General features: G+C 57.3%; 100 protein-coding genes (1 of these 100 running past the window's edge). 52 read left to right on the forward strand and 48 right to left on the reverse strand.

The features are described 5' to 3' along the window. Positions 1 to 111 precede the first annotated feature (111 nt). The 9 genes from KUV51_RS17945 to KUV51_RS17985 all read left to right on the forward strand — a co-directional run bounded on the left by KUV51_RS17945 (position 112) and on the right by KUV51_RS17985 (position 10,332). Complete coding sequence (locus KUV51_RS17945; RefSeq protein ID WP_222522829.1) at positions 112 to 1,221, forward strand: ABC transporter ATP-binding protein; 1,110 nt, start codon at positions 112 to 114, stop codon at positions 1,219 to 1,221. Further along, positions 1,221 to 2,087, forward strand: a complete 867-nt coding sequence (locus KUV51_RS17950; RefSeq protein ID WP_222522830.1) for an ABC transporter permease — start codon at positions 1,221 to 1,223, stop codon at positions 2,085 to 2,087. Before KUV51_RS17945 ends, KUV51_RS17950 begins: the two co-directional genes overlap by 1 nt. Beyond that, on the forward strand, positions 2,084 to 2,938 hold the full coding sequence (locus tag KUV51_RS17955; RefSeq protein ID WP_222522831.1) for an ABC transporter permease: 855 nt from the start codon (positions 2,084 to 2,086) through the stop codon (positions 2,936 to 2,938). The genes KUV51_RS17950 and KUV51_RS17955 overlap by 4 nt, the downstream gene beginning before the upstream one ends. Before the next feature lie 218 nt (positions 2,939 to 3,156). Continuing rightward, positions 3,157 to 4,458, forward strand: a complete 1,302-nt coding sequence (locus tag KUV51_RS17960) for an amidohydrolase family protein (RefSeq protein WP_222523067.1) — start codon at positions 3,157 to 3,159, stop codon at positions 4,456 to 4,458. Positions 4,459 to 4,488: 30 nt separating this feature from the next. Beyond that, positions 4,489 to 5,472 carry a BMP family protein gene (locus KUV51_RS17965; RefSeq protein ID WP_222522832.1) on the forward strand — a complete coding sequence of 328 codons (984 nt, stop codon included), beginning with the start codon at positions 4,489 to 4,491 and terminating at the stop codon, positions 5,470 to 5,472. Between the two features lie 13 nt (positions 5,473 to 5,485). Beyond that, on the forward strand, positions 5,486 to 6,844 hold the full coding sequence (locus KUV51_RS17970; RefSeq protein ID WP_222522833.1) for an amidase family protein: 1,359 nt from the start codon (positions 5,486 to 5,488) through the stop codon (positions 6,842 to 6,844). Next, positions 6,841 to 8,361: an ABC transporter ATP-binding protein gene (locus tag KUV51_RS17975; protein ID WP_222522834.1), complete on the forward strand. Its 1,521-nt coding sequence runs from the start codon at positions 6,841 to 6,843 to the stop codon at positions 8,359 to 8,361. The genes KUV51_RS17970 and KUV51_RS17975 overlap by 4 nt, the downstream gene beginning before the upstream one ends. Continuing rightward, positions 8,351 to 9,394: an ABC transporter permease gene (locus KUV51_RS17980; protein WP_222522835.1), complete on the forward strand. Its 1,044-nt coding sequence runs from the start codon at positions 8,351 to 8,353 to the stop codon at positions 9,392 to 9,394. Before KUV51_RS17975 ends, KUV51_RS17980 begins: the two co-directional genes overlap by 11 nt. Further along, positions 9,394 to 10,332 (forward strand): ABC transporter permease, encoded by a 939-nt coding sequence (locus KUV51_RS17985; RefSeq protein ID WP_261385912.1) that lies wholly within the window; start codon positions 9,394 to 9,396, stop codon positions 10,330 to 10,332. The genes KUV51_RS17980 and KUV51_RS17985 overlap by 1 nt, the downstream gene beginning before the upstream one ends. Positions 10,333 to 10,443: 111 nt before the next feature. Here the strand turns inward: KUV51_RS17985 and KUV51_RS17990 are convergent, their stop codons facing one another. The 3 genes from KUV51_RS17990 to KUV51_RS18000 are packed head-to-tail and all read right to left on the reverse strand — an operon-like array spanning position 10,444 to position 14,029. Further along, positions 10,444 to 11,484 (reverse strand): substrate-binding domain-containing protein, encoded by a 1,041-nt coding sequence (locus KUV51_RS17990; RefSeq protein ID WP_222522837.1) that lies wholly within the window; start codon positions 11,482 to 11,484, stop codon positions 10,444 to 10,446. A gap of 26 nt (positions 11,485 to 11,510) precedes the next feature. Then, positions 11,511 to 12,521, reverse strand: coding sequence for an ABC transporter permease (locus KUV51_RS17995; RefSeq protein WP_222522838.1), 1,011 nt, complete (start codon positions 12,519 to 12,521; stop codon positions 11,511 to 11,513). Beyond that, positions 12,518 to 14,029 (reverse strand): sugar ABC transporter ATP-binding protein, encoded by a 1,512-nt coding sequence (locus tag KUV51_RS18000; RefSeq protein ID WP_315898845.1) that lies wholly within the window; start codon positions 14,027 to 14,029, stop codon positions 12,518 to 12,520. The genes KUV51_RS17995 and KUV51_RS18000 overlap by 4 nt, the downstream gene beginning before the upstream one ends. Before the next feature lie 137 nt (positions 14,030 to 14,166). On the opposite strand from KUV51_RS18000, the gene mtnK reads away from it, so the two are divergent. Genes mtnK through KUV51_RS18025 form a run of 5 tightly spaced genes read left to right on the forward strand, consistent with a single transcriptional unit; the run spans position 14,167 to position 19,291 of the window. Then, positions 14,167 to 15,426: an S-methyl-5-thioribose kinase gene (gene mtnK, locus KUV51_RS18005; protein WP_222522839.1), complete on the forward strand. Its 1,260-nt coding sequence runs from the start codon at positions 14,167 to 14,169 to the stop codon at positions 15,424 to 15,426. Further along, the gene (mtnA, locus tag KUV51_RS18010) at positions 15,423 to 16,526 is read left to right on the forward strand and encodes an S-methyl-5-thioribose-1-phosphate isomerase (RefSeq protein ID WP_222522840.1); all 1,104 of its coding nucleotides are present in this window, start codon (positions 15,423 to 15,425) and stop codon (positions 16,524 to 16,526) included. The genes mtnK and mtnA overlap by 4 nt, the downstream gene beginning before the upstream one ends. A gap of 3 nt (positions 16,527 to 16,529) precedes the next feature. Further along, positions 16,530 to 17,525, forward strand: a complete 996-nt coding sequence (locus tag KUV51_RS18015; protein WP_222522841.1) for a sugar-binding transcriptional regulator — start codon at positions 16,530 to 16,532, stop codon at positions 17,523 to 17,525. After that, a complete protein-coding gene (locus KUV51_RS18020; protein WP_222522842.1) occupies positions 17,522 to 18,202 on the forward strand; it encodes a class II aldolase/adducin family protein in 681 nt (226 codons plus the stop codon). Before KUV51_RS18015 ends, KUV51_RS18020 begins: the two co-directional genes overlap by 4 nt. A 9-nt stretch (positions 18,203 to 18,211) precedes the next feature. Beyond that, a complete protein-coding gene (locus KUV51_RS18025) occupies positions 18,212 to 19,291 on the forward strand; it encodes an aldo/keto reductase (RefSeq protein WP_222522843.1) in 1,080 nt (359 codons plus the stop codon). Positions 19,292 to 19,355: 64 nt separating this feature from the next. Here the strand turns inward: KUV51_RS18025 and KUV51_RS18030 are convergent, their stop codons facing one another. The 6 genes from KUV51_RS18030 to KUV51_RS18055 all read right to left on the reverse strand — a co-directional run bounded on the left by KUV51_RS18030 (position 19,356) and on the right by KUV51_RS18055 (position 25,670). Next, a complete protein-coding gene (locus KUV51_RS18030; protein WP_222522844.1) occupies positions 19,356 to 19,958 on the reverse strand; it encodes a dihydroxyacetone kinase subunit L in 603 nt (200 codons plus the stop codon). Beyond that, entirely contained in the window at positions 19,955 to 20,956 is a 1,002-nt protein-coding gene (locus tag KUV51_RS18035) for a dihydroxyacetone kinase subunit DhaK (protein WP_222522845.1), read from the reverse strand. Before KUV51_RS18035 ends, KUV51_RS18030 begins: the two co-directional genes overlap by 4 nt. A gap of 16 nt (positions 20,957 to 20,972) precedes the next feature. After that, positions 20,973 to 21,983, reverse strand: a complete 1,011-nt coding sequence (locus KUV51_RS18040; protein ID WP_222522846.1) for an ABC transporter permease — start codon at positions 21,981 to 21,983, stop codon at positions 20,973 to 20,975. 7 nt (positions 21,984 to 21,990) lie between these two features. Further along, complete coding sequence (locus KUV51_RS18045; RefSeq protein WP_222522847.1) at positions 21,991 to 22,992, reverse strand: ABC transporter permease; 1,002 nt, start codon at positions 22,990 to 22,992, stop codon at positions 21,991 to 21,993. Further along, on the reverse strand, positions 22,989 to 24,485 hold the full coding sequence (locus tag KUV51_RS18050; RefSeq protein ID WP_222522848.1) for a sugar ABC transporter ATP-binding protein: 1,497 nt from the start codon (positions 24,483 to 24,485) through the stop codon (positions 22,989 to 22,991). The genes KUV51_RS18045 and KUV51_RS18050 overlap by 4 nt, the downstream gene beginning before the upstream one ends. Before the next feature lie 72 nt (positions 24,486 to 24,557). After that, the gene (locus tag KUV51_RS18055; RefSeq protein ID WP_261385913.1) at positions 24,558 to 25,670 is read right to left on the reverse strand and encodes an autoinducer 2 ABC transporter substrate-binding protein; all 1,113 of its coding nucleotides are present in this window, start codon (positions 25,668 to 25,670) and stop codon (positions 24,558 to 24,560) included. A gap of 108 nt (positions 25,671 to 25,778) precedes the next feature. On the opposite strand from KUV51_RS18055, the gene KUV51_RS18060 reads away from it, so the two are divergent. The 6 genes from KUV51_RS18060 to KUV51_RS18085 are packed head-to-tail and all read left to right on the forward strand — an operon-like array spanning position 25,779 to position 32,335. Further along, the gene (locus KUV51_RS18060; protein WP_261385914.1) at positions 25,779 to 26,747 is read left to right on the forward strand and encodes a sugar-binding transcriptional regulator; all 969 of its coding nucleotides are present in this window, start codon (positions 25,779 to 25,781) and stop codon (positions 26,745 to 26,747) included. A gap of 35 nt (positions 26,748 to 26,782) precedes the next feature. After that, complete coding sequence (locus KUV51_RS18065; protein WP_261385915.1) at positions 26,783 to 27,595, forward strand: sugar phosphate isomerase/epimerase family protein; 813 nt, start codon at positions 26,783 to 26,785, stop codon at positions 27,593 to 27,595. Between the two features lie 16 nt (positions 27,596 to 27,611). Further along, complete coding sequence (locus tag KUV51_RS18070) at positions 27,612 to 28,625, forward strand: thiamine pyrophosphate-dependent dehydrogenase E1 component subunit alpha (RefSeq protein WP_222522851.1); 1,014 nt, start codon at positions 27,612 to 27,614, stop codon at positions 28,623 to 28,625. 5 nt (positions 28,626 to 28,630) lie between these two features. Next, positions 28,631 to 29,614 (forward strand): alpha-ketoacid dehydrogenase subunit beta, encoded by a 984-nt coding sequence (locus KUV51_RS18075; RefSeq protein WP_222522852.1) that lies wholly within the window; start codon positions 28,631 to 28,633, stop codon positions 29,612 to 29,614. Beyond that, entirely contained in the window at positions 29,611 to 30,816 is a 1,206-nt protein-coding gene (locus KUV51_RS18080) for an acetoin dehydrogenase dihydrolipoyllysine-residue acetyltransferase subunit (RefSeq protein ID WP_222522853.1), read from the forward strand. The genes KUV51_RS18075 and KUV51_RS18080 overlap by 4 nt, the downstream gene beginning before the upstream one ends. A gap of 25 nt (positions 30,817 to 30,841) precedes the next feature. Further along, positions 30,842 to 32,335 carry an FGGY-family carbohydrate kinase gene (locus tag KUV51_RS18085; protein ID WP_222522854.1) on the forward strand — a complete coding sequence of 498 codons (1,494 nt, stop codon included), beginning with the start codon at positions 30,842 to 30,844 and terminating at the stop codon, positions 32,333 to 32,335. Between the two features lie 34 nt (positions 32,336 to 32,369). Here KUV51_RS18085 and KUV51_RS18090 read toward each other — a convergent pair whose 3' ends face one another. Both KUV51_RS18090 and KUV51_RS18095 read right to left on the reverse strand, forming a co-directional pair. Then, positions 32,370 to 34,379, reverse strand: coding sequence for a DEAD/DEAH box helicase (locus KUV51_RS18090; RefSeq protein ID WP_261385939.1), 2,010 nt, complete (start codon positions 34,377 to 34,379; stop codon positions 32,370 to 32,372). A 329-nt stretch (positions 34,380 to 34,708) separates the two neighbouring features. Continuing rightward, a complete protein-coding gene (locus tag KUV51_RS18095) occupies positions 34,709 to 35,695 on the reverse strand; it encodes a sterol desaturase family protein (RefSeq protein WP_222523070.1) in 987 nt (328 codons plus the stop codon). A 124-nt stretch (positions 35,696 to 35,819) separates the two neighbouring features. Here KUV51_RS18095 and KUV51_RS18100 point away from each other — a divergent pair, with 124 nt between their 5' ends. After that, complete coding sequence (locus tag KUV51_RS18100; RefSeq protein ID WP_261385916.1) at positions 35,820 to 36,722, forward strand: LysR family transcriptional regulator; 903 nt, start codon at positions 35,820 to 35,822, stop codon at positions 36,720 to 36,722. 276 nt (positions 36,723 to 36,998) lie between these two features. Here KUV51_RS18100 and KUV51_RS18105 read toward each other — a convergent pair whose 3' ends face one another. Continuing rightward, positions 36,999 to 37,463, reverse strand: a complete 465-nt coding sequence (locus KUV51_RS18105) for a prepilin peptidase (protein ID WP_222522856.1) — start codon at positions 37,461 to 37,463, stop codon at positions 36,999 to 37,001. A 164-nt stretch (positions 37,464 to 37,627) separates the two neighbouring features. Here KUV51_RS18105 and KUV51_RS18110 point away from each other — a divergent pair, with 164 nt between their 5' ends. Both KUV51_RS18110 and gspG read left to right on the forward strand, forming a co-directional pair. Beyond that, positions 37,628 to 38,272 (forward strand): hypothetical protein, encoded by a 645-nt coding sequence (locus tag KUV51_RS18110; protein ID WP_222522857.1) that lies wholly within the window; start codon positions 37,628 to 37,630, stop codon positions 38,270 to 38,272. Positions 38,273 to 38,387: 115 nt separating this feature from the next. Further along, complete coding sequence (gspG, locus tag KUV51_RS18115) at positions 38,388 to 38,822, forward strand: type II secretion system major pseudopilin GspG (RefSeq protein ID WP_222522858.1); 435 nt, start codon at positions 38,388 to 38,390, stop codon at positions 38,820 to 38,822. On the opposite strand, the gene KUV51_RS18120 is transcribed toward gspG, so the two are convergent. The 8 genes from KUV51_RS18120 to KUV51_RS18155 are packed head-to-tail and all read right to left on the reverse strand — an operon-like array spanning position 38,823 to position 45,367. Further along, complete coding sequence (locus KUV51_RS18120; RefSeq protein ID WP_222522859.1) at positions 38,823 to 39,362, reverse strand: prepilin-type N-terminal cleavage/methylation domain-containing protein; 540 nt, start codon at positions 39,360 to 39,362, stop codon at positions 38,823 to 38,825. It lies immediately after the preceding gene. Next, positions 39,359 to 39,712 (reverse strand): type II secretion system protein, encoded by a 354-nt coding sequence (locus tag KUV51_RS18125; protein WP_222522860.1) that lies wholly within the window; start codon positions 39,710 to 39,712, stop codon positions 39,359 to 39,361. The genes KUV51_RS18120 and KUV51_RS18125 overlap by 4 nt, the downstream gene beginning before the upstream one ends. Next, complete coding sequence (locus tag KUV51_RS18130; RefSeq protein WP_222522861.1) at positions 39,709 to 40,059, reverse strand: Tfp pilus assembly protein FimT/FimU; 351 nt, start codon at positions 40,057 to 40,059, stop codon at positions 39,709 to 39,711. Before KUV51_RS18130 ends, KUV51_RS18125 begins: the two co-directional genes overlap by 4 nt. Positions 40,060 to 40,072: 13 nt before the next feature. Next, positions 40,073 to 41,290 (reverse strand): type II secretion system F family protein, encoded by a 1,218-nt coding sequence (locus tag KUV51_RS18135; RefSeq protein ID WP_222522862.1) that lies wholly within the window; start codon positions 41,288 to 41,290, stop codon positions 40,073 to 40,075. After that, complete coding sequence (gene gspD / locus KUV51_RS18140) at positions 41,290 to 43,287, reverse strand: type II secretion system secretin GspD (RefSeq protein ID WP_222522863.1); 1,998 nt, start codon at positions 43,285 to 43,287, stop codon at positions 41,290 to 41,292. Before gspD ends, KUV51_RS18135 begins: the two co-directional genes overlap by 1 nt. Positions 43,288 to 43,306: 19 nt before the next feature. After that, on the reverse strand, positions 43,307 to 43,804 hold the full coding sequence (locus tag KUV51_RS18145) for a hypothetical protein (protein WP_222522864.1): 498 nt from the start codon (positions 43,802 to 43,804) through the stop codon (positions 43,307 to 43,309). Positions 43,805 to 43,808: 4 nt separating this feature from the next. Then, the gene (locus tag KUV51_RS18150; protein ID WP_222522865.1) at positions 43,809 to 44,330 is read right to left on the reverse strand and encodes a GspMb/PilO family protein; all 522 of its coding nucleotides are present in this window, start codon (positions 44,328 to 44,330) and stop codon (positions 43,809 to 43,811) included. 26 nt (positions 44,331 to 44,356) lie between these two features. Next, positions 44,357 to 45,367, reverse strand: a complete 1,011-nt coding sequence (locus KUV51_RS18155; RefSeq protein ID WP_222522866.1) for a hypothetical protein — start codon at positions 45,365 to 45,367, stop codon at positions 44,357 to 44,359. A gap of 105 nt (positions 45,368 to 45,472) precedes the next feature. On the opposite strand from KUV51_RS18155, the gene KUV51_RS18160 reads away from it, so the two are divergent. After that, a complete protein-coding gene (locus KUV51_RS18160) occupies positions 45,473 to 47,077 on the forward strand; it encodes a GspE/PulE family protein (protein WP_222522867.1) in 1,605 nt (534 codons plus the stop codon). Positions 47,078 to 47,594: 517 nt separating this feature from the next. Beyond that, on the forward strand, positions 47,595 to 51,227 hold the full coding sequence (locus KUV51_RS18165; RefSeq protein ID WP_222522868.1) for a discoidin domain-containing protein: 3,633 nt from the start codon (positions 47,595 to 47,597) through the stop codon (positions 51,225 to 51,227). A 97-nt stretch (positions 51,228 to 51,324) separates the two neighbouring features. Here KUV51_RS18165 and KUV51_RS18170 read toward each other — a convergent pair whose 3' ends face one another. Together KUV51_RS18170 and KUV51_RS18175 are read right to left on the reverse strand one after the other, a co-directional pair. Further along, entirely contained in the window at positions 51,325 to 52,341 is a 1,017-nt protein-coding gene (locus tag KUV51_RS18170) for an ROK family transcriptional regulator (protein ID WP_222522869.1), read from the reverse strand. A gap of 37 nt (positions 52,342 to 52,378) precedes the next feature. After that, the gene (locus KUV51_RS18175; protein WP_222522870.1) at positions 52,379 to 53,041 is read right to left on the reverse strand and encodes an SGNH/GDSL hydrolase family protein; all 663 of its coding nucleotides are present in this window, start codon (positions 53,039 to 53,041) and stop codon (positions 52,379 to 52,381) included. Positions 53,042 to 53,343: 302 nt separating this feature from the next. Between KUV51_RS18175 and KUV51_RS18180 the strand changes: the two genes are divergently transcribed. From KUV51_RS18180 to KUV51_RS18200, 5 genes are read left to right on the forward strand one after another with little or no spacing between them, the layout of a single operon-like run. Then, positions 53,344 to 54,255, forward strand: coding sequence for a sugar ABC transporter substrate-binding protein (locus KUV51_RS18180; RefSeq protein WP_222522871.1), 912 nt, complete (start codon positions 53,344 to 53,346; stop codon positions 54,253 to 54,255). Between the two features lie 47 nt (positions 54,256 to 54,302). Continuing rightward, positions 54,303 to 55,271, forward strand: coding sequence for an ABC transporter permease (locus tag KUV51_RS18185; RefSeq protein ID WP_222522872.1), 969 nt, complete (start codon positions 54,303 to 54,305; stop codon positions 55,269 to 55,271). 12 nt (positions 55,272 to 55,283) lie between these two features. Further along, on the forward strand, positions 55,284 to 56,066 hold the full coding sequence (locus KUV51_RS18190) for an ATP-binding cassette domain-containing protein (RefSeq protein ID WP_222522873.1): 783 nt from the start codon (positions 55,284 to 55,286) through the stop codon (positions 56,064 to 56,066). A 5-nt stretch (positions 56,067 to 56,071) separates the two neighbouring features. Next, positions 56,072 to 57,682 (forward strand): FGGY-family carbohydrate kinase, encoded by a 1,611-nt coding sequence (locus KUV51_RS18195; protein WP_222522874.1) that lies wholly within the window; start codon positions 56,072 to 56,074, stop codon positions 57,680 to 57,682. Between the two features lie 13 nt (positions 57,683 to 57,695). Further along, positions 57,696 to 59,315 (forward strand): fucose isomerase, encoded by a 1,620-nt coding sequence (locus tag KUV51_RS18200; RefSeq protein WP_222522875.1) that lies wholly within the window; start codon positions 57,696 to 57,698, stop codon positions 59,313 to 59,315. Positions 59,316 to 59,451: 136 nt separating this feature from the next. Here KUV51_RS18200 and KUV51_RS18205 read toward each other — a convergent pair whose 3' ends face one another. Then, positions 59,452 to 62,514, reverse strand: coding sequence for an efflux RND transporter permease subunit (locus KUV51_RS18205; protein ID WP_222522876.1), 3,063 nt, complete (start codon positions 62,512 to 62,514; stop codon positions 59,452 to 59,454). 11 nt (positions 62,515 to 62,525) lie between these two features. Continuing rightward, positions 62,526 to 63,674, reverse strand: coding sequence for an efflux RND transporter periplasmic adaptor subunit (locus KUV51_RS18210; RefSeq protein ID WP_222522877.1), 1,149 nt, complete (start codon positions 63,672 to 63,674; stop codon positions 62,526 to 62,528). A 362-nt stretch (positions 63,675 to 64,036) separates the two neighbouring features. Here KUV51_RS18210 and KUV51_RS18215 point away from each other — a divergent pair, with 362 nt between their 5' ends. After that, positions 64,037 to 64,699, forward strand: a complete 663-nt coding sequence (locus KUV51_RS18215) for a TetR/AcrR family transcriptional regulator (protein WP_222522878.1) — start codon at positions 64,037 to 64,039, stop codon at positions 64,697 to 64,699. A gap of 17 nt (positions 64,700 to 64,716) precedes the next feature. Here the strand turns inward: KUV51_RS18215 and KUV51_RS18220 are convergent, their stop codons facing one another. Genes KUV51_RS18220 through KUV51_RS18230 form a run of 3 tightly spaced genes read right to left on the reverse strand, consistent with a single transcriptional unit; the run spans position 64,717 to position 67,912 of the window. Continuing rightward, positions 64,717 to 65,736: an alpha/beta hydrolase gene (locus KUV51_RS18220; RefSeq protein ID WP_222522879.1), complete on the reverse strand. Its 1,020-nt coding sequence runs from the start codon at positions 65,734 to 65,736 to the stop codon at positions 64,717 to 64,719. Next, entirely contained in the window at positions 65,733 to 66,545 is an 813-nt protein-coding gene (locus KUV51_RS18225; RefSeq protein WP_222522880.1) for an SDR family NAD(P)-dependent oxidoreductase, read from the reverse strand. Before KUV51_RS18225 ends, KUV51_RS18220 begins: the two co-directional genes overlap by 4 nt. Then, positions 66,542 to 67,912: a flavin-containing monooxygenase gene (locus KUV51_RS18230; protein WP_222522881.1), complete on the reverse strand. Its 1,371-nt coding sequence runs from the start codon at positions 67,910 to 67,912 to the stop codon at positions 66,542 to 66,544. The genes KUV51_RS18225 and KUV51_RS18230 overlap by 4 nt, the downstream gene beginning before the upstream one ends. A gap of 130 nt (positions 67,913 to 68,042) precedes the next feature. On the opposite strand from KUV51_RS18230, the gene KUV51_RS18235 reads away from it, so the two are divergent. Together KUV51_RS18235 and KUV51_RS18240 are read left to right on the forward strand one after the other, a co-directional pair. Then, entirely contained in the window at positions 68,043 to 68,693 is a 651-nt protein-coding gene (locus tag KUV51_RS18235) for a TetR/AcrR family transcriptional regulator (RefSeq protein WP_222522882.1), read from the forward strand. An 18-nt stretch (positions 68,694 to 68,711) separates the two neighbouring features. Next, positions 68,712 to 69,941, forward strand: coding sequence for a patatin-like phospholipase family protein (locus KUV51_RS18240; RefSeq protein WP_222522883.1), 1,230 nt, complete (start codon positions 68,712 to 68,714; stop codon positions 69,939 to 69,941). Positions 69,942 to 70,107: 166 nt separating this feature from the next. Here the strand turns inward: KUV51_RS18240 and KUV51_RS18245 are convergent, their stop codons facing one another. The 9 genes from KUV51_RS18245 to KUV51_RS18285 all read right to left on the reverse strand — a co-directional run bounded on the left by KUV51_RS18245 (position 70,108) and on the right by KUV51_RS18285 (position 77,792). Further along, on the reverse strand, positions 70,108 to 70,746 hold the full coding sequence (locus tag KUV51_RS18245) for an ABC transporter permease (RefSeq protein WP_261385919.1): 639 nt from the start codon (positions 70,744 to 70,746) through the stop codon (positions 70,108 to 70,110). Between the two features lie 151 nt (positions 70,747 to 70,897). Next, positions 70,898 to 71,833: an ABC transporter permease gene (locus KUV51_RS18250; protein WP_315898846.1), complete on the reverse strand. Its 936-nt coding sequence runs from the start codon at positions 71,831 to 71,833 to the stop codon at positions 70,898 to 70,900. Further along, a complete protein-coding gene (locus KUV51_RS18255; RefSeq protein WP_261385920.1) occupies positions 71,833 to 72,519 on the reverse strand; it encodes an ABC transporter ATP-binding protein in 687 nt (228 codons plus the stop codon). Before KUV51_RS18255 ends, KUV51_RS18250 begins: the two co-directional genes overlap by 1 nt. A gap of 32 nt (positions 72,520 to 72,551) precedes the next feature. Next, positions 72,552 to 73,235 (reverse strand): ATP-binding cassette domain-containing protein, encoded by a 684-nt coding sequence (locus tag KUV51_RS18260; protein ID WP_222522886.1) that lies wholly within the window; start codon positions 73,233 to 73,235, stop codon positions 72,552 to 72,554. Continuing rightward, entirely contained in the window at positions 73,232 to 74,755 is a 1,524-nt protein-coding gene (locus KUV51_RS18265; RefSeq protein WP_222522887.1) for an ABC transporter substrate-binding protein, read from the reverse strand. Before KUV51_RS18265 ends, KUV51_RS18260 begins: the two co-directional genes overlap by 4 nt. Before the next feature lie 10 nt (positions 74,756 to 74,765). After that, the gene (locus KUV51_RS18270; protein WP_222522888.1) at positions 74,766 to 75,038 is read right to left on the reverse strand and encodes a DUF6525 family protein; all 273 of its coding nucleotides are present in this window, start codon (positions 75,036 to 75,038) and stop codon (positions 74,766 to 74,768) included. Beyond that, entirely contained in the window at positions 75,035 to 75,670 is a 636-nt protein-coding gene (locus tag KUV51_RS18275) for a DUF1826 domain-containing protein (RefSeq protein ID WP_222522889.1), read from the reverse strand. The genes KUV51_RS18270 and KUV51_RS18275 overlap by 4 nt, the downstream gene beginning before the upstream one ends. Beyond that, entirely contained in the window at positions 75,667 to 76,878 is a 1,212-nt protein-coding gene (locus KUV51_RS18280) for a GTP-binding protein (protein ID WP_222522890.1), read from the reverse strand. Before KUV51_RS18280 ends, KUV51_RS18275 begins: the two co-directional genes overlap by 4 nt. Further along, positions 76,875 to 77,792, reverse strand: coding sequence for an NAD(P)/FAD-dependent oxidoreductase (locus tag KUV51_RS18285; protein ID WP_222522891.1), 918 nt, complete (start codon positions 77,790 to 77,792; stop codon positions 76,875 to 76,877). The genes KUV51_RS18280 and KUV51_RS18285 overlap by 4 nt, the downstream gene beginning before the upstream one ends. 105 nt (positions 77,793 to 77,897) lie before the next feature. Here KUV51_RS18285 and KUV51_RS18290 point away from each other — a divergent pair, with 105 nt between their 5' ends. Together KUV51_RS18290 and KUV51_RS18295 are read left to right on the forward strand one after the other, a co-directional pair. Beyond that, positions 77,898 to 78,296, forward strand: coding sequence for an RrF2 family transcriptional regulator (locus KUV51_RS18290; RefSeq protein WP_222522892.1), 399 nt, complete (start codon positions 77,898 to 77,900; stop codon positions 78,294 to 78,296). Positions 78,297 to 78,556: 260 nt separating this feature from the next. Further along, positions 78,557 to 80,563 (forward strand): TonB-dependent receptor domain-containing protein, encoded by a 2,007-nt coding sequence (locus KUV51_RS18295; protein ID WP_222522893.1) that lies wholly within the window; start codon positions 78,557 to 78,559, stop codon positions 80,561 to 80,563. Positions 80,564 to 80,575: 12 nt separating this feature from the next. Here KUV51_RS18295 and KUV51_RS18300 read toward each other — a convergent pair whose 3' ends face one another. From KUV51_RS18300 to KUV51_RS18320, 5 genes are all read right to left on the reverse strand, one after another. Further along, positions 80,576 to 81,334, reverse strand: a complete 759-nt coding sequence (locus tag KUV51_RS18300) for an ABC transporter ATP-binding protein (RefSeq protein WP_222522894.1) — start codon at positions 81,332 to 81,334, stop codon at positions 80,576 to 80,578. After that, positions 81,331 to 82,215, reverse strand: a complete 885-nt coding sequence (locus KUV51_RS18305; RefSeq protein ID WP_261385921.1) for an iron chelate uptake ABC transporter family permease subunit — start codon at positions 82,213 to 82,215, stop codon at positions 81,331 to 81,333. Before KUV51_RS18305 ends, KUV51_RS18300 begins: the two co-directional genes overlap by 4 nt. 49 nt (positions 82,216 to 82,264) lie before the next feature. After that, positions 82,265 to 83,218: an ABC transporter permease gene (locus KUV51_RS18310; protein ID WP_222522896.1), complete on the reverse strand. Its 954-nt coding sequence runs from the start codon at positions 83,216 to 83,218 to the stop codon at positions 82,265 to 82,267. Positions 83,219 to 83,222: 4 nt separating this feature from the next. Continuing rightward, positions 83,223 to 84,119 (reverse strand): siderophore ABC transporter substrate-binding protein, encoded by an 897-nt coding sequence (locus KUV51_RS18315; protein WP_222522897.1) that lies wholly within the window; start codon positions 84,117 to 84,119, stop codon positions 83,223 to 83,225. Positions 84,120 to 84,214: 95 nt separating this feature from the next. Beyond that, a complete protein-coding gene (locus tag KUV51_RS18320; protein WP_261385922.1) occupies positions 84,215 to 84,634 on the reverse strand; it encodes a DUF2218 domain-containing protein in 420 nt (139 codons plus the stop codon). 119 nt (positions 84,635 to 84,753) lie between these two features. Here KUV51_RS18320 and speA point away from each other — a divergent pair, with 119 nt between their 5' ends. The 15 genes from speA (at position 84,754) to glnT (ending at position 104,135) form a co-directional block, all read left to right on the forward strand. Then, entirely contained in the window at positions 84,754 to 86,706 is a 1,953-nt protein-coding gene (speA, locus tag KUV51_RS18325; RefSeq protein ID WP_261385923.1) for a biosynthetic arginine decarboxylase, read from the forward strand. 21 nt (positions 86,707 to 86,727) lie between these two features. Beyond that, positions 86,728 to 87,933, forward strand: a complete 1,206-nt coding sequence (locus KUV51_RS18330; protein WP_222522898.1) for a saccharopine dehydrogenase family protein — start codon at positions 86,728 to 86,730, stop codon at positions 87,931 to 87,933. Between the two features lie 2 nt (positions 87,934 to 87,935). After that, positions 87,936 to 89,108 (forward strand): carboxynorspermidine decarboxylase, encoded by a 1,173-nt coding sequence (locus KUV51_RS18335; RefSeq protein ID WP_222523091.1) that lies wholly within the window; start codon positions 87,936 to 87,938, stop codon positions 89,106 to 89,108. Next, entirely contained in the window at positions 89,105 to 89,959 is an 855-nt protein-coding gene (speB, locus tag KUV51_RS18340) for an agmatinase (protein ID WP_222522899.1), read from the forward strand. Before KUV51_RS18335 ends, speB begins: the two co-directional genes overlap by 4 nt. A 299-nt stretch (positions 89,960 to 90,258) precedes the next feature. Continuing rightward, positions 90,259 to 91,878: an IucA/IucC family protein gene (locus KUV51_RS18345; RefSeq protein WP_261385924.1), complete on the forward strand. Its 1,620-nt coding sequence runs from the start codon at positions 90,259 to 90,261 to the stop codon at positions 91,876 to 91,878. After that, complete coding sequence (locus KUV51_RS18350) at positions 91,865 to 93,568, forward strand: IucA/IucC family protein (RefSeq protein WP_222522901.1); 1,704 nt, start codon at positions 91,865 to 91,867, stop codon at positions 93,566 to 93,568. Before KUV51_RS18345 ends, KUV51_RS18350 begins: the two co-directional genes overlap by 14 nt. A gap of 3 nt (positions 93,569 to 93,571) precedes the next feature. Continuing rightward, entirely contained in the window at positions 93,572 to 94,795 is a 1,224-nt protein-coding gene (locus tag KUV51_RS18355; protein WP_222522902.1) for an AMP-binding protein, read from the forward strand. Further along, positions 94,792 to 96,069, forward strand: coding sequence for a DUF6005 family protein (locus tag KUV51_RS18360; protein WP_222522903.1), 1,278 nt, complete (start codon positions 94,792 to 94,794; stop codon positions 96,067 to 96,069). The genes KUV51_RS18355 and KUV51_RS18360 overlap by 4 nt, the downstream gene beginning before the upstream one ends. Beyond that, a complete protein-coding gene (locus KUV51_RS18365) occupies positions 96,066 to 96,905 on the forward strand; it encodes a sugar phosphate isomerase/epimerase family protein (protein ID WP_222522904.1) in 840 nt (279 codons plus the stop codon). The genes KUV51_RS18360 and KUV51_RS18365 overlap by 4 nt, the downstream gene beginning before the upstream one ends. 14 nt (positions 96,906 to 96,919) lie before the next feature. Beyond that, positions 96,920 to 98,734, forward strand: a complete 1,815-nt coding sequence (locus tag KUV51_RS18370) for an ABC transporter ATP-binding protein (protein ID WP_222523075.1) — start codon at positions 96,920 to 96,922, stop codon at positions 98,732 to 98,734. 175 nt (positions 98,735 to 98,909) lie between these two features. Continuing rightward, complete coding sequence (locus KUV51_RS18375) at positions 98,910 to 99,566, forward strand: helix-turn-helix domain-containing protein (RefSeq protein ID WP_222522905.1); 657 nt, start codon at positions 98,910 to 98,912, stop codon at positions 99,564 to 99,566. 215 nt (positions 99,567 to 99,781) lie between these two features. Further along, positions 99,782 to 100,711: a class II glutamine amidotransferase gene (locus KUV51_RS18380; protein WP_222522906.1), complete on the forward strand. Its 930-nt coding sequence runs from the start codon at positions 99,782 to 99,784 to the stop codon at positions 100,709 to 100,711. Between the two features lies 1 nt (position 100,712). Beyond that, positions 100,713 to 101,396 (forward strand): protein GlxC, encoded by a 684-nt coding sequence (locus KUV51_RS18385; protein ID WP_222522907.1) that lies wholly within the window; start codon positions 100,713 to 100,715, stop codon positions 101,394 to 101,396. A 20-nt stretch (positions 101,397 to 101,416) separates the two neighbouring features. Continuing rightward, positions 101,417 to 102,754, forward strand: coding sequence for an FMN-binding glutamate synthase family protein (locus tag KUV51_RS18390; RefSeq protein ID WP_222522908.1), 1,338 nt, complete (start codon positions 101,417 to 101,419; stop codon positions 102,752 to 102,754). 52 nt (positions 102,755 to 102,806) lie between these two features. Then, positions 102,807 to 104,135: a type III glutamate--ammonia ligase gene (glnT, locus tag KUV51_RS18395; RefSeq protein ID WP_222522909.1), complete on the forward strand. Its 1,329-nt coding sequence runs from the start codon at positions 102,807 to 102,809 to the stop codon at positions 104,133 to 104,135. Between the two features lie 38 nt (positions 104,136 to 104,173). Here glnT and KUV51_RS18400 read toward each other — a convergent pair whose 3' ends face one another. The 4 genes from KUV51_RS18400 to KUV51_RS18415 form a co-directional block, all read right to left on the reverse strand. After that, complete coding sequence (locus KUV51_RS18400) at positions 104,174 to 104,611, reverse strand: sugar 3,4-ketoisomerase (protein WP_222522910.1); 438 nt, start codon at positions 104,609 to 104,611, stop codon at positions 104,174 to 104,176. A 186-nt stretch (positions 104,612 to 104,797) separates the two neighbouring features. After that, the gene (locus KUV51_RS18405; protein WP_222522911.1) at positions 104,798 to 105,796 is read right to left on the reverse strand and encodes a glycosyltransferase family 2 protein; all 999 of its coding nucleotides are present in this window, start codon (positions 105,794 to 105,796) and stop codon (positions 104,798 to 104,800) included. Continuing rightward, on the reverse strand, positions 105,789 to 106,745 hold the full coding sequence (locus KUV51_RS18410; protein ID WP_222522912.1) for a glycosyltransferase: 957 nt from the start codon (positions 106,743 to 106,745) through the stop codon (positions 105,789 to 105,791). The genes KUV51_RS18405 and KUV51_RS18410 overlap by 8 nt, the downstream gene beginning before the upstream one ends. A 21-nt stretch (positions 106,746 to 106,766) precedes the next feature. Then, a complete protein-coding gene (locus KUV51_RS18415) occupies positions 106,767 to 107,882 on the reverse strand; it encodes a DegT/DnrJ/EryC1/StrS family aminotransferase (protein ID WP_261385925.1) in 1,116 nt (371 codons plus the stop codon). Positions 107,883 to 108,034: 152 nt separating this feature from the next. Between KUV51_RS18415 and KUV51_RS18420 the strand changes: the two genes are divergently transcribed. After that, positions 108,035 to 108,595 carry a GNAT family N-acetyltransferase gene (locus KUV51_RS18420; RefSeq protein ID WP_222522913.1) on the forward strand — a complete coding sequence of 187 codons (561 nt, stop codon included), beginning with the start codon at positions 108,035 to 108,037 and terminating at the stop codon, positions 108,593 to 108,595. 83 nt (positions 108,596 to 108,678) lie between these two features. Next, entirely contained in the window at positions 108,679 to 110,451 is a 1,773-nt protein-coding gene (locus tag KUV51_RS18425; protein WP_222522914.1) for an ABC transporter ATP-binding protein, read from the forward strand. 42 nt (positions 110,452 to 110,493) lie between these two features. Here the strand turns inward: KUV51_RS18425 and KUV51_RS18430 are convergent, their stop codons facing one another. The 3 genes from KUV51_RS18430 to KUV51_RS18440 form a co-directional block, all read right to left on the reverse strand. Beyond that, positions 110,494 to 111,759, reverse strand: a complete 1,266-nt coding sequence (locus tag KUV51_RS18430) for a glycosyltransferase family 61 protein (protein ID WP_222522915.1) — start codon at positions 111,757 to 111,759, stop codon at positions 110,494 to 110,496. Positions 111,760 to 112,524: 765 nt separating this feature from the next. Further along, positions 112,525 to 113,382, reverse strand: coding sequence for a DMT family transporter (locus KUV51_RS18435; protein ID WP_261385926.1), 858 nt, complete (start codon positions 113,380 to 113,382; stop codon positions 112,525 to 112,527). Beyond that, positions 113,369 to 115,343 carry the 3' portion of a PIG-L family deacetylase gene (locus tag KUV51_RS18440; RefSeq protein WP_315898847.1) on the reverse strand. 323 nt of this gene lie beyond the right edge of the window, so 1,975 of the gene's 2,298 nt are visible here — the last part of the coding sequence; its start codon lies off the right edge, out of view; it ends in the stop codon at positions 113,369 to 113,371. Before KUV51_RS18440 ends, KUV51_RS18435 begins: the two co-directional genes overlap by 14 nt.

Genomic DNA, 115,343 nt, shown 5'->3' on the forward strand with positions numbered 1-115,343 from the left:
GAGACTCTGGAAGGTGCAACGCTGGATCGCATCAACGCAGCCAATTAAGGCGCGATCGACTATGCAAGGGGCGCCGTACGGTGTCCCTTTTCCACTTCGTGAGGGTGCATTTTGACCGAGACCAATCCCGATCTTGTTTGTCGCCATCTTTTGAAGGACTTCGACGGCTTCCGCGCTGTTGACCGCGTCAGTTTCGAGGTGCCGAAAGGGTCGTTCTTTTCGATTCTTGGCCCTTCAGGCTGCGGAAAGACCACGCTTCTGAGGATGATCGCGGGCTTCCAGTCACCGACGCAGGGCGATTTGCTGATCAAGGGTCAGTCCATGATCGGCGTGCCGCCGAACAAGCGCCCGGTTTCTATGGTGTTCCAGCACCTTGCCTTGTTTCCGACCATGAGCATTGGGGACAATGTGGGCTTTGGGTTGCGCCAGCGTGGCGTCGCACGTGCGGATATTGCCCACCGGGTGGATGAGGTTTTGGAGCGCGTGGGCTTGCCCGGTGTTTCAGCTCGCCGCATTGATCAGCTGTCTGGCGGCCAGAAACAGCGCGTGGCCATCGCGCGCTGTATGATCCTTGAACCCGACGTATTGCTTTTGGATGAGCCGTTGGGCGCGCTCGACCTGAAATTGCGCGAGCATATGAAGGTCGAGCTCAAATCCCTTCAGGCGGCGTTCGACACCACATTTGTCTATATCACCCACGACCAGTCCGAGGCCTTGGTCATGAGCGACAACATCGCCGTGATGAATCAGGGACGGTTCGAACAGATCGGTACGCCGCAAGACGTGTACCACGCACCAGCGACGGCGTTCGTGGCGGGTTTCGTCGGTGAGGCGAACAATATTGAGGCTAAAGTCTCTGCTGCGAACGGGTCGATACTGACCTTAGTGTCGACGGCAGGCACCGAGATGAAGGTTGAAGCCGCAGGCGGTGATCTTGCTGTCGGCGATATGGTGCAGGTGTTCCTGCGCCCCGAAGCCATTGAGATGTCGAAGACAATGGAGGGCTTGGGCGCGGAGCTGAATGTTTCGCAATGCCGCGTGGACACGGTGCTGTTCAACGGTGCCAACAGTTCTGTGATGGTCCGCGACGCGGCGGGCAATCTGATCAGCGTGGCGCTGCCGCAAACGGGCAGCTTTGCCGATCTGTGCGAAGGCGATGATGTGTTCACGGGTTGGCGTCCGGAGAAAGCCCGCTGCTATCCGGCGGTGAGGACCCCGTGATGCGGTCAGATGCGTCGAAACTGGGCTTCTATCTTTTGCTTGCGCCCATTTTGTTGTGGCTGGTTGTTCTGATCATTCTGCCGCATGTCGGCCTGTTTGTCGTTTCGATCAGTGAAAAGGTCGGCCCGCGCGAGTATCAGACGGGGTTGGGCAACTACGCCACGTTCTTTGGCGAACCGCTTTACTGGCGTACCTTTGCCCGGACTGCGATCATGTCCATTCTGGCAACGGCATTGACGTTGATCCTGGGTTTTCCGATCGCCTATTACATCGCGAAGCTGAGCAGGGGGCGGACAAAGACTACGCTGTTTTTGATGTGCATGATCCCGTTCTGGGTGTCCGAGCTGGTGCGTACCTTTGGCTGGATGATCCTGCTGCGCGAGACGGGTGTGATTTCGACCGGCTTGCAAAACCTTGGCCTGATCAGCGGGCCGATTGAACTTCTGTACAACGACGCAGCCATCATGGTGGGGCTCGTCTATACCTCGATCCTGTTCATGGTTGTCCCACTGGTCACAACACTTGACAGTCTTGACGACAGCCTGATCGAGGCGGGGTACGACTTGGGCGGCACGACGGTTTCGATCATGCGGGAGATTGTCATTCCACACGCGATGCCGGGGATCGTGTCCGGCTGTATTGTCGTGTTCATGCTGTCACTTGGAAACTACCTGACGCCAATCCTTCTCGGCGGCAAAGACAGCCTTTGGTTCACCGGGATGATCTACACGCAGTTCATCACGCGCTTTAACTGGGAGCTTGGCTCCGCCTTGGGCTTTCTGCTCTTGGGCCTGTCCTCTGCCATCGTGTTCCTTGGCCTGAAACTGTCGAAACAGTCGTTGTCAAACACCATGGGGCGCGCATGATCCCAACGATCCCTCAACCGGCATTCGTCACGTGGTGCTACCGCGCTTACGTGACGGTGTTCTTCATCTACCTGGCGCTGCCCCTCACGGTAGTATGCGTCTTTGCGTTCAACAACAGCGTCTTTCCATCACCACCTTGGGAGGGTTTCACGCTGGCCTGGTTCTTTGGCACAGAGGCGCCGTTCATCGGTGTGTTCAACGAACGGTCGATCATGCGTTCGATCGGGACATCGGCCTTTGTGGCGCTCTGGGTTTCAGGGCTGGCCGTGACCGTCGGCACCTGCAATGCCTTCCTTTTCGTGCGGCATGAGTTCCGGGGCAAGGCGCTGCTGTACATGCTGATGCTCCTCCCGTTGATCATACCTGGTGTTATCCTGGGCATCTCGATCCTTGTCTTTTCCAGCGCCATCGCGAACACGTTGGAGGATGCCACAGGCCTCTGGTTCGATGGCTTGCGACCCGGTTTGATCTTGGTCATCCTTGGGCAATTCTCTTTCATCACGACGTTTGCGACGCTGGTGATCTCTGCCCGATTGCAGAAGTTCGACCCCAGTTTGGAAGAGGCGGCGCTGAACCTTGGTGCCACGAAACTGGGCACCGTCCGGCAGATCACACTGCCCTTTCTCATGCCTGCGATCTTGGCATCCGCCATTGTGTCGGTCCTGATGAGCTTTGAAAATTTCAACACGACGCTCATGCTTGTTGGGTCGGACTCGCCGCTGACAATCACGATGTTCGACAAGCTCAAGCAAGGATCCACACCGGTTTTGAACGCGGTGTCTCTTCTGCTGATCGTGATTTCGGCGGTGCTTGGACTGTTTTCGCTATTCTTTCCGCAGCGCAGGGGATGATGCGTTTTGCCTGCATCCTACTACCCCAAATGGAAAGGTCTTCAGTTGGGCAGCATGATCAGAGTTTTGACGCCGAAGTAAGTGGCAGTCGCGCGTGTTCATGGCGTGAACTTGATTGAAAAATGGACGTTGTTGCATTTGTCTGGCGGTTTCCGTGAAATCTTTAGGACTTTGGCGCCGCTGTATTTACCATATGATCAAAAATAGGGAGTCGGGGGATTCTGGATCTAGTCATCAAACAAGCGCGTTTGCCTGATGAGCGCGGGCTGCATGATATCGGCATCAAGGGCAGCAAGATCGTTGAGATTGCACCCAAGTTGGATGCGGAAGCGCATGAAGTCATCGATGCTGCTGGTCGACTTGTGGCGCCACCGTTTGCTGACCCTCATTTCCATATGGATGCAACGCTGAGCCTCGGTTTGCCTCGGCTCAATGTGTCCGGCACGTTGCTCGAAGGCATTGCGTTGTGGGGCGAGTTGAAGCCCATGCTGACGGTCGAAGCGGTCATGGAACGTGCATTGCGCTATTGTGATCTGGCCGTTGCACAAGGGCTGTTGTCGATCCGCACCCATGTCGATGTTTGCGATGACAGATTGACGGCCGTAGAGGCGCTGATCGAAGTGCGCAAACGCGTCGCGCCTTACATTGATTTGCAGCTTGTCGCGTTTCCGCAGGACGGGCTCTACCGCTCTGCTACCGCCGAAAAGAACCTGCTGCTTGCATTGGATATGGGCGTGGACGTGGTTGGCGGCATTCCGCATTTCGAGCGTACGATGGCGGATGGGGCAAGGTCTGTCACCCGGCTTTGCGAGATCGCGGCGGAACGTGATCTCATGCTTGATCTGCACTGTGACGAAAGCGATGACCCGATGTCGCGCCATGTCGAGACCTTGGCTGCCGAGACGACGCGGCTTGGTCTGGGGTCGCGCGTATCGGCCAGTCATGTCACCGCGATGCATTCCTATGACAACTACTACGCCAGTAAACTGATCCCGCTGATTGCTGAAAGCGGCATGAATGTGATCCCGAACCCGCTGATCAACATTACGCTGCAAGGGCGATCCGACACTTATCCCCGCCGGCGGGGTCTGACCCGTGTACCCGAATTGCGCGCGGCCGGCGTCAACGTAGCCTTCGGGCAGGATTGCACGATGGATCCGTGGTACTCGTTGGGCTCTGCTGACATGCTCGAGGTTGCCCATATGGGCGTTCACGCTGTGCCCATGACATCGCGTGAGGCGATGGACTGGGCCTTTACCTCGGTTACGGAAAACGGCGCGCGCGCCATGGGTTTGCCGGATCCGACGCTTCGAGAGGGTGGACCCGCCAACATGGTTGTCCTGCAGGCACGAGACCGGATTGAAGCGGTGCGCCTCAAGGCGACGCGGCTTACCGTGATCAAACATGGAAAGGTTCTGGCGCGCACGGTACCACGCCTATCCACTCTCGACCTTCCCGGTCGACCAACAACGCTTGATCCCGCCGACTACGCCCCGGCGGTGGAAGAAAAAGACATTTAGAAAACTGCCAGCACGAGAGAGGATATTTCAATGAAACTCAAAACCAACCGTCGCCAACTTCTAATCGGTGCCGCCGCAACACTTGCGCTGCCCGCCTACATCCGGCGCGCGAATGCCCAAGGCGTCACGCGCGTTGCAGGTGTCCATATGTCGCCGGTGGAAAACGCATGGAACAGCCGCATTCACCTGGCATTGCAGGAAGCCGCCGCCGCAGGTCAGATCGAATATGAGTTTTCCGAAGGAGTGGCCCCCACAGACTATCCGCGTGCGATGCGCGAATATGCGGAGGGCGGCGCGCAGCTGGTCTGGGGCGAAGCCTACGCGGTTGAGCGTGAAGCCCGCGAAGTGGCTGGCGACTACCCCGACACGGCCTTCCTGATGGGCTCTTCCGGCGGACCGGAAGGGGACAATTTTGGCGTCTTCGGCACCCGCAATCACGAGGCGGCCTATCTGGCAGGCATGCTTGCGGGCAAGATGTCCGAAAGCAATGTCTTCGGCTCTGTAGGCGGCTATCCGATCCCCGAGGTCAACCTGCTGATCAACGCCTTCCGCATGGGCGTGACCGAGGTGAACCCCGACGCGACCTTCCTCAACGGCTTTATCGGTGCCTGGTTTGACCCCGCCCGCGCGAAGGAGGCCGCGATGGCACAAATAGATGCAGGCGCCGACATCCTGTTTGGTGAGCGCATCGGCACGGCAGATGCAGCGCAAGAGCGGGGGATCAAGGCGATTGGTTCGCTGATCGACTACACGCCGCGCTATCCGGGCACCGTGTTCGCAAACGCGATCTGGAACTACGGACCAACCATCGATGCTATCGTTGCCGATATTCAGGCCGGCAACCCCGTCGGACGTGATTACACCGAGTATTCATTCATGTCCTATGGTGGCAACGAGTTGATTTACGTTGCCGATGAGGTGCCCGCGGAAGCCATCCCGGCGATGGAGGCCAAGCAAGCGGCGATCACGGCGGGCGAGTGGGACGTGCCAATCAACAATGACGAACCCGCCTGACGGGCAGTGATCCATGCCTGATGCCACAGCACTTGCGGCCGCCATTTACGACGGGCGCACCAGCGTTCGCGCTGTGATGGAGGCGAGCATTGCCGCCTGCGAGACTCAGGTGGGTTTGGGCGCTGTGGTGATGCTGGACGCGGCCGCAGGACGGGCAGGGGCACGCGCCACTGATGCCCAACCTGCGGCACGCCGTGGCCCGTTTGGGGGCGTGCCGTTTCTAGGCAAGGACCTTGGTTCGGAGGCCAAGGGCTTGCCCATATCGGCGGGAGCATCGGCGTTGCGAGCGCGCGCTGTGCCGCCGGTGGCAGACAGCAATCTGTTTTCGGCCTTTCGCCATTCCGGGCTTGTCCCATTTGGCCTGACCGCGGTGCCGCCCTTTGGCCTGGCCCTCGACAGCTCACCCGAAGGGTCGACGCCCGCGCGCAATCCCTGGGACCCCTCGCTGACGGCAGGCGGCTCGTCGGGCGGTGCCGCGGCTGCCGTTGCCTCTGGCATTGTCGCTATTGCGCACGCGACGGACGCCGCGGGTTCGATCCGCGTGCCAGCCGCTTGTTGTGGACTGGTCGGGCTGAAGCCGTCGCGGGGTGCCGTTGCTGCTGGCCCCGAGTTCAGCAATCACCTGATGGGGATCGTGTCAGAACTGGTGCTGGCGCGCTCCGTTCGCGATGTGGTGGGAGTATTCGACGCCGTTCGCGTATCGGCACCTTCCGCCGCCCATCAAGTCAGCGATCGCATCGCGCTTGCACTCCCCGCGCGTTGCGATCCCATGCAGATTGCAGCTGCGCGTTTAGCCGCGTCCGCCCTCGTCGAGGCGGGCTTTGAAGTAGAGGAAATCCCTGCTCCGGACGACCTTGGCCTGGAGGCTCACGCCATCGCGAGAACCATCTTGTCCGTTGGCCTTGCCGAGTGGCTCACCGCTCTTGAGATATCGTGTGATAATGTCCCCCCGCTCATCGCCGCTGTTTCCGCAGAAGGTTGTAAGATGTCGGCAATCGACCTTTTTGCCGTGACAAAGCGGATGGCACGGATATCGGATGCCGCGGTCAGGATGTTTGCCAATTTCGACGCGGTTTTGTGCCCGGTCCTGTCTTCGCCGCCACCACCCGTGGGCGCCTTCCCCCTCGATCACACGGATACCGATAAGCATTTCGCGAAGATGGAGGCGTTTGCCCCGAACGCGGCCTTGGCAAATGTCACGGGTTTGCCGGCCCTGGCGCTGCCGTTCGGGATGCAGGGCAAGGTGCCCGTCGGCGTACAGCTTTGGGGCCCGCGTGGTGCGGATGGGCTGTTGTGTCGCCTGGCCAGTCTGATCGAACAGCACGCCCCGGCGCTGACATATCCATCCGACATCGCGGGTTTGCCGACGTGACCCCGGCGCTTGAGCTTCGTGGCATAACCAAGCGTTTTGGTGCTTTGACGGCCAACGACGATGTTTCCCTGTCACTGAGCCAAGGTGAGATCCTCGCCCTGCTGGGTGAAAACGGCGCTGGTAAAACCACGCTGATGAATATCCTGTTTGGTCATTATGCAGCCGATCAAGGCACCGTGCATGTGTTCGGAAAAGAGCTGCCACCCGGCCAACCGCGCGCGGCGATTGATGCGGGCGTTGGTATGGTCCATCAGCACTTTACCCTCGCGGGCAATTTGACCGTTTTGGAAAATGTCATGCTGGGATCGGAGCCGTTGTCGTCGTTTCGCTCGGCACGCTCTGCTGCTCGGAGAAAGCTTGTGCAGATCGCCGATCGGTTTGGCCTGCCAGTTGAGCCAGATGCGTTTGTGAACCAACTGTCCGTTGGTGAACGCCAGCGCGTCGAGATCCTAAAAGCGCTCTACCGAGATGCGCGTGTTCTTATCCTTGACGAACCAACTGCCGTTCTGGCGCGACCCGAGGCGCAACGTCTGTTCGAGACCCTGCGCGAGATGACCAAGCAAGGTCTTTCGTTGATCTTCATCAGTCACAAATTGCACGAGGTCATGGCCGCCTCCGACCGGGTCGCCGTTTTACGGGCCGGGCAAATGGTCGCCGAACGCCAGACTTCCCAGACCAGCCCGGATGAACTCGCCGAACTTATGGTCGGACGCAAGGTAGAGCGACCCGTGCGGCAAGGGCATCAGATCGGGAAGCCAGTTCTGGTAGGAGAGAACGTGCGCGTTGAAGAACAGGGCGAGGCACGTTTGGACGATGCGTCGTTCGCCGTCCATGAGCGGGAGATCCTGGGCATTGTCGGGGTGTCCGGCAACGGGCAGGCGGCTCTGGGTTCGTTGCTGTCCGGGTTGATCCGACCAGCGGGTGGCACGCTCACCCTGTCCGGTCAAGACGTGCGCACGCTGGGGCCGCGGGGGATGATCCGGGCCGGTGTTGGTCGCGTGCCCGAAGATCGTCATGCCGATGGCGCTGTGGGTGAGTTGGCTGTCTGGGAAAATGCGGTTCTTGAACGGCTGCGAAGTCCAGAGTTCTCGCGTCGCGGTTTTGTGCGCCGGGGTGCTTGCAAGTCCTACGCGGCTGGCCTGATAGAGCGTTTTGACATTCGCGGTGCGACCCCTGACACACGGACGCGGCTTCTGTCCGGGGGCAATATGCAGAAGTTGATCCTGGGGCGCTGTTTATCTATTGGTCCCCGCTTTGTATTGGCCAATCAACCGACCAGGGGCCTTGACGAAGGTGCTATTGCAGCGGTCCACGCCGAGCTACTAGCCGCGCGGGCTGCAGGGGCGGCGATCCTGTTGATCTCGGAAGAACTGGAAGAGGCCGTTGCCTTGTCAGACCGTATCCAAGCCATCGTGAAGGGGCGGTTGTCGCAACCTGTATCGTCCGACGATGCCGATGCGCGCAGGCTTGGACTGATGATGGCCGGTGTGTGGAAGGAAGACGGCCATGCGGCTTGAGCGGCGCGCCCAGGTGCCGCTGCACCTTGTCATTGTCGCTCCGCTTGTCGCAGTAGCGGTTGCGTTGTTCCTGGCCGGGGGCCTGATCGCCGTTGCAGGGGTCAACCCGTTTGGCGCCTATGCCGAGATGTTGCGCGGTGCGTTGGGTTCGCGATTGTCGGTCACCGAGATGCTGACGCGTGCAACACCGTTGATCCTGACCGGCTTGGCGGCCGCCGTCGCTTTCCGTGCACGATTGTGGAACATCGGTGGCGAAGGTCAGTTTTTTGTAGGGGCGCTCGTGACTGCTTGGATCGGCCATTCCCTTCCTGTGCCCGGGCCCATCGGTATCCCCATCCTGATGGTGGCGGGCATGGCGGCCGGAGCGCTCCTTCTGGCCGTACCTGCGTATTTACGGCTGCGCTTCAGCGTGGACGAAGTGGTCACCACCCTTTTGCTGAATTTCATTGTCATCCTTTTTGTCGGCATGATGATCGAAGGGCCGCTACGCGATCCACTTGCGTTTGGGTGGCCGTCTTCGGTGCCGGTTGATGGTGATTTCAGATTGCCGGACCTCGTGCCACGTACGCGGCTTCATATCGGCTTCCTCTTTGCGCTCGCGGCTGCCGGGGCAATCTGGCTGATCCTGGCGCGCACGGTCTTTGGTACAGAAACACGGGCTGCCGGGTTGAACGCGTCGGCTGCAGCGTTTGCAGGTATCTCGCTGCCGCGGACCTTGATGGGCGTAGCCTTGTTGTCCGGCGCTTTGGCCGGGTTGGCGGGGTCTGTTGAAGTGTTGGGCGTCACGGCTGGCGTCACCACCACGATGTCACCTGGCTTTGGCTATGCAGGTATCGTGGTTGCCATGCTGGCAGCGCTGCACCCGGCGGGGGTGGTTGCTGCGGCGATCTTTGTGGCGACCGTCTTTGTCGGCGCTGATGCAATGAGCAGGGTGACGGGTGTCCCCAGTTTCATTGCGGATGTTGTTGTGGCGCTTTGTCTGCTCACGATGCTGGTTGCCTTGATGTTCACGACATATCGGGTACGCCGGTGATGGAAGCGTTTGATCTGCTGCTGAATACCAGTCTTTGGGCTGCCGTGCTGCGCATCGCGACGCCGCTGATCTTTGGTGTTCTGGGTGCGCTTTTATGTGAGCGATCAGGCGTGCTGAACCTCGGGATCGAGGGGATCATGACAATGGGGGCCATGACCGGCTGGCTGACGGTTTACATGGGGGGCGACTTGTGGATAGGCTTGCTGGTCGCGGCGTTGAGCGGCGGGTTGATGGGACTTCTGCATGCAATGCTTACCGTGCCACTCGGTCTGTCGCAGCATGTGTCCGGGCTTGGCATCACGTTGTTCGCATCGGCTCTGTCTTACTATCTGTACCGGCTGATCGTTGTTGTTGGCGATCTGCCCCCGACGATTGAGCCGTTCCGACCGGTCAATATCCCGATCTTGTCTGAGCTTCCGTTCCTTGGTCCGATCCTGTTTTCGCAAGCGATGCCAACATATCTGGCACTCGGTGCGGTCGTGGTGATGGCTTACCTGCTTGCGCGCACGCCGCTCGGCCTAGCTATCCGTATGACAGGTGAAAACCCACATGCGGTTGAGGCGCAAGGTCTTGATCCTATGCGCATCCGTATAGGTGCCGTCGTGGCGGGATCGGCGCTGATGGCTCTGGGAGGTGCGTTCCTGACAACCGCCGCGTTCAATAGTTTCTTTCCAGAAATGGTTCAGGGCCGCGGCTGGATCTGCATTGCACTGGTCGTCTTTGCCTCGTGGCGACCGGGCAAAGCGTTGATTGGCGCACTGCTTTTTGCATTCTTTGATGCCTATCAGCTGCGTCTGCAAACAGTCGTCGAGGATGTGCCCTATCAGCTTTTCCTGATGGCGCCGTACTTCCTGTCCATCGGTGCGCTTGTCCTTGTCGCGCGCCGCGCAAAAGTGCCTGAGGCCCTAATGACGCCGTACCGTCGTGGTGAGCGCTAGGCCTCTGACAATTTTGCGGGCAAACCGGCAGGCCTGACGTACAAACGGGCTGTTTGTGGGTGCAATGTGAGTATGTGGCCCCACGTGGTGCGGGGCCACAATGCGTTTCAATTACCTGGCCGGCAAGGGCATCCAGTCGGCCATCGCCACATCGGCATGTTGGAATTGCGGCATCTTCGAACCGAGGTCTTCCATATTGCGGATGTCCTCATTGTTCAGGAAATCCTGGGTGATCAGCGTGGGAGGTACGATCACCGATGCACCGGGATCTTCGCCTGCGAGCATGAGAGCAAGCGCACGGACGGAAACTTCGCCCACGACGGCTGGATTGGTCGCGACAGTGGCCTTCCAGGCGCTGTTCGCTTCCCGCATCAATGCTATGTCCGCTGTCGAGATATCAGCAGAATAGATGCTCATGTCGCCGCTCAGGCCAAGTTCGTCGGTGGCAATCTTAACGCCCTTGGCAAACTCATTGTACGGCGCGAAAAAGACCGAGATATTCGGGTTCGCCTGAAGCGCTGCGCGCGCCTGGTTGGCGTTGGCGTTGGCAATTGGGTTGTCCAGAGTTCCGATGCGGGCGGCTTCGGTGATGCCTGCATTTGCCTCCTTGACTTCTTCCCAGGCGACATGCCGGCGGTCGAGCGGCGCTATGCCCGGCACATAGACATATCCGGCCGCAAAGCTGTCTCCATTGTCTTCGATTGCCTGTTCCAGAGCGAGCTTGCCCAGAAGATAGTCCGACTGTTCGATCTGCGGGATCGCGGCGTTTTCGACGTTTACGTCGAAGGCGACGACCTTGATCCCCGCTTCTGCTGCTCTTGCAGCGGCCTCGCGCATCGATTCCGTCAAGCCGTGTTGAATAACGATGCCGTCCACGCCTAGCGCGATGGCTTGGTCTACCATGTCGGCCTGTAGTGCGGCGTCCTGACGGCTGTCGAACACGCGCAGGTTTACACCAAGCGCCGCAGCCTGGGTTTCAACGCCCGAAAGGTAGGCCTGAAAAAAGTCGCCGGTCGACAGATAGCGCACAAGCGCGATGGTCACATCTCCGGGATTGTCAAAGGGGGCGGGGGCCTCTTGCGCCGCTGCTGTACCCGCGCCAAGTGCCAGGGTTGTCGCGCTGGCCATTGCCATGAAGTGACGTCTCAGCATGTTGATGTCCTCCCTATTGCTGATTGTCAGTGCCCCGCGCCTGATCGGCGCGAAGACAAGTAGAAGGTGAAGACAAGGGCTGCGACCAGGACGGCACCTTTGACGAAATCCTGCGTGTAGTAGGGGGCGTTCATCATCGTCATGCCTTGCAAGAGGATGCCCACGAACAGGGCGCCGATGGCTGTTCCAAATGCGTTTGGTCGTGCAGCACCCAAGACTGCAAAGCCGATCAGTGCCGCAGCCACACTGTCGAGAAGAAGGTTGTTGCCACTCGCGATGTCACCTCGTCCCAGTCGTGCGGCAAGCAATATGCCACCGATCGATGCGGTGACGCCCGAAATCATGTAGGCTGTGATTTTATACCGATTGACCGGTGTCCCGACGAGGCCTGCGGCGCGTTCGTTCGATCCAATCGCGTACATCAACCGTCCATGTCGTGTGAATCCAAGAAAAAGCCAGATCACCAATGCGATGCTGATGAAGATCACCACCGGCATCGGCAGCAGCCGTTCGATGAAAAGATCGATCCGGTGGCGACCCAACCATAAGAACGATGCAGAGAATGTGCCTTCGGCCACACTGCCATCCGTCAGGGTCATACCCGTTGCAATGGAATTGCCTTGGGTTGGAATGCGCTGCAAGCCAATAAGTAGGAACATCATACCAAGCGTTGCCAGTAGATCCGGTACGCGAAATTTGACGATGAGGAGGCCGTTGATCAGTCCAACCAGCGCCCCCATGCACAAGCACAGTATCACCGCCACAAGTGCGGGATGTTCGAGGATGACCATCGAATAGGCTGACAGCATCAGGGCCGATGTCGCAACAGCTCCGATAGACAGATCGAACCCGCCCACAACCAATGTGCAGGTTACCCCAAGTGCAAGAATGCCGGTAATGGCGACAGATTGCAGAACGAACGCCGCTGAAAGCGGGCCGAAGAAACCGGGCGCTGCGGCACTAAAGTAGACGATGAGCCCTACCAACAGGATCAGGAAGCCGTAGCGGATCGCGAAGTCGAGAAGACGGTCACTCATGTCTGGGCGCCCGTGGGTGCAGCGACAGAGCCTGAGATGTCAGCAACCAACGCGGCAAGATCGATGTCTTGATTGGCATGCTCACCCGCGACCGCGCTTTCGTGCAGGACGATGATGCGGTCTGCGATCTCCAGTGCTTCGTCTATTTCGGCCATGAATGCCACCGTCGCACGCCCTGCTGCAGTGGACCGAATGTGACGACCGATATCCCGGCGCGCGCCGATGTCGACGCCTTGGAAAGGTTCATCGAGAAGCAATACCTTTGCCGGTTCCATGAGCCAGCGGCCGATCATCACTTTCTGCTGGTTGCCTCCCGACAGCGTGCCAATCCCATCGCTGGGCGACTGGCAAACGATCCCGAGCCGCGAGATCATTTCACGTGTGCGGCTTCGTTGCTTTTGAGCAGTTACAAAGGAACCGACACTCAGGGTCTTGAGAAATGGTAGGGTCATATTGTCTGCAATATCAAACGCCGGGATGACGGCATTTGCGCCGCGGTCCTTGGGCGACATGAAGACGCCGTTTTTGATGGCATCCTCAACTGACTTGGGCTCATAGCGTTGGCCGTTGATCGTTATGGACCCATCCGTCGGTTGGCTTAGCCCAAAGAGCACTTCCGCAAGTTTGCTTTTGCCGCTGCCCAGCAATCCGACAATTGCCACAACTTCACCGCCACACACCGTCATGTTTATGGGCGCCGCCAATGTGTGCAACCGCAAGTCAGCGAGTTGAAGAACAGGCGAGATGCCACGCTGTACTGCAACGTCAACATCTGTCATTTGGTGGCCGAGCATGGCTGTGACGGCAGCCTCGTAATCCAATGGTTTGGAGTTGAAGGCGCCGGAGATCGCGCCGTCCCGCATGACGATGATACGGTCCGCAATGCGGCGGATATCCGACATTCGGTGCGAGATGTAGAGGATCGCAACGCCTTGCGCTCGCAATCGATCGATCAGGGCAAACAGACGATCAGCTTCTGTCGCAGACAAGGAGGATGTTGGTTCATCCAGAATCAGAACCTTTGGCGCGCGCGCCATGGCGCGGGCAATGGCGATCATCTGACGGTCGGCGACGTTCAAATCGGAAACGCGTTTGCGCAAATCAACTTCTATGCCCATCGCGGCGGCGACCTTGGCAGCCTCTGCCCTGAGGGCTCGTTCGCGAACAAAAAGGCCGTGGCGCGGGTCGACCAAGCGGTCGAGCATCAGGTTGTTTGCGACATCCAGATCGGGGATTACGCCGTCATCAATCGACTGATGGACAGTCACCACACCCTGACGGATTGCATCTGCCGCATCGGTCGGAGCAAAGGGTTGATCCATCAAAGACAGTGTCCCGCCATCGACGGCATGTTGCCCGCAGATCACCTTGACGAGCGTAGACTTTCCCGCGCCGTTGGCGCCCATCAAAACGGTAACCGTCCCCGGAGCAAGCGATAGATCAACTCCGCGCAGCACATGGTTATTGCCGAACGACTTTTGCAAGCCATTCACAGTGAGTGCGTCCACCGACACCCGCTTCCTCCCAATTCGTGAACGCTACGGTAGGCTCCTGCAAATACATTTGTCAAATGAATTGACATAAGTATAATCATCAGGCGATTTACGACGCTCTGCGTGTCAAAGTAGGAAAGGGAGAGCCGCTTATGGACGCACGACCTGCATATGAGGCGTTGACAGTCGAAACCTTACCGGACCGCTTGGTCACCATTTCCGTTTTGGCCGACAGGGTGGGGCCGGACCCATCCGCGTGGACGGTGGAAGAGGTTGGTGACGGCAATCTCAACCTTGTGTTCATCGTGGGCGGGGACCGTGGTACGGTCATCGTGAAACAGGCATTGCCCTATGTGCGCCTTGTTGGGGACAGTTGGCCATTGCCGCTGTATCGCGCTTTCTTCGAGTACCACGCCTTGACACGTCAAGCGGCCCGCGATCCTGGTGCCGTGCCGGAAGTCTATCATTTCGACGAAACTCAGGCGTTGATCGTGATGGAATACCTTTCGCCGCATGTCATTCTGCGCCGCAAACTGATCGCCGGAGAGCGCGTTGCGGGCTTGGCGGAGTTCTTGGGGCGCTACTGCGCGCGAACGTCGTTTCGCGGATCGGAATTGTCGATGGCGAGCCGGGACAAGAAACGCGACGTGGCGCTTTTCGCCGGAAATGTCGAGATACCGGCAATCACGGAAGCACTGGTGTTCACTGACCCTTATCGCGATGCCGATATGAATAGTCATACCGATGGATTGGAGCCGTTGGTGGCGCAACTGCGCGCAGACATTGAGCTGAAGGTAAAGGTGCAGCAAGCGTTGCAGCGTTTCGTGTCCAACACCGAGACGATGTTGCATGGTGATCTGCATTCGGGCTCCATCATGTCGACAGATCGCGAGAGCCGCGTGATCGACCCCGAGTTTGTCCAGTATGGTCCAATGGGTTTTGATGTCGGAATGCTCTGCGCGAATTTTCTGATGGCATATTTTAGTCAACCGGCACATCGGGGAGAGGATTTGGACGAGTATCAGTGCTGGGTGTTGGAGGTGATCTCCGAGCTGTGCTCGGTTTTTGACAAAGAGTTTCGATCCTTGTGGAGGTCGGAGCGAACCGGGATTTTGTACCCGACAGTGCTTTTTGAAGATCAAGGCCAAGACAGCACACCTGCCTGCGACGCCGTTCTGGCTGGGCTGTGGCGGGATGCGTGGATGGTATGCGGGATCGAAATGCATCGCCGCTGCTTGTCGCTGGCGCACAACGCCGATTTTGAAGACATCGCAGATACGACTGTCCGCGCACGTCTGGAAGCGCGCAATCTTATGATGGGTGCTGAACTGCTTCGCAGGGCAGGCACGCTTGAGGATGCAGGTGCTGTTTGCGCCATGGCACGTGAGTTCAATGGAAAGGATATCCTATGAAGATCGACGGCAGGCACTATCGATCGCTTTGGTGGAACGATGAGAAAGGTGTCCTTGAGATCATCGACCAATGTTGGTTGCCGCACGACTTCAGGGTTGTTCCAGTCGAGACCATGCAGGAATTTTCGGATGCAATCTATGAAATGCGCGTACGCGGTGCTCCGTTGATTGGCGCAACGGCAGCGTATGGAATGGCTTTGGCCATGGCGGAAGACCCATCTGACGCAAATATGGACGCAGCTTGGACATATCTCGAGAAAACGCGCCCGACAGCGATCAACCTGCGTTGGGCCTTGGATCGTGCCCGCGCCACACTGCTGCCCATGCCAGAGCGCGAACGGGCTGCGGCGGCCCTGGCCCTGGCGCACGAAATTGCTGATGAGGATGTCGAGATCAACCGCCGGATTGGCGAGAATGGTCTGGCGCTGATCCGCGAGATTGCCGCGGGAAAGCCCGAGGGCGAACCTGTCCGTCTATTGACCCATTGCAATGCGGGCTGGTTGGCAACCGTGGATTGGGGCACAGCGACGAGCCCCATGTATCAGGCGCATGATGCGGGTATACCCTTGCACATTTGGGTCGATGAAACACGCCCGCGCAACCAGGGCGCGCTGACATCATGGGAACTGGGCAAACATGGGGTGCCGCACACCTATATTACCGACAATGCCGGTGGGCATCTGATGCAACATGGTATGGTCGATATGGTCATCACTGGCACCGACCGCACGACACGCTGCGGCGATGTTTGCAACAAGATCGGCACGTATCTGAAAGCTCTGGCGGCGCAGGACAATGGCGTCCCGTTCTATGTCGCGCTCCCATCACCGACCATCGACTGGACCGTTCGCGACGGTGTTGCAGAAATCCCAATCGAAGAACGCAAAACTGAGGAAGTCACGCATATCCAAGGACGGACGGAAGCTGGCGCAATCGATGCAGTGCAAGTGACACCGGATGGAACACCCGGCGGAAATCCTGCCTTCGACGTCACACCCAATCGCTTGGTCACTGGCCTGATTACGGAGCGCGGTGTTTGCGAAGCTTCAGAACAGGGGCTGACAGGTTTGTTCCCCGAATTTGCGCAAGCGGCAGAATAGGCGATGCCCAATTCTGCGCCTCTCGGAAAACCGCGCGCTACACAAGAAGCCACGCGGCTCGCGCTACGCGACGATGCTCCATTTGTTGAGGCGGCTTGGCTCTATTATCACGAGGGGCTGAACCAAAACGACATCGCTGAAAGAATGCGGATCAGTCGTGCGTCAGTGGTGAATTATCTGAATGAAGCGCGTAGCAGAGGTTGGGTGCGTGTGCATCTTGACAGTGATGTTTTTCGGGGCCACCGCCTGGCAGAAACGCTTCGAGAGGCATTTGGGCTGGCGGAGGCTCTGGTCGTGCCAGACGATCCCATTGATCCGACAGGTGCAAGTCGAGTTACACGTGCCGCGGCGGATTGGTTGCCAAGATTGCTTGAGCCCGGTGATAGGCTCGGTGTGTCTTGGGGGGCAACGGTCTATCAGATGGCGCAGCAGGTGCCGCAGCTTCCGGTATCTGATCTGACGGTGATCCAGCTTCTGGGCTCGCGCCCTGCTGCGCTCGGATTTGCGGCGGAGGCTTGCACGGCGATGCTTGCGCAGAAGCTCGGGGGGCAATGCATCAACCTCCATGTGCCCTTGATCCTGTCGGACAAGACTTTGCGCGATGCGCTTTGCAATGAACCTGTCGTGCAGCGGCAGCTTGATGCTTTGGCCACCTGCAACAAAACCGTTCTCGCCTGCGGTACATGCGATGCTGAGGCGCACGTCGTACGAACCGGGATTTTAAGCGCGGAAGAGATGGCTCTTCACCGTGAGAATGGTGCTCAAGGGGTCATATGCGCCCGGTTAATCGACGCCGCGGGAGATCCGGTCGTAACTGAAGTTGAAGAGCGCATGATTGGCGTGTCCCTCGATCAGATGAAGGGCAAGGAGATGTCGCTTCTCATCGCCGCGGGGCCGGGACGTGCACGTTCTGCACGGGCCGCGCTGGTTGGCGGCTATGTCACACATCTGGCGACAAGCACCCGTGTCGCGGAACAGCTATTGGAGATGAGCACATGACATTCGCTGCACCATTTCCCGATACGCAAGCGACGCGGCAATCCATGATTGATGCCTGCTTGTGGATGAATGCACGGCATCTGAACCAAGGGACGTCCGGCAATATCTCTGTCCGGATTGACGGCGGCATTCTGATCACGCCATCCGGCGTAGCATACGACGCGTTGACGCCAGATGCGCTTGTCACCATTCCATTAGACGGTTTGCCGGATCGCGATGGTCCTAAACCATCTACGGAGTGGCCGTTCCATCAAGGGATGCACCAGGCGCGGCCTGATATGCCTGTGGTTCTTCATGCACATCCTCCCTATTGCAGCGTGCTTGCCGTGCAACGGCGCAAAATCCCTGCTTGTCACTACATGGTCGCCGCATTTGGCGGAAACGATGTGCCCTTGGCAGACTATGCGCTTTTCGGAAGTCCTGAGCTGTGCGCGAATATGGCCGAGATCATGGCAGATCGGCATGGGTGCTTGATGGCCAATCACGGCGCTACGGTTTTGGGCGAAACAGTCGACAAAGCCTGCTGGCGGTTGGAAGAGCTCGAAACGCTTGCCAGAACCTATCTGTTCAGCAGCATTGGCGGTGCCCCCCACATCTTAAGCGATGAAGAGATGTCCGAGGTGATTTCGGCGTTCAAAGACTATGGGCCGAGCCCGTCAGATGCATCGGCAAGCTAGGAGATGACTATGGAGTATCGGACACTGGGATCCACTGGGCTTAAGGTCTCTGTCATCACCATGGGTACATTCACGTTCGGCGGCCGCGGTGATTTCGGGCGCACTGCCACTCAAGACGTCCAAAAGGCGCGCCGCTTGGTGGATACCTGTATCGATCACGGTGTGAATATGTTTGATACGGCCAACATGTACTCAACCGGGCTGTCCGAAGAGATCCTGGGAGAAGTGCTGGAGGAGCGATACGACGATCTTCTGGTGACGTCCAAGGCCCGCATGCCGATCGGACAGGGACCCAACGATGAGGGCGTTTCAAGATGGCACCTGATCCGTGAATGCGAGCGCTCGCTCAAGCGACTGCGCACCGATCATATTGATCTTTACTACATGCACGAATGGGACGGGCTGACGCCGGTCGATGAGAAAATGGCCGCGCTCGACACCCTGATCCAGCAAGGCAAAGTGCGCTATGCTGGCTGTTCCAACTACTCGGGCTGGCAGGTGATGAAGTCGCTTGCGGCGGCCCCCAGCTTTGCCAGCCGTTTTGTGGCGCAACAAATCCACTACACGCTTGAAGCGCGTGAGGCCGAGTATGAGTTGCTGCCGCTTTCCGTGGATCAGGGCTTGGGGGTGCAGGTCTGGTCGCCGTTGGCTGCAGGTCTGCTGTCTGGCAAGCATCGGCGTGGATCTGGACCGGCAGAAGGGTCGCGGCAGGCGGCGGGATGGAACGAACCCCCGATCCGCGACATCGAGCGCCTTTGGGATATCGTCGACGTTTTGGTTGAGATCGGAGAGGCCCATGGCGTCGAAGCTGCACAGGTCGCATTGGCGTGGTTGTTGACCCGTCCCGCCGTCTCGTCATTGGTTGTTGGTGGGCGCAATGCCGAACAGTTCGAGCGCAATTTTCGGGCTGTTGATTTGGTCTTGTCGGATGATGAGCTGAACCGTTTGAACGATGTCAGCCGTTTGCCGTTGGTTTATCCGTACTGGCACCAACACAACTTTGCGCGTCCACGCTTCAGCACGGCAGACCAGGCACTTCATGCGGACTACCCCGATCGCCACTATGGTGGAGAAGACCCGCTAGTGTAGCGCGCCGCATCCAAGAGAACGTCTCGGCCAGGTTTTCTTGATGACCGTTGGCAGTTGTGATGCTTCAATGTCGTGCCACGGCCGCCTTCACGACCGATTGCATTGCTAACATGCCGGGATCATCCATACCGATACTCTTGTCGCCAAAAATGCGGGCCCGGCCCGCCGTTGCGGGTTTGTCGCGGAAGTCCTTGAGTGCGGTATCCACTGCCTGTGCAGCAGCCGTTGCCTTGTTTTCGGCACTCGCCAAGGCCTTTGCCAGGTAGTCCAGACTGTCGAGCACTGTCTTGCCGCCAAGGGCCGCCTTGCCGCGCTCTTGCATCTTGTCTCGTGCACCCGCGATCAGGCCAGACATGTCCTCGGGGTCGATATGGTCCTTGCCTCGCAATGTTTTCGCCGCAGACATCAAGCCCGTGGCGACCAAGGTGCCGTAAGACGATCCCGACGACTTGGTGAAAGCCTGTGCACATTGGAACAGTGCCATACCGATGTCCTCGGGCAAATCGTCCTTCGTTTCGCTGATCGCGCGCATTCCCCGGGTCATGGTGACACCCAGATCACCATCGCCCAAGGCACCGTCCGCTGCATTGAGCATGTCGAAATCCCGTTCCATCGCTGCTGCGATACGGTCGATGGCAGACAGCAGCCCGTTGTGGGTGATGGTCATCCAACCCTCCAGAACGCGCAGTCGCACGGGGCCCTTAGCAAACGCTCCAACTCGTCATCCAGTTTGCACAACGTGAACGATACACCGCTCATTTCCATAGACGTGGCGTATCGGCCCACCAGTGGCATGATGATCCGCGCGCCCGTTGCGTCGAGACGCTCTTTGACGATGCGGTAGAGGATGTACAACTCCTCGGGTGGCGTTGCCCCGAGTGAATTGACCAGGACCGACACCCGGTCACCATTGGCCAATGGCATGTCGGCCAGGAGACGATCCATCATTTCGTTGGCGATCTCATCGGCGGATTGCAGTTTGCCGCGCCACACGCCGGGCTCACCGTGGATGCCCATGCCCATCTCCATTTCGTCATCCGCGATCTCGAAAGTGGGCTTGCCCGCTTGCGGTACGGTGCAGGGTGACAAGGCGGCCCCGATCGAGCGGCATGCATCCGCGGCTTTCTGAGCCACGGCGGTGACAGCAGCAAGGTCACGCTCTTCTTCGGCGGCGGCTCCCGCAATCTTGAACGCATATACCATACCGGCAACGCCACGACGCTTTTCGGCTTCGTCCGGCGGGGCAGAGGCGACGTCATCCGCGAGCAGCACCGTAGAACAGGTGATGTCTTCGAACTCGACCAGTTCACCTGCCATATCGAAATTCATCACGTCTCCGCCGTAATTTCCGTAGAGGCGCAAGACACCAGCGCCATTGTCGGCCACTCGGATCGCGTCGGCCATCTGCTCAGCGGACGGAGAGGCAAAAACGTCGCCGACGGCGCAAGCATCCAGCAACCCTTGGCCGACGTAACCGGTGAACACCGGCAGGTGACCCGATCCACCACCCGTGACGATACCGACCTTCCCAGGCTTGCCCGGCTTTGCGCGCGCAACCACTTTGCCGCTGTCCCCGTACATTTGGTAGTGCTCGGAATGCGCGGCAATCAGGCCTGCCAGCATTTCGTCGACATAGGCGTCCGGGCTGTTCAGTATCTTCTTCATCTTGTCCTCCCAAAGGTCAGGATGCAGGCTTGGCGCTGCGTCGTAGCGCCGTGATGGCGTGTGTGTTGATGACCATGACCAGGATCAGCAAAACGCCCCAGATCAATTCGCGTGCGAAGTTCGACACCTGCAGCATGTTCAAACCGCTCGACAGAAATTGCATGGACAGCACGGCAAGAACCACGCCAATCACACGGCCATACCCGCCGTAAGGGTTTACGCCGCCCAAGACCGCTATCAGGACTGCCAGCAACAGGTAGGACGAGCCGTAGTCCGCCTTGGCCGAATTCGCGCGGCTCATGATGATCAGACCTGCCACGGACGAAAACATTCCCGCAATCACGTAGACTTTGAGCAGCATCCGGTTGATGTCGATGGCGGCATAAAGCGCTGCCAGCGGGTTCGCACCGTACATTGTCACACGCAAACCGAATGCTGTGCGTGTCAGAAGCAGGTGCAATATGCAGGCAAGAAGCGCAAATAGGATCAATGGCACAGGGACGCCAAGGACCTGCGCATTTCCGATCAGCGCGACAGTTGCCGGGAATCCCATGACCGCACTGCCACCCGTCATTGCGATCGCAAAGCCAGTGAAGACCAAGCCCGACCCAAGTGTTGCCAAGATGGGTGGTAAGCCGAAAAAGGCGACAAGTGCTCCATTCAACAGCCCGGCGACCGCGCCAATGGCCATGGCCACTGCAATGGCAACGCAAAGCCAAACAGCAGATTGTGATGCAGGCATCGACGGGTCCGAAAAATGCGTGAGGATCAGCGCAGCTACCACGGCCGAAAGGTTCGCCACGCCTACCACAGACAGGTCGATGCCGCCTGTCATCATGGTGATGGCCATCGCCAGAGCAAGGATGGCGAACTCGGGGAACTGAAATGCCATTGATGTCAGGTTCTGCGATGACAGGAACCTGTCTGGTGACAGCACCGACATCAGGCCAAAGACCAAGGCTGCAATCAGGAACAAACGGAATTCCGGTGCAGCGGTTATGTCGCGAGGTGTCGTGTGTTGCTTCATTTTGCCTTCATCCTGCGCGTGCCGCGGCCCGCTTGGCGCGGTAGGCCGGTACGCCCGTCCCCAAAAGGATCAGGATGCCGATGGTGACCGATTGCCAGGTGGTTGGAATGCCGATCACGATCAAGCTGTTCTGAACGATCACGATGAGAGCTACGCCGAGAAGCGTACCGGTCAGAGTGCCATAGCCTCCGATCAGTCGCGCACCGCCCAGAACAACCGCAGCGATCACGGACAGCTCGAGACCGACAAGGGAAAATGGGTCGGCCATACGTCCAACCGACCCGTGTATGATCCCTGCAAGCCCGGCGAGTGCGCCAACGTACACATAGACGAAAAATTGCGTCCACTTGACATTGATCCCGATGCGCCGTGCGCTTTCGACCGATCCGCCGATGGCATAAATTGACCGGCCGAGCATCGTTTTCTTCAAGATAAACCAAGTCGCTATAATCACGAAAAGCAACGCAAGGGCGGCCCAAGGGATGGAATAGAAATTTCCTGCTTCCGTGGTGCCACGCGCCAGCACCCCGCGTGAGAAGTCCCGCATCGAAGGGGGCAGAGCGGAGATACGCTGCGAGCCGATGAATGTCAGGAGGAAGCCCCGAAAAATCGAAAGTGTGCCAAGCGTTACGATCAACGTCGGGAGGCCAAGGAAGGCGATGAAATAGCCATTTATCGCTCCCAAAATGGCGCCGAAGACGATGGATATGGCAAAGATGAGCGGCCACGGCGCCTCGGGCCATACAGCAAGGAAGAGAACTGTCGAGGAATACATCGCAAAGACGGCGATGGCGGTGAAACTGACGTCGATACCGCCGGATACAAGCACCAGCATGGCGCCGACGGCCAAGATGCCGATGACGATCGACGCCCGCAGAAGATCGGATACCGTGGTGATTGTGAAAAACCGTGGATCGGAGAGCGTCGCGACGACACAGAACAAAACGATCACACCTGCAACCAACGTTTCGTTGCGCGTCCAGATATCCTTGGGCAGCCAGCCGTTCATGAGGCCAACCTGTGTGCAAGATCGTCTTCGGTCACGGACTTGCCGTCGAGATTGTCAATAATCTTTCCGTCCCGCATGACCAGGATGCGGTGGCAGGTGGCAAGCAATTCTGGCAGATCGTCGGAAATGACGATAATGCCGATGCCCTGAGTGGCTAGGTTACGAATGATATCGTGGATATCCGCCTTCGACCCAACATCAACGCCCACGCTGGGTCCATTCAGGATCAGGACCCGCGGTGCGCGTGACAGCCAGCGCGCCAATGCGACGCGCTGCTGGTTTCCGCCGGACAGTGACTGAACTGGCGCGTGCACATCGGGCGCTTTGACTTTGAGTTTCGTCAGCCATTCAGACGCTTCGCCAGCCAAGTTGCCCATGTCCAGGAGACCGCGATTGCTGTGCGTATCCAACCGTCCTACCGCAACGTTGTGCAGAATGGATTGGCTGAGGAACAGGCCCTCTGTCAGCCGGTCCTCGGGGACATAGCCAATACGCGCCTGCGACGCAGCTTGCGGGTCGCCTGTTGGCACCGGCTTACCATCAACTGCAATCGTACCTTCGTCCGGAGCCACGAGACCAAACAGAGCCTTGGCAACCGAGGTGCGTCCGCTGCCCAAAAGGCCGGTGATGCCAAGAACCTCTCCGACTTTCAGGTCGAATGTGATGTCTGAGAACGAGTCCGCTTTTGTCAGCCTCTTTACCTGCATGAGCGTTTCGGCTCCCGCCGTCACATCGCTCGGCGGCACCTCGGGCACATCACGACCTGTCATGTGATAGGTTAGAGATTGGGTGTCGAAATCCTTTGCCGGCCCTTCGGCGACCTTCTTGCCGTTGCGCAGCACTACAACTCTCTCCGAAACCTCGAGAACCTCGGCCAGTTTGTGACTTACGAAGATCACCGCAACGCCCTCGTCCTTGAGCATGCGGATGATGCTCTGCAGGCGTCGCACCTCCTTTTCCGTAAGTGCGGTCGTCGGTTCGTCCATGATAATCAGCCGCGCTTGCGACGCGAGTGCGCGGCAGATTGCGACGAGTTGTTTCTGAGCGACGGGCAGAGCCTCGACCCGAGCATCGAGATCAATTTCGACCCCGATCCGGTCAAGCGCTTTGCGTGCGATGTCACGTGTCGCACCTGATTTATAGAAACGTTCATGCTGCGAAAGTTGAGTCGCGAAGGAAATGTTCTCTGCAACACTCAAGTTTGGAAACAGCGAAAAATCCTGAAAAATCACCATAACCCCGGCCGCGGCAGATATGCGGGGGTTCAACACCGTGCGCTCTTCTCCAGCGATGTGAATGGTGCCTTCGGTGGCGGGCTCAACGCCCGAAATGATTTTGATAAGTGTCGATTTGCCCGATCCGTTTTCACCGGCCAGACAAACTGCTTCACCCGGCTGAACCGTGAAATCGACGCAATCAAGCGCTGTGACTCCTGCATATCTCTTGGTGATTGCGCGGAGATCTATAAAGGCGCTGCCGCAGTCTGAAGACATGAACGACCAACTCAAATTGTGTGTACAGAGAAACAAGGAGCAGCCCACTGGGCCGCTCCTTGGATCGTCGGATCAGAACGGATAGTCGCCCATATTCTCGGCGCTCACGTTTACCCAGGCCTGGCCGTAGATCACTTTGCCATCCAGTGAGATACTCTCGTATCCCGGCAAGCCAAGATCCATACCGTCGGTAACATCCTCGCCGTTCATCACCATGACCGCGAGTTTGTTCATCGCTTCACCTGCGACGGCAGGATCCCAGAAGCCGATGCCGTCGACAGCACCAGTTTCGAGATATTGCCCAGCAATGGATGGCAAAGATGTACCGAACACGCATGTGCCGTCTTCCATCCCGCGCTCTTCAATCGCGCGACCGATGCCAGCGACATCTGTTGAGGCTGATCCTTGCATTCCCTTGATGCTCGGGAAAGCGCGCAGCACTTCCTGCGCCTTTGTGTAGGCCTGTTCCGCGTCGTCGAAGGTTTCGTTCTTGTCCCCGACGAGGGTCATGTTTGGATAGTTGGCTTCCTGATGGGCGATTGCACCATCCACCCATTGATTGTGCGTTTGCGACGTAAGCGAGCCAACGAAAACCGCATATTCACCTTCGCCACCCATGCAGGTCGCAAGCTGTTCCATGAGGTTTGCGCCGAAGTCCTCGTTGACGAACGCCTCGAGATCGTACGCTGTGTTCTGCTGTGCTGCGGCCTCGTGCGTAATGACAGCGATACCTGCATCCATTGCGCGTCCCAAAACCGGCTCCAGTGCTTCGGGTGACATTGGCACAACAGCCAGAGCGTCCACGCCCTGGGCAATCATATCTTCAATCAGTGCAACCTGCTGCTGTGGGTCGGCTTGCGCGGGCCCGACCTGAAAAGCGTTCATGCCGCTTTCGTCGGCGAACTTTTTTACGCCCTCTTCCATGCGGTTGAACCACTGGATACCCGCGATCTTGACCACTGTGGCAATGTCCTTTGAGTGGCCGTCAGCAACCACCTGCGTACTGAAAAGTGCGGTAGACGCGAGGACCGCACCGGAGAGTAATCTGAACTTCATTTTCATCAATTTTTCCTCCCTATGCCCGCATTGCGGACCATTGTCCGGCACAAACGTTTTTCGCAAGACCGGCAGAAAAATGTGACATCGCAAAGGGTTAATCGACAGAAGTGAATCTGAAATACCCAAGCGTGTAACACTTGTGCATTGACTGCACGTTTGTGACTATATAATTGACTAACGCAAGGTCAAGCCATTTTGTCGCAGGTAACTCGGGAGCCCTTTCGCGCCATGCTCATGCAAAAACGCCAGGCTGATGACGACATCGCGCAGGTGGCTTGGCTGTACTACGTCGGGAATCTCAGCCAGCAGGAGGTCAGCAAACGGCTGGGCGTGTCCCGTTTCAAAGTCCTCCGCATGCTTGCCGATGCTCGCGAGCAGGGGCTGGTTCGCATCACGGTTGAGCATCGGACGGCCGGAACGCTGGCGCTTGCGGATCGCTTGACCAAGGTCTTCGACCTACAAGAAGCCCAAGTTGCGCCAGTAGGTGCCGTGATGAATGACGACGAACTGGCGCGCAATGCGGTGGCGATTTTAGCCAGTGGATACTTGACACGCATCGCGAGCTCGGAAGGTGCCATCACGGTTGGGGTCGGTTGGGGGCGCACTTTGTCGGCAATGGCGGACAATCTCACCGGTGTTCGCAATAGCGGGATGACGTTCGTATCTTTGATGGGGTCAGTTGCATACGCCTCGCACACGGCACCGGGCGACGTGTGCGTTCGGCTCGCGGCGCAGACGGGCGGACGCGCCATTTTACTCCCCGCACCGTTCGTAGCGGACAGCGCTTTAGCCTGCGAAGATATCATGGCTCAACGGCTTGTGCGCGATGCGCTTGATGCAGCGCGTGGGGCAAGCCATGCGTTGATGAGTGTCGGCGAATGTCGCGAGGGCGCGATCCTATTCGAAAGCGGCATCTTTAGCCCGGAGCAGATCCAGCAATTGCGCGATGCCGATGTTGTCGGAGATTGCTGTGGCGTCTTCTACAAGGCGGACGGGACGGTGGCGGATATTGAACTGAACCACTGCACACCATGCGTTCAGCCAACAGATATGACCGAAATGGACACCGTACTCTTGGCCGGTGGCTCCGGAAAACTGGCAGCCACGCTGGCGGTTCTGCGGGCTGGTTTCGTCAAGAAGCTGTTGGTCGACGAAGGTTTGGCCGTCGCACTGCTCGAAGCCAGTGAGTCGCAGGACGCATAATGCAGGGTTTTGGTGTCCATACCAGCATGTGGACAATGTCCTGGGATGCGGCAGGGTGTGAACGGGCGGTGGCGAAGGCCCAATCGTACGGTATGGATTTTCTTGAGATTGCTCTTCTCGACCCGCTAAGCGTCGATGTAAAACACAGTCGCCAAGTGCTGGAAGCGGCAGGGATGCGCGCAGTCTGTTCACTTGGATTGCCGCAGCCGATTTGGGCGTCACACAATCCCGACGGTGCGGTCGAATTCCTGACAACTGCGTTGGATAAATGCGCGGCCATTGGTGCCGAAGCGTTGTCAGGCGTGGTCTACGGCGGCATCGGGGAACGCACTGGCCAACCACCGACGCCGGCCGAGCTGGACAACGTGACCGATGCACTCGTTCGCACTGCGAAACACGCAAAATCGCTTGGGCTTCCGCTCGGGATCGAACCCGTCAACCGGTACGAAACGCACTTGCTCAATACCGGCTGGCAGGCGGTCGAGATGATTGAACGGATCGGTTTGGACAACATGTTTGTGCATCTCGACACCTATCACATGAACATCGAGGAAAAAGGTATTGCGCAGGGCATCGTCGATGCCCGTGAGCACCTGCGTTACATCCACCTGTCGGAGTCTGATCGGGGAACGCCAGGTGCCGGCACAATTGCCTGGGACGAGGTCTTCGGTGCCTTGCGTGCAGTGGGCTTCAAGGGCGGCCTCGCCATGGAGAGTTTTGTCAATATGCCGCCCGAAATCGCCTCTGGCTTGTCGGTCTGGCGACCCGTGGCGTCTGGCGAAGCGGAAGTAATGGGAAACGGCCTGCCATTCCTGCGCAACAAGGCGCGCCAGTACGGTCTGATCTGATGGGGAGCCAAAGCGTATGAAAAACTCAACGCTTCCGGAACTGTACGAAGAGATGCGCCGTGTGCGTACATTCGAGGAAAGGGTAGGGGAGTTGTTTGTGCGCGGACAATCCGCAGGCTCCATGCTGCATTTGTCCATCGGTGAAGAAAGTGCAGCTGTCGGGGTTTGTGCGAGTATGCGCGACGGAGATACGTTCACCACCCATCATCGTGGCCACGGTATCTTTCTCGCGCGCGGTGCCGATCCAAACCGCATGATGGCAGAGATCGCAGGCAAACAAAACGGTTACTGCCAAGGCAAAGGCGGCTCGATGCACATTGCTGACATGGGCCTCGGCCACCTCGGGGCCAACGCCATTGTCGGCGGTGGTATTCCAGCGGTGGTTGGTGCAGGGCTGTCTGCACGGCATACGCAGTCCGGCGCGGTATCCGTGGCCTTTTTTGGCGATGGCGCGACGGGGCAGGGCATTCTCTACGAAAGCATGAACATGGCCGCGCTCTGGAACCTGCCTGTCATGTTTGTTTGCATCAACAATCAATATGGCATGGGCACGAGGATTGATCAGGCCACAGCCAATCCGAACCTGCACGAACGCGCTGAGGCGTTTGGCCTTGCTGCAAGGACGGCGGACGGTCTGGATGTCGAGGAAGTCGTCGACGCGGCAGGCGTACTTCTTGATGGTGCGCGATCAGGCAAGCCGGCATTCCTTGCCATCGACTGCTACCGTTTTTACGGCCACGCAAGGAAAGACAAGTCTCCCTATCGCACCGACTCGGAAGAAGAAGAGGGACGCAAGAAAGATCCGTTAATCCATGCGCGCGGAAAGTTGATGGCAAGCGGTCTGATGTCCGAGGCCGACATCAATGCGCTGGATGCCAGAGTGGCGGTGGAAATGGATGCGTCAATCGATTTTGCAGTTGCTGGTCAAGAGCCACAGATGGCGTCGATGTTCCGCGATGTCTATGACGCGGCTCAGCCAGAGCCTGAACCGGTGCGCACCCGCATCGACCGTGTTCTGGCGCAGGGGTGATAAGCATGGCGATGCAGGAAGCAACCTATCGCGATGCACTGCGCATGGCCTTGAGTGACGCCATGTCTTTTGACGACAGCGTCATTGTCATGGGTGAGGAGGTGGGCCGATACGGTGGCGCTTACGGCGTAACGAAGGACTTGATAGCCGAGTTTGGACCCGAAAGAGTCATCGATACACCGATTTCAGAAGCGGCAATTGTCGGGACGGCAGTCGGCGCGGCAATGACGGGCCTGCGACCGGTTGCTGAACTGATGTATGTCGACTTCATCGGTATGACGATGGACCAGTTGGCCAATCAAGCGGCCAAGATCCGCTACATGTTTGGAGGCCAGATCGGTGTGCCCATGGTTCTGCGAACCCAGGGCGGGACGGGCAGGTCCGCAGGCGCTCAGCATAGTCAGAGCCTCGAAGCGTTTGTTATGCACACGCCCGGTTTGCGACTTGCGATGCCTGCAACGGTCGATGATGCCTATCACCTGTTGCGTCAGGCGATGACTCAACCGGATCCCGTTGTGTTTATCGAACACAAGAGCCTCTACACGATGAAGGCCCCATTGAACCCAAATGCCGAACCCGTGGGATGGGGGCAGGCCAATGTTCTGCGTGAAGGCGACGATCTTGTGATGGTGACGTATTCGCGGCAGGTGCACTATGCTCTGGCTGCGGCGCAAACGTTGCAGACCGATCACGACATCTCGGCAGCCGTGGTCGACTTGCGCACACTGAATCCGCTGGACTTCGAAACGATCCGCCCTTTGGTTGAAAACGCTGGAAAGGCGATGGTGATTTCGGAGGCTGTTTTGACCTGCGGTGTCGCGGCGGAATTGGCAGCGCGGATCACCGAAGAATGCTTTGACTTCCTTGAGGACCCGGTCGTGCGTGTGGCCGGTGAGGACATTCCGATTTCGGTTTCACCTCTGTTGGAAAACAACTCGGTGCCGACGCCGGAGCTGATCATCGAAACAGCAAAGAAAATGTTCGTATGAACGACGCGATCAAGCTCACCATATCGATGCCGCGTCTTGGGGAGACAATGGAGGAAGGCACCATTGCTGCTTGGCTCATCGAACCCGGCAACAGCTTCAAGCGCGGCGATCCGTTGGTGGAGGTCGAGACCGACAAGACGCTTGTCGAGTATCCGGCACTTGGCGACGGCACGCTGATCGAAACGCTGGTGACGCAAGGTGATGTTGTAGAGGTAGGCACACCGATTGCGGTCATTGAAACGGCGGATGCGTGGGACGGGGGCCAAGGCGCTGATATCCCAGATCAGACACCTATGGTTGAGGAACACGAGCCCGAGAAACAAATTATTGCAAGACGTAAATCAGACAGTCTCCGCCCGCGCGCGACGCCGTTGGCGCGACGCATCGCGTATCAGAGCGGCATTGATCTGATAAAGATCACCGGCAGCGGTCGACGGGGCCGGATCGAAGCTGACGATGTCCGCGCAGAAATCTCTGGAATAGGTGCGAGAACGCGATCTTTGCCTAGAAAGACTGGTGCGTATTACTTCGTTCACGGCTTTGCGGGTTTGGGATCGAATTGGGCCGCCCTGCGTGCGCATCTTCAACGTGCCGGCGTTACAACCAAAGCGCCTGACTTGCCCGGTCACGGAAACAATGAGGCAGAGGCTCCGAACGTGGATGCCTTGTTGGATTGGCTTGTTCAGGATCTGACCAACCTGTCTGAGCCTGTACATTTGATCGGCCATTCACTCGGGGGCTATCTGGCGGCTCAAGCGGCCTTGCGGGAGCGATCGCGCGTTTCGCGTTTGACCCTGATCACGCCCGCCGGATGCGGTTTGAATATCAACGGAGCTTTCACAAGCGGCATGGCACATGCGCAGAGTGCTGGCGAAGTAGCACATCTCATGCGGCTGTTGGGGCGCAAGGCCGAAGCGTTGGATGTACAAGACATGACTGCCGGCCTGCAAGGCGCGCGCCTGTCCGGGCTTGCTGACGATATAGCGCGCGGAGATGTTCAACGAATTGATACGATTGCGCCGCTGAGAACTCTCGCAGGTGATCTACCGACTACTGCAATCTTTGGTTTGAACGACCAGATTATCCCGCGCAGCCAAGTATTTAATATGCCACCTTGGGTGGCCTGCCACATGGTTGATGCCGGACATATGCCCCATTGGGATGCATCGGAAACTGTTGCAGCCATCATGACGGGCCCATGAAACGACGCAAAGGAGACGATCGGGTTTGGCGTATTTCCTGACAGCAGACGGCGGCACGGAAAGCCTGCGCGCACGGATCTATGACTTGAGCGGGACGTGTATCGCCTCGCACGCGGAAGCTTACGAGACAGTCTTTTCGCCCGGTGCGCGTGCAGAGCAAAACCCGGAGCATTGGTGGGCGTGTTTGTGCAAAGCAACGCGCGCTTGTTTGGCAGAGGCAGGGCTGTCCGGAAATCAGATCGAGGCGATGGCGTATGCCACCACGTGCTGTACAGTTGTCGCCTTGGATCCGGCGGGTCAGCCACTCCGACCAGCCATCATGTGGATGGACGTGCGCGCCGACCACGAAGCCGGGGCTGTCCTGGCCACGGGTGACGCACGTTTGAAGCTGAATTCCGACGGGGCGGGGCCAGTGTCTGCTGAATGGATGATCCCCAAGGCGCTCTGGATCAAACGCAATGAACCGGACATCTACGCCGCTGCCGCGACGATCTGCGAATATCAAGACTATCTGACCCTTCGACTGACCGGCGAACGCTGCGCGTCACTAAACAATGTCGGCCTGCGTTGGCACTATGCGAACCGCGACGGCGGTTGGGCGGAAAGCCTTGTTTCAGCTCTGGATATGGCCGATCTGGTCGACAAATGGCCCGCCCGCGTTGCAGCACCTGGTGAAGTGGTCGGCCACTTGACGGCCGAGGCCGCCGCAGCACTTGGGCTGACAACCAGAACCAAGCTGGTGCAAGGTGGGGCAGATGCGCTAATCGGAATGATCGGCCTGGGCGTTTCGAAACCAGGCCAGCTTTGCCTGATCACGGGATCATCGCATTTGCAGTTCGGCGTAACAGAAAAACCATTTTACGCTCCGGGTATGTGGGGGGCATATGCTGATATCCTGTATCCGGACCGGTTCATAATCGAAGGCGGGCAAACGTCGACGGGCTCCATCATCAATTGGCTACGTCGCTTCGTGGGTGGTGAACTGGATTTTGAAACGATGAACCGCAAAGCTGCAGAGCTGTCACCCGGTTCGGATGGGCTGATCGTACAGGATCACTTTCAGGGCAATCGCACACCCTATACGGATGCACAGTCGCGGGGCGCGATTGCTGGACTAACACTCGCGCACGAGCCGCATCATGTTTTTCGCGCCGTGATGGAGGGAATCGCCATGGGCACTCGGGCGATCCTCGATGCCTTCGCAAAGGGTGGGTATCAAGGCACGGAGATGATCGCGGGCGGTGGCGCGACCAATTCCGATCTGTTCATGCAGATCCACGCAGATACAGCGGGCATGCCTTTACGAATTCCGGCTTCTACCGATGGTCCATCATTGGGATCCGCGATCCTTGCCGCGCATGGCGCAGGGCACTTTGACACCATAGACGACGGCATAGAGGCAATGGTCAAACCTGGTCGAGTGATTGATCCAAACCCCCAAGCGGTTGTGGCATATGAAGAAATCTATGCGCGCTACACTGCTCTCTACCCGGCGCTTAAAAATGCCTTCGAGCGGTAAGGGCCGGTCGCGCACTTCTTTGGGCCATGCGCAACTACTTCATTCGCCGTTTGGGTGTGGCGTTGCCGCCTTTTGCGATCTTTGCGGCGGCCCGCGCGCGGTTTTTCTTGCTGGTGGGCTTCCCTTTCGGGGGCGGAGGACCCTTCGGCTTCCGCGTACCTTGGTTGGACTGCTTGCGTGTCCCCGACGTCGACTTGGCTTTCGATGTGCCTTTTGGGTCCGAAGGAGAGGGTTGGCGTTTTTTCAGGGCTGAATGCACTGTCTCGTCTTTGTCGTTCGCTTGAGGCGTTTCACCTGTTGGCTTTGAAAACCTCGGATCATAGGGCTTTGGCTTGCGGCGATGCGGACCAAGCGCGTCGTTCCGATGAATCGACCCAGCGTCCGCTTTGCCATGATGTGGTTTGCCGTTCGGCGCGCGGCGGGCTTTGTGTGAGCGCATGTGCGGAACATCCGGTGCCGAAGCCAGGCGCATGATGTCTTTTGATCCTTCGATCCGCATGTCAGCGCCAATGGCTGCTACGAACCCGGCTACGGCGGCATGCCGGACTTCAAAGTAAGAGAGATCGTCAGCGATGCGAATTGCGCCGATGTCTTCTTTCGTGATGTTTCCCGCTTTGCACAACATTGGCAGCAAATGACGTGGCGAAGCATTCTGGTTTCGTCCCTCCGATACTGAAAACCAAATGCTGTGACCGAAATCTGCCTTCGATTTCTCAACCCGGACTGATCCCAGTTCTTCAGGAGCAGAACGATCTTTTTTGTATTGGCGCAAATACGCAGCGGCCACTTGCTCGGGTGTGAAGGTCTTCAACAATTGATCGACCATCGCGCGTTCGCTGCCGGTAATTTCGGCCTGCCAGTGATCATCGGTCAGCATCCGTGCCTCGTCGCGTTCATTCACCTGCTCAGCAGACGGCGCCGGGCCCCATTCGGCACTCAGTTTTGCAGATTTCAGAATACGTTCCGCCTTTTTCCGCGAAGGGGGGACAACCACCAGCACACTCACGCCCTTGCGACCTGCACGCCCTGTGCGACCGGACCTGTGCAAGAGAGTTTCATGACTCTTCGGCAGTTCAGCATGAACCACCAGGTCGAGATTGGGCAGATCGATCCCGCGCGCTGCCACATCTGTTGCCACGCAGACCCTTGCGCGCCCGTCACGCATCGCTTGCAGCGCATTGGACCGCTCGCCTTGCGTCAATTCACCGGACAATGCCACGACCGAAAACCCACGGTTTGACAGCCGTGCAGTCAAGCGCGACACCATCGCGCGGGTGTTGCAGAAGACAATTGCATTCGGAGCCTCGTAGAACCGCAACACGTTTACAATTGCATTTTCGCCGTCGTGATCGGCGACCATCATGGCACGGTATTCGATGTCCGCATGCTGCTTGTGTTCACCTACGGTCGATACGCGTTCCGCATCGCGTTGATAGTTTTGCGCAAGTCGCGCAATGGCGGCCGGTACAGTGGCTGAAAACAGCAGGGTCTGTCGTTCGTGTGGCGTTTCCTCGAGAATGAATTCCAGATCTTCACGAAATCCGAGGTCCAGCATTTCGTCGGCCTCATCCAGCACGACCGCACGCACCTGGGTCAACTCGATAGACCCTCGTACGATGTGATCACGCAAACGGCCCGGAGTGGCAACAACGATATGCGCACCACGCGCAAGGGCGCGGCGTTCGTCACGCATATCCATGCCACCCACGCAAGATGCCAGACGGGCACCTGCATCAGCGTAGAGCCAGCCAAGTTCACGCTTGACCTGCATTGCCAGTTCCCGTGTTGGCGCGATCACCAGGGCAAGCGGCGCACCGGGTGCTTGAAATACCTCGTCGCTGCCGAGCATCGCTGGCGCGATGGCCAACCCAAAACCTACGGTTTTACCCGATCCGGTTTGCGCGGAAACCAGAAGGTCACGACCTTCCAGCACTGGTTGAGTGACAGCCTGCTGAACAGGGGTCAAAGCATCATAACCCTTTCGGGCAAGGGCATCTGCGATGGTTTTTTTCACGGCGGAGGTTCTTTGCTTGGGACAGGCCATCGCCTCGCAGACTTGCGGGCGGCGCTGCATCCGGGGTTAACGAGCGGCGTCTATCGGGTCCCACCAGAGTTGTATAGGCGCCCTTGCCAAGTTGTTTGGGAAATAGATCGTTTTTGCCGCTTTTTCCGTGCCCACGAGATAGTGCTAGCCGTTAGCACTCCTCCGGCGACGTGCAATTGGCAATCTTGTTTGATACCATCTTCGGTAAATCCAGCAGCCCGGATACCAGCCAAAACACTAGCATCCTTTGCGACCGATTGAGTTGCGTTCTGAGACGCAGCGTCCGCTGTGCCTACAATGAATTTACAATATTCCCCGGCACACCTGCATCAGCGTGTTCCATTGGTGAATTTCTTGCGCCGTTCGCGGATCTTGGCATCGGATTCAGCCGTCCCATCATGAAACGATCCGAACCACTTGTCCCAAGGCAACTCAAGCGAACCATAGTTACACTCGAAATACCTGTGGTGCATTTGGTGGTGGAACGTGCCCAGCTTCAGACGGTTTTTGTCCTTGATCACCATGCCCTCAAAGCCTGTGTGGGTCGTGGCCGCGGTCAACGCATAGTACTGCAAGTGGAACAAGATATGGACAGGATGGGCCGCCACGACAAAGTGGACCAGCACAGAGCCAAGGAAGATCAGGTGCTCGACCGGATGCATCGCCATACCAGACCATGGGCCGACATTGATGTTGCGATGATGCAGCGCGTGTACGTGCCGGTAGAAGAACGGAATGTGCAGAAAGCGGTGTATCCAGTAAAAATAGAAGCTCTCCCAAACCGGAATGAGTAGAAAGAGAGCCACAAACCAGACGGGATGAGCGGCCCAGGTCAACATGGGCGCGTACCCGTTGGCCATGGCCCAGAACATCAACACTTCGTAGGCAGTCCAGACGGTGACACCGCTGGTGAGTGTCCAGAAAATGTTATCTCGGATCTGCCCCCCTAGCGTGAACTGCCGCCCATTTTTCATAAGGGGGCGCGAGTCATATTTCAGTTCCCGACCCTGTTTGGTGAAGGAGTAGAAATAAAGGTGCAGTCCACCGGCGACCAATGTCATCAACACGACATTGCGCACAAACATCTCGGCGATCCAACCAAACGCAAGCGTTCGTGTCTCTTCCAAAGGGGGTTGGAACCAGTAGAATGTTACGAAAGCGATACCGACAATAATCAGCCGCTCCGTCAGAAAAAACCATGAATTCCACAGCCACAGCAGCATGGCTGCGGGACGGGGCGGCCAACTAAAAAATGGTGAAACCTGCAGCGGTACGTTTGGCGTGTGGTTCCAGCCTTTGAGTGGGGCATCGGACATCATAGGTCTCATCTAAAGCACAGCTCGACAAATCCTGACACACCTTCACTGATCAGAAAAATAGTATTTAATGACATACATCATCTGAAAATCAGAGGTTTTGATGCCGCTTACCCTTAAGGCAATGGAATACTTCACCACTGCGCTGCGCCACGGCAACATCGCCAAGGCCGCCACCGAATTGAACATAGCCGCCTCGGCGGTCTCGGCTGCGATTGATCAGGTTGAGACCGAGTTTGATCTGACCCTTGTGAGCAGACATCGTGCGCGGGGGATACGGGCAACTGCCAGCGGCCGCCAAGTCGTGCAAAAATGCGAACGGTTGCTGGAAGAATATCGCGCCCTATTGGTTGAAGGCACCGACCTCAAGCGGGCACTGAGTGGAGTACTGCGGGTTGGCTACTATGCCCCCATCGCGCCTGCCTTTTTACCGCAGGCCCTGTTAACCTGCCTACCGTCCGCTGCCGGCGTCACGCTCAAATTCGAGGAATGCAACAACGATGAAGCGCAAGACGGACTGCAGAACGGCAGATATGATGTCATTCTGTTTGTTGCCGAAGATGTCCAACCGGCCATTGAATATGACCCATTGATCGTCGCGCCACCCTATTGCCTCTTGTCGGCCGGCCACGCACTTGCGCAGGCCCCGGTAGTCTCCATCGATCAAATCGCGCGTGAACCCTTGATCGTTTTGGATCGTCCCGTCGCGGCATCCTACTATGAGGGCCTGTTTGCAGATAGCACCCGCAAGGCACCTATTGTGGCGTATGCAAACTCCACCGAGATGGTCCGCAGCCTTGTGGCGGCCGGGCGTGGCTGCGCAATCCTCAACATGCGGCCATTGACGTCCGATACCTATTGCGGAGCGAAAGTTGTGGAGCGCCCGATCTCGGACGTGCTTCCACCGCTTACGCTCGCGATCGGTTATGACAAGTCTCGCCCGCGTCGGATCGTCAGCGAGTTCGTAAGAGCCTGCCATGCTCACTTCACCCGCACCGGTTCGACTCAATGCGTGGTAATACGCTGAAAGAATGCAAAAATTGTTGTGAAGTGGGTCCCAAACCTTTGCTGTGCAGCCAAAAAATGCGGTGCCAATATTTTACCGGGAAGCGAGACGCGGCGACACAGTAACCTCTGGCTGGATAGGCAAAAGCAGATCTGTCCGCAGGCTGCTCGCAATCGGCGCAGGCGGCGCTCATCCAATTTCACTCGTGCTAGTGTGCAGTTCGGATGGATCAGATCCTCTTCATCGGGAAATCCACCGACCTGTATACCGGTTCAGAAAGCACGTCTTCGTCAAAACTCAAAGCGTTGAAATCCACACCACCCAAGCTGCGAAGCACAAGAATGGTCCGAACGGCAAAGCCACATGGATGGCGGCGCGCCCTCGCCACAATGAGCTGATCAGCACAAAGCCCAAGGCAGCCATGGCCGCGATCAAGACCACCTGCGCCGAGCCAATCAGGCCGCAACACAAAGCGATTGGCGCCATGAGTTTCACATCGCCGAAACCAAGCCCGTCGAAACCCGATCTCCAAAGAAAAACCCGACGGATCAATTCAAAGGCGATTGGCCAGAATACGGCGGCCAGTACATGATCCTGCCACGGTACACGTGCGTCCGTTGCAACCCAGTACAACGCGGCGCACGTCAATCCCAACGTTGCAAAATTCGGAATTTCAAACCGAATGAAGTCGACGACACTTGCCCAGATCAGGCATCCGCCGATGGTCCAAATCAGTATTGTGCCGGTCCAAGGGCCGAGCATCCTCAAACCGCTTGCGTAAGCAAGCAGATGCACGACAATCAACACACCAATCAGGATGGGGATCGACCGATGTCGCGAAGCAAGAAGCTGTGAGTGAATCACCTCGGCCCGTTCAGACCGGGAGAAGCAATGGCTATGCCCTGATTGTTGTCTTGGGGGCGTTGATGGTTCTGACATTTCTCGCTTCGCTTAGCAGCAAAACGCTGCTTGCTGAATACCAAAGCAGTCGTGCGACCTTTGAGCTTCAGGAACGTCAGGCTGTGTCTCGTGATGCGGTAGCCTTTGTCATGGACTTGGCGCTTGGTGCACAAACGCCCGCGCATTTGGAATTGCCGGGGTCCCCCAACGTCCGGATCGATCTCGTGGACGTTGGGGGATTGATCGACTTGAAGACTGCGCATTCTGCGTTGTCAGCAAAGGTGATGGAACACCTCGATTTGTCCCCTGATCAACAAAGAAAGTTCCGAAACTGGCGGCGCAATCCGGGAACCGAAGAGGATCTTTCTGCTTTCTTGCGCGTTATCGATGGAACACCTGATCAGCTTGAACCGTTGTCGCAATTGGCGACGCTGCGCTCTGGTCGGCCAGGCATTTCACCACTGCATGCACCGCGTGAAGTTTTGGAAATGATCACGGGTACCGGTGAAGAACATGACAAACTGACAAAGCCGGTTCCAGACGCGTTTACAAGCCAGCCACGTCGGACGCTCGTGCAGGTTTGGGTCAACCGTGACGATGCGCGATGGCTTGCCGGGGAGGTCCGATTGGCACGCAACCATAGCTCGGCTGCATGGCTGTGGGCACCATAGTCACTGTAGATGGCGATCCCGTAAAGCACTCGCCAGGGCCATTGTTTTGCTTGATCATCTGATTGTTCTGCAAGACATTGCAGGCATAGATCTTCCGCAACATTACAGGTGACTTATGACTCGGAGTGCCAACCGGCGCCAGTGGAGCAGCCGTACGGGTGCGACCATTCTCGAAGTGCTTATTGTACTGTCCATTATCGCGATGATTGCGGCTGTCGTCGGTCCGCGTTTGGTCGGGTATCTCGGCAGGGCAAAGACTGAAACGGCAGCATTGCAAATTGATCAACTGCGCAACGCCCTACAGCTATTCTACATCGACGCCGGTCGCTATCCATCGAGCGCGGAGGGTTTGTCCGCGCTCTATGATCGCCCTGCCGGTCTGGGTCGATGGAATGGGCCATATCTGGAGACCAAGAATGCACTCATTGATCCTTGGGGGCGGCCATACATTTACGACGCCCCGTCCCAGGATCATGATTTCGCTGTCTCAAGTCTTGGCCGTGACGGCGTATCCGGCGGCGATGGCGAAGACGCTGATGTGCCTGAATAGCTATTCTGCGGAGAGGCGAGTCATCTCAACGAAATCATTCCAAAACAGCGGGTTGGCACCGGCAATGCGGATGAGCGTTGGCAGGCTGTCTTGACCGGTCCAGCCGTCATGCCAGCCGGCCTCGCCCGCCAATTCGCCATAGTAGCTCAGACGCAATTCCGCTTCAGACAGCAGCAAAACTTGACCCAAACTCTCTTCACCATCCAGTAAATGCAGTTCTGTCCTTCCAGATACTGTTCGCAATTCGACAATGAAGCTTTCGGCGCGCCAGGCCAATGCGTTGTCGCTGCGGGCATGAAATATGATGGAGTCCGGACGGCCAACAAACTGCATTGCCTCGGTTGGATCTGCACGCTGGATCCACTGTCGCAGCAAAGTCCGATGGTGCATCTGTTCCGCTCGTTCACGCACGTCATCGCTGCGATCCAAAAGGCGGACCGAGTAGCCCATTATGGATGCGACAATGGCAGAGACCAGAGCAAGCAGGAACAACGAAATCAGCAGCTCAAACAACGTAAAGCCCGAGCGGCTGCGCATCATTGGGACGGTGTCCAGATCGTACGTTCAGCCAACAAGCGCTGGTACTGGCCATGCAGGGTGAATGTCACAGTCGTTCCAGAAACATCGTGGAAAACCTGCGGGCGGACCGTCCTGCTCATCTGCCATCCCAGCGGCAGATCGAGTGTTCTTTCGGATGCATCCATGCCAGTCGCACGTTCAAGTGCCACCAACGACTGCATGACATCCCCAGCCAGCAATTGTTCATTGGATCGTTGCGCACGTGCGAACATGTCACCCTGTCCCGGCAACAACATCGAAACGACCAGTGCCATGATCACAAACGCGACCAGCACTTCGAGAATAGTAAACCCGCTCGCGTTCGACCTCATGGCGTCATGTGGTTCGCAAGCTGAACGCGACCTGTCAAAGGAGATACAGTGACGAAGTAAGTCGTGTCTTTCTGGCGTATGCAAAACGGCTCGCTTAGCGCGGAACCGTCCGACAGGTATACGACGCGGTCGTTTGGAGAGCTTGAACAGAAAAGGACGTCGGGCTTCCACACCTGCGCAATGCCGCTCCGAATAGCGCGCAAACGCACTGCAAGTGCTTCTCTTTCCAAGCGCGAAAGTTCCTCCTGCAAGGCCAAATGGCGCGGCGGTGGTCTGAAGGACGGGATGGCCACGCCAATGACCAGAGCCGTGATCGATAACACAATCAGTGTTTCCAGAAGCGACATGCCCAAGCAGTTTTCAGAAGGCGAGTTCATTGAGGTCCATGATCGCCGAAATCGTGGAAAGGACGACGATGCCTATCCCGCCACCGATAAGAAGCGTGATTATGGGAGTGATAAGCTGAACCACTTGCTTCAGCGTTCTTGCGGATTGTTGGTTCAGGTCAGTGGCAATGCGACCAAGTACGACGGTCAGCTGGTCTGACTGTTCGCCAGCGCGGATCATCGCGGCTGCGACTGGATCAAAACCCTTTGCTGAGCATAAGTGATCCGACAGGAGAGCGCCGGCCTGCACTTCGCGTAGCGCATGGTCCATAAGTTCCGCATTGCCTCTTATGCGTGCCGCGTCCCGCGCGGTCGCAATGGCTGTTGTCAGCCTCGCGCCACTGCTCAACATCAGATGCAGGTTTCTGCAAATCTCGAGCGTTGCGTGTTGAACGATCATCCGACCAACAATCGGGAAACAACGCATTGCTGTTGCCGACGCCGCGTACAAAGCCTTTCGAGCAAAGAGGAATGCGCCCCCCAAACACGTGGCGAGTGCAAAGATAATGAACCAATAGTCTATCGCCAAAGATCGAAGGACCAGCATCACTTTCAGGGGGAGCGGGATGTCCGCACCCGCACTGACAAAAACCGGCGTGAGTGTCGGAACCAGATAGAAAACCAGAACTGCCATTACCAGAGCAGCCGTAGTAAGCAGGATGATTGGATAGACCATCGCCCCGCGGATTTCATGGTACAAAAAAGCTTCTGCATTGAGTAATTCAGCAATGCGCTGCGCAGTTTCCGACAGTGTATTCGAAGCCTCTGCTATGCCAACGAGCGTCACCAGACGTTCAGCAAACAAACCATTCTCATCGTTCATTGCATCGCGCAGTGTCGAGCCGTTTTCGACCGACAGCGCAATACGACCAAGACTGCGCTGCATGCGCAGATCATGGGATTGGTTTGCACAAAACCGCAAGCTGGCGCACAGCGGCAGATTTGCCGCCAACAAGGACGCAAATGTTGCAAAAAAGCGTTCAATTTCAATAGGCTTGTGGGCTGGAGTTGCGCCTGTAAGCGAAATCTCACGTGCCCACCAAGGGTCCTTGGTTGTCCCGGATTCGAGACTGATGGGCGTGACGCCCATAGCAGCGAGGGCATGCAGCGCGGCGGCTTCCGATGTAGCGTCCAGATCTCCACCGGAGATCTGACCTGATGCGTCAAATGCTTCGTATGAGAACCGTGGCATCACTCGATGATCCGATGCCCGACGTCTGGCGTGCGTATGCCGGACTGAACAAGACTTTCTGCACCTCGTATGCGACGGCGCAGTTCGTTTGTAACGCTCCGTGCATCATGCCCATTGTTCACAATCCTCGGCGTTATGAGGATCAAGAGCTCGGTCTTGCGCACGCGGTCCGATTTGCTGCGAAAGAGTGTGCCAAGAACAGGTACATCACCCGCACCCGGCACTTTGGTCTGGCCGACCTCTCTGTCTTCCTGGATCAATCCGCCCATCGCGATGGTTTCACCATCTCCTACAACAACGGATGTTTGTAGTTGACGCGTCGAAATCGTGGGCGAGTCGATGCCCGATGATGTGGTGCTGGATACGCTCGAAACTTCCTGCTCGATGTCCAGTGTCACGAGACCGCTGTTCGACGTCCTGGGACGAACCGACAAGATGACACCGGTGTCCCGCAATGCAATTGAGTTGACCACGGGCGCGTTTGGATCGTCGGTGTCGCGAACCTCGCGCGTTGCGATTGGCACCTGATCCCCAATCTGCAATCGCGCCTCCTGATTATCGAGAACAAGCAGGCTGGGTGAGGAGACGACTTCGACATCGGTGACCGCGCTCAGCGCCGACAATGCCACTTTCGACGATGCGCTGCCTTCAAACAGAATGGCGAGCCCTGGGAAACTTCCGTTTACCGCTCCGTTCTCAAGATCGGAGAAAGTTGATTTAAAATTGCCCTGTTCGAAGAACCAACGCAGTCCGAAATTGAGCTCATCGTTCAGGGTGACTTCCGCGATCGTTGCTTCCAGCAGAACCTGAACGGGCGTCGTGTCCAGCGTCTGGATCAACCGCGCAACGGCTTCTTGCTCGGAGCGGGTGCCCATCACCAACAATGCGTTGCGCCCTTTGTCTGCAACGATCTGCGCGGCACTTACAGCTTCAGTTTCTTCACGACTGGCACTTTGCCCCATCATCTCGATGAGGAGAGGCGCAAGTTCTTCCGCGTTTCTGTGTTGGAGTGGAAAGACAGATGGCTGACGCTGCGCGCTTTCGGCAGCATGGTCCAAGTCGCGTATCCACCTTTCAGCCTCACCGAGATATTTGGACCGTGTCGACACTACTATTACAGCGCCAAGCTGCTGTGACGGCAGGAACGACACCACGTCCTGCAAATTGCCACCTTCACCTGTTTCGAAGATGACGTTCAGCTCTTCAACGATAGCCTCCGGTGTTGCCGACTTTACCGTGAATAACCCAACCGACTTTCCCTTGAGCACATCCACATCAAACAGGTTTACAGCGTCGATGGCCGCGTTGATCTCACCGCGTGTTCCCGAAATCAGAACGACGTTCCGCTTTGGAATGGCCTGCAGTTGCACCTTGCTGCCCGCGATAGGCGTCAGCAGACGGATCATTTCCTCGGTTCCAATGTACCTTAGCGGCAGTGCGACAATGCGGGATCCGGCACCGGAGATATCTGACGGGCTGGAAATTCGGCGTGTGGCTCCTTCGGCCGGTACAATTGTAATCAAGTCTCCCGCAGTTTGAAGCGTAGCACCGTTCAATTCGAGTACTGTTTGGAACGTGTCCAGCATAGCTCTCTGCGTCAGCGGTCTCGTCGTTTGCAGGGTCACCGTGCCAGATACACCGGGATCAATCGTGTAATTCTTGCTCAAGGCGTCCGCCAAGACTGCTTTGGCGGCTTGATCGATAGGCACGTTCACGAGGTTCAAGATTATGTCCCCGGAGGCTTCGACGCTGACCAAAGGCTGCGATGTGTCCGCCGCGTCGCTCACGAAACTATCCGTCCCGATGACACGTCGGTCTGCATTCCGGCGTCCGAACAAGGGCAACCAGGGGCCACGATTTGTGCGGGCGCCTGTTCCCTCTACCGTATTGGCCAAAAGCGGCGCCTTTGCCGATTGTGTTACTGGTTCTGTCAACATACAGGCGCCAAGCAACAGCAGAGTAGTTACCGCAGCAATTGCGCGGTGTGCGATTTCCATGATTGGTCCGTCGCTTTCGTCAGTAAAGCTCGATACGCAGTTCCACTGTTCCGGACTGCAATAGAACGCCATTGTCTTCGATTTTTTTGAGCGTCCAACCCGATATAATATCATTCTCTCCGTACCAGTCCGGTGCGGAGGCATCTATTGACAAGAATGCTTTTGATAGCGCGCCGCTTATGGCGACGCCGTAGACTATAACTTCAGGTAGAATATCAGATTGCGTAGTTTCCGCAATAGACTGAGATGCGTCGCGCCGCTCAACCGTCTCGACAGCACTCACTGGCCTCCTATTCGGTGCAAAGAGCGGACGGGCCAGTACCTGCGAAAAATCAGTGTCGTCAATTGGCGAAGCTTGTTCGAATTGTCTTTCAGCCGCAGGCAAACTGACCTCTGGTATTGACGGCATGACGCGAGGTGCGCCATAGCGAAACGTCTGGAATGCTTGCCACGCAAATAGACATGCAGCGAACCAAATGACGATACTCCCGATGATGGGTAAACCGCGCGATATCATGAGGTTACCTCACCGGTTCCGCAAATGTGACGGCGGCGACGCGAAACGAGACCTGAAGAACGGGCTGGTCCGTGTCTGCGCCCAAACCGGACGTTCTCCGTATCGCTGCGGCCTCCACGATCAGCGGTGGCTCATGGTTTTCGATCGCTTTGACAAGAGACAGAATCCGATCCAGCGGCGCACGCAATTCAAGGGTAAGAGCCACGACTTCAGCGTCCATCCCCAGTTCGGATTGTGCAGGAGATACTGCGGAAAAGGTGACACCCGTGTCTTGTGCCAGTCTCCCGAGCGCGGCTTGCACTTCCAGAACAACAGCGCGGCCGTCAGACGCGCGCCAAATCACATCCTCAACCGGAGCGGACTGAACCGCTTGCAGATCATGTTCCAGCGCTCTGATGCCACTAACCAGCTGCAAATAAATGTTTTCGGCACGCGTCGCCTCGCGCAAGATGTCTCTTTTCCACGCGATTGCAGGCTCCACCAGCCCTATCCACGCCAGCGTCAGCAGTGCACAGGTTAAAAGCAAGGCGGGATATCGGGACCGGCCATACATCATTGTGGACTGACGTGATCGTGGAGCAGCCAGAATTCTTCCGTCCCTGATATGGTTGCCTGAATATCCCCCTGCATGATCGCATTTGGTAACAGCGGCTGCTCGGCCAAGGCGTACAAAAGATCAACAGCGGATCCGTTCACTTCGGCGAACATGCGTACTCCCGACGGGTCGAAGATGTATTGCGAAACCCAAACTGAATCTGGCAATGCAGTGGTCGCTGCGACGACAGCGTCAAACAGTAGCGGCGCATCCGAAACTGCGCTCAGAATGCGCTGTTGCCGTTCCTCGTCTGTTTTCTGACTTTCAACCTGTCTGCGCAGCTCAAGGGCCTGCGCCTGTAGGCGATCCGTCTCGGACGTCAGCCGCGCAACCCTGTCCGCAGCCTGAAGGCCGGGCAACGCCCAAAGATAGAGTGCGCAGGCAAATGCTATTGTCGCACCGGCGAGGTTGAAAACCGGCCATAAGCGCGCGTATGGACTGGTCGCTTTTTCAAAATCTGCAATCAAAACATCACGCCCACAAACACGTGCATAGACGCGCCGAAGTGGACGATTGGCTGCATCCATACGCTCTCGCCAAGCGACAAGGTCGGAATTCAGCGCAATGACTTGCGTCATTTGCACGTGGTCTTTCTCTCGAAGGACAGGACCGACTGCCCAGGTGATCTCATCGGCCTGCAGTGGTGTTTTCTGTGCAATGTCCAGCGTTCCTATCTGCAGCATCCTTGCAGCTGCTTTGCGGGGAAGGCTGACGCGGCGCGTCAGAAAAAGGCGTTCCGGGACTACGGCATCAATCGCATTGCGAGATGATGCAGCTGACGGTTTTTTGCCACCGACAAGCAAGCTTGCTGGCAGGGTGTGCCGATGATCGCTGCTCTTGCCATCAACAAAATGGCAAGTTCGGGCCATCGGGCGCCCCATACAGGCAGCCCTGATCCACTCAGGCACAAAGCTTGCCATAGAAGAAAGATACCATCGCAAGAAGCGAGACGGCTCACGTGTTGTCATGGAAAAGTGGCTCGAAGTATTGAAATATACTTTTGACACCACAACCCTAGGCTATGCTTGTCCAAGCGAAAAGCCGATTCTTCTGACATATTTCCGGACCTCAACGTGACCCAGTTTTTGGCAATAGACGACGTCGGCCTTTTGGCGGCGCTGAAATCAAAACATGATCTGACAGAAGCTGATGCCACGCGTTGCGTGGCAGCCAGCCATGAAACGCAGCTTCCGATCGAACGCAGCTTGCTTGAATTCGGGCTCATCGAAGAGGAGGAGCTGTACCGTGAGATCGCGCTTCAGTTGGACGTTCCATTTGCGACATCAGTGGTGCCTGAGGCCGACCTTGCCAAGCGATTGAATCTACAGCGAGAGTTCCTCAAATCTGCCGAACTGGTACCACTCAGGTTCGAGAAAAGCCTACTGACCGTTGCGTGCGCAAACCCGCGCGCCCGGGATGCGTTGGCGTCGCTTGCGTTCCGACACAAAGCGGAGCTGCGGGTCACACTTGTTGCGCCATCGATCCTGACGGCGGCAATCGAAACTCTGGATTGGCCCCCATCCGACGACGCTGCTGCCGGCGTGTCGGATCTGGATGTCGAGAAGCTGAGTGCATTGGCCAATGGCGGACCGGTGATCAGGTTGGTCAACGACATCATCGCGCATGCCGCCAACGAAGGTGCCTCGGACATTCACTTTGAAGAAAGTGAAACCGAATTCGCCCTTCGCTTTCGAATAGACGGAGTTCTGCGCAATGGCGGCGTCATTCCACAAGCCAGCCGTGCGGCTGCTGTGTCGCGTCTCAAGATCATGGGTGGCCTTAACATCTCGGAACGGCGCCGCCCGCAGGACGGTCGCGCACAGGTTTCGGTGCGCGGGCGCGTCATTGATTTACGTATATCCACATTGCCAAGTCAGTACGGTGAGAGCATTGTCGTTCGAATCCTCGATCGCACGCGCGTCAAACTGGATTGGACCCAGCTGGGCTATGACGCTGACATGGTGGGCCGATTGAGAAGTATGTTGCGGCAGCCTAACGGCCTCTTCCTCGTTGCGGGACCTACAGGAAGTGGGAAGACGACAACCTTGTACACCGCCCTGACGGACATCAACGACGGCAGTCGCAAGATCGTCAGCGTCGAAGACCCTATTGAATACGCTTTAAAGGGTATCGTTCAGGTGCCTGTGGACAACGCGATTGAAATGACCTTTGCACGCGCATTGCGTGCCATCCTTCGCCAGGATCCCGATGTCGTAATGGTCGGTGAGATCCGAGATGCTGAAACTGCAGAAATCGCTGTGCGCGCAGCGCTCATTGGACGCATGGTGTTGTCCACAATTCATACAAATGACTCACCTTCGGCAATCTCGCGCCTGATCGATTTGGGCGTACCTCACTACCTCCTAAGCGCAACACTGCGCGGCGTCCTTTCGCAAAGATTGGTGGCGACGAAGTGCAAAGATTGTAAAGGGATGGGGTGTGACAACTGCGCAGGCAGCGGTCACGCGGGACGCACGGTTCTGGCCGAATTGCTCGAAATGTCGCCGGCATTGGCAACGGCTGTTTCCGAGGCTCGCCCTCTTGCAGAGCTTCGCCAATGCGCGGAAACCAACGGCTTTATCAGCATGGCACGACGTGCATCAGATCCGGTATTTCGTCGAGCAATTGCAGAAAACCATCTTTCAGAAGTCATTGGCTCTGTTGGTCTGGATGCATAAAGCATAAGCGCCGAACTCAAAGAAAAGCCAACGCTCCAAACAGCTGCCACGGTACGGATTTTCTAAGCCAGAGGCCAAAACGAACCGGTCGTTCCCTCCAGACCTATAAAATTTTAGACATAGATTTCAACTTTTGATTGAATATAAATATCGCCTCGGTATGTTGGCGATGTCAGGATACGGTTGCGAATACACGGCAACCGGGTGTTGACAACGAACGGTCGGCGTAAATTGTCGATCCGTGTTACTCATTGCCCGGCTCTGGCAGTACGGCACGGAAATATTCCGGCCAGAGCTAAAATCCCCAATATTCAGGGGATCATCGCCCAACAACCAAATAGATGTGATCTAACCCGGCTTCTTCTTTGAGACGCCGATATCCGCTGCCACTCACGCACAGCTATATCGTCCTCGGCTTCGCTCCGCGGTTCGATTGAATTCGATTACGAACTCAAAACCAAAAAACGCTTTTCGCCACAATCACCTGTCCTCACAAACACAGAACTTGGAGAACCCCATGCGCAAGACCGTCTTGACGGCCATGTCAGCGCTACTGTGCGGTGCCGCCCTAAGTGGCGCCGCTGCAGCAGAAACGCTGCTCTCGGCACAGAAACCTGTCACCAGCAACGTAAGTGACGCCATTGGCACCCTTGCCAGCATCACCGATGGTGACATGAGCAATGACGCGCCGTTTGTATTCAACAATCAATCGACGACTGACCGCTCTGTCACCATTGACCTTGGGCGCATTGCCTACGTGACCAGGCTTGGGATCCATACAGGCAACATGTACCGGGCGCAGGCCATTCGTAAGTTCCGAGTATGGCACTCGGACGACGGCGAAACCTTTCTGAATGTGTTAGGCGCGACACGTCAGGGCCTCGGGTACTCCGACATCAAACAAGAGATCGAACTCGCCCAACCCGTGAAAACCCGCTTCATCAAGTTCGAGAGCCTGGAGCGCTGGGGCGCATCAAAAATTCGGGAAATCGAGGTCTATGGCTCAGAACAGCGACCGGAAGCCGACATACGGCACTTCTTTCCGCTTGATCAAGCTGACTTTCCAGAAGGCGAGGCAGACCCGGCATTTCAGTCTCGCATCAGCGAGCTGAATGCTCAGGTCCTGAACCGTTTTGAGGAAAACCTTCCACGTGCGCATCCCCGCCTGCATGGGGATGAAGCGCAGTATTGGTCTTACTTCCGGCCATTTGAGACCGCCAATGCCGCTGACTACCAGGGCGAGAACTACAGCTATGCAACCGTCAAAAACATCTTTTCGGTCTACAACAACACCACTTACGGGATGAAGAAAGCGGGATGGGCTTACCCCCATACGCTTCGCAATGTTCCTGCGGCACGATTTTACCTGGACGTAAATCTGAACGCGAGCGATGAGGACCTGCCAAAAGGAAACGCGGCACGGGCCATGCAGGTACTGCACCTGATCCGCATGATTGACGGGTGTTTGGAATTCGATCCCGATTGCAGGTTCTTGCAAGCAAACAGCGACACTCCAAACTATGTCGAGGGTGAGCTCTGGGCGCTAAAGCGGAAGTTCATCCGGTATGAATTTCGCGAGTTCCAACGTCAATTGACACCAGCGCTGTCACGCAACAACTGCCCGGCAATTGATGGCAAGGCGGTTCCGCGACCTTATGCCTGGCACCACGGCGGCAACGGTTGCTACTTCGATCTTGGCGTCATCCGCATGTTCCGCCCATGGACCGCGATCATGGACTACTACTGGAATGACAACCGGTACTGGGCCACGCCAGCTGACAAGGGCGAAGTTCTGGACTTCATGACAAGCTATGCAAAGATGTATCTTGAGCAATCGGATCCATCCAGCAAGATCCATTGGACCGTTTCACTTCAAAACAACTGGAACTCGATTCTGGGTGAATCCGCACTGCGATTTGCAACGCTGATCTATGACGAGCCCGGATATGAAGAGATGGCAAAGGAGTTGTTGGCAAATGTTCTGAAGTTCTCGTGGAACCATCGTCGGATCTATATGGATGAAGGCATGTACCAGGAGGGCGCGGGGTACATGGCCACGGACTATGCCTCGACCGGCCCGATCAACAACTTCTACATGCGTACAATCGGCGAGCCAATGCACGCCATGAAGTGGGGGATCGGCACTGATACAGCTACCTGGTACGTAAACGCGATGGCGCCAGACGGGCACACAGTGAACTTCGGTGACGCATGGAAAACCCAAGGCATCCGCAATGCCATGCCGCTTGATATGCTGCTTTGGAAAGAAATGATCGGTCTGAATGCCCCGGGCACGACCGAGCTAAGCACGGCAGAGCAATGTGTGGCCGGACGGTTCTTCGCCAACCATTACTTCGACAACGGGATGTCTGTTCCGATGTTGATGGGCGCGCACCTGGCGCGGGATTGGTATTCCGAAGTCGAGGCGTGTGGCGACCAGCTGCTTACAGATGAGTACGCAGCAGACTTCCCGTTCAACGAGTCCGTTTTTCGCATCAATACCAACCGCAAGACTTGGGCCGCAAGTGGTGACAACCCTTCGCAACATGTTCAGCAGTCCAATCAAAACATGATGGCGATGAGCTGTGTTCCAAACAACTTCCCCCACCGAGAATTGGACTGTTTTGACGTCAAATGGTCAGTGCACGGCAGCCGCTTCATCGACGACACCGGCTACGGCGATTTCACCAAGGGTTACAACTACTACGAAGTCAGGGGCACGAAAGGGCATGTGCCCCTAACAACTGCTTCGGATGCGTTGGAGTTCTATGCCAAGCCCGTCAAAAACGTGAACATGGACTATGCCTTCATCCTGCTGAATGTCGCGGGAAAATCGCAACGCATGTCCATCGGCGCCTGGATGAAAGACACCTCCCCGGATGAAAATGGGTGGCACCACATCAAAATCCCGTTGTCGGCCTTTAGCGACATCAAATCACATCACTGGAACGCTGTCGTGAATGGTGGTCAGGGGGTCGGGTCCATCACCTTCCTCCAGGGCAGTGGTTTGCACCTGTTTAGGGAAGCGAGCTTTGGCGTCGACGAGATCAGCTTTACCCAGGGCGGTGGCGCAAGAAAGCTTTGGTACGGGGACGACCGAACCAAATCCGTAGAAGGTGACGCACTGCAATACAGCAGACATCGATTGTTCGTTGAAGAACGCGGGGACGGTGGTGCAAATGGCACTGACGGATGGCTCGAAATCGGAACCAATATCAAGGCGACAGGTCCGGTAGTAAGTTACTATCACGATGTCGCTGATGATCGCGTCGTACAAAATTACTACGATGGTTTTGCCATTGGAGCGAACTCCTTGATCGTGCCGGACGCCAAGTTCGTCGACCCTTGGTTTGCGCGCCCGGATCAGACCCACATGGGCCAGATCTTTGGAAAAGTGGCTACAGGCGACAGCTTTGAGATCGATACGCTTGAAGGCGACACGGGTCTCAGGGGTGTCTATTTCGATGCGTCGGAAGTCTACGGGAAAAGTGTCGCAGGCGGTTGGATGGAGAAAGCCATTCGCTACAAGTTGGCGTTGCCCAATGGCAACTTCATCATCGTCGATGATTTCCAGACGCGGCACGTATCAGGCAGCACCGGCCCACGCAAGAAATCACTCATTCAAGAGTTCTGGTATACACCATACGACAACGTCGAAACCTGTGATTTGCCGCGTAACGGTGGCGTCAGCCATCATGTCGACGTGGCATTCTCTGGCGTGAATACAGTCGACTTCACTCCACGCTGCATGATCCTGTTCCGGGGTGGTAACGTGCGTGGAGAAGCAAAGGGGCGCATGACGGCAGCTTCGATGCGGGGTGACGTCGAGCTGAAATTTGGCCCACCTTCGTTCATGGCCGACGACCCCTACTTCCGCCGCTTCGTCAATTTCGACACGATCACACAGATCAACCGCAAGCGCGGCACTGACACACGCCGTCTGCTACGGTTCGAACCAAACGACACAGTGAGCGAAGATGTCCGAGCGTTCCTGTTTCAAGGCGCCCTTAACCATCCGGGGTCGCAAAAGGTGCTGCAACCTCAGACCCTTGAAGTCGGCAATGACATCGACGGGTGCCAGACACAGAGTTTCTGCGTCAAAGCAACCATCGGTGCGCAAAGCTATACGGTGAACTTCGACGGTCTATGAGATCATGCATTGTGCTTGGGGCGCTATTTGATGCCTCAGACTCAGAACGGCCCGCTTGGCGGGCCGTTTCACGCTCCACTCGAGAAGGCATTTGCCGTCAGGTGGCAGCGTCAGAGCGCGACATGAACTTGGGGTGAAGGGGAAGCGCCGCGGCACCTGCCGCCAAGGCATCCTGACCAAAGTAACTGGGGACCACTTCGACATCCTGATCCTTTGGCATAGCTATGCTGTCGATCAAGGCCTGCAAGTGCTGAGATGGCGCATGAGACGCCAAAACGACCGTCGGAATCTTAGCCAGCAAAGAGGTGGTGCTGATCATGTTCCGAACAGCGAAAGATGCAGCATCGATCCAAGCCTCATCAACTTCGCTATCTCGCCCGGGCGATGTCGTATGGAACGGTGGCGGCGTTTGACCAGAATGAATTCGACCGCTCAAACACAGTCGCGGATGCAAACACGCATCAACGTAGCAGTATAGAAAATCACCCGACTTACGCGTTGCACCAAACAGGGTTTCAGCGCTGGCCAGCGCCGTCACGTCGTTCTGGATGAAAGTCTCAATGCCCGTATGGCCCTCGAGCAGCGTTTCGAACTCGATCTTTGAACCATGAATGCTGTCAAAATCATCAGGCAGCGTGACGCCAATGCCGGCGACTAACTTCCTCATCTGGGGGGAGCAGGCTCCGAGCAGTTCGTCGACCAACATTGTAAGCGACGAAGTAAGAACTTCTTGGCTTTCAAGCGGCACACGGACCGTTTCAACGACCTGGCCTACGAAGTTGACGATTGCGCCGCTGAGCTCGTTGGCGGCCACATTTACACCAAGCGAAAATGCACCTTTTGGGTTCAGAATGATGGGCGTCGTCGGGGGGCCAACGCGCCCGCGCACCGCTTCGCCCTTCAAAATCAGATTATCCGCCTCAAGCGCGCGCACGATTACGGAGATTGTTTGTGCGGAAAGACCACTTTCCTGACCAAGCTGTAGCCGGGTCATTCCATCGTTCTGCAGCAGAAGGGACGTGATCAACCGCTCGTTCAAAGTCCGCGCCAGCACTTGGTTCATTCCGCTCGCGGTATTGGACACCCGAACGGCGGGCGGCGGGGCAAATCTCATATCGGGCAATTTCAGTCTCCGCTGCTGGCGATGTCCACTAAGTGATCCGGGGTTCTTCCGGAAGCCAGCCAATGGCCATGACTTCTTCGGCAATGGCCAATCCCAAGTCATGATGCGCTGCGGCATCAAGATGAAACCCGTCTGCATCGCTGGACTTCACGACGATCGCCGCGTCGAAAAAGTGTACTTCGTGCATATCGGCGATGCGTTCATACTCTGCCGCCAATGCACGGGACTTCTCTTGCGCTCCGTCAAAGACCCCAGACCATTCCTTCAGGTCCAACGCGGTTGGAGGTGGGGCCACGACCAGTATCTCCGGAACCTTACCATTGATACCTGCTGGCATCGACTTCACGTCGGTAATCAACGCACCAATTCCCATGGCAACTTCGCCGGGAGTCTTGTTGAAGCGAATCTTCAGGTCATTCGTCCCGAGCATGATAATGAGAAGATCCAGCGGCTTGTGACTCATGATACAGGGGCGCAGATAGGTCCGGCCATTTTTTTCCGAACCTTCGATCGGATCGTCGCTGACAGTCGTGCGACCACTCAAACCTTCTTCGATGACCATCCAGTTCGCGCCAAGCTCTTGCCTGAGAATGCCCGGCCAACGCACATCATGGGGATATCTGTCATCCGGCAAATTGGCAGTTGTTTGCCCGTACGTGTTGGAATCCCCATAACACAGAACCGTTCGCATCTCGCCCCCTGTAACTCGTTAGACAACTGATTTCAAAAGCATTTCACCAGACGTCACAGTACGCTTCCGATCACTAAGCTAGGCGGGAACCGGCGCTCAGTCAATAATCATTCACTCTGAATTATTATTGTTGACAACCTGTGTGAATTGAGGCTGTTTCAGGACGGACGGTGGCCGAATTCGCGTGAATTGATAGCCGACTGACGGCCCCGAGACCGCGGGAGTGATAAATGAATTTTCTAAAATCTTTGAAGGTCGCCATTGCATCCCTGACGTTGGGCTTTGGTGCGGTTTCAGCCGCAATGGCCGATGATGACGGGCCGATACTTGTCGTGAGTGGGCCCTTGTCTTGGCCCTTCTTTGCAGCCGTCAAACAGGGGTTTGACGATGGCGCGGAAACCTTCGGCCTCGATTATCAGTACATCGCGGTGACCGACACATCGAATATGACCAGCGACTATCCGCGCTTGCTCCAGCAGGCAATCAGTCGCAATCCCCGCATGTTGTTGGTTGGCGAGTTTTTCCCCGACGGAATGGATCCGTTGATCAAGGAAGCGACTGCATCCGGCATCCCCGTGTTGATACACAACTCCGGCCAGACGCTCTGGGAGCAAAATGGTTCGATCGGCTTCATTGGAGAAGACCCGTTTCAAATGGGGTACAAGGCCGGTGAGCTTCAGGCCGAGGCAGGGGTGACAGTGGGCTTGTGCTTCAATCAGGTTCCTGGAAACCCGACAGTTGAAGAGCGCTGCAATGGATACATTGCAGCGATGGAAGCGGCCAGCGTGAAAACCATCTACCAAACGATCGGCACGGGGGACGCAACAAACCCGCAAGCCATGACACAAGCAATCAAAGGCACACTTCAGGCCAATCCAGATATTGATGGCATATACACCCTGAACGCAGTGCCTGCCATGTCTGCGCTCCGTGCTGTCGAAGAGATTGGTCGCCGTGGCGAGGTGATGATCGGTACTGCCGATCTTTCAAACGAAGCGCTGCTGGCAATTCAATCTGGTGATCTGGCATTTGCGATGGATCAGCAGCCCTATCTTCAAGGTTTCATGTCCATGCAGGTAGCGTTTCAGTATCTCAACTACGGCCTTCAACCCATTGGGCATGTCAAAACCGGACCGCTGGTAATTGACCGCTCGAACGTGGACAAAACGCTCGAGGTCAACCGGAAACATGCAGGCGTTCGTGGCGCGTCCTGAACGACTCCATACTTGCTGAAGTCGCAGAAACGCCAGAGGGACCGACATTGAAAAACCTTGCGCGACGTCCTGAGACCGGAGCCATTGCGGCCTTTGTCTTGACTTACTTGTTCTTTGTGCTCGCCACACCGGGAACCGGTTTCGTATCGATCAACGGTACTGCTGGCTGGCTGAACTTGGCAGCCGAACTGGGTATCGTCGCGATCCCCGTTGGCCTATTGATGATCTCGGGTGAATTTGACCTGTCAATCGGCTCGACCGTTGGCGCTGCCTCGATGATCCTTGCGCTGGGAACCAACCAGTTCGGAGCCCCGACATGGCCCATGATTGGGTTGGCGCTGGCTGCGGGGTGTCTGATTGGCCTGGCCAACGGTCTGGCCGTGGTCAAGACGAAACTGCCCAGCTTCATCGTCACGTTGGCAACAAATTTCATTGTCATCGGCGCAACCATGGGCATTTCCCGTTTGATCGCAAACGTCACCTCGTCATCCATCTTTGCGTCCGACAGCGCAAAACTGGCATTTGCAACGAGGCTCGGTCAGGCAAACATATCGATCCTTTGGTGGGCGCTTGTCGCATACATCGGATATCGAGTGCTTAGCAAAACCGGCTTTGGCAACTGGATTTACGCCACTGGCGGCAATGAAGATGCCGCGCGTGCTGCCGGTGTGCCGGTTGAACGGGTAAAGACCTTGTTGTTCGTTGCAACCGGCTTCTGCGCGGCCCTTGTCGGTATCCTGCAAGGCATCCAGTGGAACTCGGGCAATTCGACCTATGGCATGGGCTACGTTTTCCAGGCGCCAATCGTGGTCGTAATTGGAGGCGTGCTACTGACCGGCGGCTATGGTTCCGTTATCGGGATAGTCTTTGGCACCGCGCTTTTTGGCGTGATTTCCAGTGGCATCTTCTACACGGGTTGGAACACTGATTGGATTCAGCTTTTCCTTGGCCTGCTTCTGGCCGTTGCGGTTCTGGCCAACAACTACGTCCGGCGCCTCGCGCTGACGGCACAGTAGGGGGCGTTGGTCATGACCAGTGCGCTTATGGAACTGCGCAATATCGACAAGTTCTTTGGCTCAACCAAGGCACTGAGGAATGTCTCGATGAGCGTGCAACCGGGCAAGATCCTTTGCTTGCTGGGCGACAATGGGGCGGGCAAATCAACGTTGATCAAAGTCCTTTCGGGCTATCACCAACCCACAAACGGCCAACTCTTTTTCGAAGGCGGCGAGACCCGGTTCTCTGGCCCACGTGAAGCCCGGCAACGGGGCATCGCAACAGTGCACCAGAATGTGGGGTCCATTCCCCTCATGAGCGTCGGTCGCAACTTCTTCCTCGGGGCCGAACCTACGAAGGGTCCGCGATTTTTCCGCAGCATCGACACGCAAAAAGCAAATGCAATCGCTGTAGAGCAGATGCAAAAATTCGGCCTCACACGTGTCACCAACGGCGAGCAGCTGGTCGGTACAATGTCAGGCGGAGAACGTCAGGTTCTCGCAATCGGGCGCGCCATGTATTTTGGAGCGAAGATGCTCATTCTTGATGAGCCGACCTCTGCGCTGGGGGTCAAGGAAGCATCCATTGTACTCAAGATGATGCGCATCGCGCGCAAGAACGGCGCGGGCATCGTGTTCATCACACATAACGCACGTCACGCCATGAGTGTTGGCGATGACTTCTGTGTGTTGATCCAAGGTGAAGTGGCAGCGCGCTTCAAACGCAACGAAAAAAGCCGCGAAGAAGTCCTGAACCTCATGGCCGGGGGCGAGGACATGACGGAACTCGAAGACGACCTAGAGCAGATTGACTGATCAACATGACCTATTTCATCGGGGTAGATGTGGGCACTGGCAGTGCGCGCGCAGGACTGTTCGACGTGGACGGCAACATGATCTACGCGTGTTCACACAAGATACAGACGTGGCACCCGCGCCCAGATTTTGCACAGCAGTCGACGACAGATATATGGGCAGCCGTTTGCCATTGTGTGCATGATGTTATTCGCTACACGGAGACGGATGTTCGGCAGATCTCGGGCATTGGGTTTGATGCGACCTGTTCCCTTGTCGCCGCGGGCGCGAAGGGATCCACAATATCCGTCTCACCCGACGGAGAGAGCGATCAGGACGTTATACTGTGGTCTGATCACAGAGCAAAAGACATCGCCAAGCGGATTGATGGAACAGGCCACGACAGATTGCGCATTTCCGGCGGGACAATCTCTCCTGAAATGCAGATTCCCAAACTCGTCTGGCTGAAAGAGAACCTGCCATTCGCTTGGGAAGAAACAGCTCATTTCTTTGACCTACCAGACTGGCTGACGTGGAAAGCAAGCGGGTCCCTGAAACGGTCGTTGTGCACGGTGGTCTGCAAATGGACATACGATGCTACCAAGGGCGAGCATGGCAAAGGGTGGGACAACTCATTCTTCAAGCAAATTGGGCTGGGCGATCTTGCAACCGAAAACTACAGGCGGATTGGTCAGGAGATGGCCGCGCCCGGAGAGCCGGTTGGCAACCTCACAGACGAGGCAGCCCGCGATCTGGGATTATCCAAAAAAACCCGTGTAGCCGTAGGCATGATCGATGCGCACGCGGGCGCGCTGGGAACACTCGGATGCGCTGGCGACGGCGCCACAATGGCCCTGATCGCTGGAACATCCGCGTGTCACATCACCTTGTCGGGCGCGCCCGCCTACGTTCCTGGCGTCTGGGGACCCTACCTTGGGGCGGTTCTGCCGGGTCTTTGGGTAAATGAGGCTGGTCAATCCATGGCCGGCGCAGCGCTGGATACGATCATAAATCGTCATGCTGCCGGGTTCGAATTGCGTTTCAACGCGGCACAAGCAGGCCACACTCCTCACGGTTTGCTCGAGGAGAGGGTGCTTGGTGCTGCCGAACGCGGCTTTTATGACCAATTGGCCAAGAACCGCCACATCGTACCAGACTTCAACGGAAACAGATCACCACTCGCCGATCCGTCACGATTGGGGATGATTGTCGGCCAGAATACCGCCACAGACATGGAAGACTTGGTCGTCGATTATCTCGCTGGCATACAATCGTTGGCATACGGGACACGGCAGATCATTGAACAACTGGAAAGCCAGTCCGTTCCAACCACGCAAATCGTCGTGAGTGGAGGACTGGCGAAGAACCGAATCTACTGCCAATCCCATGCCGATATCACCGGATGCAAGGTCGTCATACCGGACCAGCCTGAACCCGTGCTCTTGGGATCTGCCATGCTCGCCGCGCGCGCGTCGGGCGCGTTCCCAACTACGCTCAAGGCAATGCACGGGATGTCCAGAGGGGGCAAAACACTAGTACCTCGTTCCGAGGTTCGCGCATTCCACGACAAGAAATACAATATTTTCAAATCGCTGCAGGACCAATTCAAATCCATTCAAACAGTCATGCACGGTTGATGGGGTTTATCTGATGGATCAATGTACAGTCTATCTGTTTGCAAGCGGTGATAGCCGCCTCGCCGCGAACGTGACATGTTGGCCGGCGCAAGAGACGATGGAAGCTGCAGTCGTTCACGCAGTCGAAGCCCTAGGCCATGTTGTCCAACGTGCGCACGTATTTGACCCTGACAAGGGGCATGGGTTCCTCGACAGCCAACGCGCGGGACTTGATGCGGTGGCTTCAATCCCACTGGACGCCCCGGTTGTCGTAGCGGAGGCCGTGTGGCAGTATTCACATCATATTCTGCCGGGGCTGATCAGCCATAGGGGTCCAATCCTGACGGTCGCCAATTGGTCGGGACAATGGCCAGGCCTTGTCGGTATGCTGAACCTCAATGGTTCACTCGCCAAGGCTGGTGTCACGTATTCGACGCTCTGGAGCGAGGATTTCACCGACCCCTTTTTCAGAAACGGACTGCAGAGCTGGTTGGAGCGCGGTGTCCTGCGTCATCCACAGTCTCACGTAGCTGAATTTGATACTTCCACTGTTCCCCCCAGACTTCGTGATATCGCCACAGAGATCGCAGCTGATTTACAGCATCGCAAAGCGATCATGGGGGTGTTCGACGAGGGGTGCATGGGCATGTACAACGCCATCATTCCGGACGAGGCGTTGGCGCCACTGGGTGTTTTCAAAGAGCGATTGTCACAGTCCGCTCTCTACGCAGAAACCATGAAGGTGCCAGACGAAGAAGGGCGGGCCGTTTGCGAATGGATGGTCGCCAGAGGATTGAAACTTGACCTCGGTAACGACCCTGAAACCGAACTGACGATCGACCAAGTCCTCCTGCAATGCAAAATGTATGTCGCGGCAGTACGGATGACAGACAGTTTCGATTGCGATTTGATCGGCATTCAGTACCAGCAAGGCCTCAAGGATCTATTGCCAGCCTCCGACCTTGTAGAAGGCATGCTAAACAACTGCGACCGTCCGCCTGTCAAAAGGCGGGATGGCAGCGTCATTCGTCCAAACCTGCCCATCATCCATTTCAATGAAGTCGATGAATGCGCTGGTCTTGACGCGCTGCTAATCAATCGTGTCCACACAGCCATCGGCCAGCCTGTTGAAACGACGTTGCACGATATTCGATGGGGTGATGATGACGGCAGTCGCTGGCAGAATGACTTCATTTGGGTTTTCGAGATTTCAGGTGCAGCGCCACCAGCGCATCATATTGGCGGATGGGCCGGGTCGGAGAGCAAAAGGCAGCCTCCGATGTATTTTCCTTCCGGTGGCGGCACCTTGTCAGGTGTGGCACGGCCGGGGAGCATTGTTTGGTCACGCATCTACCTGGAAGATGACGAACTTCGCCTCGATATCGGCCTCGGTCACAGCGTCGAACTACCGGCACACGAAACAAAACGACGCCGCGACGCGACCACACCTGAATGGCCCATCATGCACGCCACCTTGACTGGGGTAACACGGGATCAGTTGATGGGTCGCCATAAATCAAATCATGTCCAAGTGGTGTACGCCACGGATGACACGGCAGCGCTTGACGCTTTGATCATACGTGCCGAACTGGCGCACCAAATGGGCATCAAGGTATCCGTATTGGGCCTGGGCGCCGATTTTCATGCGTCGTAAAGCGGTCGAGATAACTTCGCAGCCACGACAGTTTGCAGGTTTTCCTGCCAACGCCCGGAACAGATTGAAACAAGCAACTCAGCCTCCTGAAATAACCTTTCCAGTCATATAAACAGTTGATACCAGCAGAACTGTTTCAGCCTGCCACGCTTGATAAAGTCATCAGATGAACGTCATCATCTGATTGTTTTGGGGGATCTGCATTGAACAGGATCCGATAAAACACAGGCGCTGCAATCAGTGTCAGGACCGTCGCAAAAGCGAGACCTGCCATGATGGTGACAGCCATTGAGACAAAGAAGGCATCACTCAGAAGCGGCAACATACCAAGAATGGTGGTGGCTGCGGCAAGCATCACGGGGCGCAACCTAGACGATGAAGCCGTAACGATTGCATCGTCTAAGTGATGCTGTTCGGTGCGCACCAGATCAATCTCCTCGACCAGAACAATACCATTCTTGATAAGCATTCCGGACAGGCTGAGCATACCCAGAAGGGCCGTGAAACTGAATGGGAGATCCGTCGCCAACAGTCCAATCACGACGCCATTTGCCGCCATCGGAACCATCAGCCAGATGATCAGCGGCTGCCTCAGCGCATTGAAAAGCACAATGGAGATCACGACCATGAGGATCACAGCCAAAGGCAACTGCTGCGCAAGACTGACATTTGCCTCAAGCGTGTCTTCATACTCACCACCCCAAGCAAGCGCATAGCCCGGCGGCAAGTCAATCGCCTCGATGTCAGCTCGGATCTCGGCCAGTACTTCCGCAGCCGACACGTCAGGCGCGATTGCGCCGGACAGTGTCAATGTCGGAACCCGGTCGCGGCGGTGATAAATGGTATCCTGCGGTATCACCGACAGGCCCTCAATGACCTGCTGCATCGGGATGAGCCGTTGCACACTATTGGAATAGACAAGGTGATCCGTCAGACCCATTTCAGTGTCGCGCGGTGCCCGAATGATAATCGGTATTTGGCGCTCATCCTCGCGATATACGCCGGCAGGCACACCATCCGTTGCAAAGCGCATCGTTTCGGCAATGTCGTCCCTGCTGATGCCGACGGCCTTGGCCCGTTCCGTCGCATACACCGGATGAATGACAAGTTCCTGTTCGCGCCAATCCGTTCGTAGCACCGCAAAACTGTCAGTGGCCGCGCGCATTTTGCGTTCGGCCTCGATTGCGAGCGATCTTAGAACGGACGCATCCGGGCCAGAGATGCGAAGCTGGATCGGGTCGCCTTCGCCCGGACCAAAGGCAAGCTGTTTGGCAACCAGTTCGCCCTGGGGCAGGTTCTCCGCAGCAAAGACACGCATCTCAGCCATGATGTCTGGAATCTCCAACACGTCGTTTGCGCGTACAATCAAATGGCCGAAGCTGCTGTTTGCCTTTGCGGTTGGATAGGTCAGCATGAAACGCAGCGCGCCATCACCGGCATAGGTTGTATAAGCGGTCACCTTTTCCTGTGCATCCAGCCACGTTTCCAGCACCGCTATGTCTGCCTCGGTTTCGTGGATCGTTGCGCCCTGTGGCAGTTTGTAATCCACGAAGAACAACGGCGTGTTGGAATCGGGAAAAAACTGTTCCTTCACCTGACCAAAAGAGGCAAGACAAGCCGCTGTAATCGCGACGAGGGCCACAGACACCAGCCAACGAAAGCGCAGCGCGCCTTTCAACAGCCAAGCATAGCCGCGGAAAATCAAACCGCTATATGCGTCCTGTCCGTCTGCCTGCCCCTGCACAAAAGTGTAGTGACCGATGAGCGGGGTAACCGTCAGGGCGAGGAACCAGGACAGCAGAAGCGAAATGCCAATGACCGCAAAGAGTGAGAACATGAATTCGCCCGTCGAGTCCGGACTGAGACCGATAGGGGCAAAGGCCAGCACACCGATAACGGTGGCTCCAAGAAGCGGAACTTGGGTCTTTGACGCAGCTTCCGTTGCAGCCTCACGCGAAGACTTGCCGCGCGCCATGGCCGTCTGCATACCCTCGGCAACCACGATTGCATTGTCCACGAGCATACCCATGGCAATGATCAGCGCACCGAGTGAAATGCGTTCCATTTCAATGGAAAACAACAACATGAACAGGAGAGTACCCAGGACCGTCAGGAACAATGTCGTGCCGACCGTAAGGGCCGCGCGCGGACCCATGAAAACAGCCAGTACCACCACCACGATGGCCACCGACATCGCAAGGTTGATTAGAAAATTGTTTGACGCCTCGTTTACGATCTTGTGCTGTTCGTAGATCGGGTGAAGATCCACACCGAGGGGCAGGGTGGCCATGATCTCGGCCAGACGCTGTTCGACCCGCTCGCCCACCTCGACGATGTTTTCAGTGGCCAGACCCGCAATACCAATGGTGAACGTTTCGGCGCCATTGTGGCGGATAAGAATCTCGGGATCTTCGACGCGCTCGCGTGACACCGAGGCAATGTCCACGATATTGAGCACAAGTCCGTCTACACCGACCGACAAGTTTGCAATGTCCGACACCGAATTGGTGCCATTGGCAATACTTAAACGGGTGTTGTCGAGTGTGCCCGCATCTGCAAGTGAGTTTGATGTCTCAAGCGCTCCCAGAAATGCTTCCACGGGGATATTCTGATTTGCGACAACGGCGAGATTTGGTTCAACAAAAATCGCTTCTTCCGGTAGCCCCGACAATTCAACGTCCGCGACGCCCTCAACAGCAAGAACCTCACGGCGCAGATATCTGGCGAAAGTGTGCTTTTCCTGGTCGGAGAAACCTTCGGTTGTCACAGCATAGTACATGCCGAAAACGTCACCGAACGAATCGTTCACGTAAGGCTGCGATGCACCTTGCGGAAGAAAGAGCGCGGCATCGGAGACACGCGCGCGCAGTTTGGTCCAGATGTCCGGCAGTTCCGTACCGTCGATTGTGTCAACGATCTCGACCTCGATCACAGACAGTCCGGGCGTATTGCGTGAAGTGATCTGGCCCACCTCGTCCATCTTCTGGATAGCGCTTTCCAGCGGCTCCGACACTTCGCGTGCCAACTCTTCAGCGGATGCACCGGGATACTCGGTTATAATGGCCGACACCTTGATGGTAAATGCCGGGTCCTCGAGCCGTCCCAGAGACAGGAACCCGCCAATTCCACCAAACAGGAATGTCAAGATAAGCAGCCAGGTGATGATCGGCCGGTCGATACTAAAACGCGCAATATCCATCTGCCTTACCCCTAGTCGAAGTCGGCGGAGAAGCGGCGGATGGCGTCACCGCTGCGCAAAGAGCCAACGCCAGCCACGACAATTTCCGCGCCGTGCGCCAAGCCATCGGTGATCAGAATGTCACCTGACGCGGCAACGCCAACCGACACATCCTGTCGCCGCACGACAACCGCGCCATCCTGATCCTCGACCAGCATCACGAATTTGGTGCCATTGGGGTCTAAGCCAACCGCGGACGGTGGCACCGGTATACCCTCGGCCATTCCGTTCAGACGCGCGTGCACCGTAACGGATGCGCCGGGCAAAAGGAGCCGACCCTGCGGCGGGTCAAGAGTAAGTGTGACGCGAAAAGTCTGGCCGACTTGGGACGTCTCGGCGTTCACTTCACGGAAAGCGAGCGGATACTCGGTATCCTGACCTTGAAGGCGCGCGGTAAGAGTTACGTCCGGATCCTCACCCAGCTCCTGCACAAGCACTTCGGGTACGTCAATATCGACCTGTAGTGCGGACAGGTCGTGCAAGCGAACAATCTGCGTTCCCGCCGCGATGGTAGAGAAGTTGGCGACATGGCGTGCAGCCACCACTGCATCGAATGGTGCGAATATCTCGGTCTGTTCAAGAGCGTATTCAGCATTCCGCAAGGCAACCCGCGCCAGATTCACCTCGGTTTGCGCATCCAGCACCTGCGCCTCGCTGACTGTACTGCCTGACAGCCTGTTAAAGCGGTTCAGAGTACGTTCCGATTGCTCAAGCGCCAGTCGAGCACGCTCAACCTCGATCTCGAATGGTTCCTGATCCAATTGTGCGATACGCGTTCCTCTCGGCAGGAGTTCACCTTCCGGAGCCTTCAGGTCCACGATGCGACCATCGACCTGAAAACCCAAGTCAACCGTTTCGCGCGCTGCTATTTGACCGAAAAAGGTTCTTTGGACGGATGCTTCAACTTGATCCGTCACGATGGTTTTAACCAGGCGTGGCGCGTCCTGGCCCTCTGCGGCGCGTACCGAGAAACCGGTTACGATAGCCAGCATCAGAACGAGCGTTTTCAGAAAATTGACGGGCAGCCCATCGGTTCGAACCCGATCCCTGCGTTTGACTTTATCGGAATTCACCAGGCGAAACTCTAAGAAGCGGGAGGCAAAACCAGTGCAGCGGAACATGTACGTTCTCCTGTTTCCGTTGCCCCGCCATTCACAACGCGGAGCCAGATCGATCAAACCAAGAAGATGCGGAGCACCTTTTTCTGAATATTTTTCAGATATTCGATGCGCGCCAGAACAGTCAACCAAAAATATGAGGATGTTTCATGTATGGATCTATAGACGCCTCAAATTTCCAAGCCTCAGCCATTTTTCTATTATTCCCTCGGTACAAATCGACTTTTTGAAGTGTTACTTAACCTCAAAGCAGTTTCCCGCGCAGGAGACTTGAAGAAGCCGGAGGTTTTGGGCGGAAAAGTGCCCGATGTTCTTGATCGGTCATCATACGCCTGTTAGAATATGAAAAATTTTCTGGTTTTGAGATGCCCAAAAAAGCCTCAGGTCAAGAAAGTGTCAGAACACCCGTTCAAGAGCGAAGCCAGAAGCGTGTCGCTCAAATTCTATCCGCGGCGCGCGCAATCATCGAACGCCAGGGGGCGGCTGGCCTGAAGATGAGCACAATCGCGGCAGAGGCCGACGTGTCCATCGGATCCATCTACCAGTACTTCCCGAACAAGAGCGCAATCATCGCAGCACTGGCTGAGCAGGTACTTGGTGCGAACACGCGCAAGAATATGGAAGTTCTGGCCAAAAGGCCGGCGTCCCTTGTTCAGCTCTCACACATCACCACCGAACTTTTGGACCAGTATTACCGGCTACTGCGAAATGATCCCGTATATAGGGACATTCTGACCGGACATGCCTCGGACAAGAAACTCCTGACAGCCGATCAGGATGACACAGTGGCAAATCGCGACCACATCTTTGCTATGTCGAACCATCTGTTTCGCGCAGAAGAACATGAACGCGCCAAGATGGCCTTGCTAATGATTGTGTCGTTTGGCGGTGCGGCTGCGGCAATTGCAGCCGACTGCTGCGAAGACGAGGGCAGACGTGCAATGGAAGATGCCAAGGCCATGCTTTTTGCTGCGTGGGAGGTTTCGATCCTTCCTCTCGGCCACAAACACGGCGCGTCTGACAAGTAGGTACGCAGCGCTTTACATTAAACGTTCGCCTTGAGCATGGAAACAGCTTGATCGAACGCCCGCCGTGCCGCGGGAACGTGTCCACCGATGTTGATGAAGATGTGGACCAGGTCTTCGAACAGGTGCAATTCGGTTGGAACACCGGCATCCTTCAGTTTTTCAGCATAAGCGCAGCCTTCATCGCGCAACGGATCGAATCCGGCGACCAGAACACCAGCGGGACACACGCCACTCACCTCGCCCAAAAGCGGGGACGCCAGTGGGTCGAGGGCTTGTGACACATCCTCAAGATAGTGGTCTGTGAACCATTCCATCTTCGGCTTTTCAAGATAGTAGCCGAGCTCGAACAGGTCGTAGGATCGGCTCTGCTTGCTCATGTCGAGCCATGGCACCCACAAAAGCTGGTATTTCGGGGACACATCCGCATCGCGCCGTTGTTGTGCCACGATAGCTGCTGCATTGCCTCCGGCGCTATCGCCACCGACAGCGATACGCTTTGGATCAAAGCCCAACGAAACGGCATCGCGCGCAATCGCGTCGAAGGCCGCAATGCAATCGTTGATCCCAACAGGGAATTTGAATTCAGGCGCAAGGCGGTAATCCACGGCCACAACGGCCATATTCACCTCATACGCAAGCTGGCGGCAGATGTCGCGGTGCGATGTGAGCGAACCACCCACATGCCCGCCGCCGTGATAGAATATCAGCACTGGGGCATCTGTGTTCGGCAAAGCGTTGGGACGATGGATTTCGCAAGGTATGGGTCCGTTGGGACCATCACAGCTGTGCGGCGTGATCATGACGTCTGGATGAGGGGGATGGGTAAGCCAATCGCCCTGTATGTCAAACCCTTCACGTGTGCTGGCGACGCTTCCGATCTTGCCTGGTGGGTCGCCAAAGCGTTTGACCATCATCTGGATCAGAGGATCAAGCCGCTGACCGTCGATGACAATGGGTTCACCACCGAGCAGGCGGACAATCGGGGCGGGCAGTCGACAGGCTTTTTGTGCTGCAAACTTCAGGATCGAGTTCATCATCTGAGCGCCTTCAAATACGCTTGTTTCTTCTTCTCGCCCTGCTTCTCAAGATAGCTGACCACGGGGCGCAGCAAGCTCGGGAACATCATCATCAAGGACGCCATGAATCCGTCTGACGACGGCAACCAGGTTTCCAGTTTGCCCTTGGTGATCGCTCGGACCGTGTGGTCCGCGATCTCATCGGGCGTCAGGGGTTTGGCGTTGCCGATGAAGTTCAGCGGCGATCCATCCGGGTTCGCCATCTCTGCCGCCAGCATCGGCGTATCGATGGCGCTGGGAAATAGACCACCGACGCCCACGCTATGTGGATGAAGTTCCATCGCAAGCGCTGCCATGAAACCGCGCAGCCCGAACTTGGATGCGGAATAGGACGCGCTGTTTTTCATGGGGCCAACGGCAGCAAGCGACATGATGGAAAAGATGTATCCGCTCTTGCGTGCTTTCATGGATCGCGCGGCCGCGGCAGACAGCACCATCGGCGCTGTCATGTTGATGTCCACATGCGCCCGCATCAGGTCATCCGGCACAGTGCCCACGGGTCCCGGAACGATCATGCCCGCGTTGTTGACCAGCAGATCAACCGGCACTCGCACGTCTTCGATGCGATCACAAAGACGCCCGAGGTCCTCTTCCGACCTGAGGTCGGCAATGATCAGTTCCGCCTGCTGCGGAAGTGTGAGCGCAACACGTTTGAGTGCAGCTTCATCCCGGTCGGTGAGGACCAGACCATACCCTTCCTTGGTCAGCCGCTTGGCCAAAGCTTCACCTACGCCGCCAGCGGCGCCTGTGATCAACGCACGGTTCATCATGCTACCTCCAGCGCCTTCGGCAGCGCGGGCTGAGCGGAAGGATTGAAGTAGCCGGGTTTCGGCTCGTCCCAGTTCATATGCTTGCGCAGCGCTTTGAACTCTCGCTTGAGGGCATCGATGTTGGCATAGGTGGCATGCCGGTCGCTGGCCACATAACGGATGCCACCGCTCAGGTCGGGCTCGTGGCTCTTGATCCGGTTTTCCAGTTGCGCCCAGGCTGCTGCATCATCGCGTTGCGACAGGATCGTGCGGCCAATGAGATCGGCCATTCCGTCAAAGAGCTTGTAGATGCCCCCATTGGTTTCGGTGAAACCAAGCCCGAACAGCTGGTTGTTGCTGCGCGAGAACATGTGCAGGTAGTTATCGGGCCGGTCCCCTTTCCAGCTGAAAAGGCTCGGATCGACATAGGGTACCTTCCATTCGTATCCGGTGGCGCAGATGACCACGTCAATTTCTTCGCGGGAACCGTCCTTAAACAGGACATGCTTGCCGTCCAGACGCTCCACATCGCCTTTGGCGAGGATATCGCCGTGGGCAAGGTAATGCAGCAGTTGGGAGTTCACGATAGGGTGGCTTTCCAGCACGCGGTGGTCTGGTTTGGGCAGGCCGAGACGTGTGAGATCGCCGTTGAGGAACTTCAGCAGCCCACCAAAGACCCTTTGTTGCAGCCAGAGCGGCAGATTGGGGCCCTGATCGGCAAAGACGTCCGCCGGTTTGCCCATGATATGCTTGGGAACAAAGTGATAGCCGCGTCGAACAGAGATGTAGGCCTTGTCTCCGGCAACGGCTGCATCGCACGCGATGTCACAGCCAGAGTTGCCCGCGCCGATGATCAGCACCTTCTTGCCGCGGAATTCATCCATGTGGCGGAAGGAACTGGCGTGGCGTACCTCGCCATCAAATTCTGCGGTGTCCCGCGCCCACCCGGGCAGCTTCGAATGCCACGTCGTGCCAGACACGCAAACCAGCCAGCGGTAGGTGCGGCGCTCACCGGTAGACAGGTTCACGGTCCATGCGCCGTCCTCAAATGAGGTCGAAGTCACTTCGGTGTTGAAGGTGATGTGCGGATAGAGGTCATGCGCCCGCGCAAAGGACTTCATGTATTCAAAGATCTGCCGGTTCGACGGGTAGTCCGGATAACTGTCCGGCATCGGGAAGTCAGAAAAATAGGAATGTGTCTTGGACGAGATGAAATGCGCGGATTCGTACATCGGTGTCCCGGGGTTATCGATGTCCCAAATCCCACCGACTTCGCTATGGCGTTCAAAAACGTCAAAGGCAATTCCAAGGTTCTTGAAAGCACGTGCCAAGGCCAATCCACCAGGTCCCGCGCCAACGATACATACTGTGTCAATGAGGTTCGCCAACGTCACTCTCCTTAACATGAGTGTTTATCATGTTTGAAATATGTGAGAACTCCTCATATTAGTCAACAAGAGAGATTCTGTGGGCAGGAGAGACATGGTCAGCGCATCAATCAACGTCAGGAAAGAGCCGGTGCAGGCGCGCAGCAAGGCACGGGTCGAGCAGATCTTGAACGCCGCCGAAGATCTGATCTCGAAACAGGGCAGTGACGGGCTCAAAATGAGCGCTGTTGCCAAACAGGCGGCTGTACCCATTGGGACAGTCTACCAGTTTTTTCCCAACAAAAGCGCAATCATACAGACTTTAGCCATCGCTGTGATGGAGGATGTCCGGACAGGGCTGACGGCCCAGTTTTCAGGGATCGACAGCCTGAATGATGCAGCGGATAAGGTCGAGGAAGCACTGCGTGGCTACTACCGGTTTCTGCGCTCAAACCCGACAGTGCGAGACATCCTTTGTTCGACACAAGGCGACAAGAAATTGCAGCAACTCGATCTCGACGACAGCCGCAAGAACGGCGAATTGCTGTTCGATTGCCTGGAGAAGTTCGTTGCTGATTCTCATCACGACCAGTTACGGCACATGTGTTTCATGAACATGCACCTGACGGGATCACTGGTCAGGCTGGCCGTCAATCTGGATCCGGTCGAGGCCGAGGGCTTGCTTTCCCAATTTGCAATTGGTCTGCGAAATCAGATTGAAAGCCTACCTGATCAGAAGGCGCATGACGCAGAAGGTGGTCCGGCAATGCAGCCGATACCGCAGGGCGCGAAATCCATATAGATCCAAGGCGGGTAAACCGTGTCATTCACGACCTCAGAACAACACTTGAACGTTCGTCACTTCCCAATTGCGGTGCTGATGGCCTGCGTTCTCATCCTTGCCGGATGTGGAGTGCACGACCGAGCGCTCCTGACGCCGGACGCCGCAACCTACGAAGGTTTTGAACCTGTCGGTGTTCCATATGCGGTAAGGGCGTTCGGCGATCTCTCTGGCCCGCAAAACGCGGGCATCGTCGACGACCTGACCGCGGCACTCAGACAACGCGGAAACAGCAACGGACTGAACATTCTGGCTCTCTCCGGCGGTGGGCCCGACGGTGCATATGGCGCAGGTGTGTTGAACGGATGGACGGCGACGGGACAGCGTCCGGAGTTTGACATCGTTACCGGAATTTCCACCGGTGCGATCATCGCCCCGTTTGCATTTCTGGGACCTGACTACGACGGTTCACTCACGCGTTTCTATACAACAACTGACACGACCCGCATCGCTAGATTTCGGATTCTGCCTGCGGTGATCAGCGGTGGGGCACTTGCCGACAATGCGCCTCTGGCACGCGCAATCGAAGAGGAACTCACTGATGCACATATCCGAAGAATTGGAGAAGAGCATCGCAAGGGGCGCCGCCTGATTATTGGCACAACGAATATGGACGCCGAGCGCCCCGTTTTGTGGGATATCGGCGAGCTCGCAAACGTCAACACGCCAGAAGCATTTGCTTTGGTGCGACGGGTCATCCTTGCGTCCGCAGCAATCCCGGTTTTCTTTCAGCCCGTTCGTATTCCAGTTTCGGACGGGACATCGGTCAAGGAAGAACTCCACGTGGACGGTGCACTGACTCAGCAGATCTTTACCTATCCATCAGACTTGCCACTTCGAAGTATATTGAAAAACGCTGGTCTCGCGAACAAGGACAACACGGTCTGGCTGATCCACAACAAGCGTCTTGAACCCAGGTTCGAAGCGCAAAGCACGCGGCTGGGCGACATGGCAGACCGTACCCTGAATACACTGATCAGATCGCAAAGCTACGGCGATATCGCGTTCATCCTTGCCTTGGCCGAGAGGGACGGGCTGCGTGTTAACGGTCTTGCCGTTCCACCACGGTTTGACAAGGAGCCCCAGCAGGCCTTTGATCCGGTCTATATGAGTGAACTCTACAGAATTGGTGTCGAAGACGGTTCGGATCCGCAAACATGGTATCGCGATCTCGATCAGGTGCTGTTCGGAGAGAAAGCACTGCCTTGATCATCTGAACATGAGCGTTCAACCGCCGCGGTGCGAGCACAGGCCAAGAAAATGCGGTTCCACGAAGTAGCTCTGCATTGACCACATTCCGGCAAATCATCATCCCCGTGAGAAGAAGGCCAGAGAGCAACCCCGAACCTACACCACGCATCAGGTGGTCCAAAAATCATGGGATCTGGTCGTCATTTTGAGCCAGCGCATCGCGCAACGCGTCGCCTGCAAGATTGATGGCGAGCACCGAGCAAACGACAGCCAGTCCAGGCCAAATCATCTGCAAGGGGGTGGACCGCATGTGTATGCGCGCATCAAGCAGCATTGAGCCCCATTCGGGCATTGGTGGCTGAACGCCAAAACCGAGAAAGCCGAGAGCCGAGATACCAAGGATCGCCCGGGCGAACATGCCGGTCCAAACGACTGTCAGAGATGGCAAAAGTGCAGGGATGTAATGCCAACGCGCGATTGCCAGCGCAGACAGCCCTGCCAAACGGGCTTGCACAACGTATCCACGGTTTTGCAATGACAGGCCGATACCGCGAGCGACACGCGCGTAGCGCATCCACCCGGTGATCGTGAGGGCAAATATCAAGCTGCCGGTGCCAGCTCCCAGGACCCCCGCAATGACAACCGCCGCGACAAGATCGGGAAAAGCAAGGAACGTATCCGTTGTCCGCATGCAAACCCAGTCCATCACGCGCCCGCCCAAGGCAGCGACCAGGCCAATAAGTGTGCCGACCAACAGGCCGACGAGTGAAATCAAGAAAGCAATACCAATGGTCCATTTCGCGCCATGCAGAAGGCGGGACATGATATCTCGGCCCAGTGCATCGGTGCCAAGCCAATGGTCAGCGTCCGGTGCGCTCAGGCGATTTGGTATGTCGATTGCTGTGGGTGCATGGGGCGCAAGAAGTGGCCCAATTAAAGCAAGGGCAAGAAGCACTGCGGACAGGACAACTACACTACGCATCCCGCTCTCCGATCCGCGGGTCAATGGCGCGATAAAGCAGGTCAATCAAAAGATTGACCGTCACAAATAGAACCGCAGTGAGGATCACCACTGCCTGCACCTTGGGGAAGTCCCGCGCTTCGATTGCGGAAACGAGAAACGTGCCCAGACCAGGCCGCGCGAAGATCACTTCGACCATAACGGCGCCCTCCAGCAAAAAGGCGAGTTCAAGTCCGAATACGGTGATCACCGGAATGGCGGCATGAGGCGCAACATGATCGCGCTCGAGAGCACGCCTGCTTATGCCCCGCCGCCGGAATGCCGGTAGGAAGGATTGGCCCCGCGCTTCGAGAAGACCAGAGCGCAGGATCCGGGTGAGCGAAGCCGCAACGCCAAGTCCAAGTGTCAGGGCAGGTAGAATGACATGCGCCGAGGTGCGGGCACCCATCGCAGGCAACCACCCAAGCTGAACCGCAAACAACAGGATCAGAAGCAAGCCAAGCCAATAAGCCGGAATCGCGGCGCCGATGGATGCAAGCGCGACGGCAAGCCTATCCAGCCAGCCGCCCGGTTTTTTGGTTGCCAGCAGCGCAAGTGGTATCGAAAAAAAGAGGCCAATCAGCAGCCCGAGAACCGCCAGCGGCACAGTGTAACCGATGGCTGTGACCAGCTCCGGCCAGACATCGCGCCCAGTGACTGCCGACTGACCAAAATCGCCTTGCAGCAACGGGCGCAGCCAAGATGCAAAGGCCGTCCAGAACCCCGTATTGAATCCCGCCTCGGTACGAATTTGGTCAAGCACCGCATCAGGCACCACGGCTTGATATCTGGCGATCGCGACCGCAAGGGCCGGATCACCCGGCGCGTGCCACAACAGTGAAAATGTGGCGAGGGCTGTACAGACCAGCACAACGCTTGCGCGTAGAAACAAGGCCAGAACAGAGGCCACTATGCAGCCCGCTCAAGCGCGCCGAGGGCAAAGGCGGCATCGCGCAGTCTGTGTCCGTACGCCGTTTTGGGTTCCGCGACAAACGCCTTTGCCGCACCGATCTCCTCAATCCTGCCAGCACGCAGCACGGCGATATCATCTGCATATGCCGCAGCATAACCTAGGTCATGCGTAACGATCATTGCCGCAAAACCTTCTTCCGCCTGCAGCTCAGCAATCAGCCGGGCTGTGTGCTTTTGCGTCACGGCATCCAGAGCAGATAGCGGCTCATCGAAGAGGACCAGCGGCGGTGCAGCGATCAACGCGCGCAATATGCCGACGCGCTGTGCCTGACCGATGGACACCTCGGATGGCCGCCGGTCCAGCAGGTCGGTAGAGATCTCCAGCCCATCGCAGAGCCGTTGAAGACGGCTCGGGTCACATTGCAAGCGTTTCGCCACGCAAGGCTCCATAACTGAGCGGCGGAGCAACAAGTGGGGGTTAAATGCGCTTCGAGGCTCCTGCATGACCAGAGCGGGGCGAATGTAACGGGGTGACGCGCCAGCCCATGTGACCTGTCCGGTCGTGCAAGGCACCAGGCCAAGGGTGGCCCCAATGAGGGTCGACTTGCCAGCGCCACTCTCCCCAACGACGGCCAATGTACGGGCAGGTTCCAAATAAAGGGAAACGTCTTCCAACGCTCGCATCCTTCCGCGCCGGACGGAGACTCCGTCGACATTCAGCACGGCAATTCCAACCAATTGCGATGGGCGCAAAGCGCCTTGGCCGCCGATGTTTGGGGTGTAGCAAGCACGGTCTCGGTCGGCGCATTTTCCACCACGTGACACGCATCCATTACGATCAGCCGCGACACTCGCGCGGCTGCAAGGCCCAGGTCGTGGGTGATGAGCAAAAGCGCCGTTTGTCGTTCCTTAAGATACGCGTCCAGCAAGTTCATGGTGCCCGCCGCAACGACAGGATCCAGCGCAGACGTGGGTTCATCCATAACCAGCAGGTCCGGCGCGCCCAGCAATGCCAATGCGATGACAAAACGCTGCTGCATCCCACGGCTCCATGCCCAGGGCCGCTTCCGCATATCGCCTGCTTCGATGCGAAGCGCTTCAAACAAGGCATCCCTGCGTACCACGTCAGGATCAAGGCCCAACGCGCGCTCTGCTTCACGCCAATGGAACTGCATGGATCTCAACGGGTCGAGCGCATCATCCGGGCTTTGCGGGACAAGCGCCACGCTTTGACCGCGCGCGCGGAGTGTATCCACCAACGCGTGTCCAAGCGTGGACTTTCCAGACCCTGACGCTCCGACAAGTCCAACGCGCTCGCCGGGCTCGATGATGATGTCGGTTGGATATAGGATAGAGCGACCTGAGCGATGGACGCTCAGGCCACGCGCAACAATTGTCATTTGGTCAACGCAGTCTCGTGCGTGATCCAGTAGGTTTCGGTCGGATGAACCGCATACCCTGTCAAACCGGCACGCGCCACATTGACCTGAGAAACATGAAAAACGGGAAGCATCGCTGCCTCGGCAGCAATGATGTCTTGCACCCGGTCATAGATCGCTTTGCGTTCTGCATGATCGAACGTGGTGCGTCCATCTTTCAGCAACCGGTCCAGTTCTGCATTGCTGTAGCCGCCGGAATTGGAACCTCCCTCGGTTTTCAGAAGTGCCTCCAGAACCGCGCCCGGATCGCCCTGCGGTGTTGTAACCCAGGCCTGCAGGAAGAGGTCCGCTTGCCCGGATGCGATGGCATCGTTGCTGGCCCCAAATTCACCCAACCGAACACTGGCGTTGATACCAATCGCTTGCAGGAAGGCTTGCGTCAGTTCCGCGGTCGGCGGAAGCGCTGCGCGTGACGCATAGGTGACGATGTCGATTTCCAGCGGCTCGCCATTCCACATCCAGAACCCCCCTTCCTTGACCGCGCCGGCCTCTGCCAAAAGCTTTTCGGCCAAGGCGGGGTCGTAGACCGGGTCAATGTCGGCGGCCCAACTTTTGCCGTCGGGATAGACAGTGCCTGCAGGCATGCCCCCAACACCGGAAAGCACCGCTTCCACAATACCCTGCCTGTCGATCGCTGCAGACACCGCACGGCGGATCAAAGGGTTCTTCATCGGCCCACTTTTTGCGTTGACTGTATAGAAATAGAGCCGCGCTGTGGGCGCAGAAAAGCCCTGTGCGCCCGTTTCCTGAATGCGTGCAAAGTCGGTTTCGGGATAATTGATAACCATATCAACCTCACCCGCTTCAAATGCGAGCGCGGCCGCGCCAGGGTCCGGGATCACCATCACACGCACTTCTTCCAGCCCGGGCGTCCCAAGACGGTAATCTGTGTTGGCTTCAACGCGATAGAGCTGATCAGGCACCGCTTCGCGGAAAATGTACGGTCCGGTCGCATTGATGGGGAACGCATCCGATGACTGACCCAGCACTGCAATGCCAGGCTCAGACAATGTCCATGGGAAGGCCGCGTTCGGACTGTTTGTTTCAAACACGATCACGCGGTCATCCTCCGCGACCAACCCAGAGAGGTCGAGAAGGTTGGCAACCCGCGCGTTGTGCGCCGGATGGCCTTCTTCAAGGATGGGTTCAATTGCAGCAACAACCGCATCCGCAGTCACAGGTGCACCGTCGTGAAACTTGAGCCCATCGCGCAGAGTCACGCGCCATGTTGTCGCTGCCGATTGCTCGATACCTTCGGCAAGGCGAGGATAAAGATTGAGCTCATAATCAAGCCCCATGAGCGTTTCAGTCACGCCAGTCTGGTTCGACATCCAGCCGTTGTAGCCCGCGCGCGGGTCCGGCACCTCGGCCTTTGGACCGTACCCCACTGAAATTGTGAGGCTTCCATCCTGCGCAGTTGCAGGCATTGCGGCGGCACAGGCGAAGACGACAGCCGTGGCAAGAGATTTTAGAAGTGACATGAAACGTCCTTTAGTTTCCTTGAGCAGTCGTACTGGTGAAAGAATGTCGGTCCTTGGCGAGAGATCTGGCTTCCGTCTCCGATAAGAATTGCAGTGCATCTTCGGTTGCCAGACCGTTGGCACAAGCGCGGTCCCAAAGACGCCGAACAGAGGCAGGCGACCACGGCAAAGCCGCCTGAGACACCCAATTGCGCAGTGGCGCAGGCAAAGCATCATAGCTGCGCATCGGGTCGCTGTTGCGACGCGTCCGGCGAAGCGTCGTCGCCCCGAGATTGCGGGTCATGCGATGCCCACAGTACGGTCCACGTTATCAAGCACGAGAACCAGACGCGTCTCTCCCGTCCCTTCAATGGGAGGAGATCGGTGCAGAAGACCCGATGGCGGCTGTTCCTGCCACAAAGTGCCACGCAGCAAAATCGGCGAGCCAGTTGGTGCGGTAAACACGCACTTGGGATCTTCTCCTCTTGTTGAGACTCCGTACTGTGTGCCGGTTCCGCGATAGGTGCAGATAAGCTGGCCCGTGATCGCATCTATATGGAACTTTCGGCAGGCGTTTGAGGTAACAGCTTGCAATCGAAGGCGTAGGTACTGCGCACGCATCAGAGCCGCGAACAGACGGGCCAGGTCAGCAACATCATCAATAAGCTGGGCCCGTTCTGCACAGGCCGGAGTACCTGCAACTTCACAAAACGAGCCCAACGTTGCACTGACCGCCTCAGGCTTTACTACAACGCGCCCTTGCGGCAGCAAAGCCGGGTCCAGATGGTCTATCCAGGTTTGCAACCGTTTCGCGGGACGTCTCCGCCAAATCGCCGCAGCGCAACCCGGTCGTAGAAACGCAGCCAAATCTTGGGAACGCTCAGCCACGGCAACGCCTACGGCAGCATCCCGGATAGCAGTGCGATGGAAGCTCATGCCACTTGTTCCGCGCGTCGCCAGGCAGGAAAGGGATCCGGGTAGTCCGGAAGTGTATCGGGACCTGCCGCAAGCTCTTCCGGCACCAGACATGCATCAAGGCGCGCCTTCAGCGTCGGCCAGTCGATCCCGGATCCGATAAACACCAGCTCCTGACGCCTGTCGCCCCATGGTTCTTGCCAATGGGCTTGCATATAGATGCGGGCACTCTCGTGATCCGGCCAGCGATCCTTTGGCACTGACGCCCACCAGGTACCAAGCGGTTGCACGCTGGACAACGCACCTGCCAGCGAAAACTCCGCGACCCAACCCGGCCGCGTTGCGATCCAGAAGTGCCCCTTGGCCCGGATGACACCCGGCAGATCACCGTTGAGTATGTCCAAGACCCTTTCGGGAACAAAGGGTCGCCGCGCCCGATAGACAAAAGAAGCAACTCCGTATTCTTCGGTCTCTGGCACATGGTCGGCAAACCCGTAAAGCTCCTTGGCCCACATTGGGTGTTCATGCGCCTTCTCGAAATCAAACAACCCGGTGTCAAGAATGGCATCTGCAGGGACATCAGACTGATCAGTCTCTATGATCCGCGCGTCGGCATTGAGGCTGCGAATGATCTTGCGGGCGGCATCGACCCGGTCCGGACCAGCATCTGTGACCTTGTTCAGGATTACGATGTCCGCGAACTCGATCTGATCTGTCAGCAGGTGGACCAATGTGCGCTCGTCTTCCTCGCCCATCGTTTCTCCCCTGTCATGCAGGAAATCGTGGCTCGAAAAGTCACGCAGCAGATTCACCGCATCCACTACGGTCACCATTGTATCGAGGCGCGACACGTCGGACAGGCTGTTGCCGGATTCGTCTCTGAAGTCGAAGGTGGCGGCGACCGGTAGCGGTTCCGAGATTCCGGTCGACTCGATCAACAGGTAATCAAACCGGCCCTCAGCAGCGAGGCGGCGGACCTCATCCAGCAAATCGTCGCGCAGGGTGCAGCATATGCAGCCATTCGACATCTCGACCAGGGTTTCGTGTGTGCGACTGAGTTCCGTGTCGGCCCTTACCAGATCGGCATCAATGTTCACTTCGGACATGTCATTCACGATCACGGCAACGCGTCGACCGTCCCGATTGTTTAGGACACGGTTGAGCAAAGTGGTTTTTCCTGCTCCCAGGAAACCGGACAACACGGTAACGGGCAATCGGGCATCAATCATGCGGCAGCCTCAAGCGGTTGTATCAGTTGGGGAAAGACGAGGGACTGGTGGCAACCGATACCGGCGGTCGCGCCATCACCGATAGCGGATGTGACGTTGTGCGACGGACGCGCACAATCTCCGGCGGCAAAGACACCATCCACCGAAGTCTGGCCCATTGGGCCAGTCTGAACGAATGGACCAAGTGGCCCACTGGCGCTGGCGCAGCCAAGCATATCGGCAGGCGTGCCGCTCAGGCTGATCCGTGGCGCAGCGAAGACGGCTGCAAATTCAGATTGCGCACCATCATCGAATACGACGGATATGCCCGTCGCGGTCAGGTTCAAGCGTTCGACGAAGCGCGGGTCGGCTTTCAAACCGTCTGATAGAGAACCCGCCGCCTCAAAATCACCGGTCACGCCGGTCAGGACGGTAACATCATCACTCCAGTCAGCGCGAAGCAGTTCCACTTGGTGTCCCGACATAGCATGATTTGCCAGTACCGCGAGCGGACGACCACGAACCTCGAAGCCGTGACAATATGGGCAGTGCAACAGTGACTTTCCCCACGCTTGATCACAGCCGGGTAGATCGGGGAGCATATCGGCAACGCCATGTGCGAGAATGATGCGGCGGGCGGGAATCGTTTCACCAGAAGCGAGGGTAATCTCGAAATTATCGCGATCTCCGCCAACTGATACGACCTCTCCGTCACACCGGGTGACTGACGGATAGCGCTGCACATCCGCTTTGAAGGCAGCCAAGATATCGCCGGGTGGCTTTCCGTCCCATCCCGGCACACCATGAGCAGCTTCGGAGGCCCGGTTGCGCGGTGCGCCGGCATCAACGACGGCAACGGTCCGGCTGGCACGACCAAGCTGCAGTGCGGCGCTTAGCCCGCCGAAACTGCCTCCGACAATGACAACGTCCTGCATTCTGCAGCTCCCTGAGTCGTGGTGCTCACAATACGTAACTATTGAAGTTACTAGATTTACGCAACTGCATTTGTTACGTAAATCGCAAATGGAGGAAATCCGCGCATGAAACGCAACAGCCGGCTGTCTTTGGCGCTGCACACATTGGGTCACATGGCCCGCGAGCCTGATCGTGTGCGCACCTCTGCCGACATTGCCGACCATGCCGGGACAAACCCGGTTGTGGTCAGACGCGTGCTGGGACGGCTACGCAAAGCCGGCCTTCTTGCTGCCGAGAAAGGGCATGCTGGCGGCTGGCGGCTGGCCAGATCGCCGCAAGAGATCACGTTGGCGGATGTCTACGTCGCCCTGGAAGAAAGCATGGTTGCGACACCTGGAAACGAGGCTCAACCAGATTGTTCAGTAGAGCACGCGCTCCATCAAAAGGTCGCATCGGTCTTGGAAGACATCGAGCGAAGCCTGATCGAGAAGCTGTCCGCGACAACAATTGCCGAGGTCCGGTAGTTACCCAAACACGGCTTCGCGCGGTATAAACCGATCAGCCGGACTGAAGGATGCTGCATGACAGTGGCTGAACGATAGTCCGATCACCAATGAGCCGGATGAAATGCCGGGGCAATGTTCTGTTTTCTCAACAAAGGTATGAATTGAGGCAATGTGCGCCCGCCATCGCATTGCGTTTCAGCGACGTTCAAGGCAATAACCGCTGCAAGGCAGCTCTGAGATCCGTCTAGCCACCTGAAAAGCTAGATGAGGGAACAGATATGTCATCCACCTTTACCAAGGTGTGCGTCACGGTGGCTTTGATGCCGGCCGTTGCCATCGCCCAAGACCAGACTGAAACCGAAACGCCGCCCGAACCGAACGACGATGCGTTTCTCGGAACCATCGTTTTGTCAGCGCCGGACAACCCGATTGCGGAGGATGGAATCTCCGTAACGAGTGAGGGGCTCGCGCTGAGCAACCCCGCGGACTTGTCCGAACTCTTCGTGGCCGAGCCGACAATTGCTGTTGGCGGCTCAATCCCGATGTCACAGAAAGTCTACGTAAATGGGATCGAGGAGAATAACCTCGCCATCTCGATTGATGGAGCGCGGCAAAACAACAAAGTCTTTCACCACAACACCACGACCCTCATTGACCCTGCGCTGCTCAAGGCTGTGCGAATCGAACCTGGCGTGGCGTCGGCGGATGCGGGACCTGGGGCGCTGGCCGGGGCGCTGGCCTATGAGACAAAGGATGTGGATGACCTGCTGGATCATGGCGACACCTTTGGCGGGCGCTACAAGCTTGAGTATGACAGTAATGGAGATGTGTTTTCGAACAGCCTGAGCCTTTACGGACGCGACGGCGGTTTCGAGTATTTGCTGTTCGGAAAGTCTGCCACGGGCAACAATCGGGAAGACGGCGATGGCAATGACATCCTTGCCTCCGGCACTGACTTGAACAGCCTCTTGGGCAAGATTGCATATGAAACCGAAGGCGGCCATCGTTTTGAGTTTTCTGCTGAAAACGTGGCCGATGACGACGTGCGTCCGTATCGCGCCAATATCGGCGAGGTGATAGGAGGTTCGTTGCCGTTGACGCGGCCCTATGATCTGCAAAGGGAAAACTATTCGATCACCTACACCCGCACGAACCCCACGGATATGTGGAACCCCACGATCCGACTGAGCTACAGCGGGACGGAATTGTTGAACGACGAGACGAATGAACCAGAACGTCAGCGTGTCTTTGGTGAAACCACCAGCTTGAACGGCGAGATTTCGAACCGCTTCACACTGAGTTGGGGTGAGATCAATGCCGGTATCGATTTCTACAAAGATGAAGCAAACATTGATTTTGTAGACTTCACCGATCCCAACGAAGACTACAATGTCGGTGAAGAGTTGCAAAACATAGGGGTCTTTGCACAGGTTCGGATGGAGCCAAACGCCAACACGCGCCTGTCCTTCGGTGCGCGGGCAGACTTTCAAGACTTCGAAGCACGCGATGGCTACAAACAGTCGGAAAGCGGCTTGTCCGGGAATGTATCGGGTGAGTGGGACGTCACCGACCGGGTTACTGTCGGTGCGGGATACTCACATGTGTGGGGCGGGCTTGAACTGGCCGAAACATACATCATGACGCCAATCTGGAACTATCCGGCAGACGGTCTTGGCACAGTCACTGCGGACAACGCGTATATCGCGGCAAGCTACACGACCGGAACATGGGCGATCGACGGCAAGGTGTTCGGCACCGATATCAACAACGCCCGTGCTGCCAGTATCCGCAGCAGTAGCGGTGCCAACATCCGTGCGGATGTAGAGTCGCGTGGGTTTGAGTTGGGCTTCTCCACCACTTGGGACGGTGGCTTCTTCCGTGTGGGCTATGCCAACATCGATACTGAAGTAAACGGGCGCGTTGCGGACTCTTTTACCGGGAACTATCTGACAATCCCTCTGGGTGAGTTTTTCACGCTCCAAACTGCACACCGTTTCGACAACGGTATCCTCGTGGGGGGCGATGCGCAAATTGCGTTGGACTACAGCGATACATTCGACTTCCTGGGCGGGTCACCAACGATTGATGGCTACACAGTGGTTAACACCTTTGTGGAATACTCACCCAAGCGCATGGAAAACCTGACGCTGCGAATGGAGGTCAACAACCTCTTTGACGAGCAGTACACAGCACGCGCGACATATGGGCAGGATTTCCCGACCGAGGTCGTATCCTTGCCGGAGCCCGGACGGTCGATACGCTTGAGTGCTGAAATTCTGTTTTGATCCTGTGGGGCTCTAGGGCCCCACATCTACCAGGCGGCGGTCACCAATCGCGATGACCGCCGCATCTGTCCTGTAGATACGGTTGATCAGGTCCTGGGAAATCACCTCTTTCGGGCTGCCTGTGGCGGCGACACGCCCTTCGGTCATCACCACGAGATGATCGGCATAGGCCAGTGCATAGTTGATATCGTGCAGGACGATGACGATCGAACGCTGCTGTTCATCCGCAAGCGTGCGGAGCTGCGTCATCAGGCCACGCGCGGCCGCGATATCGAGATTGTTCAGCGGCTCGTCCAGAAGCAGGTAATCCGTGCCCTGGGCAAAGATCATGGCAAGAAGTGCATTTTGCCTTTGCCCACCCGACAGTGTTTCGAGCGCCCGGTTGCGCATGTCTGAGAGCCGAAAAGCGTCGAGGGAATTGTCGACAATCCGATGATCTTCGGCCGTGAGGCGGCCACGGGAGTGCGGGTAGCGACCGAAGGCGACCAGGTCCGAAACCGTGAGGCGTGGTGCCGCGTCCTGAATTTGCGGCAGGATCGACAAAACCCGAGCAAGCGCACCCGTGTCACAGGTCGTGATGTCTTGCCCATCTATGTCAATTCCACCCGATTGCAGCGGCATCAGTCGAGCCACCAGCGACAGCAAAGTGGACTTTCCCGCACCGTTAGGGCCGATCAGCGCGGTAACTCCATGTCGCGGCAAATCAAGCGAGACATCGCACAGAACAGGCTTACCAGCGATGTCGTAGGTCACGTTGCGGATCGAGATCATCGAAAACGGCCCTTGAGCAAGAGGAAGAAGAAAAGCAAACCACCCAGCAGATCCACAACCACGGACAGCGGTGTGGAAAGGGCAAACACACGCTCCATCACCAACTGTCCTCCGACGAGTGTGATGGCCGAGACCAACGCGGCAATCGGCAGCAGGCGCGCGTGGGTCACGGACGGATCAATCAGCCTTGCGAGGCTGACCACGAGGAGGCCGAGGAACGCAACCGGCCCAACCAGCGCAGTGGACACCGAGACGAGCGCTGCAATCAGCAACAGTGCAAGCACCGTTTCGCGTCTGACCCGCACACCCAGATTGGTCGCCGCATCATGGCCAAGGGCAAGCACATCCCATTGCCGCCGCTTGTGCCAGGCCATCGCCAGGACGCCAAAGCTGAGTAGTGCGGCGAGCGGCAACAAGTCGGTCTCGATCCGGTTAAACCGCGCGTAGGATGCGCCCTGAATGACCTGAAACTCGTTTGGGTCGATCATGCGCTGCCAAAACGCAGTCAATGCACGAAAGAGCGTGGCAAATATGATGCCCGTCAGGATCATACGCAGCAGATCGCCACGGGTCTGCACAATCAGCGTTCCGAACAACAGGACAGCTCCAGACATCAAAAGACCGGTGTTCAATCCAAACACGGCAATTGGCGGCAGGCTTATCGTTGTCTGCGCCCCCAGAAAAAACACCAGCCCGGTCAAGATCAGGCCATATAGGGCATCAAACCCGACAATCGATGGCGTCAGGATGCGGTTGCCCGACACGGTCTGAAACAGCACCGTAGAGGTGGAGATTGCCAGCGCCACCAACAGCAGGCCGGCCAGCTTGCCGCCCCGAAACGGAAGGACGAAACTCCATGCACCTTTGGCACCGACCGTCATGTACAAGACGACACATACAGCGAGCACCAGACTGAGATAGAGAACCGGCCTAGAGCGCATGGGATCTGGGGCGATACAGAAGCCAAAGGAAAATCACCGCACCGAGGATGCCCATGACCGTGCCCACTGGAATCTCGAAAGGGTGCCGCAGAAGGCGACCGATGACATCGGACGCCAGAACCAGCGCGGCGCCACCACTCGCAATCAGCGGCAGCGTACGCCGTAAATTGTCACCTGCGTAGCGCGCCACGATGTTTGGCACAACGAGGCCAAGGAATGGGATAGCGCCCACGGTTACCACGACCAGCGCCGTTACGACGGATATCGCAAGCAAGCCCACGATCATCACCTGCTCATAGTTCAAACCGAGGTTGATGCTGGCCGTGCGCCCCAGGCCCAGGATCGCAAACTGATCTGCTGCCATGTAGGTCAGTACGGCCACAAAAGCAGCCACCCACAGCAGCTCGTAGCGCCCACGCAACACGCCAGAGAACTCTCCGTTCATCCAAACGTCGATGTACTGTATCAGGTCACCCTGGTACGCGATGAAGGTGACGCCAGCCCCCAGCACGCCCCCATAGATCAACCCCACCAATGGGATGAGCAGCGGTTGTGTCGGTGGCAGCCGCTGAATGATGAGCAAAAAGCCGACGCTGGCCAGTAGAGCCGTGGTTGAGGCAACCGCCATCTTGGTGAGCAAACCGGCTTCCGGTGCAGCCCATGTGGCAAAGAGAATGCCGAGCGCAGCACCTTGTCCAGTACCGGTGGTCATCGGCTCCACGAACCGATTGCGCACCATACTTTGCAGCAGAGCGCCGCAAACTGCCAATGCGCCACCAGTGATCACTACAGCCAGGGTGCGCGGCACGCGGCTGTCGCGCAGCAACTCCCATGCCGCCGGATCGCGCAGCAGATCAACGGGTTGCAGCGGGATAACCCCGACAAAGAGCGATAGCAGGCCGAGAACGAAAAGCCCTCCGCCCAGCAACAGGCCCAACCTCATGTGGTCATAGATCCGTCAGTGCAGCAGCGATTTCATCCAACGTCAGCATCATCGACTGGATGCCACCGCCGGCCAGGTAGATCGGCGCAGAACTGAGATAGACGACCCTGTCATTTTTCCACGCGTTGGTCTCGTGCACCAGCGGGTTGTTCAACGCGGCACGCGCGCTGGCACCGTCTTCACCGATGGCGGACATGCGATCGATGACCAGCAGAATGTCCGGATTGGCATCCCGGATGAATTCGAAACTGATGGCTTCGCCGTGCGTACTCTCTTCGACCGTCTCGACAGTCGGGGGCAGGCCCAAATCCGTATGAAGCCATCCGAAGCGACTTTCGGCACCGTAAGCAGATACCTTCGGACCATTGGTCATAACGATGAGAGCATTGCCGTTACCTTCCAAAGCGGCTGCAAGCGTATCGAGCCTTGCGTTGAACGTTGCAGCCAATGCAGCGGCCTGATCTTCCTTGCCGAAGATCGTTCCATAGGCTGCCAGCCGGTCAAGGCCCTGACCCACGACATCCTCCCAGATGGTCATGTCCACCGTAGGTGCAACGCGAGCGAGATCGGGTACCACTTTGGACGAGCGCCCACCGGCCAGGATAAGGTCGGGAGCAAGAGCAGCGATGGCTTCGTAATCGGGTTCGAACAGTGTCCCCATGGGGGCCGCACCGTCCATGGCGTCCGTCAGGTAGTCGAGCATGGGTGGGCCAACGACACCGTCGGCGCTGACATCCAGCGCTTCGAGCGTGTCGAGAATGGCAAAATCCATCACGGCGATGGTTTGGGGCAAAGGGGTGACCTCAACCTGGCCCGAATAGGTTTCAATGGTGGTGGTTTGGGAATGTGCGGCGGTGCCGAATGCAAAAAGTGCTGCGATGGTGGCAGTAAAGCGAAGCATTTAGTCCTCATGCAGGCTGGCACGCATGGCTGGGACTGGCTTTGCGTTTAGGTTGTGGAGCCCCGTTAGCGGATTCGACGGGTCGGGTAAATGTGTCAGTGGTGTGCGGCGTGTGCGTCGATGGACCACGACATCGTTTCAAACTCTTCGCGAAAGGCGAAGCGTACCAGATGCGCATCGATCATGCGCTGCGCGTCCATTGGATCTTCACCACCTTTGAGAGCGATGGTGATGACCAGTGCACTATCTGTGGCAACAAAGGTCGTGTCACCGAAGCCCAAGGCTGCAAAGCCGCTATTTTCGGTGCACTGCGCCTCAACCTTGTGGGCGAAATGCTTGCACAGCTGTTGAAGATAGCGCGATCCATTCGGGGTATCATAGGTGCCGGTAAGAGATATCATGCTCATTTTCCTGATTATTTTAATCAGAATTAGATGATTCACAAAATAATTCAACTCTATAAACAGGTTAGCTCCGGCTTCGGTGGTTTTCTGCGCGCGCCAAAGATTTTGCAACCAACCGCTTGCACAATCTGAGATTGAGGTTTAGGCCATAGGCAAATACGCCCGGTAGGCCCAGCCGAACACGCTTTGCATCGGTGACCACCAAGCTTCTGATGGACACGAGGCGGCGTATGAACACCCTTGCTGACATTTCTGATGATGTGGCGACGATTGCGCCCAAAGGCGCGGCGATACCGTCATCCGGTGCCGCCGCAATCTACGGTGTTGACCGGTGGTCGGACGGTCTGATCTGTGTGACACCGTCCGGCGACTTGGCATTGAAAAACCCAAGTCATCTCACCGCGCCGCCGGTGTCCTTGCCAGTGATCCTGGAAGCGCTGGAAAGGCGTGGCATCCCGGCACCGCTTTTACTTCGGGTACAGCCCTTTCTTGATCGCTCGTTGACGCGGCTGCACGAGGCCTTTGCCGCAGCCATCCGGGACATTCGCTACAAGGGATGCTACCGCGGGGTCTTTCCCATCAAGGTGAATCAGCAGCCCGAGATTGTGGAGCGCGTGGTCGAGGTGGGCCGAGAGGCCCATTTCGGGCTGGAGGTTGGATCGAAACCGGAACTCCTGATCGCACTGGCACAGTCCATGTCGCCCGAAGCTTTGTTGATATGCAATGGAGCGAAGGACGCGGGGTTCATGCGTCTTGCGATGCTGTCACAGAAGCTGGGTTTCAACACAGTGATCGTGCTGGAAAGCCTGCAGGAGTTTGAGACTGTCCACCGGATTGCCGAGGACTTGGAGCTGCGCCCGCGGCTCGGAGTACGCATCAAGCTGACAGAGACCGTAACCGGCAAGTGGCAGGCCTCCTCGGGAGATCGCTCTGTCTTTGGCATAAGCGCGCTGGACCTCTTGAAATTGACTGCCCGGCTGGAAGAGACCGAGATGATGGATTGCCTCGTCCTGCAGCACACTCATGTCGGATCGCAGGTACCGGACATCATGGACGTGCGACGCGCAGCAACAGAAGCCTGCCGTTTTTATACCGAACTGTCACGCATGGGCGCGCCTCTACGATACCTGGATCTGGGCGGTGGGCTGGGGCTGGACTACACCGGCGCGCGGCAGGCGGATGAAAATTCAATCAACTATACGGTCAAGGAATACTGCGCAAACCTCGTCGAAAGCGTGTTTTATGCGATGGAGGAGGCAGGGTTGCCGCATCCGACCATCGTCACGGAAAGCGGTCGTTTCATTGCCGCGCAATCGGCGATTTTCGTTTTCAATGTCCTTGACGCCACGCTGTACGACACGCCCGAACGACCCATGGTCACATCGGACGATCATCACCTACTGAGTGATCTGCTGGCGGTGGAAAGCTATGTCGAAAGTGATCGGTTGCAGGAGGCGCTGAACGACGCGATCTATTATCGCGACGAAATCCGGACCTTGTTTCGCCATGGGCAAATTGGGCTTCACTTGATGGCGCGGGCTGAGCAAGCCTTTCTGTTCCTGCTGTCGAGATTCAAACATGTAGGTGCCCAGGATGGCTTTTCCGGGCTGATTGACCAGCAATTGTCCGGTTTCGTGGACCACTACCATGGCAACTTCTCGTTGTTTCAATCCTTGCCGGATGTCTGGGCAATTGATCAGGTGCATCCCGTTATGCCCCTAAGCCGCTTGGACGAGGTACCCACGCGACGGGCGATCCTGACGGATCTGACCTGTGACAGCGATGGCAAGATTGAACGTTTCGTATTGGCTGATGGGATGGCTTCCGCATTGCCTGTGCACGCGCTGCGCGAGGGCGAAGACTACCACATCGGCGTGTTCTTTGTTGGCGCTTACCAAGAGACCCTCGGTGATCTGCACAACCTGTTCGGCGATCCAAACGTGGTCACCATCTCGCTTGATCCAGAGGGCGGTTTTGACATTGAGCACGAGACCGAAGGCGACCGGATCTCTGAGGTGATGTCCTATGTCGAATACGATCCGCAAACATGCCTTACGACATTTCGCAAGACGGTCGAAAGGGCTGTGAAAGAGGGACATGTCGATGCTGATGAACGCCGTATGATCATGGCTGCCTACAAGGATGGCCTCGCTGGCTCCACCTACTTTTCCGCTGACCGCTAACTGATGAACGAGGATGTATACATGGGACGTGTTTTAGTGATTGGGGCCGGTGGCGTCGGCGCTGTCGCGGTCATGAAGATGGCGATGAACCCGGAGATTTTCACTGACATCACCCTGGCCAGCCGCACCCTGTCAAAGTGCGAGGACATCGCTGCAAACGTGCGGAAGCGCACGGGCGTCACGATCAAGACAACGCAGGTGGATGCCATGGATGTGGCGGCCACGGTTGCTCTGATCCGGGAGAGTGGGGCGGAATTGCTGGTCAATCTTGCGCTGCCCTACCAGGATCTTGCGCTGATGGATGCCTGTCTGGAGGCGGGTATACACTATCTCGATACCGCGAATTACGAGCCGGAAGACGACGCCAAGTTCGAATACAGTTGGCAGTGGGCCTATCAGGATCGGTTCAAGGAGGCCGGGCTGAGCGCCGTTCTGGGATCGGGGTTTGATCCGGGTGTGACGTCGATTTTCGCCGCATGGGTGCGCAAGCACAAGCTGGACGGCATCCGTTTGATCGACATTCTCGATTGCAATGGCGGTGATAACGGCAAGCCCTTTGCCACCAATTTCAATCCGGAAATCAACATTCGCGAGGTCACTGCCATTGCCCGCCATTGGGAGAATGGCGATTGGGTCGAAACCCCGGCCATGACGCGCAAAGTCGCCTTCGACTTTCCCGAAGTGGGCGAAAAGAACATGTATCTCATGTATCACGAGGAACTAGAAAGCCTGAAAACCCACTTCCCCGAGGTCGAGCGCGCACGGTTCTGGATGACCTTTGGTGATGCCTACATCAACCATGTCACCGTTCTGCAGAATGTGGGTATGACCCGCATTGATCCGGTCATGCACGAGGGGCAGGAGATCATTCCGCTGCAGTTTCTGAAGTCCGTGCTGCCTGACCCAAGCGATCTTGGCGAACTGACGAAGGGCAAGACCTGCATCGGCGACATCATCACCGGACCGACCGCCGAGGGTGAAAAGACCTGTTACATCTATAACATCTGCGATCACGAGGAATGCTTTGCCGAAGTGGGCAGTCAGGCCGTGGCCTACACTACCGGTGTTCCAGCGATGATCGGCGCAGCCATGATGCTGAAGGGGATATGGAAGGCGCCCGGTGTCTGGAACACCGAGCAACTCGATCCCGATGCCTTCATGGACATGCTCAACACCAATGGCCTGCCCTGGCAAGTCGTAGAACTCGACGCGCATCCGGTGTTCTGAACGTGAATATCGTCGATCTCTCACGGCAAGGCTTTGCGCGGCTCGACTTATCCCGGGTCCCGTCGCCCTGCTTTGTCGTTGACGAGGTGGCGGTGGAGCGCAACCTTTCCATCCTTCAAGACATGTCCGAGCAATCGGGCGCGCAGATCCTGTTGGCGCTCAAGGCGTTTTCAATGTTCGCGCTCGCCCCGCTGGTGGATCGGTACCTTGCCGGAACTTGCGCTTCGGGCCTCTTCGAAGCGCGATTGGGCCGGGAGAGGTACACAGGTCTGGTCAGCACTTATTGCGCAGGGTTCAAAGACCGTGAACTGCCCGAGATCATCGGGCTTTCCGATCACCTGATCTTCAACACGCCCGCGCAGCACCGTCGTTTTGCACCAGAGATCGAGGCGGCGCGGACGGGGGGTGAGAACGTCAGCATCGGGCTGCGTATCAACCCAGAACACTCGGAAGGGTGGAACCCGAAATACGACCCGGCGGCGCCATGCTCGCGTCTTGGCGCACCCGTGTCTCAGATGTCCGACGCCGATCTGGACGGGATTGAGGGGCTGCATATGCATACTCTGTGCGAACAAGGGTTCGAGCCCCTTTTGCGCACATGGGAAGCGGTCGAACCTCACCTTGCAAGCTGGCTGCCACGGATGAAATGGCTCAACCTTGGCGGTGGCCACCACATTACAATGCCTGACTACAACCGCGACGGTCTGATCGGCCTCGTTCGCCGCATCCGCGCGCAGTATGACATCGAGGTCTTTCTTGAGCCAGGAGAGGCAGTCGCGCTGCATGCGGGGATACTCGTGGGCGAGGTGCTGGATGTGGCGCAGAACGACATGGCGCTAGCGATCACCGATATCTCCGCCACCTGCCACATGCCCGATGTGATCGAGGCACCCTATCGCCCCGATCTCTTGGGCGAACGGAAGGAAGGCGCGCCTGTCCGCATTGGCGGTCCATCTTGCCTTGCCGGGGATGTGATCGGTGACTACATGCCCGTCGCGCCGCTGAGCCCCGGTGACAGGATCGCTTTCCTGGATCAAGCGCACTATTCAATGGTCAAGACCAACACATTCAACGGCGTGCCGCTGCCGGGGATCGCGCTTTGGAACTCGGATACCGACGATCTGCGGATGATCCGAACCTTCGGCTACGATGACTTCGCGAGGCGACTGTCATGATGCATTTCCTGGCCGGCGAACTGACTGACGACGAGCGCGATGTACGAACCGCACGTTTCCAAGTGATCCCGGTGCCGCTGGAACGCACTGTGTCCTACGGTGCGGGAACGGCGCAGGGGCCAGCCGCAATCCTTGAGGCAAGTACACAGTTGGAACGGTTCTTTGCCGGGTCCGAAGCTTGCACACGCGGCATCGCCACACAGGAACCTGTCGAATGCACCGGTGCGTTGCCGGACGTGATGGAAGCCATCGCCGCGCGCACAGAGGGCTCGGTCCGTGCGGGCGCAATTCCCATCGTTCTGGGTGGAGAACATGCGCTGAGCTACGGCGCCGTGCGTGGTATTTCCCGTGCGCTGACACGGCCAATCGGTATCGTTCAGATCGACGCACATGCGGATCTGCGCCGCGCCTATCTGGGCGAGCGTCACTCCCATGCCTCCGTCATGCAGCTTCTGGTCGAAGAAGAAGGTGTGGCGCTGGCCCAATTCGGTGCCCGTGCACTGTGTCAGGAGGAAATGGACCGCCGCAAATCGGCTGGTGTTTTCTACAAGGATGCAGAGGAACTCGTCGTCGGCAACGTGCAGGCTGTTGATCTGCCGCCCGACTTTCCCAAGGACATCTACATCAGCTTCGATGTGGACGGCCTCGACCCGTCCATTCTGCCGGATACGGGCACACCCGTGCCTGGAGGTCTTGGCTACTACCAGACACTCAACCTCTTGCGACACGCCCTCAAAGGGCGCCGTTTGGTTGGGTGTGATGTGGTCGAACTCGCGCCCACCGCCGCAAGTGCGGTTTCAGACTTTACTGCAGCGCAGGTCGCATATGCGTTGATGTCCCTCGCGGACTGAGCCAGGCAAACCGCCCCAGCTACCCCGACATTGAAACGATCTGATCGAATCCGACCCGACCACGCTCGCAGGGTTATCTCGATCAGTGCAGGAGGTATGCAAAGATGCACTCGACAGTTTTACAGATCCCGGAAAGCGCCGCACCCTCGGCGCCATCTCTGGAACTCTCGCAAACTCAACCGCCCGCCGCCATTTCACAAGCCTGCGCAGAACGTGCGACGCTCAAAGGATTGCTCAATTGCTACATCCGCGAAGTGTGCCCAGGCAGTATACCGCGTGCCGATGACCGTTCTGCGCCCATGGCAATGGAATTTGCGCTACCGGAAAGTTGCGCCCGCTTGCGGGCGGAAGTGACGTATTGGTCGCTGGTTGGTCCTCACGACTTCGGGACCGTGACCATATTCGATCAAACCGTCAAGATGTGGCGCCCGGCACATCCGGCTCAAGTCATCACGATGCTTCTGATGGAATGTGAGGCCAGGATTTCCGGTGCTGACAGCAATGGAATGCTTGAACTCATGCGGCGTGTTCTCAACAGCTACGACCAGATCAGCAAGCTCGGTCAGAATGCACGCGGCCCAAGCGCCAGCTTCCTGTCGGCAGAGCAGGGCCTGCATTTCGGTCATTGGCTTCACCCCACACCAAAAAGCCGCGAAGGCATGACCGATTGGCAGCAAGCTGTCTATGCCCCCGAATTCCGGAATTCGTTCCAACTGCACTACTTCGCCGCTGACAACACCCTCGTTGAAGCGGGGTCTGCGGACGCGCAAAGCACGCACGCTTTGCTAGCGGACATCCCGGGGCTCGCACTTGACGACATTGGCCCTGATGAAACGGTGATCCCGCTGCATCCATTGCAGGCGCAGGCAATGCTTCTCAGGCCGGAAGTACAGGCCCTGATTGCTGCAGGGCATCTTCGAAACCTGGGCCTACGAGGCGGCAAATTCGCTGCAACCTCATCAGTGCGCACCGTCTATGCGTCCGATTATCGATGGATGTTGAAGTTTTCGCTTCCGGTGAAAATCACGAACTCGCATCGCGTGAACCTCCATCACGAGTTGGAAGCGGGAGTCGTCATGGCGCGTTTGCTGAAGAAGATCGGGCCGCTGTCGCCGCGGTTCCAGATCATCAACGACCCCGCCTTCGTCACATTGAGCCTGCCGGATTGTAGTGAAAGCGGTTTCGAAGTGATCTTTCGTGAAAATCCGTTCATGGGCCAGGCGGGTGACGGTGTCGTCACCATAGCGGCCTTGACCGCCGATCCACTGCCCGGACAGCACTCACTCCTTTCAAGGAGTGTAATGGACTTGTCTCGGCGGGAAAACAGCCTGCCCAGCAAGATCGCGCTGCGATGGTTCAAAGCATACCTGGACTGCGCCGTGCGGCCTGCTCTGGATCTGTACGAACGTTGGGGCATCGCGCTTGAGGCTCATCAGCAGAACAGTCTTCTCGACATTGGGAGCGGTTTGCCCACCCGAGCGTTCTTCCGCGACAATCAGGGGTACTATGTCGCCGACACACTGCTGGACACTCTCTCCGGACTGGAGCCGAGCCTACGGAACATCAAGGCACTCTGCTTTGCAGAGGCCGAGATCAACGAACGCTATTGCTACTATCTCATCGTCAATCAGGTGTTTTCCATCATCAGCCGGTTGGGCCGTGACGGTCTGGCCGACGAAAGTGCGCTGGTCACGCGGTTTCGTGCCTTTCTGCAGGAGGTCGGAACGCTGGCCAAGGGTCCCGCCGCAGGCTTCGTAAAGTTTGTCCTGAATGCCGACCATCTGCCTGCCAAGGGTAACTTGCTGACCCGTCTGCATGACGTGGACGAATTGCAGGCCGACGGGGAAAAGGCTGTCTACGTCCGTTTGGCAAACCCACTCGCAATGTCAGCCGCGGAGGATTGTCATGTCCGTGCATGAGGCCGTGCGCCATGAAACCACCGGCGACCGCGTGCTGCGCCAGTTGTGCGAAGCCTTTGTGTTCGAGGGTCTGTGCAACCCGGCGCCGAGAGTGGGTATAGGATACTGGACATGGGGCAATGCGACGTTCCGGGCAAAGATCGCCGAGGGCGGTTTTGACCGCCCCAGGATCACGCCGGGATCCGTGCAGATACGGCATACGACGGGTTGGAGAACGGCGTCCGTCTCCGACGTGCTTGCTGCTGCACCGATGTCGGACACCATCCGCGAGGAGTTGGCTGAGGATTTGCGGCGCACCGAGGTATTGACCGACTTGACTGCACCGCTGGTCCGGCAGCGTGGTCCGCGCACAGAAATGGATTGCAACGCACTGGAAAGCGCACTGGACGAGGGGCATCCGTACCATCCCTGTTTCAAGGCCCGCAGCGGGTTTTCAGACGCAGACCACATGAGCTACGGGCCGGAAGCCGGACGCTCTTTTCAGCTGGAGTGGCTGGCCGTGGACCAGACGCTGGTTGATCAAGTCCTGCCCGATGGCTTCCTCGCGACAGAGTTGGATGCGGCAACAAGGCTGCAATTGTGTGCGCAGGCGACCGCGAAAGGCGTGACACTTGCGGCGCATTGCCTGATTCCAGTGCACCCATGGCAGGCGCGCGCTTTGCAAGGCGACGCGACCTATCGGGCCTGGCGCGACGCCGGGCGCATCACGCCATTGGGCGCTTTCGGTGATCGCTACAGCGCCACGCAGTCGGTGCGCACGCTTGCGAATGTCGACCACCCGGAGCGCGCGCATGTGAAGACCGCAATGGCAATGCGCAACACATCGTCCCTGAGGATCATGGAACCGCACTCAGTGTGCGTTGCCCCGGCGATCAGCAAGTGGCTGGCCGCCATCGTTGAAAGTGATCCGGTATTCCACGATGCGTGTGGTCTGAGGCTGCTGCGAGAATATGCCGGGATCATTGTTGGACGGGAAACACCTTTGGCCGGGCACCTCGCGGTGCTCTATCGCGAAAGCCCACAAAGCGTTGGTCTGGACTCTGGTCGATTGGTGCCACTGAACGCCTTGGCGGTCACGGAAAGCTCAGGCGATCCGCTCATTCACCCGTGGATAAACAAGCATGGGCTACACATTTGGGTCGATCAATTGCTGCGCATGGTGATCTTGCCGGTATGGCACCTGATGGTGGCGCATGGGATCGGGCTTGAGGCGCATGGCCAGAACCTGCTGTTGGAACATGACAATGGATGGCCGGTCGGGTTGGTCGCAAGGGACTTCCATGAAAGTGTCGAATACGTTCCCAACCTGCTGTCACAACCGGAGTTGGTTCCTGATCTGACAGTCATCGATCCCGTCTATGACGCCGCTGAACCGGGCCGCTTCCATCGCATGGCCTGTGCCGAAGATCTGCGCGAATTGGTGATGGATACCCTCTTTATCTACAACCTGTCCGAGGTGGCCGCGCTTCTGCAGCGCCACTACGGGCTGGCCGAAGCCCTGTTTTGGCAGCGGGCACGGACGGTGATCGACCAGCATGTCGCGCGCCATGGTTTGAAGGAGCGTCAAGCAGCCTTCAAACCGTTCGCGCCGCGCATTTCCACTGAGTCTCTGATGAACCTCAAGCTGAATGGTGGGGCGGGCGTGTTTCGCCACACCGTTTCCAATCCGCTGAGCGAAATGAAAGGATAACCGATGTTCGTTCTGAACGACCGGCATACCGATATCGCGCCCTTGCCTGCAAAGGCCTACGTCAACCCCGACACTCATCGCTATGCAATTCATCTGCAACAAACAGACAATGCCTTGAGCCATATCCTGGCTCTGTGGTGGGCAGGGGCCGGGGTGTTTCCGATCCATCCCACCATTCCCGCGACCAAAGCCCGCGATATGGCCGTTCAGGCGGGATGCGATCGACTTGTCACCGAAGCGGGAGTGCATGAATTGCAAAATGCCAAGGAGCCGTCGGGCGGCGTTCTGGTGCAAATGAGTTCAGGCACCACCGGTGCGCCAAAAGTGATCACCCGCAGTTGGGATCAGGTACGCCGCGAGCTGGAAAGCTATGTGTCGGCATTCCCGGACCCTGCGGACATGACGCCTGTCATTGCCTGCCCGATCACGCATTCCTATGGCCTGATCGCAGGTGTCATGGTGGCGCTTGAGCGCGGTCAGATGCCTGTCGTCGTCGATACGCTCAACCCGAAATACATCCTGCGCCGCCTGCGCGAGATACGTGCCCCTTTGCTCTACACGTCTCCGGCGATGCTGCACACGCTGGCAGCGTTCACGCCCTCTGACCAACCAATTTACGCTGCCATGACATCCGGCACGATCCTGTCGAAGCCCTGGTTCGAGCAGATCCGGTCCAAGACCAAGCACCTGTTTCAGCAATACGGCTGTTCGGAAGCAGGTTGTATTGCAATCAACCCCGACCTTCAGGATGCCGCAGCAGTTGGCTACCCGCTTCCCCACTTCGATCTGAAGACGAGCGGCGACCCTTCTGCACCCGCTCCCATCACCGTCCATGACGGGCAGCACGTGATCGACACAGGTGATCTCGGATATCTGACATCGGACGGTATGCTCGTCTTCGTCGCGAGGCAGGATGACGTCATCGATGTTGCGGGCTTCAACGTCTACCCACAGGAGGTAGAGCAAGCGGCCCTTTCGATGGAGGGTGTCGGCGACGCGCTGGCCTTTGCACGCAAGGATGCGTTGGGGGGTGACCGTGTCAGTCTCATGTTCGAAGGGGCCGGGGTCGCACCAAACGAACTGCGACAGTGGCTGATGCAAAGACTGGCGCCATATCAGTTACCCGCCACGCTTCACGCCGTGCCACGCCTCCCGCGTGAGGCAAATGGCAAGATCAACCGCCGCGACGTTGCCCGTCAGTTCGCTGATCTGGAGGCGTCCACATGAACGACGCGCATATCCTTACAGCAATTGAAAACACTCTACGCGGCCCAATGGCCAATTCACATATGGACGAATTCGGCCCCGACGCGCGCTTGAACGAGGATCTGCATCTGGACTCGGTGCTGCTCCTGCACCTGCTGCTGCATCTCGAGACGATCCATGGCGTCGAGGTGCCGGAACGGGAAATGAGCAAGTCGGGCATCGGTACCGTCCGCGACCTGACTGCCTTTCTCATGGGGCGGTCCATCGCCCCCGAAACCGATGATGAGGAAGAGATCGATATCAAGGTCCACTGCGTCGTCAGTTGCCTGAGTGCCGCAATCAAGGCCTGCCCGGGACTGGACCACAGGCCGTTCTATTTCGGGGTCTGGGACACCGGGTTCGAAGTCGATGATGCCTATCGCCTGTCCTATCACGGGCCATCGGTGAAGCATGACCACTTCCGTCATTGGTTCAGGCGTCTTTACGGCGTCAATGTGATCGGTTGGTACAACAAGGACCAGACCAAGGCCGAAAACATTGCGCGTTTCGAACGGCTTCTGGCGAACAAACGCAGCACGGAGCATCTGATGGTGATGCTGGATATGTATCACCTTCCCGAGCGGGAGAATAAGTTCAACCAGAACCCGTTCCCCCACTATGTCATGATCGAAAAGACACCTGACGCTGACCGGTGGTTCATGCACGACCCGGACTACCGATGGGAAGGAGTGTTGGCCCGCACGACAATACTGCATGCCATTGCGCAGCCCACAGTGGCGGGCGGCTATATCTTTGACCGGGCCGAGGCGCGTGCCCCTCGAGACGAGGATTTGCGTGCCTATTTCGAAGCGGTCTTTCTGGAGAAACGAAACCCGATGATTGATGCCACGCGCCAGATCGTGCGTGCGCATCTCGATCCGGCGGAACCGCTGGATCACACCGATCTTGCACAGGCCTTGCGCGAACTGCCCGTGCTCGCGATCCGCAAATACGCCTATGAACATGGGTTTGCGGTGTTCTGGCGCGCGCTAGGATTGCCCGATCAGGAGTTCGAAGAGTGGTGCGACGAGATCGAAGCACTGCACCAGGGGTTCCGGTCGCTCCAATACAAGATCACCAAACTCTCCGCCTCCGGAGACCCCGCACTGGCTGCACAAGTCTTTTCCGCTCTCGACGTGCTGGATCAACGCGAAACCCAAATCAAGGCCGGGCTGAAAGCCTGGTTCGTCAAATGGCAAGTCTCGACCTTCGCGTCGGGTGAAGTTGCCCTCGTCATGACAGGAGCAGACCAATGAAGATCTCGCTTTGCACGATCACGTTCCGCCACCATCTTGTCAGCCTGGAACAGATCGCGGACTGGGCCAGCCGAAACGGGTTCCACGGGATCGAGATCTGGGGGGCGCATGCAAGGCATATCCCCTTCGCAACCGGCCATGATGCGCGTTGGTTGGCAGGCTTCGGACTGCGTGTTCCCATGGTCAGCGACTACCTTCCTTTGGACAGGCCCGATGCGTTGCATCGAAAAACAGCTGCGGCGCTTGATCAAGCCCGGCGCTGGGGAACAAACAACATCCGCACCTTCGTCGGTCGGAACGGCAGCGATGACACGTCCGATCCTGACCGCGCCGACTTGACCAAGGCGTTGCGGGACGCATGCGCACAGGCAGCCGAACAAGATGCATATCTGCTGGTCGAAACCCATCCCGGTACCTTGGCCGATACGCTCGCATCCACTGTCCGACTGCTGGAGGAGGTTGACCACGCCGCCCTTGCCGTAAATTTCGACGCACTGCATGTCTGGGAGGGTGGCGATGATCCCCGCACTGCACGGCAGGTGCTGCGGCCAAAGATCCGCAACTACCACTTCAAGAACATCGCGTCGCGATCCGCGCTGCCTGTCTTTGCACCAAACAACATCTATGATGCGGCCGGGTCGCGAGACGGGATCGTGCCGCTGCTGGACGGAGAGATGGACTATGGCCCGCTTCTGCGCGATCTTGCCGAAGAGCCTGATGCATCAGTGTCGCTCGAATGGTTCGGCAGCGATGTCTTCAACACGTTGAAACGCGACTGCGCCGAGCTTCAAAAGACAGTTGCAGCCCGAGCCACACCTTTGCAGAACGCATCCTGACACAGCCTGCCATGCTGTTTCGCTTTTTCGAAAACCGGATCGATCCGTTTGCCGGTGCAGTGGAGGGCCCACCTCCGGGCACCGTTCTTGGGTATGTGCGGACGCAACTTGAACCCTATCGCAGGTGGCTGCCGTGGATCGCCCTTGTCGGACTTCTGACCGCGCTGATGGAGAGCGGGCTGATTTTCTATTCCGGGCGCCTCATCGATTTGATGAGCACCAGCGGACCGGCGGCGTTCTGGGACCAGCATGGCACCGAAGTGCTGTTGGCGTTGTTTGTCGTGCTTGTGGTCCGGCCCGCACTCGTGACGCTCAACTACCTGCTGCTTGAACAGACGCTGTCATCAAACCTGCAGGAACAGGTGCGATGGCGTGCGCACAAGCACCTTTTGGGCCAATCGGTCGGGTTCTTCCAAAACGACTTTGCCGGGCGATTGTCGAACCGGGTGATGCAGATGGGTCCGGCGGTGCAGGACAGCGTGCACATGACGTTCGAGGGGCTTTGGTTCAGCGTTACCTACATCGTCGGGGCAGCCGTCATCCTCGGCCAAATCGACATCCGCCTGGCACTGCCCCTCGTCCTTTGGGTTGTTGGCTACGCCTTCTACGTCCGCCACATCGCACGACGGGTCGGGACAGCATCTGAGCGATGGGCAGACGCGCGGTCCCTGGCTACGGGGCGGGTTGTGGACGCCTACAGCAACATCGAGACGGTCAAGCTGTTTGCGGATGACAGGCAAGAGCAGGGTTACGCGCTGTCGGCCCTGCGCCGTCTGCGCCTGCGCTTTCAGCGGTTCTTGCGGCTGATGACCATTCTCGCCTTCGGGATGAATGCGATCAACGGTGTGCTCATCCTGATACTTGTAGGACCCGCAATCTGGTTCTGGATGCAAGGCACAGTATCGGTTGGCGAAGTCGCGGCCACGTCTGCATTGGCAATCCGCCTTAACGGGATGAGCACGTGGATCATGTGGGTGACCATCCGATTGTTTGAAAACAGCGGTATCATTCAGGAGGGTTTGCGCTCGATCGCGGCGCCACACCTGATCACCGATGCACCCAGCGCCACCGCCTTGCCGCGCCGCGCAGGCGAGATTTCCATTGAAAATGTCACCCATCGACATGGCAAGGATGGGGGTGGGCTGGGCGGGGTGTCCTTGAAAATCCCCGCTGGCCAGAAACTCGGCCTTGTGGGTCGATCCGGTGCCGGGAAATCCACACTCGCCAACCTGCTGATGCGATTTCAGGATCCCGAGCACGGGCAAATTCGGATTGACGGGGTCCCAATTGCCGAGCTGACGCAGCGCAGTCTACGCAAACAGATTGGCATGGTCAGCCAGACCGGCTCGCTCCTGCACCGGTCAATCCGTGAAAACCTGCTATACGGCAACGAACATGCAACCGAAGCAGACATGATCCGCGCGGCAACACAAGCCAAGGCCCATGATTTCATTTTGGACTTGCGCGACAGCGCGGGACGGCAAGGATACGACGCCCATGTCGGTGAGCGGGGTGTCACGCTTTCCGGCGGACAGCGTCAGCGCATCGCAATTGCCCGCGTCATTCTGAAAGACGCGCCAATTCTTGTCCTTGATGAGGCGACCTCGGCCCTCGACAGCGCAGTTGAGGCGGAGATTCAAAGCGCGTTGCACGCGGTGATGGAAGGCAAAACGGTGATCGTCATTGCACACCGTTTGTCCACATTGGCAAAGATGGATCGGGTGGTCGTCTTAGACGAGGGCAGGATCGTAGAGGACGGCGCGCCAGACGCATTGCGATTGGGAAGAGGCCTCTTTGCACAGCTTTGGCAGCGACAACAGGCGTCCTAGACCAAGATATTCGCCTGTGTTGATCAGCATCCTCATCTGGCCCTCAAGTGCTTTCCTATCGGACAGGTTTTTCCTATCAGTGAAGAGAATCCGAGGCCTTCATCCTTTGTTTTGACCATCAGGCTGCAATTGATGTTGAGGTCATATCCTTGAGTTTTTGCAGCGTGACGGTGCGATGAACAACAAACGGCGCGAGGCGAGCGTAGCAACACAGTTAACGCAAGATCCCCACGCGGGACAAACTGGCGCGCGCGAGAAGGTCCTAGAGATTGCGATCGGTCGCGAGGTGCGCGCCCAACGTAAGCAGCAGAACACAACGGTCGCTGAACTCGCACGCAAAACAGGGCTTTCGCTCGGCATGTTGTCGAAGATCGAAAATGGCAACACTTCACCATCACTGAACACTCTGCAGCTTTTAGCTGATGCGCTTTCGGTGCCGCTCACCAGCTTTTTTCGCCAGTTCGAAGAGCGACGCGAAGCAGTGCACACCAAGGCTGGTCAAGGGGTGGAACTGGAGCGTGAGGGCACACGCGCAAATCATCAGTACAGCCTTTTGGGCCACATTGGTGCCAATGTCTCGGGTGTCATTGTCGAACCCTATCTCATCACGCTGACCAACGAGTCCGACGTTTTTCCCACGTTTCAACATGGCGGGATCGAGACAATCTACATGCTGGAAGGCGAGGTCGACTATCGGCACGGCGACAATGTCTATCCGTTGAAACCAGGCGATACGTTGTTTTTTGATGCAGATGCACCCCACGGACCCGAGCGCCTGGTGCGCCTGCCCGCGCGCTACTTGTCCGTGATCAGCTATCCGCAGACCAACTAAACGCACCCGGCAGAGTGCGCGAGGCCATTGAGTAGCGCTATTTGTTCCTGAGCCCGTACCGAACTGCGCGATAGGGTCCGAGGTGCACCTTCTTGTGCTCTGAAATTCAGCATACACTTGCCTGTAGAGAAAAAAATTTTCCCCTTGTTCTTGTTGATGATCCGATTTCCACCTACCGTTTGCAGGCACTGAACCGCGGGGGAGCGCTGCCAATCATGTGTGGAATCGTAGGGTTATTCCTCAAAGACCAATCACTCGCGCCACAGCTTGGACATATGCTGACCGAGATGCTGATTGCGATGACCGATCGAGGTCCGGACAGTGCAGGCATTGCGATCTACGGGGATGAAACCGATGGGCAGCTGAAACTGACATTGCAATCTCCGAACCCGGAACAGGATTTCGACGGGCTGGCAGAAGAGCTTGGTACCGCACTGAATACGACCGTTGCGCAGACCGTGATCGACACACATGCAGTGTTGCATGTTCCCCGCGATCAATTTGATGCCACACAGCGAGCGCTGGCGAAAATACGACCATCGGTTCAGATGATGAGCCGTGGCGAGACACTCGAAATCTACAAGGAAGTAGGGCTGCCACAGGATGTAGCGGCACGATTTGACCTGCGCAGCATGGCGGGCACTCACGGCATCGGGCATACACGCATGGCAACCGAGTCCGCCGTGACGACAATGGGTGCGCACCCGTTCAACACCGGCAGCGATCAGTGCCTTGTCCACAACGGATCACTTTCGAACCACAACGCCTTGCGACGCAAGCTGCGCCGTCAGGGTGTTGCGATCCAAACCGAAAACGATACGGAAGTGGGTGCCGCATATCTAACGTGGAAAATGATGAACGGAGCGACCCTCGGCCAGGCACTGCAATCGAGCCTGGATGACCTCGATGGCTTCTTCACCTTTGTTGTGGGTACAAAGGACGGCTTCGGCGTCGTCCGTGATCCGATTGCCTGCAAACCGGCCGTCATGGCGGAAACCGATCAATATGTCGCTTTCGGCAGCGAGTATCGGGCGCTGGTGAATTTACCCGGCATCGACACTGCCCGCGTCTGGGAACCCGAACCAGCAACTGTCTACTTCTGGTCCCATGACGGGGGCCAAACCGTGCACGACAAGGCGGCGTGACATGCAGACCTATGATCTGGAAGCAGATGGTCTGCGCGGGCTCAACGCGGCACTGCATCAGCAAAGCGCCGACACGAACCAGACCCAATGGGCAGTCATCAACCCCAAGGGCAGCCATGCCATCGCCGTGGGTCTCGACGCGCCGATTGAAGTCACCGTCAAAGGGTCAACGGGCTACTACTGCGCTGGCATGAACCAGCAAGCGACGGTGCGGGTCGAAGGTTCGGTCGGGCCAGGCGTGGCCGAGAACATGATGTCGGGCGAAGTCATCGTCGAGGGCGATGCCAGCCAATATGCAGGGGCCACCGGCCACGGAGGGCTGCTCGTCATCAAGGGCAATGCCAGTTCTCGCTGCGGAATTTCCATGAAAGGCATCGACATCGTCGTGCATGGCAGTATCGGTCACATGTCCGCCTTCATGGCGCAGGCGGGCACGCTCGTGGTCTGCGGTGATGCCGGGGATGCGCTTGGGGACTCCCTCTATGAGGCACGGCTGTTCGTGCGCGGATCGGTCAAGAGCCTGGGAGCCGATTGCATCGAAAAGGACATGCGCCCGGAACATCTTGAGTTGCTCAGGGACTTGCTGGAGCGGGCAGGTGCAGATGCCAAACCGGAAGAGTTCCGGCGCTACGGCTCGGCCCGCCAGCTCTACAACTTCGATGTCGACACATCGACGGCATACTGACGAAAACCGGGATGACACAGATGGACGACACCACGCCGCGCACCGTTCCGATCCAGTCGGAGACTTTCAGCAACGCGGTCAATGCCGAAATCCGGCGGGCCGCCGAAACCGGGATTTACGACATCCGTGGCGGTGGCGCGAAACGGCGCGTCCCGCATTTTGACGACCTGCTGTTTCTGGGCGCATCCGTGTCGCGTTATCCGCTCGAAGGCTACCGAGAGCGGTGCGACACCTCGGTGACTTTGGGCGGACGCTTCGCCAAGAAACCGATCGCACTGGATATACCGATCACAATTGCGGGGATGAGCTTTGGCGCGCTGTCAGGCCCGGCAAAGGAGGCGCTGGGGCGCGGCGCCTCTGCGGCCGGAACATCTACGACCACGGGCGACGGCGGCATGACACCCGAGGAACGGCAACACTCGGACAAGCTGGTCTATCAGTACCTTCCGTCGCGCTATGGGATGAACCCAAACGATCTGCGCAAGGCGGATGCCATCGAAATCGTGGTCGGGCAGGGGGCCAAGCCGGGTGGCGGCGGTATGCTGCTTGGGCAGAAGATCAGCGACCGCGTGGCAGAGATGCGCACCTTGCCCAAGGGGATCGATCAACGCTCCGCCTGCAGGCATCCGGATTGGACCGGGCCCGATGATCTTGAGATCAAGATCCTGGAGCTTCGCGAAGTTACCGGCTGGCAGGTGCCGATCTACGTAAAGGTCGGCGCGACGCGACCCTACTATGACACCGCGCTGGCCGTGAAAGCCGGTGCAGATGTCGTCGTCATGGACGGGATGCAGGGCGGAACGGCGGCAACGCAGGACGTATTCATCGAACATGTCGGCATCCCGACGCTCGCCTGTATCCGACCGGCGGTACAGGCGTTGCAGGATCTGGGTGTTCACCGCGAGGTGCAGCTTGTGATCTCGGGCGGTATCCGCAACGGCGCGGATGTGGCCAAGGCGATGGCGCTGGGTGCAGATGCAGTTGCTATCGGGACCGCTGCGCTGATCGCACTGGGTGACAACGATCCGAAGTGGGAGGCCGAGTATCAAAAGCTGGGCACCACAGCAGGGGCCTATGATGATTGGCACGCAGGCAATGACCCGGCAGGCATCACCACGCAGGACCCCGTGCTGGCCGCTCGGCTTGATCCCGTTGATGCGGGACGGCGGCTGCGCAACTACCTCAAGGTCCTGACGCTCGAGGCGCAGACCATCGCCCGCGCCTGCGGTCACAACCATCTGCACAATCTCGAACCCGAAGACCTTTGCGCCCTGACAATGGAAGCCGCCGCCATGGCCCGTGTCCCGCTGGCTGGCACGGACTGGTATCCGGGCAAACCGGGGTTTTTGAGCGCCTGACAGGCGGCGCGCCTTTGCATTTCAGACATCAATAAAGAAGGGAAAGCGCATCATGACCACCGATCTGGCAGCTTTCGCACAGGAAAACGGCGTCAAATACTTCATGATCTCTTTCACCGATCTCTTCGGTGGGCAGCGCGCCAAGCTGGTGCCGACACAGGCCATCGTCGACATGCAGGAAGAGGGCGCAGGCTTTGCAGGCTTTGCCACGTGGCTCGACATGACCCCCGCCCATCCCGACATGCTGGCCATACCCGACCCTTCGTCGGTCATTCAACTGCCCTGGAAACCGGAGGTTGCGTGGGTAGCCGCCAATTGTGTGATGGAGGGCGAAGATGTTGCGCAAGCTCCGCGTAACGTCCTGCGCCGGCTGATCGAAGAATCGGCGGCTCTGGGGCTGCACGTCAAAACTGGTATCGAAGCCGAGTTCTTTTTGCTTACACCCGATGGCGCACAGATCAGCGACCCATTCGATACTGCCGAAAAGCCCTGCTACGATCAGCAGGCCGTCATGCGCCGATATGATGTCGTGCGCGAGCTCTGCGATTACATGCTGGAACTGGGCTGGGGACCCTACCAAAATGACCACGAAGACGCGAATGGTCAGTTCGAGATGAACTGGGAATTCGACGATGCCCTGAAGACCGCCGACAAGCATAGCTTTTTCAAGTTCATGACCAAGTCAGTCGCGGAAAAACACGGTTTCAGAGCAACGTTCATGCCGAAACCCATCGAAGGGCTCACCGGCAACGGCTGCCATGCCCATGTGTCGGTCTGGGATGCGCCAGGCAATACGGCCAAGACAAATGTGTTCGCAGGCGATGGAGACGGACCAACAGGTGAGGTAGGCCTTGGTCAGCAAGGCAAGTATTTCCTCGGCGGTATCATGCGGCACGCCACGGGGATGGCTGCAATCACAAACCCGACTGTCAATTCTTACAAGCGGATCAACGCACCATCCACAGTGTCAGGAGCAACCTGGGCGCCAAACACAGTTACTTGGACGGGCAACAACCGCACTCACATGGTACGGGTTCCCGGGCCAGGCCGGTTCGAACTTCGTCTGGCCGATGGCGCTGCAAATCCTTACCTCCTGCAAGCGGTCATCATCGCGGCGGGACTTTCCGGAATTGGCAACAAGTCCGACCCCGGACCGCGGCACGACATAGACATGTACGCAGAGGGCCACACGGTCAAAGACGCATCAAAACTGCCGCTGAACATGCTGGACGCACTGCGTGCATTCGATGCCGATACCGAATTAAAGGCCAAGATGGGCGACGCATTTTCGGCAGCTTTCCTGAAGATGAAGCATCAGGAATGGAACAGTTTCATGGCGTCCTTTTCCCAGTGGGAGAAAGATCACACGCTTGATGTCTGAACCCCCGCCGCAGCTCTGTTTCGAGCCAAACGATCTACCTAGGTGATCTTGCGCGCTTGAACGGCCTCAAGAAACTCCGAATAGTCGCGGTAGTAGTCGGCTTCATCATAAAAGTGCGACGCCAGAACCATGCAAACCGCACCTTGGCTGAAATTGTCCATCTCGCGCCAGATCATGTTCTTGATATGCAAACCCTTCCTCGGGTTGCGCAACCAGACTTCGGACTGTGTGGTGCCATCATCGATTTTCATGCGGAAGCTGCCTGACAGGGCAAAAACCACCTGCTCAAGTTCGCGATGCGCGTGGCCTCCACGCTCTGAATCAACCGGTACGTTATAGAGGTAGTAGACCCGGCGAATGTCGAACGGAACGTGCCGCCCCCCTTCAATGAAGGTCAGATCACCGCGCGGGTCCGACACGATCGGCAGATCGACAAAGCTGGCGTTTCCGTTGAAGTGGGGGATGTCTTCATTCATGTCGTAGCTTACTCGGTTGTGTTGCATCGTCAGGCGAAAGTGGTTCTTGGCCCGTGGCCGTTTTCCATATGCCACCACCATTGCAAGTGGCGAACGCGGTTTGGAACGGGGGCCTTTTCATAACCTGTGTGGCAGGATTTGAAACGTGTTTCTCGCGTTGAGCGATATTTGACTGAACATGTCCAACTATCGCCCTTTCCGTCGCGCGATCAGAGCGGATATTCTGGCGAGCCAGACAAACCAGGCGTAAGACCTCGCCGCGCGTTTATACACAAAACGGGGTAAGGCACTAGAACTCGCGGCAGCCAGTGACGCCTGAAACTCGGACGACGCCTGTATCGATTCCCAAACGCGCGTGACGCGGGGCATTTCACCGCGCAGCTGCGGTGCATTGAATACCATCGCCTGCGCCCGGATCGCAGCACGCAAGGTTTGTAGAGCGAAGGGGCGATGTACCTCTGCGCCGAAGCCATTTTCACGGATCAGATGCCAAAGCCGCAGGCTTGCGTCTGCTGCATCCAGCCGCGCAGCGCTTGGTCCCTTTGTGATCGCTGCAGCATTGTCCTGCCGGTAGAAGAACACCCCGTCGCAAAAGGCAACGGTCGCGCAGCCAAGAAAGAAACGACGGACGGTATATTCGTCTGCAAATGCGTTGAAATCATCAAAGCCCATATTTTGCAGAAAGCGCATGGGCCACAGCGCGTTTCCTGAAATCGTCCAGTCCAGAGAAGCGACAAACGCATCTCGTCCTGACAGGGTGACAGTACGGTCGCCCCTATACCCAACGATCCGACGATCTTGTGTTTCATCAGCATGATAGAACACAACGTCGGGCAAAACGGCGTCACACTTGGTTTCAACGGCGCGTGCGTGCAGTTTTGAAAGCCAATCAGGTGAAAAGAGATCGTCCTGTGAACTGTAGACGAACCACCGTCCAGTCGCATGGGGCGCCGCGAAATTGACGGCCTTGGCTGCGCTGCCGAGGTTTTGCCCAGTGTTCAGATACTTGATCCGGCTATCCTCGGACGCATGGCGCGCAATGACGGCATGGCTGTCATCGGCCGAACAGTCATCGATGCAGAGTGCCTCGAACGCAGCAAAGTCCTGCCGGCGCAGAGAGGCCAATGTTTCGTCCAAATATGCAGCGCCGTTATATACTGGCAAAAGAACGGTAATTTCAGCCATGTTGCATGGTCAATTTACGCATCATCTTTCGAGCACGTCGACGTTCAGACTTCCAGATATAGAACGCCAGAAACGGGTGGCGTAGGGCCATCGCCAGGAACGCGCCGGCTTCGTCAGAGTAAAGGGCCGTTCCGAGGTCCGCCTTGACCTGTTCCCTTTGCAGGATGCGCAAGATCCTGTGTTCATCAGGAAGACCAAAATGCCGGGCATCAAGTTTTCGCTGACGCATGATGGCACGTGTCGCCGTGAAACCTTTTTTACGTCGTGCCTGAAATGCCGCGATATCGGCGTGATATCCGTCGGAACTCGTCAGCCCGGTACCGAGACGATATTGCACCAGCTCTTCCTTGATCACCGTAACCCGGTTTTCGAGTGCGGCACGAAACCCCAGCACCAGGTCCTCATATGCTTCGGGATCAAGGGCACCAAAGTCTTCATAAAGACTGCGATGCCACGCACCTGTTGCGCCGATATACAACGCCTTTGACCGAGCAGCACGCGCAGCGTCCCACGTGTTGTAGAACAAGGCGGTTCTGAAATTGCCATGAACGGGCTTGTCATCGGGATCAATCACGTCGGCGTAGGAACACAAAAGCAGGCAATCCTCCCGTTCAAAAGCCTGTGCGATCCGCTCGCTGCGATGGGGATAGGACTTGTCATCACCCGCGGCGGCAATCAACACATCGCCACTGCTGAGCTGATGCACTTTGTCGAGGTTGCCTGCGAGACCAAGGTTTTGCGGGTTCCTGTTCAGAATGATCTGATGCGGACCATCATAGCCAGCAACCGTTTGCTGTATCACGTCAAAGGTATCATCCTTTGAGTGATCGTCAGAAATGACGATTTCCAATTGAACGCCGGTCTGCCCAAGAGCACTTTCAACGGCAGCCCGAACGGTATCGCGTTGATTGTAAGTCAGCAGGATGTAGGACAGCGACGGCAATGACATTTCGTTGACCTATGCCCAACACTACAGTGTCGGCGCTACTCGGTTGACGGTTTCAATAACGCGTTCCACATGGGCCTCCGGCATCTGCGGCCCGATCGGCAAGCTGAGCATATCGTCGGCCAACCGTTCAGCCAGCGGGAATGCGCCGGGCGCATATGCAAGCTCTGCATAGGCTTTCTGCCGATGCGGTGCGATAGGATAGTGAATCAGCGTACTGATCCCTTCATCTGCCAGTTTCGCCATCAAAACATCGCGCTTGGGGTGCTGGATCACATACAGATGCCAGACAGGTTCGGCCCAATTTGGAACAACAGGTGTAATGACACCCTGAAGCGCATCGCTGTAGCGCCCCGCGATATCACGGCGGCGCTTCGTCCAATCGTCGAGATGCTCCAGCTTGGCGGCAAGGATTGCGGCCTGGATCGGATCAAGCCGGCTGTTGGTGCCCTGCTCGTCGTTCACGTATTTCTTGCTTGAGCCATAGTTGCCCAAGACACGGACCTTTTCGGCAATATCCTCACGATTGGTCGTGATTGCCCCGCCGTCGCCAAGGGCACCCAAGTTCTTACCGGGATAGAAACTCCAGCACACCACGTCGCCATGTGCGCCGACGCGACGCCCCTTGTATGTCGCACCGTGGGCCTGTGCGGCATCCTCGATCAGCGCCAACTTGTAGGCCTCCGCAATCTCCAGCAGAGGATCAAGGTCGGCCGGTTGACCATACAGGTGCACCGCGATGATCCCGCGAGTGCGTGGCGTGATCGCGGCCACGACAAGTGCGGGATCGACATTGTAGGTCTGGGCATTGGGCTCCACAGGGATTGGCGTTGCGCCTACCGCCGATACAGCCAACCATGTCGCAACGAAGGTATGTGACGGCACGATCACCTCATCGCCGGGTCCAATGTTCAAAGCACGCAAACTCAGAATCAATGCGTCAAGCCCATTAGCCACGCCAACACAGTGAGCGGCACCGCAATAGGCGGCGTAGGCGTTCTCGAACGCTTCGACCTCCGGGCCCTGAATATACCACCCACTGGCCATGACGCGCTGAACGGCGGCATCTATTTCCGGTTGTATCGCCAGATACGCTGCGCGAAGGTCGAGAAAGGGGATTTGCGCCATGTGCTCAGCCATGTTCCAAGGTTCAATTCGACTGCCGGTCTACACTTGTTTTCATCCATGTGGAATGCGACAGTCACCCGCCCGGCTAGACTATTTCGGGGGCCGCAAGCAACCGGTCCGAAAACCAGGATTTTCAACCCGGTAAGTACAAAGGTGTCCGCGGAATGACAGTCGAGAGCAGCGAGCGAATTGAAGGTGTACGGCTTGCCCTGCGCCTGGCGCAACCAGAAGATGCAGCTTACATCCATGGCCTTCGCATGGACCCCGCCTACAATCGGCATTTATCCGCCGTCACAGGAACCGTGGAAGATCAGGCCAACTGGCTGCGGCGCTACAAGGACCGCGAAGCCGCAGGTGAAGAGTACTACTATGTGATAGAGCGTCTGGATACCGGGCAACCATGCGGCCTTGTCCGGCTCTACGACATCGAAGACGACCAGTTCACTTGGGGCAGCTGGATTCTGGATCACAACAAGACGCCGAAAGCTGCTTTGGAAAGTGCAGTGCTGATCTACGTTCAAGGCTTCGAACAGCTTGGTATGAAGAAGTCTGTGTTTGATGTTCGCGCCGACAATGATCGCACCTTGGCATTTCACACCCGTTTCGGAGCCATCGAAACCGGTCGGAATTCGCAAGATGTCTTCTTCAAATACAGCCGCGATCAGTTTCAGTCAGACAAGGACGGCCACATGAGCGTCTTGCGCGAAGCCCAAACGGCACGATGAACGTAAACAGCGTTTAGACTTTACAGGCCTTGCTATAATGCCTAGCTGTCCATCTCTGTCTCACGGAACCAGAATGTATCCGAATGTTTGAGAGCACGCTCGACCGGTTGAACAGCAGACTGATTGTCCGCCTGTTGCGGGAAAACTTTCGCCTGCAATTGCCGAACTATTCGATTGCCATGGTGGCCATGGTGGCCATCGCCGCAACCACGGCGCTGACAGCGTGGATCATGAAGGACATCATCGACTCCATGATCGAGTCGGGTAATCGGGCGCAGGTTTTTGGCGTTGCCGCCTCGGTGGCCCTTATCTTCACCATCAAGGGGATCGCGACGTACACACAGACGGTGTTCCTGAGCCGAGCCGGCAACAGTATTGTCGCAGCACAGCAACGCAGACTGTATGCGGCCATCCTGAAGCACGGTGTGGCCTTCTTCACTGAACGGGATTCATCCGACCTGTTGATGCGGGTCACCTATTCGGCTCAAGCTGCCAGAACGGTCGTTGAAACGCTGGTCATGGGATTTGTGCGAGACCTTTTGACGCTGATCGGCTTGATCGTCGTCATGGTGTATCAACAACCCACTCTGTCCCTGTTTTCCCTGCTGTTTGGGCCCATCGCACTTTACGGCGTGCGCCGCATTCTTGCGCGCGTGCGCGAGATCATGCAGGCGGAAATGACCTCTATGGCCGAAATCATCAAGGTCATTCAAGAGACCGCGGTTGGCATCCGCGTGGTCAAAGCCTTCGCGCTTGAAGACCGGATGAACCTGCGTATGAAATCCGCTGTTGCGAATGTCGAAGATCGTGCCAACGCACTGGCCCGGCTCGAGGCAGCCACGAGCCCGCTCATGGAAACCCTGTCCGGCTTTGCAATTGCGGCTGTGGTCGCGCTGAGCGTGGTGAACCTTTTCGGAGAGGACGCAAGCACGCCCGGACAGCTGATGTCATTCGTGACTGCGCTTCTTATGGCCTATGAACCCGCGAAGCGTCTCGCACGGATGCGCGTCACGATTGAGGCCGGGATGATCGGCGTGGGCGTCATGTACGAAGTGGTGGACATGCCGGTCACACTGGTCGAATCCGAAAACGCGCGTGGCCTGCCTTCGGGTGCAAGTGCCGTGCACCTCCAGGATGTTCATTTCGAATACAAGGACGACCAGACGATCCTTAACGGTCTCGACATCGAATTCCCGGCCGGCAAAACAACAGCTCTCGTTGGCCCATCAGGTGGCGGCAAGTCCACAATCATGAACCTGATCATGCGGATGTACGATCCCACCAGGGGAAGCGTCGAAATCGGAGACGTAGATCTGCGTGAAGCGACATTTGCATCGCTCCGCGAGAAGATCGCTTTTGTTGGCCAGGACACCTTCCTGTTCTCGGGCACCATCCGTCAGAATATTGCCCTTGGGAAACCGGAAACCACGGACGAAGAGATCATTGCGGCTGCAAAGGCAGCCCACGCTCATGACTTCATCTCCCAATTTGAATTGGGCTATGACACGATTGTCGGCGAAAATGGAGCCAGTCTGTCAGGTGGTCAGAGGCAGCGGCTTGCCATTGCGCGTGCCGTATTGCGCGACAGTCCGATCCTGCTGATGGACGAAGCGACAAGTGCGCTCGATTCCGAATCCGAACATCTGGTCAAACAGGCGCTGGACGATTTGACGAAGGGCCGTACGACGATTGTCATCGCGCACCGGTTGTCCACAATCATCAACTCAGACCTGATCCTCGTCATCAAAGATGGTAAGGTTGAAGAACAAGGCGATCTGAACACGCTTCTGGCGCAGAAGGGCCTGTTCCGCAGGCTGTATGACCGTCAGTATGAAAAAGCCGAACCCAGATCCTGAGCCACGTGCGTCAGGCCGCCATGACAAAAATCTGTTGTGGTGCTATTGCGTTGCCATCTTCTGCGCCCTGACGTCGGCAGAGCCTGTGTTTTCAAGCAACTGATCAATGTGCTCACAGAACGTGTCCACTGGAAGCTTGTAGGACGCCGCAAAGGCTTCGTAGCTGCTTTTGACGGTGGTATCCGCCTCTACGAAACAGTACGTCATTTCACACCCGGCCGCGTGGGCCAGGTTGGAGAAAAAGCACGCGCCGTCATACTCTTGAAGTGCCCAGACAAGACTTTGACTGCCAGGGCTCATAAACAGGGTATTTGCGAAAGCGGCACCTGTTGGCCCGATAACGAATTCCGCGTTGTACATCAGGCTCACCTGTTCGCGGAACGTCAGTTGTTCCATCTGCACCGCTGTAAATCCGCGGGCTTCGGCTGCAACACGAATATCTTCCTGATTATAGGAACGCGCGCGCGGTGGCCGTACCAGAAAAACACGCTTGGGGCTGTCGGCGTCCCGCTCAATTCCAAGGTTTTCTAGGACGGCATGGCGCACTTGGCGCACCACATCGACATTCTGGATGTAGTCTTCGGGCTCAGGCCACATGTGGTCGCGCATGTTGAACGGACCCGACACAGGTGACGGAATGTGTACGAGCCTGTCAAACCGATGAAGTACATCGCCACGCAGGCCGATCACCTCACGGTCTCCCCGGCACAGATCAAGCGTTTCCCTGAACGAGGGAATGGTAAGTGCAGTTTCGGGCACCAACAACGGGTAGTCTTTGAACTCAGCAGGCAGATTGCGAGACAACCAAACAACCGGCAGTATTTCAGCCAGCCAATGATACCAATTGGCATCACCATGCCCAAAGGCGCAGATACCATATGGAACTTCAGCGGTTTGTGAGTGGCTTGTGACGAAGTAGTCCTGAAAGAAGAACCCGCTATTGGTCAGGAGGCTTGTCCTGTCCAGGCTATCGTACATCTCATCGGGCAGCAGAAGATTGTACCCTTTGTAAAGAAAGGACGACCCCGATCTGCCAGCGACGTTTTCGATTACCAGCGGCTGAATGGGCGGAAGCGGTCTTGTAAACAGCTCCACCTCAGTCTCCAGCGGGCGGGGCTTGGCAACTTGACTTTCCGAAGGCCCGAAAACCGGATCAAGTCGCGTTGCACCATGGTCAACGACACTGGAGAGACGATACCCCTTGTACCCCATCAAATCCAAACCGAAGGAAGACAGGCGAGCAACCGCGGATGATCTGGTCTGGCCACGCACCAGGCGCTTGACGATACTGCGTCGAATGTTTGTCATTTTTCCTGCCGGTAGCCCCTGCTCGCCATGCCAATCCTCTTCCGGACAACCAAGTCCTGCGGCCTCTAAAGGCCACTTTTGAAATACCAGTTACACGTGCAATGATAAAAGTGACATCGCTTTGCAAGCGGCAACTGGAACTTGATTTGCCTCAGCAACACATCATGCGTGGAAATCCGCACATTTACCCAACGTACAAACACTTTCCGCATCGTTTCGGCAATCTACAGCCTATCTCGTCCACAGACTTTGGGATGCAGTCGCACGGGCAGCACAACGGGCAAAGGCCCAAAAGATGAAACGGTTATTCCAAACGTATCTATTGTGGCTGCTTTCGGTTTGCGTCGCACATTCTGCATGTCCCCCACCCGAAGTACAATTCATGCGCTGTACGCTCCAAAACGAAAAGACCCTCCAAGTGTGCCAGACCGACACCCACGCACGGTACATCTATGGCAGGCCAGGAACGGTACCGGACATCGAGATACAAAGGGCATTTGGCAAAGGTGCAAGCCGCGTTCCATGGGACGGACAGGGCAGGCAAATCACCGAAGGCATCTCGTTTTCAAAGAATGGGTACACATATGCGGCATATGCCGGAATACAGAGGCTCTACGGTGACGCCGAAGATACACACCCGCTTTCCGTTGGGGGCGTTGTGGTGTTCGGCCCCTTTGGTGCGTATCTGTTCGACCACGCCTGTCTCCCTGAAACGGTGGAGTGGCTTGGGTATTGAAGTCTGGCATTCTCTACAGCGCCGGACAACTACCGCAACAGGGTCGTCCACATTGCAGCAGCAACAATCAGAACCGCGCCAATGAAAAAGGCGGGGGTGGGCACTTCGGCAAAGAATATGAAACCCGCGGTCGTTGAGAAAACCAAGCTGAGGTAGCCGAGAACCGAAAGAAAGGCGGCCTCGGCCCTGATATGTGCCTGCAAGAAACAGAACTGCGCGGATTGCGCGAAAAGGCCAATGGCGAGAAGCGACCAGAGGTGATCCGGAGCGATCGGCGACCAGACCACAACGGCAAACGGTGCCGTCAGCACGGCCAGGCCAGCGGTGTAGAACACCATCATGACAACAAAGGGCGTTTCGGACAGTTTACGGGTCAAGATGATCGCCGATGTGCCAAACAGGACCGTCAGAAAGGCGGCGGGCAGGCCCCAGTCAAGCGTCATGGCGCCAGGTTCCACGGCGACATAGACACCGACAAAGGCCAGCCCCGCTGCCCACCAACGACGTCGTGGCACGACCTCCTTCAAAATGAGCATGGCGAGGATCATGGTAACTACGGGGCGGGTGAAGCTGATGGCCGTGAACAATGCGAATGGCAAGCGGGCGATGGCGAAGAAGCTGGCCGTAAGGGCCAGCGCCGACAAGACAACGCGCAAGGCGTGAAGTGGTAAACGGTTTACGGCTCTGAACGCCTGTCGCGCACTCCAGACAAACGGCACCATGAGTGCAAGCCCTGTGACCGCTCTCAGAAAGACAAGTTGGACGGCCGCATAGTCCAGGCCCATTGCCTTGACGATCGCCAAGGCAAAAACGTTGAGCGCCATGTCAGCCACGAGCCATGCGCCACCGGACAGATTGCGAGCAGCCGTCCCGTCAGCGAGGGGCAAGAAGGTTCGCCATCAGGCGGTATGCTCCAGGCACACCATGCTCGAGCTGATGATGCAGGATCAAGGCACAGTGGGTGTGACGCCCCTTGCCAATTTCCGCTGTCAACAGTGCGCCGTGCAAAGGCGCCTCTCCAGCATCGGCCATGGACAGGAGCGGTTCGTATGCTGCATCCCAGCTTTTGGCAAAGTACAGGCCACGTTCCTTGTCCCACCCCTCCCAATCGTCGGCACAGATGGTGTTGGGATGCGACAGGATCGGGTGATCGGTCAGATGTGTCACCTTGGCCGTTTGATCCGTTACGCGCCAACGCAACGAGGGTTGACCGATCTCGATCCGTTTGGGTGGCGTAGCATCAGGGTCCCAATTGTCCCATGGTCGATGGTAAAGGGTCAGCAGGGTTCCACCTGCCGCTGTCCAATCATGCAAGTCTTGCAATGCCCCACCCAGATCGGAACGGAATTTGACGGCAAAAATGCCAATCACGATAGCGTCGTATGCGGCCAGTTCCGCTGGTGTTATCTGCCCTGCTTCAAGTGACGTAACATCAAAACCTGCGCACGCCAGCCAGTGCGCAACCCGGTCATGGCCGCCCCCGACATAGCCAATCCTCGCGCGGGGCAGCGCGCAGTCAACAATGTGAACCGTCACTTCGGCCGGTTTCGTAAGTGCACGCGGCGGAACATGCGGATGGCGGACGATTTGAGCAATCTTGGCCGCTTGGCCATCAAGTGCCAGAGGGATCTTGTATGTGCCGACCGGCATGTCGTCGGGCAGAGTGATCGCGAAACCGTCACCAGTGGGGGTGGCAATCCAGCTGTCTGGTAAGGTGAGACTGGCCTCACCACATGCCGGAACCCGGGATAACAAGGATATCCCAAAACTGCGGCGTTCGCTTTGGAGATTCACGACCTCAATCATTGGATCAAGCGCAATGCGGGGGCTTGCCAGAATGAGGGGTGGTGTTTCGAAAGACAGATGAGTCTGGCTCGCGACCTCCCCGGTAAGTACCGTCACCGTCACAAACGGTGCCGAAGGCGCATCCGGCAGATAGGTATCCGGCGTCGAGGGTGTGGCGGCGGCTTTATCAGTATGCAATGTCGCGCCACTTGCGCTCCATCCTTGGGGAACGACGATCTGCGTCTCAACATCAGCGTCATCCGCTGCGAGCATAACGGACAGGTTGGTGGTATCGCCCGGTGCAAGAATATCCGCATCGACCGCGACATGCGCCTCGACCCCAGATGCCAGTTGGATGGCATACGCAGCTTGCGCGATCTTGCGATTGATCTTGTGTGCATGTTCCGGCGCTGGCCTCGCAGCCTGCAAGAGTGCCAGGCCCGCCGCTATCTCTGCACGCACTGTTGCATAGTCCGGGAACGCAGCCCGGGCGCTGTCGAAGTGCTGCTGGACTGCAGGCAGACCCAGATCGGCCAATGTTTTGGACAGACCGGACATCAGGTGATCGTCTGGACCGTCAACATGGGTTTGCGCCAGATGCAGCGGCCAATCGCGGTACTCTCCCGGCGGCACCCAGCGACCCATGGCTTGCGTCAGGTGGAAGGCGCGGCTTTGCTGGCCGATCTGTGCGTATGAAAAACCAGTGATTGGGTCTCGCCCACTTTTGACTGTCAGCGTCTTCGGCGGTGGTGGCAGGTCGTCATCATAGGCCTGACCAGCGCCAGACCACGCAGGCAAATAGAGCTTGGCAATCTGCCAGGGCGCTTGATCGGTTCCGTAGGACGGGTCAGCGGCCAGTTCCATGACGTCATGCGCAGCCAACGTCATCGCGCGATGATGCCCGTGCTGGCCGGGCACGTCCAGAAACGTGGGACAGAGGATATCAGGGCGCTCAGTGCGCACGATTTCGACAAAACGACGCATCGTCCTGTCTCGTCCCCAGTGCTCCAACGTCTCGACGCCGGACTTTGAGAAACCGAAGTCTCGGATCGGATCGTCTGGT

This window comes from Tateyamaria omphalii (assembly GCF_019802125.1).
Classification (GTDB): Bacteria; Pseudomonadota; Alphaproteobacteria; order Rhodobacterales; family Rhodobacteraceae; genus Tateyamaria; species Tateyamaria omphalii_B.

Coding starts and splice junctions, on each gene's coding strand:
- KUV51_RS17950 (WP_222522830.1), top strand. CDS start 1,221: ATGCGGTCAGATGCGTCGAAACTGGGCTTCTATCTTTTGCTTGCGCCC.
- KUV51_RS17955 (WP_222522831.1), top strand. CDS start 2,084: ATGATCCCAACGATCCCTCAACCGGCATTCGTCACGTGGTGCTACCGC.
- KUV51_RS17965 (WP_222522832.1), top strand. CDS start 4,489: ATGAAACTCAAAACCAACCGTCGCCAACTTCTAATCGGTGCCGCCGCA.
- KUV51_RS17970 (WP_222522833.1), top strand. CDS start 5,486: ATGCCTGATGCCACAGCACTTGCGGCCGCCATTTACGACGGGCGCACC.
- KUV51_RS17980 (WP_222522835.1), top strand. CDS start 8,351: ATGCGGCTTGAGCGGCGCGCCCAGGTGCCGCTGCACCTTGTCATTGTC.
- KUV51_RS17985 (WP_261385912.1), top strand. CDS start 9,394: ATGGAAGCGTTTGATCTGCTGCTGAATACCAGTCTTTGGGCTGCCGTG.
- KUV51_RS17990 (WP_222522837.1), bottom strand. CDS start 11,484: ATGCTGAGACGTCACTTCATGGCAATGGCCAGCGCGACAACCCTGGCA.
- KUV51_RS17995 (WP_222522838.1), bottom strand. CDS start 12,521: ATGAGTGACCGTCTTCTCGACTTCGCGATCCGCTACGGCTTCCTGATC.
- mtnK (WP_222522839.1), top strand. CDS start 14,167: ATGGACGCACGACCTGCATATGAGGCGTTGACAGTCGAAACCTTACCG.
- mtnA (WP_222522840.1), top strand. CDS start 15,423: ATGAAGATCGACGGCAGGCACTATCGATCGCTTTGGTGGAACGATGAG.
- KUV51_RS18015 (WP_222522841.1), top strand. CDS start 16,530: ATGCCCAATTCTGCGCCTCTCGGAAAACCGCGCGCTACACAAGAAGCC.
- KUV51_RS18020 (WP_222522842.1), top strand. CDS start 17,522: ATGACATTCGCTGCACCATTTCCCGATACGCAAGCGACGCGGCAATCC.
- KUV51_RS18025 (WP_222522843.1), top strand. CDS start 18,212: ATGGAGTATCGGACACTGGGATCCACTGGGCTTAAGGTCTCTGTCATC.
- KUV51_RS18030 (WP_222522844.1), bottom strand. CDS start 19,958: ATGACCATCACCCACAACGGGCTGCTGTCTGCCATCGACCGTATCGCA.
- KUV51_RS18035 (WP_222522845.1), bottom strand. CDS start 20,956: ATGAAGAAGATACTGAACAGCCCGGACGCCTATGTCGACGAAATGCTG.
- KUV51_RS18040 (WP_222522846.1), bottom strand. CDS start 21,983: ATGAAGCAACACACGACACCTCGCGACATAACCGCTGCACCGGAATTC.
- KUV51_RS18045 (WP_222522847.1), bottom strand. CDS start 22,992: ATGAACGGCTGGCTGCCCAAGGATATCTGGACGCGCAACGAAACGTTG.
- KUV51_RS18050 (WP_222522848.1), bottom strand. CDS start 24,485: ATGTCTTCAGACTGCGGCAGCGCCTTTATAGATCTCCGCGCAATCACC.
- KUV51_RS18060 (WP_261385914.1), top strand. CDS start 25,779: ATGCAAAAACGCCAGGCTGATGACGACATCGCGCAGGTGGCTTGGCTG.
- KUV51_RS18065 (WP_261385915.1), top strand. CDS start 26,783: ATGTCCTGGGATGCGGCAGGGTGTGAACGGGCGGTGGCGAAGGCCCAA.
- KUV51_RS18070 (WP_222522851.1), top strand. CDS start 27,612: ATGAAAAACTCAACGCTTCCGGAACTGTACGAAGAGATGCGCCGTGTG.
- KUV51_RS18075 (WP_222522852.1), top strand. CDS start 28,631: ATGGCGATGCAGGAAGCAACCTATCGCGATGCACTGCGCATGGCCTTG.
- KUV51_RS18080 (WP_222522853.1), top strand. CDS start 29,611: ATGAACGACGCGATCAAGCTCACCATATCGATGCCGCGTCTTGGGGAG.
- KUV51_RS18090 (WP_261385939.1), bottom strand. CDS start 34,379: ATGGCCTGTCCCAAGCAAAGAACCTCCGCCGTGAAAAAAACCATCGCA.
- KUV51_RS18095 (WP_222523070.1), bottom strand. CDS start 35,695: ATGTCCGATGCCCCACTCAAAGGCTGGAACCACACGCCAAACGTACCG.
- KUV51_RS18100 (WP_261385916.1), top strand. CDS start 35,820: ATGGAATACTTCACCACTGCGCTGCGCCACGGCAACATCGCCAAGGCC.
- KUV51_RS18105 (WP_222522856.1), bottom strand. CDS start 37,463: ATGCTCGGCCCTTGGACCGGCACAATACTGATTTGGACCATCGGCGGA.
- KUV51_RS18110 (WP_222522857.1), top strand. CDS start 37,628: ATGGTTCTGACATTTCTCGCTTCGCTTAGCAGCAAAACGCTGCTTGCT.
- gspG (WP_222522858.1), top strand. CDS start 38,388: ATGACTCGGAGTGCCAACCGGCGCCAGTGGAGCAGCCGTACGGGTGCG.
- KUV51_RS18120 (WP_222522859.1), bottom strand. CDS start 39,362: ATGATGCGCAGCCGCTCGGGCTTTACGTTGTTTGAGCTGCTGATTTCG.
- KUV51_RS18125 (WP_222522860.1), bottom strand. CDS start 39,712: ATGAGGTCGAACGCGAGCGGGTTTACTATTCTCGAAGTGCTGGTCGCG.
- KUV51_RS18130 (WP_222522861.1), bottom strand. CDS start 40,059: ATGTCGCTTCTGGAAACACTGATTGTGTTATCGATCACGGCTCTGGTC.
- KUV51_RS18135 (WP_222522862.1), bottom strand. CDS start 41,290: ATGCCACGGTTCTCATACGAAGCATTTGACGCATCAGGTCAGATCTCC.
- gspD (WP_222522863.1), bottom strand. CDS start 43,287: ATGGAAATCGCACACCGCGCAATTGCTGCGGTAACTACTCTGCTGTTG.
- KUV51_RS18145 (WP_222522864.1), bottom strand. CDS start 43,804: ATGATATCGCGCGGTTTACCCATCATCGGGAGTATCGTCATTTGGTTC.
- KUV51_RS18155 (WP_222522866.1), bottom strand. CDS start 45,367: ATGACAACACGTGAGCCGTCTCGCTTCTTGCGATGGTATCTTTCTTCT.
- KUV51_RS18165 (WP_222522868.1), top strand. CDS start 47,595: ATGCGCAAGACCGTCTTGACGGCCATGTCAGCGCTACTGTGCGGTGCC.
- KUV51_RS18170 (WP_222522869.1), bottom strand. CDS start 52,341: ATGAGATTTGCCCCGCCGCCCGCCGTTCGGGTGTCCAATACCGCGAGC.
- KUV51_RS18175 (WP_222522870.1), bottom strand. CDS start 53,041: ATGCGAACGGTTCTGTGTTATGGGGATTCCAACACGTACGGGCAAACA.
- KUV51_RS18180 (WP_222522871.1), top strand. CDS start 53,344: ATGGCCGATGATGACGGGCCGATACTTGTCGTGAGTGGGCCCTTGTCT.
- KUV51_RS18190 (WP_222522873.1), top strand. CDS start 55,284: ATGACCAGTGCGCTTATGGAACTGCGCAATATCGACAAGTTCTTTGGC.
- KUV51_RS18195 (WP_222522874.1), top strand. CDS start 56,072: ATGACCTATTTCATCGGGGTAGATGTGGGCACTGGCAGTGCGCGCGCA.
- KUV51_RS18200 (WP_222522875.1), top strand. CDS start 57,696: ATGGATCAATGTACAGTCTATCTGTTTGCAAGCGGTGATAGCCGCCTC.
- KUV51_RS18205 (WP_222522876.1), bottom strand. CDS start 62,514: ATGGATATTGCGCGTTTTAGTATCGACCGGCCGATCATCACCTGGCTG.
- KUV51_RS18210 (WP_222522877.1), bottom strand. CDS start 63,674: ATGTTCCGCTGCACTGGTTTTGCCTCCCGCTTCTTAGAGTTTCGCCTG.
- KUV51_RS18215 (WP_222522878.1), top strand. CDS start 64,037: ATGCCCAAAAAAGCCTCAGGTCAAGAAAGTGTCAGAACACCCGTTCAA.
- KUV51_RS18220 (WP_222522879.1), bottom strand. CDS start 65,736: ATGATGAACTCGATCCTGAAGTTTGCAGCACAAAAAGCCTGTCGACTG.
- KUV51_RS18225 (WP_222522880.1), bottom strand. CDS start 66,545: ATGATGAACCGTGCGTTGATCACAGGCGCCGCTGGCGGCGTAGGTGAA.
- KUV51_RS18245 (WP_261385919.1), bottom strand. CDS start 70,746: ATGTCCCGCCTTCTGCATGGCGCGAAATGGACCATTGGTATTGCTTTC.
- KUV51_RS18255 (WP_261385920.1), bottom strand. CDS start 72,519: ATGCGAGCGTTGGAAGACGTTTCCCTTTATTTGGAACCTGCCCGTACA.
- KUV51_RS18260 (WP_222522886.1), bottom strand. CDS start 73,235: ATGACAATTGTTGCGCGTGGCCTGAGCGTCCATCGCTCAGGTCGCTCT.
- KUV51_RS18265 (WP_222522887.1), bottom strand. CDS start 74,755: ATGTCACTTCTAAAATCTCTTGCCACGGCTGTCGTCTTCGCCTGTGCC.
- KUV51_RS18270 (WP_222522888.1), bottom strand. CDS start 75,038: ATGACCCGCAATCTCGGGGCGACGACGCTTCGCCGGACGCGTCGCAAC.
- KUV51_RS18275 (WP_222522889.1), bottom strand. CDS start 75,670: ATGAGCTTCCATCGCACTGCTATCCGGGATGCTGCCGTAGGCGTTGCC.
- KUV51_RS18280 (WP_222522890.1), bottom strand. CDS start 76,878: ATGATTGATGCCCGATTGCCCGTTACCGTGTTGTCCGGTTTCCTGGGA.
- KUV51_RS18285 (WP_222522891.1), bottom strand. CDS start 77,792: ATGCAGGACGTTGTCATTGTCGGAGGCAGTTTCGGCGGGCTAAGCGCC.
- KUV51_RS18290 (WP_222522892.1), top strand. CDS start 77,898: ATGAAACGCAACAGCCGGCTGTCTTTGGCGCTGCACACATTGGGTCAC.
- KUV51_RS18295 (WP_222522893.1), top strand. CDS start 78,557: ATGTCATCCACCTTTACCAAGGTGTGCGTCACGGTGGCTTTGATGCCG.
- KUV51_RS18300 (WP_222522894.1), bottom strand. CDS start 81,334: ATGATCTCGATCCGCAACGTGACCTACGACATCGCTGGTAAGCCTGTT.
- KUV51_RS18305 (WP_261385921.1), bottom strand. CDS start 82,215: ATGACGGTCGGTGCCAAAGGTGCATGGAGTTTCGTCCTTCCGTTTCGG.
- KUV51_RS18310 (WP_222522896.1), bottom strand. CDS start 83,218: ATGAGGTTGGGCCTGTTGCTGGGCGGAGGGCTTTTCGTTCTCGGCCTG.
- KUV51_RS18315 (WP_222522897.1), bottom strand. CDS start 84,119: ATGCTTCGCTTTACTGCCACCATCGCAGCACTTTTTGCATTCGGCACC.
- speA (WP_261385923.1), top strand. CDS start 84,754: ATGAACACCCTTGCTGACATTTCTGATGATGTGGCGACGATTGCGCCC.
- KUV51_RS18330 (WP_222522898.1), top strand. CDS start 86,728: ATGGGACGTGTTTTAGTGATTGGGGCCGGTGGCGTCGGCGCTGTCGCG.
- speB (WP_222522899.1), top strand. CDS start 89,105: ATGATGCATTTCCTGGCCGGCGAACTGACTGACGACGAGCGCGATGTA.
- KUV51_RS18345 (WP_261385924.1), top strand. CDS start 90,259: ATGGCAATGGAATTTGCGCTACCGGAAAGTTGCGCCCGCTTGCGGGCG.
- KUV51_RS18350 (WP_222522901.1), top strand. CDS start 91,865: ATGTCCGTGCATGAGGCCGTGCGCCATGAAACCACCGGCGACCGCGTG.
- KUV51_RS18355 (WP_222522902.1), top strand. CDS start 93,572: ATGTTCGTTCTGAACGACCGGCATACCGATATCGCGCCCTTGCCTGCA.
- KUV51_RS18360 (WP_222522903.1), top strand. CDS start 94,792: ATGAACGACGCGCATATCCTTACAGCAATTGAAAACACTCTACGCGGC.
- KUV51_RS18365 (WP_222522904.1), top strand. CDS start 96,066: ATGAAGATCTCGCTTTGCACGATCACGTTCCGCCACCATCTTGTCAGC.
- KUV51_RS18375 (WP_222522905.1), top strand. CDS start 98,910: ATGAACAACAAACGGCGCGAGGCGAGCGTAGCAACACAGTTAACGCAA.
- KUV51_RS18380 (WP_222522906.1), top strand. CDS start 99,782: ATGTGTGGAATCGTAGGGTTATTCCTCAAAGACCAATCACTCGCGCCA.
- KUV51_RS18385 (WP_222522907.1), top strand. CDS start 100,713: ATGCAGACCTATGATCTGGAAGCAGATGGTCTGCGCGGGCTCAACGCG.
- KUV51_RS18390 (WP_222522908.1), top strand. CDS start 101,417: ATGGACGACACCACGCCGCGCACCGTTCCGATCCAGTCGGAGACTTTC.
- glnT (WP_222522909.1), top strand. CDS start 102,807: ATGACCACCGATCTGGCAGCTTTCGCACAGGAAAACGGCGTCAAATAC.
- KUV51_RS18400 (WP_222522910.1), bottom strand. CDS start 104,611: ATGAATGAAGACATCCCCCACTTCAACGGAAACGCCAGCTTTGTCGAT.
- KUV51_RS18405 (WP_222522911.1), bottom strand. CDS start 105,796: ATGGCTGAAATTACCGTTCTTTTGCCAGTATATAACGGCGCTGCATAT.
- KUV51_RS18410 (WP_222522912.1), bottom strand. CDS start 106,745: ATGTCATTGCCGTCGCTGTCCTACATCCTGCTGACTTACAATCAACGC.
- KUV51_RS18415 (WP_261385925.1), bottom strand. CDS start 107,882: ATGGCTGAGCACATGGCGCAAATCCCCTTTCTCGACCTTCGCGCAGCG.
- KUV51_RS18420 (WP_222522913.1), top strand. CDS start 108,035: ATGACAGTCGAGAGCAGCGAGCGAATTGAAGGTGTACGGCTTGCCCTG.
- KUV51_RS18425 (WP_222522914.1), top strand. CDS start 108,679: ATGTTTGAGAGCACGCTCGACCGGTTGAACAGCAGACTGATTGTCCGC.
- KUV51_RS18430 (WP_222522915.1), bottom strand. CDS start 111,759: ATGACAAACATTCGACGCAGTATCGTCAAGCGCCTGGTGCGTGGCCAG.